Annotated in this window: 98 protein-coding genes, 1 pseudogene and 1 other annotated feature (1 of these 100 running past the window's edge); of the genes and pseudogenes, 87 read left to right on the top strand and 12 right to left on the bottom strand. The window is 32.1% G+C overall.

Annotation, left to right across the window (positions count from 1 at the left end; all coding sequences use genetic code 11):
• The 17 genes from J5Y03_RS15710 to J5Y03_RS15630 form a co-directional block, all read left to right on the top strand.
• Positions 1-413, top strand: partial view of a 3'-5' exonuclease gene (locus tag J5Y03_RS15710; protein WP_209406946.1) — the 3' portion only. It extends 202 nt beyond the left edge of the window; 413 of the gene's 615 nt are visible here — the last part of the coding sequence; the start codon falls outside the window, past its left edge; it ends in the stop codon at positions 411-413.
• A complete protein-coding gene (locus J5Y03_RS15705) occupies positions 410-1,165 on the top strand; it encodes an exodeoxyribonuclease III (protein ID WP_209406945.1) in 756 nt (251 codons plus the stop codon). The genes J5Y03_RS15710 and J5Y03_RS15705 overlap by 4 nt, the downstream gene beginning before the upstream one ends.
• 477 nt (positions 1,166-1,642) lie before the next feature.
• Positions 1,643-2,164, top strand: a complete 522-nt coding sequence (locus J5Y03_RS15700) for a hypothetical protein (protein ID WP_209406944.1) — start codon at positions 1,643-1,645, stop codon at positions 2,162-2,164.
• Positions 2,165-2,543: 379 nt separating this feature from the next.
• Positions 2,544-3,311, top strand: a complete 768-nt coding sequence (locus J5Y03_RS15695) for a DUF2087 domain-containing protein (protein ID WP_209406943.1) — start codon at positions 2,544-2,546, stop codon at positions 3,309-3,311.
• Between the two features lie 22 nt (positions 3,312-3,333).
• Positions 3,334-3,717 carry a GIY-YIG nuclease family protein gene (locus J5Y03_RS15690; RefSeq protein WP_209406942.1) on the top strand — a complete coding sequence of 128 codons (384 nt, stop codon included), beginning with the start codon at positions 3,334-3,336 and terminating at the stop codon, positions 3,715-3,717.
• Positions 3,718-3,817: 100 nt separating this feature from the next.
• Positions 3,818-4,207 carry a DUF6790 family protein gene (locus tag J5Y03_RS15685; protein WP_322099593.1) on the top strand — a complete coding sequence of 130 codons (390 nt, stop codon included), beginning with the start codon at positions 3,818-3,820 and terminating at the stop codon, positions 4,205-4,207.
• 570 nt (positions 4,208-4,777) lie between these two features.
• Positions 4,778-5,407, top strand: coding sequence for a kinase (locus J5Y03_RS15680; protein ID WP_209406940.1), 630 nt, complete (start codon positions 4,778-4,780; stop codon positions 5,405-5,407).
• Positions 5,408-5,468: 61 nt separating this feature from the next.
• Positions 5,469-6,176: an ABC transporter ATP-binding protein gene (locus J5Y03_RS15675; RefSeq protein ID WP_209406939.1), complete on the top strand. Its 708-nt coding sequence runs from the start codon at positions 5,469-5,471 to the stop codon at positions 6,174-6,176.
• Positions 6,173-7,315 carry an ABC transporter permease gene (locus J5Y03_RS15670; RefSeq protein ID WP_209406938.1) on the top strand — a complete coding sequence of 381 codons (1,143 nt, stop codon included), beginning with the start codon at positions 6,173-6,175 and terminating at the stop codon, positions 7,313-7,315. The genes J5Y03_RS15675 and J5Y03_RS15670 overlap by 4 nt, the downstream gene beginning before the upstream one ends.
• A 335-nt stretch (positions 7,316-7,650) precedes the next feature.
• Positions 7,651-8,679 (top strand): NAD(P)H-dependent flavin oxidoreductase, encoded by a 1,029-nt coding sequence (locus J5Y03_RS15665; protein ID WP_209406937.1) that lies wholly within the window; start codon positions 7,651-7,653, stop codon positions 8,677-8,679.
• Between the two features lie 713 nt (positions 8,680-9,392).
• Positions 9,393-9,596 (top strand): DUF1657 domain-containing protein, encoded by a 204-nt coding sequence (locus tag J5Y03_RS15660; protein ID WP_209406936.1) that lies wholly within the window; start codon positions 9,393-9,395, stop codon positions 9,594-9,596.
• A gap of 105 nt (positions 9,597-9,701) precedes the next feature.
• A complete protein-coding gene (locus J5Y03_RS15655; protein WP_209406935.1) occupies positions 9,702-10,154 on the top strand; it encodes a YhcN/YlaJ family sporulation lipoprotein in 453 nt (150 codons plus the stop codon).
• 32 nt (positions 10,155-10,186) lie between these two features.
• Entirely contained in the window at positions 10,187-10,663 is a 477-nt protein-coding gene (gene spoVAC, locus J5Y03_RS15650; RefSeq protein WP_209406934.1) for a stage V sporulation protein AC, read from the top strand.
• Entirely contained in the window at positions 10,663-11,664 is a 1,002-nt protein-coding gene (spoVAD, locus tag J5Y03_RS15645; RefSeq protein ID WP_209406933.1) for a stage V sporulation protein AD, read from the top strand. Before spoVAC ends, spoVAD begins: the two co-directional genes overlap by 1 nt.
• Before the next feature lie 12 nt (positions 11,665-11,676).
• A complete protein-coding gene (gene spoVAE, locus J5Y03_RS15640) occupies positions 11,677-12,027 on the top strand; it encodes a stage V sporulation protein AE (protein WP_209406932.1) in 351 nt (116 codons plus the stop codon).
• A 15-nt stretch (positions 12,028-12,042) separates the two neighbouring features.
• Positions 12,043-12,249, top strand: a complete 207-nt coding sequence (locus J5Y03_RS15635) for a DUF1657 domain-containing protein (RefSeq protein WP_209406931.1) — start codon at positions 12,043-12,045, stop codon at positions 12,247-12,249.
• 16 nt (positions 12,250-12,265) lie between these two features.
• Positions 12,266-13,135 (top strand): DUF421 domain-containing protein, encoded by an 870-nt coding sequence (locus tag J5Y03_RS15630; RefSeq protein ID WP_209406930.1) that lies wholly within the window; start codon positions 12,266-12,268, stop codon positions 13,133-13,135.
• 18 nt (positions 13,136-13,153) lie between these two features.
• Here the strand turns inward: J5Y03_RS15630 and J5Y03_RS15625 are convergent, their stop codons facing one another.
• Positions 13,154-13,876: an SIMPL domain-containing protein gene (locus J5Y03_RS15625; RefSeq protein WP_209406929.1), complete on the bottom strand. Its 723-nt coding sequence runs from the start codon at positions 13,874-13,876 to the stop codon at positions 13,154-13,156.
• A 416-nt stretch (positions 13,877-14,292) separates the two neighbouring features.
• Between J5Y03_RS15625 and J5Y03_RS15620 the strand changes: the two genes are divergently transcribed.
• Both J5Y03_RS15620 and J5Y03_RS15615 read left to right on the top strand, forming a co-directional pair.
• Positions 14,293-15,036, top strand: a complete 744-nt coding sequence (locus tag J5Y03_RS15620; protein WP_209406928.1) for an amidohydrolase family protein — start codon at positions 14,293-14,295, stop codon at positions 15,034-15,036.
• A 227-nt stretch (positions 15,037-15,263) separates the two neighbouring features.
• Positions 15,264-16,172, top strand: a complete 909-nt coding sequence (locus J5Y03_RS15615) for an SH3 domain-containing protein (protein ID WP_209406927.1) — start codon at positions 15,264-15,266, stop codon at positions 16,170-16,172.
• A 44-nt stretch (positions 16,173-16,216) separates the two neighbouring features.
• Here J5Y03_RS15615 and J5Y03_RS15610 read toward each other — a convergent pair whose 3' ends face one another.
• Positions 16,217-16,588 carry a VOC family protein gene (locus tag J5Y03_RS15610; RefSeq protein ID WP_209406926.1) on the bottom strand — a complete coding sequence of 124 codons (372 nt, stop codon included), beginning with the start codon at positions 16,586-16,588 and terminating at the stop codon, positions 16,217-16,219.
• A gap of 710 nt (positions 16,589-17,298) precedes the next feature.
• Here J5Y03_RS15610 and J5Y03_RS19880 point away from each other — a divergent pair.
• From J5Y03_RS19880 to J5Y03_RS15560, 11 genes and pseudogenes are all read left to right on the top strand, one after another.
• A pseudogene (locus tag J5Y03_RS19880) lies at positions 17,299-17,531 on the top strand (VOC family protein); the annotation flags it as partial.
• Positions 17,532-17,836: 305 nt separating this feature from the next.
• Entirely contained in the window at positions 17,837-18,190 is a 354-nt protein-coding gene (locus J5Y03_RS15605; protein WP_209406925.1) for a hypothetical protein, read from the top strand.
• On the top strand, positions 18,156-18,476 hold the full coding sequence (locus tag J5Y03_RS20210) for an aminoglycoside adenylyltransferase domain-containing protein (protein ID WP_209406963.1): 321 nt from the start codon (positions 18,156-18,158) through the stop codon (positions 18,474-18,476). Before J5Y03_RS15605 ends, J5Y03_RS20210 begins: the two co-directional genes overlap by 35 nt.
• A gap of 229 nt (positions 18,477-18,705) precedes the next feature.
• A complete protein-coding gene (locus J5Y03_RS15595; protein WP_209406924.1) occupies positions 18,706-19,440 on the top strand; it encodes a polysaccharide deacetylase family protein in 735 nt (244 codons plus the stop codon).
• 470 nt (positions 19,441-19,910) lie between these two features.
• Positions 19,911-20,522 (top strand): TetR/AcrR family transcriptional regulator, encoded by a 612-nt coding sequence (locus tag J5Y03_RS15590; protein ID WP_209406923.1) that lies wholly within the window; start codon positions 19,911-19,913, stop codon positions 20,520-20,522.
• A gap of 299 nt (positions 20,523-20,821) precedes the next feature.
• Complete coding sequence (locus J5Y03_RS15585) at positions 20,822-22,054, top strand: MFS transporter (RefSeq protein WP_209406922.1); 1,233 nt, start codon at positions 20,822-20,824, stop codon at positions 22,052-22,054.
• 30 nt (positions 22,055-22,084) lie between these two features.
• A complete protein-coding gene (locus J5Y03_RS15580; protein ID WP_209406921.1) occupies positions 22,085-22,981 on the top strand; it encodes a GNAT family N-acetyltransferase in 897 nt (298 codons plus the stop codon).
• Between the two features lie 590 nt (positions 22,982-23,571).
• Positions 23,572-23,901: a hypothetical protein gene (locus J5Y03_RS15575; RefSeq protein ID WP_209406920.1), complete on the top strand. Its 330-nt coding sequence runs from the start codon at positions 23,572-23,574 to the stop codon at positions 23,899-23,901.
• A gap of 517 nt (positions 23,902-24,418) precedes the next feature.
• Entirely contained in the window at positions 24,419-25,345 is a 927-nt protein-coding gene (locus J5Y03_RS15570; protein ID WP_209406919.1) for an ABC transporter ATP-binding protein, read from the top strand.
• On the top strand, positions 25,338-26,288 hold the full coding sequence (locus J5Y03_RS15565; RefSeq protein ID WP_209406918.1) for an ABC transporter permease: 951 nt from the start codon (positions 25,338-25,340) through the stop codon (positions 26,286-26,288). Before J5Y03_RS15570 ends, J5Y03_RS15565 begins: the two co-directional genes overlap by 8 nt.
• 537 nt (positions 26,289-26,825) lie before the next feature.
• On the top strand, positions 26,826-28,757 hold the full coding sequence (locus tag J5Y03_RS15560) for an endonuclease MutS2 (RefSeq protein WP_209406917.1): 1,932 nt from the start codon (positions 26,826-26,828) through the stop codon (positions 28,755-28,757).
• Positions 28,758-28,869: 112 nt separating this feature from the next.
• On the opposite strand, the gene J5Y03_RS15555 is transcribed toward J5Y03_RS15560, so the two are convergent.
• Complete coding sequence (locus J5Y03_RS15555) at positions 28,870-30,216, bottom strand: APC family permease (RefSeq protein WP_209406916.1); 1,347 nt, start codon at positions 30,214-30,216, stop codon at positions 28,870-28,872.
• A 262-nt stretch (positions 30,217-30,478) separates the two neighbouring features.
• Here J5Y03_RS15555 and tdcB point away from each other — a divergent pair, with 262 nt between their 5' ends.
• Complete coding sequence (gene tdcB / locus J5Y03_RS15550; protein ID WP_209406915.1) at positions 30,479-31,480, top strand: bifunctional threonine ammonia-lyase/L-serine ammonia-lyase TdcB; 1,002 nt, start codon at positions 30,479-30,481, stop codon at positions 31,478-31,480.
• Positions 31,481-31,614: 134 nt separating this feature from the next.
• Here tdcB and J5Y03_RS15545 read toward each other — a convergent pair whose 3' ends face one another.
• Positions 31,615-32,046, bottom strand: coding sequence for a hypothetical protein (locus J5Y03_RS15545; RefSeq protein ID WP_209406914.1), 432 nt, complete (start codon positions 32,044-32,046; stop codon positions 31,615-31,617).
• A gap of 228 nt (positions 32,047-32,274) precedes the next feature.
• On the opposite strand from J5Y03_RS15545, the gene J5Y03_RS15540 reads away from it, so the two are divergent.
• The 5 genes from J5Y03_RS15540 (at position 32,275) to J5Y03_RS15520 (ending at position 37,022) form a co-directional block, all read left to right on the top strand.
• Positions 32,275-33,474, top strand: coding sequence for a sensor histidine kinase (locus J5Y03_RS15540; RefSeq protein WP_209406913.1), 1,200 nt, complete (start codon positions 32,275-32,277; stop codon positions 33,472-33,474).
• On the top strand, positions 33,471-34,139 hold the full coding sequence (locus tag J5Y03_RS15535; protein WP_209406912.1) for a response regulator transcription factor: 669 nt from the start codon (positions 33,471-33,473) through the stop codon (positions 34,137-34,139). The genes J5Y03_RS15540 and J5Y03_RS15535 overlap by 4 nt, the downstream gene beginning before the upstream one ends.
• A gap of 47 nt (positions 34,140-34,186) precedes the next feature.
• Positions 34,187-34,996, top strand: a complete 810-nt coding sequence (locus tag J5Y03_RS15530) for a DUF817 domain-containing protein (RefSeq protein ID WP_209406911.1) — start codon at positions 34,187-34,189, stop codon at positions 34,994-34,996.
• Positions 34,997-35,641: 645 nt separating this feature from the next.
• The gene (locus J5Y03_RS15525) at positions 35,642-36,358 is read left to right on the top strand and encodes a ZIP family metal transporter (protein WP_209406910.1); all 717 of its coding nucleotides are present in this window, start codon (positions 35,642-35,644) and stop codon (positions 36,356-36,358) included.
• Between the two features lie 166 nt (positions 36,359-36,524).
• Positions 36,525-37,022, top strand: a complete 498-nt coding sequence (locus J5Y03_RS15520; RefSeq protein ID WP_209406909.1) for a GNAT family N-acetyltransferase — start codon at positions 36,525-36,527, stop codon at positions 37,020-37,022.
• A 303-nt stretch (positions 37,023-37,325) separates the two neighbouring features.
• On the opposite strand, the gene J5Y03_RS15515 is transcribed toward J5Y03_RS15520, so the two are convergent.
• From J5Y03_RS15515 to J5Y03_RS15505, 3 genes are all read right to left on the bottom strand, one after another.
• The gene (locus J5Y03_RS15515) at positions 37,326-37,532 is read right to left on the bottom strand and encodes a hypothetical protein (protein ID WP_209406908.1); all 207 of its coding nucleotides are present in this window, start codon (positions 37,530-37,532) and stop codon (positions 37,326-37,328) included.
• A gap of 162 nt (positions 37,533-37,694) precedes the next feature.
• Positions 37,695-39,290 carry a peptide chain release factor 3 gene (locus J5Y03_RS15510; protein ID WP_209406907.1) on the bottom strand — a complete coding sequence of 532 codons (1,596 nt, stop codon included), beginning with the start codon at positions 39,288-39,290 and terminating at the stop codon, positions 37,695-37,697.
• Positions 39,291-39,585: 295 nt separating this feature from the next.
• On the bottom strand, positions 39,586-40,359 hold the full coding sequence (locus J5Y03_RS15505; protein ID WP_209406906.1) for an SDR family NAD(P)-dependent oxidoreductase: 774 nt from the start codon (positions 40,357-40,359) through the stop codon (positions 39,586-39,588).
• Between the two features lie 442 nt (positions 40,360-40,801).
• Positions 40,802-41,045: a binding site (T-box leader), on the top strand.
• A 54-nt stretch (positions 41,046-41,099) separates the two neighbouring features.
• Between J5Y03_RS15505 and ileS the strand changes: the two genes are divergently transcribed.
• The 8 genes from ileS (at position 41,100) to J5Y03_RS15465 (ending at position 52,264) form a co-directional block, all read left to right on the top strand.
• Positions 41,100-44,186, top strand: a complete 3,087-nt coding sequence (gene ileS / locus J5Y03_RS15500; protein WP_209406905.1) for an isoleucine--tRNA ligase — start codon at positions 41,100-41,102, stop codon at positions 44,184-44,186.
• Between the two features lie 168 nt (positions 44,187-44,354).
• Positions 44,355-44,630, top strand: a complete 276-nt coding sequence (locus tag J5Y03_RS15495; RefSeq protein WP_209406904.1) for a hypothetical protein — start codon at positions 44,355-44,357, stop codon at positions 44,628-44,630.
• Positions 44,631-44,961: 331 nt separating this feature from the next.
• Positions 44,962-45,327 carry an ArsR/SmtB family transcription factor gene (locus J5Y03_RS15490; protein ID WP_209406903.1) on the top strand — a complete coding sequence of 122 codons (366 nt, stop codon included), beginning with the start codon at positions 44,962-44,964 and terminating at the stop codon, positions 45,325-45,327.
• Positions 45,317-45,772: a DNA mismatch repair protein gene (locus tag J5Y03_RS15485; RefSeq protein WP_209406902.1), complete on the top strand. Its 456-nt coding sequence runs from the start codon at positions 45,317-45,319 to the stop codon at positions 45,770-45,772. The genes J5Y03_RS15490 and J5Y03_RS15485 overlap by 11 nt, the downstream gene beginning before the upstream one ends.
• Positions 45,773-45,867: 95 nt before the next feature.
• Positions 45,868-47,631, top strand: a complete 1,764-nt coding sequence (locus J5Y03_RS15480) for a SulP family inorganic anion transporter (protein ID WP_209406901.1) — start codon at positions 45,868-45,870, stop codon at positions 47,629-47,631.
• Positions 47,632-47,842: 211 nt separating this feature from the next.
• Positions 47,843-49,240 (top strand): TldD/PmbA family protein, encoded by a 1,398-nt coding sequence (locus J5Y03_RS15475; RefSeq protein ID WP_209406900.1) that lies wholly within the window; start codon positions 47,843-47,845, stop codon positions 49,238-49,240.
• A complete protein-coding gene (locus tag J5Y03_RS15470) occupies positions 49,240-50,592 on the top strand; it encodes a TldD/PmbA family protein (protein ID WP_209406899.1) in 1,353 nt (450 codons plus the stop codon). Before J5Y03_RS15475 ends, J5Y03_RS15470 begins: the two co-directional genes overlap by 1 nt.
• Positions 50,593-50,818: 226 nt before the next feature.
• Positions 50,819-52,264, top strand: coding sequence for a DEAD/DEAH box helicase (locus tag J5Y03_RS15465; RefSeq protein ID WP_209406898.1), 1,446 nt, complete (start codon positions 50,819-50,821; stop codon positions 52,262-52,264).
• A 304-nt stretch (positions 52,265-52,568) separates the two neighbouring features.
• Here the strand turns inward: J5Y03_RS15465 and J5Y03_RS15460 are convergent, their stop codons facing one another.
• Complete coding sequence (locus J5Y03_RS15460) at positions 52,569-53,762, bottom strand: O-antigen ligase family protein (RefSeq protein WP_209406897.1); 1,194 nt, start codon at positions 53,760-53,762, stop codon at positions 52,569-52,571.
• 852 nt (positions 53,763-54,614) lie between these two features.
• Here J5Y03_RS15460 and J5Y03_RS15455 point away from each other — a divergent pair.
• Positions 54,615-54,980 carry a YybH family protein gene (locus J5Y03_RS15455; RefSeq protein ID WP_209406896.1) on the top strand — a complete coding sequence of 122 codons (366 nt, stop codon included), beginning with the start codon at positions 54,615-54,617 and terminating at the stop codon, positions 54,978-54,980.
• Positions 54,981-55,081: 101 nt separating this feature from the next.
• Here J5Y03_RS15455 and J5Y03_RS15450 read toward each other — a convergent pair whose 3' ends face one another.
• Positions 55,082-55,222, bottom strand: a complete 141-nt coding sequence (locus J5Y03_RS15450) for a DL-endopeptidase inhibitor IseA family protein (RefSeq protein WP_209406895.1) — start codon at positions 55,220-55,222, stop codon at positions 55,082-55,084.
• A gap of 330 nt (positions 55,223-55,552) precedes the next feature.
• Here J5Y03_RS15450 and J5Y03_RS15445 point away from each other — a divergent pair, with 330 nt between their 5' ends.
• The 8 genes from J5Y03_RS15445 to J5Y03_RS15410 all read left to right on the top strand — a co-directional run bounded on the left by J5Y03_RS15445 (position 55,553) and on the right by J5Y03_RS15410 (position 65,021).
• Positions 55,553-58,309 carry a bifunctional 2',3'-cyclic-nucleotide 2'-phosphodiesterase/3'-nucleotidase gene (locus J5Y03_RS15445; protein ID WP_209406894.1) on the top strand — a complete coding sequence of 919 codons (2,757 nt, stop codon included), beginning with the start codon at positions 55,553-55,555 and terminating at the stop codon, positions 58,307-58,309.
• 257 nt (positions 58,310-58,566) lie between these two features.
• Positions 58,567-59,427 (top strand): alpha/beta fold hydrolase, encoded by an 861-nt coding sequence (locus J5Y03_RS15440; protein WP_209406893.1) that lies wholly within the window; start codon positions 58,567-58,569, stop codon positions 59,425-59,427.
• A 26-nt stretch (positions 59,428-59,453) separates the two neighbouring features.
• Positions 59,454-60,593 carry a winged helix-turn-helix domain-containing protein gene (locus J5Y03_RS15435; RefSeq protein ID WP_209406892.1) on the top strand — a complete coding sequence of 380 codons (1,140 nt, stop codon included), beginning with the start codon at positions 59,454-59,456 and terminating at the stop codon, positions 60,591-60,593.
• Between the two features lie 70 nt (positions 60,594-60,663).
• Complete coding sequence (locus tag J5Y03_RS15430) at positions 60,664-60,978, top strand: MFS transporter (protein ID WP_209406891.1); 315 nt, start codon at positions 60,664-60,666, stop codon at positions 60,976-60,978.
• Positions 60,885-61,925 carry an MFS transporter gene (locus tag J5Y03_RS15425; RefSeq protein WP_209406890.1) on the top strand — a complete coding sequence of 347 codons (1,041 nt, stop codon included), beginning with the start codon at positions 60,885-60,887 and terminating at the stop codon, positions 61,923-61,925. Before J5Y03_RS15430 ends, J5Y03_RS15425 begins: the two co-directional genes overlap by 94 nt.
• A gap of 169 nt (positions 61,926-62,094) precedes the next feature.
• Entirely contained in the window at positions 62,095-62,988 is an 894-nt protein-coding gene (locus tag J5Y03_RS15420; RefSeq protein ID WP_209406889.1) for a YitT family protein, read from the top strand.
• Between the two features lie 483 nt (positions 62,989-63,471).
• Entirely contained in the window at positions 63,472-64,335 is an 864-nt protein-coding gene (locus tag J5Y03_RS15415; RefSeq protein ID WP_209406888.1) for a 5'-3' exonuclease, read from the top strand.
• Between the two features lie 179 nt (positions 64,336-64,514).
• The gene (locus tag J5Y03_RS15410) at positions 64,515-65,021 is read left to right on the top strand and encodes a GNAT family N-acetyltransferase (protein ID WP_209406887.1); all 507 of its coding nucleotides are present in this window, start codon (positions 64,515-64,517) and stop codon (positions 65,019-65,021) included.
• Positions 65,022-65,134: 113 nt separating this feature from the next.
• Here the strand turns inward: J5Y03_RS15410 and J5Y03_RS15405 are convergent, their stop codons facing one another.
• Positions 65,135-65,266, bottom strand: a complete 132-nt coding sequence (locus J5Y03_RS15405; protein WP_209406886.1) for a DUF4023 domain-containing protein — start codon at positions 65,264-65,266, stop codon at positions 65,135-65,137.
• Between the two features lie 211 nt (positions 65,267-65,477).
• Here J5Y03_RS15405 and J5Y03_RS15400 point away from each other — a divergent pair, with 211 nt between their 5' ends.
• The 17 genes from J5Y03_RS15400 to ligD all read left to right on the top strand — a co-directional run bounded on the left by J5Y03_RS15400 (position 65,478) and on the right by ligD (position 88,166).
• Complete coding sequence (locus J5Y03_RS15400; protein ID WP_209406885.1) at positions 65,478-66,950, top strand: hypothetical protein; 1,473 nt, start codon at positions 65,478-65,480, stop codon at positions 66,948-66,950.
• A 128-nt stretch (positions 66,951-67,078) separates the two neighbouring features.
• A complete protein-coding gene (locus J5Y03_RS15395) occupies positions 67,079-67,525 on the top strand; it encodes a CoxG family protein (RefSeq protein ID WP_209406884.1) in 447 nt (148 codons plus the stop codon).
• 515 nt (positions 67,526-68,040) lie between these two features.
• Positions 68,041-70,467: a heavy metal translocating P-type ATPase gene (locus J5Y03_RS15390; RefSeq protein ID WP_209406883.1), complete on the top strand. Its 2,427-nt coding sequence runs from the start codon at positions 68,041-68,043 to the stop codon at positions 70,465-70,467.
• A 14-nt stretch (positions 70,468-70,481) separates the two neighbouring features.
• Positions 70,482-71,273: a hypothetical protein gene (locus J5Y03_RS15385; RefSeq protein WP_209406882.1), complete on the top strand. Its 792-nt coding sequence runs from the start codon at positions 70,482-70,484 to the stop codon at positions 71,271-71,273.
• Positions 71,274-71,317: 44 nt separating this feature from the next.
• Positions 71,318-71,524 carry a copper chaperone CopZ gene (gene copZ, locus J5Y03_RS15380; protein WP_209406881.1) on the top strand — a complete coding sequence of 69 codons (207 nt, stop codon included), beginning with the start codon at positions 71,318-71,320 and terminating at the stop codon, positions 71,522-71,524.
• A 673-nt stretch (positions 71,525-72,197) separates the two neighbouring features.
• Positions 72,198-72,704: a DinB family protein gene (locus tag J5Y03_RS15375; RefSeq protein WP_209406880.1), complete on the top strand. Its 507-nt coding sequence runs from the start codon at positions 72,198-72,200 to the stop codon at positions 72,702-72,704.
• Positions 72,705-72,921: 217 nt separating this feature from the next.
• The gene (locus J5Y03_RS15370) at positions 72,922-73,875 is read left to right on the top strand and encodes a nucleoside hydrolase (protein WP_209406879.1); all 954 of its coding nucleotides are present in this window, start codon (positions 72,922-72,924) and stop codon (positions 73,873-73,875) included.
• 225 nt (positions 73,876-74,100) lie between these two features.
• Positions 74,101-75,453 carry a glycosyltransferase family 2 protein gene (locus J5Y03_RS15365; protein ID WP_209406878.1) on the top strand — a complete coding sequence of 451 codons (1,353 nt, stop codon included), beginning with the start codon at positions 74,101-74,103 and terminating at the stop codon, positions 75,451-75,453.
• Between the two features lie 355 nt (positions 75,454-75,808).
• Complete coding sequence (locus tag J5Y03_RS15360) at positions 75,809-77,104, top strand: globin-coupled sensor protein (RefSeq protein ID WP_209406877.1); 1,296 nt, start codon at positions 75,809-75,811, stop codon at positions 77,102-77,104.
• A 313-nt stretch (positions 77,105-77,417) separates the two neighbouring features.
• Complete coding sequence (gene hppD / locus J5Y03_RS15355) at positions 77,418-78,533, top strand: 4-hydroxyphenylpyruvate dioxygenase (protein ID WP_209406876.1); 1,116 nt, start codon at positions 77,418-77,420, stop codon at positions 78,531-78,533.
• Positions 78,534-78,544: 11 nt separating this feature from the next.
• Positions 78,545-79,156 (top strand): flavin reductase family protein, encoded by a 612-nt coding sequence (locus J5Y03_RS15350; RefSeq protein ID WP_209406875.1) that lies wholly within the window; start codon positions 78,545-78,547, stop codon positions 79,154-79,156.
• A gap of 4 nt (positions 79,157-79,160) precedes the next feature.
• The gene (locus J5Y03_RS15345; protein WP_209406874.1) at positions 79,161-80,057 is read left to right on the top strand and encodes a fumarylacetoacetate hydrolase family protein; all 897 of its coding nucleotides are present in this window, start codon (positions 79,161-79,163) and stop codon (positions 80,055-80,057) included.
• A 10-nt stretch (positions 80,058-80,067) separates the two neighbouring features.
• Positions 80,068-81,219 (top strand): homogentisate 1,2-dioxygenase, encoded by a 1,152-nt coding sequence (locus tag J5Y03_RS15340; protein ID WP_209406873.1) that lies wholly within the window; start codon positions 80,068-80,070, stop codon positions 81,217-81,219.
• Positions 81,220-81,693: 474 nt separating this feature from the next.
• Positions 81,694-84,726, top strand: a complete 3,033-nt coding sequence (locus J5Y03_RS15335) for an efflux RND transporter permease subunit (RefSeq protein ID WP_209406872.1) — start codon at positions 81,694-81,696, stop codon at positions 84,724-84,726.
• A gap of 365 nt (positions 84,727-85,091) precedes the next feature.
• Positions 85,092-85,922 carry a non-homologous end joining protein Ku gene (ku, locus tag J5Y03_RS15330; protein WP_209406871.1) on the top strand — a complete coding sequence of 277 codons (831 nt, stop codon included), beginning with the start codon at positions 85,092-85,094 and terminating at the stop codon, positions 85,920-85,922.
• Positions 85,923-85,952: 30 nt separating this feature from the next.
• Positions 85,953-86,894, top strand: coding sequence for an ATP-dependent DNA ligase (locus tag J5Y03_RS15325; RefSeq protein WP_209406870.1), 942 nt, complete (start codon positions 85,953-85,955; stop codon positions 86,892-86,894).
• 15 nt (positions 86,895-86,909) lie between these two features.
• On the top strand, positions 86,910-88,166 hold the full coding sequence (gene ligD, locus J5Y03_RS15320) for a DNA ligase D (protein ID WP_209406869.1): 1,257 nt from the start codon (positions 86,910-86,912) through the stop codon (positions 88,164-88,166).
• 366 nt (positions 88,167-88,532) lie between these two features.
• Here the strand turns inward: ligD and J5Y03_RS15315 are convergent, their stop codons facing one another.
• Positions 88,533-89,516 (bottom strand): LCP family protein, encoded by a 984-nt coding sequence (locus tag J5Y03_RS15315; protein ID WP_209406868.1) that lies wholly within the window; start codon positions 89,514-89,516, stop codon positions 88,533-88,535.
• 871 nt (positions 89,517-90,387) lie between these two features.
• On the opposite strand from J5Y03_RS15315, the gene ytaF reads away from it, so the two are divergent.
• The 7 genes from ytaF (at position 90,388) to J5Y03_RS15280 (ending at position 98,889) form a co-directional block, all read left to right on the top strand.
• Entirely contained in the window at positions 90,388-91,032 is a 645-nt protein-coding gene (ytaF, locus tag J5Y03_RS15310; RefSeq protein ID WP_209406867.1) for a sporulation membrane protein YtaF, read from the top strand.
• Between the two features lie 402 nt (positions 91,033-91,434).
• Positions 91,435-93,165, top strand: coding sequence for a sensor histidine kinase (locus tag J5Y03_RS20125; protein WP_209406866.1), 1,731 nt, complete (start codon positions 91,435-91,437; stop codon positions 93,163-93,165).
• Positions 93,128-93,919, top strand: a complete 792-nt coding sequence (locus J5Y03_RS15300; RefSeq protein WP_322099592.1) for a response regulator transcription factor — start codon at positions 93,128-93,130, stop codon at positions 93,917-93,919. The genes J5Y03_RS20125 and J5Y03_RS15300 overlap by 38 nt, the downstream gene beginning before the upstream one ends.
• A gap of 163 nt (positions 93,920-94,082) precedes the next feature.
• Positions 94,083-95,309 carry an ABC transporter substrate-binding protein gene (locus tag J5Y03_RS15295; RefSeq protein ID WP_209406865.1) on the top strand — a complete coding sequence of 409 codons (1,227 nt, stop codon included), beginning with the start codon at positions 94,083-94,085 and terminating at the stop codon, positions 95,307-95,309.
• A gap of 20 nt (positions 95,310-95,329) precedes the next feature.
• The gene (locus J5Y03_RS15290; protein WP_209406864.1) at positions 95,330-96,277 is read left to right on the top strand and encodes a carbohydrate ABC transporter permease; all 948 of its coding nucleotides are present in this window, start codon (positions 95,330-95,332) and stop codon (positions 96,275-96,277) included.
• Positions 96,278-96,292: 15 nt separating this feature from the next.
• Positions 96,293-97,120 (top strand): carbohydrate ABC transporter permease, encoded by an 828-nt coding sequence (locus tag J5Y03_RS15285; RefSeq protein WP_209406863.1) that lies wholly within the window; start codon positions 96,293-96,295, stop codon positions 97,118-97,120.
• Positions 97,121-97,185: 65 nt separating this feature from the next.
• Positions 97,186-98,889 (top strand): amylo-alpha-1,6-glucosidase, encoded by a 1,704-nt coding sequence (locus J5Y03_RS15280; protein WP_209406961.1) that lies wholly within the window; start codon positions 97,186-97,188, stop codon positions 98,887-98,889.
• Positions 98,890-99,031: 142 nt separating this feature from the next.
• Here the strand turns inward: J5Y03_RS15280 and J5Y03_RS15275 are convergent, their stop codons facing one another.
• Positions 99,032-100,237, bottom strand: coding sequence for an ROK family transcriptional regulator (locus J5Y03_RS15275; RefSeq protein WP_209406862.1), 1,206 nt, complete (start codon positions 100,235-100,237; stop codon positions 99,032-99,034).
• 140 nt (positions 100,238-100,377) lie between these two features.
• On the opposite strand from J5Y03_RS15275, the gene J5Y03_RS15270 reads away from it, so the two are divergent.
• The 10 genes from J5Y03_RS15270 (at position 100,378) to ebgA (ending at position 114,917) form a co-directional block, all read left to right on the top strand.
• Positions 100,378-101,460: a M24 family metallopeptidase gene (locus J5Y03_RS15270; RefSeq protein WP_209406861.1), complete on the top strand. Its 1,083-nt coding sequence runs from the start codon at positions 100,378-100,380 to the stop codon at positions 101,458-101,460.
• Positions 101,461-101,799: 339 nt separating this feature from the next.
• Complete coding sequence (locus J5Y03_RS15265; RefSeq protein WP_209406860.1) at positions 101,800-102,963, top strand: galactokinase; 1,164 nt, start codon at positions 101,800-101,802, stop codon at positions 102,961-102,963.
• 195 nt (positions 102,964-103,158) lie between these two features.
• Positions 103,159-104,718, top strand: coding sequence for a UDP-glucose--hexose-1-phosphate uridylyltransferase (locus J5Y03_RS15260; RefSeq protein WP_209406859.1), 1,560 nt, complete (start codon positions 103,159-103,161; stop codon positions 104,716-104,718).
• 83 nt (positions 104,719-104,801) lie between these two features.
• Positions 104,802-105,557, top strand: coding sequence for an SDR family NAD(P)-dependent oxidoreductase (locus J5Y03_RS15255; RefSeq protein WP_245208919.1), 756 nt, complete (start codon positions 104,802-104,804; stop codon positions 105,555-105,557).
• Positions 105,558-105,602: 45 nt separating this feature from the next.
• Positions 105,603-106,991: an aminomethyl-transferring glycine dehydrogenase subunit GcvPA gene (gcvPA, locus tag J5Y03_RS15250; RefSeq protein WP_209406858.1), complete on the top strand. Its 1,389-nt coding sequence runs from the start codon at positions 105,603-105,605 to the stop codon at positions 106,989-106,991.
• 23 nt (positions 106,992-107,014) lie between these two features.
• Positions 107,015-108,586 (top strand): aminomethyl-transferring glycine dehydrogenase subunit GcvPB, encoded by a 1,572-nt coding sequence (gcvPB, locus tag J5Y03_RS15245; RefSeq protein ID WP_209406857.1) that lies wholly within the window; start codon positions 107,015-107,017, stop codon positions 108,584-108,586.
• A 68-nt stretch (positions 108,587-108,654) separates the two neighbouring features.
• Positions 108,655-109,947, top strand: a complete 1,293-nt coding sequence (locus J5Y03_RS15240) for an ABC transporter substrate-binding protein (protein ID WP_322099591.1) — start codon at positions 108,655-108,657, stop codon at positions 109,945-109,947.
• Between the two features lie 96 nt (positions 109,948-110,043).
• On the top strand, positions 110,044-110,979 hold the full coding sequence (locus J5Y03_RS15235) for a carbohydrate ABC transporter permease (RefSeq protein WP_407648451.1): 936 nt from the start codon (positions 110,044-110,046) through the stop codon (positions 110,977-110,979).
• Positions 110,976-111,806: a carbohydrate ABC transporter permease gene (locus J5Y03_RS15230; protein WP_209406856.1), complete on the top strand. Its 831-nt coding sequence runs from the start codon at positions 110,976-110,978 to the stop codon at positions 111,804-111,806. The genes J5Y03_RS15235 and J5Y03_RS15230 overlap by 4 nt, the downstream gene beginning before the upstream one ends.
• 27 nt (positions 111,807-111,833) lie before the next feature.
• Positions 111,834-114,917 carry a beta-galactosidase subunit alpha gene (gene ebgA / locus J5Y03_RS15225; protein WP_245208918.1) on the top strand — a complete coding sequence of 1,028 codons (3,084 nt, stop codon included), beginning with the start codon at positions 111,834-111,836 and terminating at the stop codon, positions 114,915-114,917.
• The last annotated feature ends 426 nt before the right edge of the window (positions 114,918-115,343 follow it).

Raw genomic sequence — 115,343 nt, 5'->3', positions numbered from 1 at the left:
CTGAATTCTATGATTCTATTAAAGATCAATTAATGGGAAAAACATTGGTCGCTCATAATCTACCTTTTGACGGGTATGCATTAAGAGATAGTATTGCAAGATACAGTATTCGTCCAGTAGAAAAATATTTATTATGCTCTTTGCAATTAGCTAAAAGAGTGTTGCCCAAGCAACCTCGATACTCATTAGATTTTTTATCAAACCAATTTGGAATTAAATTAGAAAATCACCATCATGCGTTAGCGGATGCTGAAGCTTGTGCAAAACTGTTTCTTTATTTAACAAAAGTAAATGAAATTCAGTCATTCGATGATTTGTATGATCGGACAAGCATTCATTTTGGCTATATGGATGAAATTAGTTATCGTTCATCACTAGTAAATCGAAAACTTAAAACGGAGAAGAGTAAATGAAGTTAATTTCTTGGAATGTAAACGGCATAAGAGCATGCGTGAGTAAGGGTTTTTTAGAGTATTTTAAAAATGAAAATGCTGACATTTTCTGTATTCAGGAAACAAAATGTCAAGAGGGACAGATCAAGTTAGAACTTGATGGGTATCATCAATATTGGCATTCTGCAGTAAAAAAAGGTTATTCGGGAACAGCGGTTTTTACAAAGATAGAACCACTTACTATTCGAACTGGAATTGATGATAAAGAAGAAGATGACGAAGGTAGAGTCATGACTCTTGAATTTGAAAAGTTCTTTTTAATCAATGTGTATACTCCAAATTCTAAACGAGACTTGGCTAGACTAGATTATCGATTAGTATGGGAGGATAGACTACGTAACTATTTAAAACAATTGGATCAAATAAAGCCAATTATTTTATGTGGTGATTTGAATGTAGCTCATAATGAAATTGACTTGAAGAATCCAAAATCAAATCTCAAAAATTCTGGTTTTACAAAAGAAGAACGTGAAAAAATGACATTACTACAACAAGAAGGTTTTACTGATACGTTTCGCTTCCTTAATCCGGATAAAGAAGGTGCCTATACTTGGTGGTCATATATGAATAAAGTTCGAGAAAGAAACATAGGGTGGCGTATTGATTATTTTATTGTTTCAAATCGAATTGTAAATGAAATAAATGATGCAAACATCCATTCAGAAATAGTAGGTAGTGATCATTGTCCTGTAGTTCTTGAAATTTTTAAATAAAAAATAGTTATACCAAAAGAATGGAGTGCTTATTAAATTAGATCTTTAGTGTTTTTCTTATTTCTAATATTTTGTGTTACTGGTTTTGCAACGCGTTGGACAGGGTTAGATTTTCCTTTTACAGTACAAAACAAAAATACTCTAAGTTATATATGCTTAGTTATAGCAGGACTCCTTTTAGTTGTACATTATGTTTTGCGATCAAAAGAAAAATAATAAAATAGAGTGAAAATAAAAAGTACCCTATAGAGTAGAAACTCAAAAAAGTCTACCTATAGGGTACTTTTTTACATAATTTACTCTAAAAAAATCGTTGATATTTGATAAAATCCACACGCTTTCCATTTAGAAAAAAAGGGAGTTATAAAACAGCTAGTATGGGAATTACTAAAAAGTAAGAAAATCTCTAAAATACATAACTCTTTAGTGTGAAAAGTGTATCGCAATAACTAATCTACAATCGGGAGGGTACATTAAATGAACTATTATAACGTATTTGGGAACCAAAATGAGTTAACAGTAAATGAAGGGGATCGAGTTGAAATTATTAAGAAAAGTGCACTCTATTGTTTAAATGATGAAGAACCTATTTATCATTCGGGAAGAATAAATGAAATTATCTATGAAGACTCTAGAGATGTTGATGATCCAGTAGGTATGTCTGTAAAATTCGATAAAGATGCAGTGTACAACGAAGGTGAAGAAGATTTTATTGCTTTTGCCGATGTAGAGGAATTATTCAGAAAGAAGTATGAAATAGTAGGTTACGCAATGTTAAATGAAGGAATCACCTTAAGTGTAGAAGGAGATAATACTAGAAAAATAATTAATTTTGATTATCAAAATGGAGACTTAATTCCAGTATCTATACAAGAAGATAGTGGGTTAATTAAAAATTCAATTTCAGATGAAGATAAGAATTTAATAAAAGAGATTATGCGTTATGGAACTTCTCAAAAGTTTAGTCATTACCTAATTTCAAAATCAAATCATAATTAATTTGCTGTACTTTTATTAAGTAAATAGAAAGTATAAATTAAGATGTCTTAAAGCATCTTAATTTTTTTATTTCAATTTGTGACTTTCTAGAGTAGTAAACAGTATGTGACAGACTGTTGAAAGCGAAAAAAAGACCAATAATTGAAGGTCCTAATAAAGTTAATTATTTTGACAAATAACTGAAGTGTTTAAATAGGATCATTTATAATTGAGGACTTATACAATCTGTCAAATTCAAACAATTTTACAATTTGTTTATAATTATCTTAAACATTTCTTTGTTATGTTAGGTAAAATAGGACTAATAACTATTGAAAATATATAGATGTTGTAATATTATATCTATAAATAAAGTAAACCGAATGGAGAAACGTTTGTTATGAAAGATATTACGGAAATATTTTGGAACGCATCTGTTGAAGAATTAAAACGAGGATATATTTATGATGAGAAGACAGATGAGTTTGTCTGTTTAGTTTGTGGAAGTAAATTTATAAAAGGAATTATTTACACTGAGGATGATGTATTTTATGAGGCAGAAAAATTTACGCAAATTCATATAGCAAACGAACACACCTCAATGTTTGATTATTTGACGTCAATGGATAAAAAATTAACTGGTCTTACAGAACTACAAAATAATCTTGTGAAACTATTTTATATGGGTTTAACGGATAAAGAAGTGATGAATGAAATAAATGGAGGAAGTACATCAACGATTAGGAATCACCGTTTTATGTTAAAAGAGAAAATGAAGCAGGCTAAACTATTTCTTGCAATCATGGAACTTGTTGATGAAAAGATCTCAAATCCAAATAAATTTATAAACATACATCGAACTCCTAAGATGTTTGATGAAAGGTATTCAATTACAGAGACAGAAAATGAAGAAATTTTAAAAGCATATTTTAAGCAAGGCTTAGAAGGACCTTTATCAGAGTTCCCTAAAAAACAAAAGCGTAAAATTGCAATATTGATGCACATCATTAAAAGGTTTGATGCAAGTAAAGAATATACAGAAAAAGAAGTAAATGAAATACTCAAAAAGGTTTTTGACGATGTTGTAACAATCAGAAGATATTTAATAGATTACGGATTACTTGAACGAAATCCAGATGGAAGTAAATATTGGATAAAAACGAAGTGAATATCAGAAAGGGGAGGAAAAAATGAAAAACCAAAATCGAAAAGAAATCATAAAGGAATATAAACAAACTCATCGTCCAATGGGGGTTTACCAAATAAAAAATAATGTCAACGATAAAATACTTGTTGGTGGAAGTTTAAATCTTGATGGGATCTATAATCGCGAAAAGTTTACATTAAAATTAGGAATGCATATTAATAAAGACTTACAAAAGGATTGGAAAGAGTTTGGCGAAGAAAATTTTCTATTTGAAGTGCTAGAACAGATTAAGCCAAAAGAGGAAATTATCATTCACCAAGATGAACTAAAAAAATATAAATATGAGTTAGAAAAATTAGAAAATAAGTGGCTAGATAAGCTACAGCCTTATGGGGAAAGAGGGTACAATAAAGAGTCTGTAAGATAAATTGAAGTTGCTCGCATCTATGTTAGTGAGAGCACTCTCAAGAATATCAACATTTTAGTTTAATAGAAACTTAAAAAATACTCAGTGTCAGTATCTATTAATTAGTCATACGACTTTTTTTGTAACGTTTTTGTTTTATCTTTTAGTTATTCAAATTGGTATTGCTGGATTGTTTTATGGAATGGGACATTTATTTAATACTGAACAAGTAGCAAAGTATATTGGATGGGAATCGAATCAATTTCAAAAAGAAGTTGGATATGCCGATCTAGCTTTAGGAATTTTAGGAGTTATGTGCAAATGGTTTCATGGCGAGTTTCGAATTGCTGTAGCTATTGCAACTGCAGTATTTTGGTGTGGTGCAGGTTTCGTTCATATAGAAGATATCCGTAAAAATAAAAATCATAATACGGGGAATGGATGGAATCATGTGATTTTTAGTAATTTCTTAGTTCCATTAATAACTTTGCTATTAGTGTCAACTACGTAAAAAAGAAATTTCATGTACCGTATTGAACTAGTAAATAAAAGGCTCCATTGAAAATAACATCTTAATAGACAATCATTATAAGATGAATTCCTTATTTCATGGACCATGCTGCGAATTTTAATAGCATGGGTGTCTCTTTTCTAAAAGGAATTTTGTTTTTGAGATTTGTAACTTTAATGACAGAAGTTGATTACAATGGAAGGTGCGGGACTCCTGTGGGAATAGCGGGAACGCTGAGACCCCGCAGGCTGGCCGAGGAGGCTCAGCTCACGCCCTACGGAAAGCGAGTATCCTGGAGTTGTAATCAACTAGCGCATTCTAAATTAGCAACAATGTATACGAAAACATCCAATAACAAAACAATAAAGTAATCGTAAAAGGGTAGATTCTTTTATTTAATCTATCCTTTTTTCATTGGTTCATTTATTTAAAGTCTTTAATTACTATCATTAAACTAAAGTAGAAAAACATGTGATGAAGAAATCTTACACTCAAAATCAAAATAATGTATGATTAAAGAATAGTGATAATTTTCGGGCTATTGTTTAGAAATTTATTGTAGGTGATCAAATGAATAGTCATATAGAAAAAATTTTAAAACTTTTAAAAACTCATGATAAAAATGAGCCATTTATTTTAGGAATTGATGGATTAAGCGGAGCAGGGAAGTCCACCTTTGCTCTTAGTCTAAAAAGTGAACTTAGTTTAAATGGGATAGAAGGGCTACTCATCCACATTGACGACCATATTGTTCAAAGGAGCAAAAGATATGCTACTTCCTATGAAGAGTGGTACGAATATTATTTTCTCCAATGGGACATTGAAAAACTTACAGAAAAATTATTCTTGAGTATAAAAGAAAAAGTGACTTCAATAAACCTTCCTTTTTATGATAAAACTCATGATCGTATTCAACATAAAATTCTTCCTATATGTAATTACAATTTAATTTTAATTGAGGGTGTGTTTCTTCAACGAACTGAATGGAGACAGTATTTCGATTATGTAATTTACTTAAATTGTGATAAAGAAACTCGGTATGATCGAGTGAGAAAAAGAGACAGTTATTTAGGGGTTGAGATGGACATTATTGAAAAGTACAAACGTAGATACTGGAAAGGTGAAGAATATTATTTGAAAAATGAAAATCCAATCAGTAAAGCAAACCTAGTAATTGATGTTAATCAAGTTATAAATTAATTACAACTAAATTTACTATACTTTGAGAATGGTCTGATAGAAATAATAGAAGAGGTGTCCAATGATTGAAGTATCTATAGAAGAAGCAGGTTATGATAAAAATCGACCGATAATCAATAACATTCATTTTTCTATTAAGAGAGGAGAAATGATTGGACTAATTGGTGAGAATGGAGCAGGGAAAAGTACAACCATAAAAGCAATACTTGGATTATTACCATATTTTAAAGGTAAAACAGAGTTTGCTAATCTTACTCCAAACTTTGCCTATATTCCTGAACAACCAATTTATTATGAGTATTTAACATTATGGGAACATATAGAACTCCTTGCATCTGTAAAAAACTTGAAAAGAGAGATTTGGGAAAAAGAAGCTACTTATCTATTAACTTCTTTTCGAATGGAAGGTGTAAAACATCACTATTTATCCAATTTCTCTAAAGGGATGAAACAAAAGGTAATGTTAATGCTAAGTATTTTAACACATCCAGATTGCTATATCATTGATGAGCCTTTTGTTGGTTTAGATCCTAGAGCGATTAGTGAATTTTTAAAAGTATTAAAAATAGAAAAACAGAGAGGGGCAGCAATTTTAATCTGTACTCATGTTTTAGATACTGCTGAAAAAATATGTGATCGATTTTTAATTTTATCAAAAGGAAAATTAGTAGTTGAAGGTACTCTTTCATACATACAAGAAAATTGTAAATTAATCGATGGCTCACTATTGGACTGTTTTGATTTACTTCTAGAGGGTGAGATTTTATGATTCATGCATTATTTGTACGAAGAGTAAAAGCAGAATGGAAAGAAAAATGGAAAGTAATCAGATCAATTGTAGATTGGACAGTAGCTTTTTATTTTATAGTTCCAGCACTTATATTTGTAGGTATGTATTATCATAGCATGTGGGATGTTCTTCCAAATTGGACAAGTTTCCTTTCGCTTGATAGCCTTCTTTTCATTCTATTTCTATTCTTTATAGATGGAGAAATTAGAACTTATGTAGAAGAAGCAGATCTCCTACTTTTTAGAGAGGATTCTTTTATTCTTAAAGGTATTATTAAAAGAGGTATTTTACTTACTAGTTTCAAAAATAGTATTTTGTTAGGTTTAATTGTCTTTTTCTTACTTCCGATATTAATTAATCAATTCAATTTTACTTTAATAAATTGTCTATTTTTTTTCTTTTATTGCTTGGTTTGGAAAATCTTTTTCTCAATACATAATCGCCTTATTCACCTTCATTTTTATAAGTGGTGGAAAAAGTATTTGTGTAAAATGCTAACTTACTCAATCTTTTTCATTCTTTTTGGGTATGGTTTCCGTACAAAGTTCAGTGTGGTTAGTGTGATTGTGATTTTATTCGTTTCGATATTGATTATGTTGTTAGTGAAAACCTTATTTAAATATAATCGCTATTTTTTACGGGATATCTATTTAGAACAAAATCAAGAGGGGAAATGGACTAAATATGTACTCGAAAAATCTGGAAATAGTACTAAGAGGATGCTTGCTACTAGACCTTGGTTATTAAGAAAATCACAAAAAATATTTAAACGTGATCAAATGGTATTCCGAATAATTGAGTCATTTATAAAAATCTATTTTCGTGATCAATCTAGTTTTTGGTTTTACATTCAGTTTTCAATAGGCTGTTCAGTGGCGTTCTTATTTTCTCCAACAGTAATTAAGATCGTAATACTATTGTTTGCTCCATTTTTGATCTATCAGCAGTCTAAAGGAGACTGGCATTCTTTCAATAATGGATTGATTATGCGGGTTTATTTTAATGAAGGAACTAATCGATTGATAAGTAAATACGCAAGATTTGTAATTGCGATACCATTCTTAATTTTATTAAGTAGTATGTTCGTGGTTTATGTAATTTCTAAACTTTTTTCCTAGTCAGTTTAAATAATTTAATTATTATCAGTTTGATCATGAGACTTCAGAGTGTGAAAAATCTGGAAAGGAGAATGTTACACAGAAGAAATTCTCCTTTTTTTATTTAAGTCAAAAGAATAGGTTGAAGAACTAAAGAAAATTACGTTTTAAAATAAAAAAATTACGTTGAAACATAAAAAAGGATGCGTTTTTCAGAAAAATAGAAAAAAAGAATTTTAGAAGGTTCAGTTGACGACATTGATTTAGTAAACCTGAACTATATTGGAATATTAATTTAATCAAACATGAGGTTGGAGCTTAAAAGGTTACAACCTCTCTTTTAGAGGTGAAATCGTATGATAAAATTTCTATCTGTTCCAATCATACAGGCTCCAATGGCTGGTGGAGTCTCAACTCCTAAATTAGCAGCAGCAGTTTCGAATGCAGGTGGACTTGGGTTTCTTGCAGCCGGATATAAAACAGCTAATGAAATGAAGGAAGAAATCCAAACTATTCGGAAACTAACGAGTTTTCCTTTTGGAGTAAATGTTTTTGTACCAAGTCTTGATGATAATCAAACTTCAAAACTTTCTCAATATAAGAAAGAAATTCAAAAGGAAGCTGATCGCTTAAATTGTAAAATCAATGAGCCGAGGTTTGATGATGATGAATGGAATCAAAAGCTAAGTGTATTATTGAAAGAAAAAGTTCCTGTGATTAGTTTTACATTTGGCTGTCCTTCACCGGAGATTATTTCAAATTTAAAGGATAGTGGTTCTTATATAATGATAACTGTTACCACGCCAGAAGAAGCTTTGATTGCGAAAAATGCCGGTGCAGATGCATTATGTGTCCAAGGAATAGAAGCAGGTGGCCATCGTGCATCTTTTCATAATAATCCGAAGAAAGATGAACAATATTTACTTCAAGATCTCTTAAAAATGGTAAAAAAACTAACGATTTTACCATTAATTGCTGCTGGTGGAATAATGAATGGAAGGGATGTATTGGATGCCCTTAATTTAGGTGTAACTGCAGTTCAAATGGGTACAGCCTTTTTACTTTGTCCTGAAAGTGGAACGAATGAAACTTATAGGCAAGCATTAAAAAATCCGATATTTAAACAAACAGCTGTTACTAGAGCTTTTACTGGTAGACCTGCAAGAGGCTTAGTAAATCAGTTTCTAACAAAATACGATCAAATCGCTCCTGCAGCATATCCGCATGTTCATCATATGACAAAGGATTTTAGAAAGATGGCAGCACAAAAGAACGAACCTCAACTCATGTCACTCTGGGTAGGAACGGGATTTAAATCTATACGAGAGGTATCAGCAAGTGAAGTAGTAAAAAAAATTATGATTGAAATAAATAACCTAAATTAGTAATTAATTGTAGATGTAATTATTAATAGATATTTTATTATTTCTAAATATTTTAAAAAATATATTTTTTGAAATATTATTGTGGTAATCTTGCTTTTGGTGTAATTTCGGCAATTATATATTTTGAATTAATGGTACATAATATTGTTTAAGAAAAATAATATAACATTTTTAATAAGAATTTGAATTATTTAGGGAACATAAAAACTGGTTTCAAAGAGTTATTCTTTGGGATCAGTTTTTTATTTGGATTTTTGTTTTTGACTAAAGTTTTGTAGATATTAAAAGGCTACCCTGAAAATAATATCTTAAAAGACAATCATTATAAGATGTATTCCTAATTTTCATGGGCCATGGTGCGAATTTTATTAGTATGGCTGTCTCTTTTCTTAAAGATAGTTGCTCTTCGGTGGTTATTAATATAAAGAGAGAAGTTGATTACAATGGAAGGTGCGAGACTCCTGTGGGAATAGCGGGAAGGCTGAGACCCCGCAGGCTTGCCGAGGAGGCTCAGCTCACGCCCCACGGAAAGCGAGCATCCTGGAGTTGTAATCAACTATCGCATTCCAAAATAGCAGCAATGTATATGAAAACAGCCTCTTAATTATTTATTAATAATTCAGTAATTAATTTCCGCCCTAAATTTTCCAATGATAATTTTCAATATTAGAGTAACAATAATCACGTATTCAATTTTAAGGAGGAAAAAAATCATGACAGTTATTAATAACTTAAAGACAACAATTGCTGGATTAAAAAGTGCTCAAGCAAGTTTAGAGGGATTTAACCTTGCAACAGATAACCAACAAGCTAAAGATCTATTTAAACAAGCAGCACAACAAACTCAAGCAGTAATTGATTCTCTAGAACCTCGCGTTCAACAAGTAGAGCAAGAAGAACCACAATATAAACAATAATACAAATTAACATTAAATGATTATTATAAGGAGCTACCAACTATATTTGGTTAGCTCCATTCTAGACTTTGTTTTACATATGGGTAAAAGAAATGGAATGATACCATGCAAAGAAGGAATATTTATTTAAAGATTTTTTTATCAATTTTTGTTGTAATACTCCTATTTGGATGCAGTAAAAAGGATGACAAAAAATCAAATAGAAATGATGATATACGAAAAGTATCATATAATCAGTCTGTTTCAAAAGAAGCAAAAAAAAAGATTTTAGCGATGGAAGAAATAACTGATGTTTATGCAGTAAATACGGACAAAGATCTTTACTTAGCAGCAAAACCACAACATCATGAAAGATTGCAATTAGCTCAATTAGAGAAAAAAATGAAACTAAATCTAGAAAAGCAATTTCCTAATTATAAAATTCATGTAAGTCTTGATAAAAAAATATTAAAATTACTTTCTGATTTAGAAGGAAATATAAAAAAAGGAAATGTTAATCAAAAACAAGTAGATAAAAAATTGGAATTTGTAAAATCAGAAATGAAATCAGATATATAGTAAGGCTGATCCATTTTAAAGGATGTGATATTTTGTCTAGTAAAAATAAAGATTTGTCACCTATTCAACAAGAATATCAAACATTAGAACATCAAATTGAACCAAAAAGACCAGTAGTAAAAAATTGTATCAAAGCATTTTTGGTTGGTGGATTTATATGCCTGATTGGACAATTAATTTCAACTTTTTATATTACATTTTTTGATTTCACTGAACGTTCTGCTGGTAATCCAACAGTGGCAACAATGATTTTTATCTCAATGTTGTTAACCGGTTTTGGTGTTTATGATCGAATTGCACAATTTGCAGGGGCAGGTACAGCTGTACCAGTTACTGGATTTGGAAATTCCGTCATTTCTGCTTGCATCGAACATAAATCAGAAGGGTTTGTTTTAGGGGTCGGGGGCAACATGTTCAAATTGGCAGGGTCTGTTATTTTATTTGGAACATTTTCAGCTTTTGTTATCGCAATTATTAAAGTCATCTTTATTCAATGGGGAAAATTATAATGCTACAAGGACATCAAACTTGGATTTTTGAGAATAAACCTGTCATTATATCAACTGGTGTTGTTGGGGGACCGTTTGAGGCTCGAGGTAATATTCCAAACGATTTTGATATTCTACATGAAGATTTATGGCTGGGACAAAAATCGTACGAAAAAGCACATACTCTTTTATTAGAAGGAGCTTGTAAAAGAGCAACTGAAAAAGCTAATTTACGTAAAAGTGATATTCAATTTATATTAGCCGGTGACTTGATTAATCAAATTACACCTACAAGTTTTGCATGCAGAACACTTGAAACACCATACTTAGGATTATTTGGTGCTTGCTCTACTTCAATGGAAGGACTTGCATTAGGGGCTCTAATAATAAATTCAAAAGGCGCAAAATATTTATTGACTGGGGCTTCAAGTCATAATGCAGCCGTTGAAAAACAATTTCGCTATCCAACAGAATATGGTGGACAAAAACCTCCAACTGCTCAGTGGACTGTTACTGGCGCAGGAGTAGCTTTATTAAGTGACAAAGGAGAAGGTCCACATATTACATCAGCTACAATTGGGAAAGTAGTAGATATGGGAATGACGGATCCATTAAATATGGGAGGTGCGATGGCACCTGCAGCAGTAGACACAATCCAAGCTCACTTAAGAGATAGACAAATTGATCCTTCTTACTATGATTTAATTGTGACAGGAGATTTAGGGAAAGTTGGAAGAGAAATTGCACTTAAGATTTTTCAAAAAAACAATATTCCGATAAAAGAAGAACAATTTCAAGATTGCGGATTAATTATTTATCGAGAAGGGCAACCAGTCCTTGCAGGAGCAAGTGGTCCTGGCTGTTCAGCAACTGTAGTTTACGGACATTTATTAAATCGCATGAAAAAAGGTGAAATTAAAAGAATGTTAGTTGTCGCAACTGGCGCTTTACTTTCTCCATTATCATTTCAACAAAATGAAACAATTCCATGTATTGCTCATGCGGTATCTATTGAAAATTGAGGTGAATAATGATTGATCTTTTTTTGGGCATTTGTAATTGGTGGAATCATCTGTGTAATAGGACAAATTATGTTTGATGTCATAAAACTGACACCTGCACATACTATGGCTACTCTTGTCGTAATAGGAGCAATATTAGATGGCCTCAATCTGTATGAACCTTTAATTGATTTTGCAGGAGCAGGAGCTACTGTTCCGATTACGAGTTTTGGAAATGCCTTAGTACATGGTGCTATGGATGAAGCAGCAAGACATGGACTTATTGGTGTTATTACAGGAATGTTTAAAGTCACGAGTGCAGGGATATCGGCAGCTATTATATTCGGATTTATAGGAGCTTTACTATTTAAACCTAAAGGGTGAGAAGGTGTTTAATCCATGACGATCGTATCAAATGTTAAAACAACTTTAGTAAGTTTAAAAGGTGCACAAGCAAGTTTAAGTATGTTATCACAAAACACCACTAATGATGAGGCAAAACGTGTTTTTCATGAATGTATGATGGAATTGGATGACATTATTTTAGATATTAAAGGCAGAATTTCAAAATTAGAATATGAAGAACCATCATATAAAGGTTTATAAAAAGGAGGCGAGATAAATGCTAAATTTTCCACAATGGTTAGATATTATCATCAGATCAATTGTTTTATTAGCTGTTTTATTTTTGTTAACAAAATGGCTAGGTAAAAGGCAACTATCTCAACTTTCCTTCTTCGAATATATAAATGGTATTACAATTGGAAGTATTGCAGCTGAGGTTTCTACTGGACTTGAAAAAAATTTTTTACATGGATTATATAGCATGCTAGTATGGGCAGCAGTACCTTTCATCATTGGACTACTTTCATTAAAAAATAAAAAAGCTCGGAACTTTTTTGAAGGAAAAGCGTCAGTTTTTATTAAAGATGGAAAAATATTAGAAGATAACCTAAAAAAAGAGAAATATACAATTGATGAGTTATTACAATTACTTCGAAAAAAACAAGTTTTTAACATTTCTGAAATTGAATTTGCAGTACTTGAAGCAAATGGAGAATTAAATGTATTATTGAAAAAAGAAAATCAACCACTTACACCGAAGGATATTGGATTACAAGTTGCACCGCAAAAAGAAAACCAAACAGTTATTATGGATGGTGAAATATTAGATGAGCCATTGTCAGAATGTGGCCATAATCGTGGTTGGTTAAATATCGAGCTAGATAAATTAGGCGTATCGCTTGAAAATGTCTTTCTTGGACAAGTCGATTCTTATGGGAAGTTAACGGTTGACGTCTATAATGACAAAATCCAAGTACCTGACAATCAAGAGAAGCCAATGTTATTAGCTTCATTAAAAAAATGTCAAGCTGATTTAGAATTGTTTGCTTTACAAACTGATTCAAAAAATGCTCAAACAATGTACCAAACTAATGCTGAAAGACTACAAAAAATACTAGATAAAGTAACATATCTCATAAAAGATTAAAGTGGACTTGCTAATGGTTTACCTTTGAATTGGTGCATGATATACAAAGATAATTATTAGTTGTGCACTTATCGTAAGTTGACCAGTTTGAATAGGTGGAACTACTGAAGATGTCGCTCCAGATTGATAGGCTATACCCATTACTTTTGGCTGGATTTCAGCATTTCCTCCTTCAATAATCTTATATGGTATTGGATTAATTGCCACACCAACCGTATAGGCTAATTGATTAGCTTTTTCTCTTCCGTTTAAAAAAGCTAATTTCATGGCCTCTTGTTCATAATAAGATAAATTTGAAACGCGAAATTGGATATTTCTAGCAATTGTAGCACCGTTTTCTACGGCTGCTTTATAAATAAGTCCTACTTGATTAAGATTTTTAACAGTCAATTCAATCAAGTGTTCTACCTCATAGCCTCTTAATACTGACTTACCGTCAATATAATCATATTTAGGTTGAACAGTATAACTAGCTGTTTTCATGTATTGATCTTCTATACCAATCTTTCTTAAGGCTTCAACAACTTGATGTGATTTCATTGCATTCTCTTGTTGTGCTTTTTGTACATCAGGATTTTTAGTCACGACTCCGATTGTTAAAATTGCTTCATCAGGCTTAACTTTTATTTCCCCGTATCCTTTAATCGTCATTGTATGAAAATCTTTCGCTTCATATTGTTGTGCGCGGTTAGCAAAATTTTCAAAACTCCCCAATTGATTAACTTCAAGATTTCTTTGCATTATGCACTCATCCTATCTTAAATTAATTTATTTCAATTATATTTATGAAAAACGAAAAAAACGATTAATAAATTTTAGACATTTATAATGCACTTTAAATACTGGGCTATTTTATTAAGCATTTTGTTATTTTTGGGTATAACAATATTATTCTTTTCATTGATCCATAATTATTCGGGTCTCTTTCCTTCCTGTCCCAAAAGACTTCCAAATTTTTTAAATCATTATTTTTAGAATTGCTGATTATTCTAAGTACTCTAGTCGAGGCTTAAGATTGCTATTTTTAAAGACTGGAGTTTTTTTCTATTAAATTAGCAGGATAGTGCAATAAGTAATAGTTATGAATATGCATTAAAAAACCATAATTTTCTTTCAGTACCATACTTGATATGTTAAAGAAAGAAAGGGGAATTATAATGAGAATTTTTGATGCGCATTTTCATATTATTGATTTTGACTTTCCTATTATCGAAAACCAAGGATATTTGCCACCAAGTTATGTTATTGAAGATTATCAAAATGAAACTGCTGATATAATTGTATTAGGTGGTGCTATTGTATCTGGGTCATTCCAAGGATTTGATCAAAAATATTTATTAAAGACACTTAAACAAATGGGTTCAACTTTTTGTGGCGTAACACAACTACCATTCACAGTGACGGACGAAGAGATAATACATTTAAATGTAAAAGGAGTAAAAGCTTTACGCTTTAATATTAAAAGAGGGGGTTCAGAAGATTTATCAAAGTTAGATTACTTTGCTAGAAGAGTTCATGATTTAGTAGGGTGGCATAGTGAGCTTTATATTGATGCAAAAGAGATACATGAAATTGCATCAACAATTATCAAATTACCAGCTATATCAATCGATCATTTAGGGTTATCCGAAGAAGGGCTACCACATATGTTAAAGTTAGTTGATAAAGGGGTACATATAAAAGCTACTGGTTTCGGTCGTATAGATTTGAATATTAAGAATGCCTTAAAATCGATTTATGAAATTAATCCTAATGCTCTTATGTTTGGAACAGATTTACCATCTACAAGAGCGAAAAGGCCTTTTGAATTTGGTGATATTGTATTGATCCAACAGTTATTTGATGATCAAGCTACCGATAATATTCTGTACAAGAATGCTCTCAAATGGTATTTCAAGTAATGTAGCTTTTAGTAGATTTAGAATGAATTTGTCCATATGATTCCTAATGAGTGGAGACAAACTCACTCATTTAAATAATATGAATCTTTTAAATGAAGAACTATTTAGCCTTTATAAAAATTACGAAAAGAGCCAAATTGTAAAGAAAATGTTGTTAAGTAGTAATCACTGTTTAGGTATAATAAGAGTTCATCAAAAATACAACATACATAAGGAAGAAATACATCATGAATAGACACACTATAATGAAAATCATTGCGTTAGTTCTTATCACAATTCTAGGAGCCAGTGGATTTAATTTAGAAAATGAAACGAAGTTGGTAGACGCATCCACAATATCAGGAAAAGTAAATGCTAAAACTTTAAATATAAGGAGTGGACCAGGAACAAATTATAAGGTGGTTAGTCAGTTGAAAAAAGGTAACTACGTAAGCATAATTGGTTCAAAATTTGGATGGTACAAGATTGCAAGTGGATTAAAAACTGGATGGGTATTTAATAAATATATTTCAAAATTACCTTCAATATCAGAAAAAACAGTTGTTGACCAACTGAAAACGCTTGGTAATTCTAAACAAGTGATTCTAGTAACAGCAAGTAATGAGCAATCGAGAAATGTAACGATTGAAACCTATGAAAAATTTGATAACTCATGGAAAAAACTTCATACATATTCTGGCGTAATCGGTAAAAACGGGATGACTTCTATCAAACGAGAAGGAGATTATAAAACACCTGAAGGAAAATACACAATTACTACTGCATTTGGAAGACAAAATAATCCTGGAACAAAATTAACTTATAAAAGAATAACTACAAATGATGTATGGGTTGATGATTCAAATAGTAAGTTATATAATTCATGGCAATTAGCTTCAGAAAATAAGGGCCGCTGGGATAGTGCTGAACAAATGAATATATCATTATATGATTATGGATTTGTTATAAACTATAATATGTCTCGTATTCCTTACAAAGGAAGTGCAATATTCTTTCATGTAGAAGGAAGTTCAGGGTATACGGCTGGCTGTACTGCTACCTCAAAATCTAATGTATTAGCAATTTTGAAATGGTTAGATCCGGATAAAAGTCCAGTCATCATTCAAACTCCGGTTAACAAACTAAATCTTTATTAAAATGAGTAAAGCTGACCAACTATTTTGGTCAGCTTTTTGTAATATCAAATTTCATATTCTAGAAATTCAATGCGATTTCCAAATGGGTCATCAATAAAAAATCTATTTCTACCTTTAATTGGTGCATCCTCTTTTATTGTAACTTGTTTTGAAATTAAACGGTTCTTATACTCTGTTAAATTATTGATTGAAAATGCAGGGTGAGCTTTTTTTGCTGGAACAAAATTCTCTTGAACTCCAATATGAATCTCGTGATTACCACATTTAAACCAACATCCACCTCTTCCTTTTAAATTGTCTGGTTTATCAACTTCGTTTAATCCTAAAATTTCCCCATAAAAATCTCGAGCTTTTTCTTCACAACCTGGAGGGGCAGCTAATTGTACATGATCAATACCAATAAAATTGTAATTCATACTATCACCTCATCAATTAATTTATATTACTATCTTATAATATTTGATTGAATATTTATAATTTTGTTTTGTTATAAGCGATTATAAGAAAATGTTATCAATTAAAATATTCTCCTAATGGTTTTCCCTAATCACATTCTTTCTAATGCTACTTTTAAATTCTCAGTACTTATAAATGGAAGATATATTTGGCAATACTGTCACTGTATTCTGGTAATACATCAGTTCTAAGTAAAAAGATGCAAAACTGCCTTGGACTAAAGTTGTAGAGAGTCTAAACATTTAAACTGAAGAAAAACGAGCTAATCTTTAATAAGCTATAAAAAAGAAGTCAGGTAAATAGGAAGTTCTATTACTTAGCATTTAAAAAATCATTATTCTGTTTGATCATCTACTAATTTTGTGTGGAAAGTTCAGTTAATTATATTTTGATGAGAAGAAAAGGGCTTATTGTTCATGCAAGATATCAGTAGAGGCATAAACTTTTTAAGGTGTGGATTAGAAGAGTTTACTATTCAGTTATTTTCAGAATTCAAATTTGTTTTCATGTAGATAAAGTTAGAAAGGGGTAAGAACAATGTTAAATTATTACGAAATGATCGAATTAACAAAATTAAGAAGAGAAGAAATTGAGAAAAATACAAAATTACTTGAACATTTATTCACATTAAAATCAAAATCAAAAAATAAATAGATTATAAATATGAGCTGGAGTAATGTTTGGTCTACCCGGTAAAGAGTATCATTTAGAGTTTACTCATTATTTCGAAGGTAGACCTTGTCCTGCACCTACAAAAGATAATCTTTAGTATTTTATATCCCTGAATTAATAGTTAGAAATAAAATTGTTAACCGATTAAATAAAATGGGATATTATGAAACTGAGCCAGAAAATCCCTATTGGGAAGTTAACGGGGTTACGATTGAAGATCCTGAAGGTTAGAGAATCGTATTAATGGCAACAGTTGGAATTTAAATAAAATTAGTTATTTTGTTCATTTAATAATGTAAATCAATTACTTATAAGATTAAATTTTACGAGGAAGATTAATACTTCCTCGTAAATTTCAATCTAGAAATCAAGTTAAAATCATAATTTTCAAATGGAGATATTACATGCAAGTAAATATATTTTTGGACGAATTTCTACAAAAGTTAACTGAAGATTTAAAAACAAGCTTAGTTGGAGTCTATTTACATGGTTCGCTAGCTATGGGTTGCTTTAATCCTTAAGCAAGTGACATAGACTTGTTAATTATTGTAAAAGAAAAATTATCTTTAAAAATTAAAAAAGCGATCATAAAAGATATACTATACCTCGAAGAAAAATACTCTGAATATAATATAGAAATGAGTATTCTATTAGAGAAGACGTTGAATGAATTTGAATATCCGAGCCCTTTTGAATTACATTATTCAAAAGAACATAAAGAAAAATATCTTATAGATGAAGATTACGTTTGTGGAGAAGATGTAGATCCAGATTTAGCTGCTCATATCGTTGTTACCATCGATAGAGGCATCTGTTTAAAAGGAAAACCTATTATAGAAACCTTTAAGCCGATAGATAATAAATATTTTCTCAGATCAATACTTAAATGATATTGAGACCGCTAGTGAAAATTGTACAAGCCGGCCTGTATATACAATATTAAATTTGTGTCGAGTGCTTTATTATCTCAAGGAAGGTGTTATTTCTTCTAAAAAAGAAGGAGGGGTATGGGGAATAAAAACGTTAGATAATAAATATACAGAAATTGTATTAATTTGTACTGAAAAGTATTTGAATAACACTAAGAATTTAAATATAGAAAATGACATTTTAATAGAGTTTATACATTATATGAAAACTGAGATTTCTAATCAGCTAGAAAACAGGGTGTATTGAAGATAACTGTTTCTTACGTAAATTACATAATTTTTAAAAATAAACTATTTATAGCCTGTGGATCTTAGAAAGCAATCCCGGGTTATTTATTTTGTAGAACTTTTTAATTAAATTGGATAAATCACAAGTGAAGAATACTGTCATTTTTTGGAATGTGAATTAATAAATTTAATAAGATTGTGAAATACTATGATGAGATAAAAATCAATTTTTGAAGGAAGGTAAGACTTTGAAAAAAATCATCTGTATTTTACTATTATTTGTCATGCTGTGGCTTCCTAGTAAAACCTTTGCTCAAGTAAAGGTTCCTATTTTAATTTATCATTCAATTGATAATTTCGAAGGACACGGTATTAAACAATTATATGTGAGTCCCGATAGTTTTGAAAAACAAATGTTATATCTGAAAAATAATGGTTATACTTTATTAACTTTCGAACGTTGGCAAGATATCAATAAAGTAAAAAAGCCAATATTGATTACATTTGATGATGGTTACAAAAATAATTTGAATGTTTACAAAGTTTTTCAAAAAGTGAAGGATGAACATTTTCAACCAACTGCAACATTTTTTGTCATTTCTGATTTTATAGGACGTCGTATCAGATTGACGAAAGATGATATACAAATGTTGGTTAATTCAGGCATGTTTTCAATACAGTCTCATTCTGCAACACATCCTGATTTAAGAAAAGCAAAAGATTTAGAATACGAGCTAAAAGGATCAAAAGAAAAAATACAGAAAATCACAGGAAAACCAGTCATTGCAATAGCATATCCTTATGGTGACTATAATCAAAAAGTAATTGATGAAACAAAGAAATATTATCAGTACGGAATATCAACAATACCTGGCCCTTATACAAAGAAGGGTATAAAAAACGAGAACTATCTTCTTCCACGAATCTATATTACTTATGATACAACCATTGACGAATTTGCTAACAAAGTAAAAGTACAATAATTTTTAAAAATTTTGTTATTTAACTCAAGGAGCTGTAGTATTGCAGCTTCTTTTTGTTATTAGTAGAGTTTCTGTGGAAAAATTTCATTTACCGTAGTATTATATAAATTTTAAAAGATTGTCATATTTAGGTTTTGTAATTTAAAAAACAGAAGTTGATTGGAACGGAAGGATGCTCGACTCCTGTGGGAAATGCGGGAAGGCTGAGACCCCACAGGAGCGTATGCGACGAGGAGGCTCAGCTCACGCCCCTAGGAAAGCGAGCATCCTGGAGTGGAAATCATCTTACACATACTGAAATAGCAACAATGTTTACGAAAAAAGGCTTTTATAAAAAAACAATTAATATAAATAACTCAAAAAATGAAGAATTGAAAATTAGTAGTTATAAACTATTGATAAAGTGAATAACTCTTGGTAGACTAAATAGTCAGTTTATTTAAAAATAGAATCATGAAGGAGCTGTTAACATGCCTAAGGTCTCCGAGGATTACAAGGAACGTAAAAGAGAAAGTCTTTTGGAAAGTGCATTGAAGTGCTTTGGCGAAAAAGGGTACCAATCTACAACAATGGACGACATCGTTGCTTACTCAAATACAAGTAAAGGTTTAATTTACAATTATTTTAAAAGTAAAGAAGAACTTTATTTGACTCTTATGGAAGAAAGAACGAATCGTACGTTTAAAAACCTTAAAGAACGATTCGAGAAGTTTTCTACAGCAAAAGAAAAAATAGAAGAATTATTTCGTATCTATAAAGATAAAGAGTTAACAGAAGACTGGCGTAAACTTATTCGTGTACACATGGAATTTTGGATCATTTCTCCAAGACAAGAAAATACAAATGAAATTATGTCCAATCGTTATAAGCAATATCGTGATTTTTTGGTACAAATAATTGATGAAGGAAAGAACGCTGGTGAAATAAAAAAAGAAGTGCAATCTGACATTGTTGCAAGTATCTTTTGGGCGTTTATTGACGGTACTTGCCTGCATTACTCTGTGGTTGGAGAAAATTACTCCTATATGGAACAATTTAATAAAACAGAAGAAATGATAATGAAATATATTTTAACTACATAAAGTGACTAAGGAAGGGATAGCTTTATAAAGTATCCTTTTTTATTTGCAATAATGAGGTGGAAGTATAAATTTTAAACAAGTGAAATAACTGAAAATTATTTTTTTTCAAAAAACCGATTGACAGAAATACTAAACCAGATAAAATAAACTTAACAGTCAGTTTTAAGGAAGAGTGTCTAGTTAAAAGATAAATTTTTTAGAAATTTGATTAGACAGAGATTCCGCGACACTTTTAAGGAAGAAATGGGAACGAACGAGGAACTTAACGATTCGCGTCGAAAGTGAGGAATTAAGGGGAAATGATTAAGAGTAAAACTTATTTTTTATATACAAAAGCATTTTCTGATATAGGAAATATGATGGAAATGATGGTCATGAATGCTGTTATCTATTCAATGACTAAAAGTACGACTTGGTTAGCTGCTGTTTTAGCTTTTCGTGTGTTTGGAGGCATTCTGTCTAGTTTGTTTTCCGGCATTTTAGCTGACCGAATGAATAGAAGATACTTGATGATTTTTAGTGACTTTGCAAGAGGAATAAGTGTAATTATTCTATGTTTTTATCCATCAGCAACCTTATTTTTAATAATTGCTTTTCTTTTAGGGTTTTTTGGTAGTTTCTTTACGGTAAGTTTTAGTGCAGAAATTCCACAAATTTTTGGTGAGGAAAAAGTTCTAGAAGTAAATGCCTTCATTTCTAGATTAGGCGCAATCAGTATGGTCATTGGTTTTTTGAGTGCTGCATTTTTATCAAACATCGTCAATTATCGAGTCATTATAGCAATTGATGGATTGTCCTTTTTTCTATCTGCACTGGTTTTAATTATTTTCAAATGGAACAATACATTAAAGAAAAATGGTTCTTCTTCATGGAAAGTGTGGATATCAGATATAAAAGAAGTAAATTCATATTTAGTTCTTAGACCTGTATTACTTATAATTTTTGTCGTGTTTCTTTTCCAAACTTTTGCTGCAAGTGCACATAACGTGGGAATACCTCTATTATCAGAGGAACTCAATTCAAAACATATGACATTTTATCAAGGGCTTATCTGGGGATCGTGGGGTATAGGAAGTATTATTTCTACATGGATTATACCAAGATTCCCATGGCTTAAAAATCACATCTTACTATTTTACCTTTCTACATCAATACTCACGTCACTTGGTTTCATTCTTATATTATCCAACAAAGTTTTATTGTTAATTTTACTGTTTGCATTTTTTACAGGTATGTTTGATGCAGCCGCAGGCACTTATTTTTCAACAATGATTCAACAAACAGAAAATGACATAAGAGGAAGAATATTTGGGATTTCCAATTTGTTAAATCGATTAGGTTTTACACTGGGCTTTGTTGCAACTTCTATTTTGTTGAAAATTGTGACTATGCCACATCTTGTATGGTTATTTCATGGAGGAATGATTGGGATTATTTTGATAGCAATCATCTATCTTGCTTCTAATAAGTTGTTTAAAATTGATGACAATTTTTTGAAGAAAAAGAACAATGAGTTAACATTCATCAAGTAAAAATAAAATATAAAAAGGATGTGGCCAATTATGGGTACAAATATTGAAAATGGAATTTCACCATTACAGCAAGATAAAATTAGTTATTTAAGATGCTCTGAAGTTGAAATCGACAATGTCTATCAAGCATTTAAAATAGGTTTTTCCGATTATATTGTAAAAATGGAAATTTCTAAGGAAGATTTTATTAGTCGCTTTTTTGGTCCAGAAGGAAATAGTTTAGAACATTCCTTCATTGCTTTATATGAAAATGACCCAGTTGGTGTCATTCTTGGTGGTATAAAAGTCTATGAAAATATTAAAACAATCAGATGTGGAACACTTGCTATAAGTCCTGATTTTAGGGGTAAAGGAATAAGTCATAAACTCTTTGAATTACATAAAGAGGAAGCAATTAAGAATGGATGCAAACAACTTTTCCTTGAAGTAATTGTTGGTAACGATCGCGCAACTAACTTTTATAAAAAGCTAGGGTATGAAAAGATTTATGATTTATCTTATTTCTCACTTGCAGATCTAACAGATTTAAACAATAATCAATCTACTTCAAAAGTTGTTGTAAAATGTATCGAGATAAGTGAGTTTCAAAAAACAATTCAGAAATGGGATTATCATATAAACTGGCAGAATGATTTAGATTATTTAATTAAAATACCAACCAACGTATATTATGGAGCATACATTGATAATGAAATTGTAGGCTGTATTGCTGCTAATCCAACTGGAAAAGTTAGTTTCATGATGGTTGATCAGAGCCAAAGAATTAAAGGAATTGGAAGATATCTATTAAACACAGCTATCAAAGAACTGGATTTGCCAAAAGTTACAATTTCACTTCCTAACAATAGTCTACTTGAAGGATTTCTTAATCATTTAGGATTTAAAAAAGATTCACTTTCACAATATGAAATGTATCTTACATTATAAAATACTCTTTTACTATTAAATAAGACAATTTAGCCAAATAAAAAAGTGTGAGAATATGTTTAACTGATTCTCTTCCTAGGGAGAAACTTTATTAATAACACATCAAACAGCAACTAATTAGCGTTAAAATTAGTTGCTGTTTTTGGTTTATATATCAATATTTATACCAATTTGAGCACCTAAATTAACAAGTGAATTACCGTTATTTTAACAGACCACAATAATTATTTTTGTTGCTGAATAGCATGCGAATTTAATGGATAAAACCAAAAGTATGCTCATTATGCCAATATTATTTTAAGAATGTACTACAATTTCTGTATGGCATATAAATCATGAGATAAAAAGGTTTTAACCCCCGCACAGCGAATAGGGATAACCGGGAAGAAATTTGAACTAAAAGACATTCTTTATTTGCGTTAACAATTGATGAATAGATCACAAATCTAGCAAGTAGGATATAAGAAAATATGGGGGTGCTATAACTGAAAAGAATTAGTTTTTCAATTGCATGTTCTTTAATTTTTATATGTGGATTGATTGGATGTAGTACAAATTCAACAGACCCAAAGGTTCAGGGAGCATTAGAAATGGAAAAAGAGAGAAAAAAAGGAAGGGAAAAGGCTTTAAAGAAAGGTAAAGTGTTGTTAAAAGAGAATAAGGATTTTATAATCGATGCAAATTCGGCTGATATATGTATATACGAACTTGAAAAACCTCATATAAATAAAACGGAAATGAATGAAGAAATTCAAGCAATATTCAAAGGGGAGTTTGACAAAGAAAGTAATAAAAGATGGTTGTTCGCCTCTAAATTACCTGTAGGAACAAAAATATATTGGAGTTCTCTAAATAGGTATGCAGAAGTATCAAACGAAGTAGATAGAATTTATTTTTGTAAACATTATTACGGAAGATAATTTTACAAAATAGGAGGCTCAGAGCTTATATAACTCTGAGCCTTTTGTGTGCTTTTTAATGTGTGTATCACACTGTGAATTCCAATGTTATTTATGCTGTTATTTTTACTGCTATTTTATCTTGTTTTTTTAATTTTCTCCCTTTAAAGAGAACCCGTTAGAATATGTTCTCCACTTTTTTTAATTTGATTGTCATTTATAGAGGTACATTTTATGAAACAAAGAAAATATGACTTTTTATGAAAAAATATGACTTTTAGTACCTTTCATTCATGACTTTTTATCGCAATAATTAAATTTGTTCTGTATAGTTTTTGAAAATCATTTGGTGTAGTCAGTTGCAATTTTCAATACGGATCTATCACACATCAATCATTTCCTTCAATATGAGAACTTGCAATTTAAAGGAATTGTTTTACAATTGTCGAATATTAAACAAGGGGAATCAGAAGGTTCTAATCTTAAAAGGGATGAAGTGAAAGTCTGAGTAGGAAACCGAAATGAGAGGAGATATAAGATGTCTAAAATTGTAGAGATACAAAATGTATCAAAAATAATTAAAGGTAGAAAAATCATTGATTCACTTAGTTTTGAGGTGAATAAAGGGGAAGTATTTGGATTTTTAGGTCCGAACGGTGCTGGTAAAACTACAACAATTAGAATGTTAGTAGGCCTTATTAGCATCACATCAGGAGATATTAAAATAGCTGGTCATAGCGTTAAAACTGATTTTGAAAAAGCGGTCGGGAAAGTAGGAGCAATTGTTGAAAATCCAGAAATGTATAAGTTTTTGAGTGGTTATAAAAACCTACTTCACTATGCTCGCATGTCAAAAGATATTAAAAAAGAAAAAATTGATGAAGTAGTCAAACTTGTCGGCTTAACAGATCGAATTCACGATAAAGTAAAAACATATTCTCTTGGTATGAGACAAAGACTTGGTCTTGCTCAAGCTCTTCTACATGATCCAGAACTATTAATACTTGACGAACCTACAAATGGATTAGATCCTGCTGGAATTCGTGAAATTAGGGACCATCTTAGAATGCTAGCTAGGGAAAGAAATATGGCTGTTATTGTTTCTAGTCATTTGCTTTCTGAAATGGAAATGATGTGTGATCGAATTGGAATTATTCAAACTGGTAAGTTAGTAGATGTACAGTTAATCAGTGACTTTGTACAAGGAACTGAAAAAGTATATGAGATTGAGGTTTCTAATAATAAAGAAGCCCAGAAGTGCGTAAAAGGACTTTTTCCTGATATGACAGTTCAAGTTATAGAAAAAGGAATTGTTGCACCATTAAAGAAAGAAGATATTCCTTTAGTTATGAAAGAACTAATCATGGCAGATTTTCAAATTTATGGTGTTAAGGAAGTAAGTAAAACTTTAGAAGACCGTTTCTTGGAGGTAACTGAGAATAAGGAGGGTGCATTACATGCTTAAGTTAGTTCGAAATGAATTGATGAAAATATTTAATCGACCTGGAACATTTGTTATGATTGGAATACTAATCATCTTAACTTCAGTTGTAGGTGGAATAGTTAAGTATAATCAAAATCATGAAGATGTAAAAGTTAATGAAAATTGGAAGAAAGAATATCAGACAGAGATTAAAAGTAATGAAAAACAAATACAAGAATCAAAGAATAATCAACAGATAGATTTCCTTAAAAAGGATATTGCATTGAAAGAATATCGAATTAAACATAATCTTTCTCCAAATGAAAACTACAATGTTTGGTCATTTGTGAATGATGCTTCAAGTATGATTAGTACTGCTGGTTTGTTTACAATCATAATAGCTGCAGGAATTGTTGCTTCTGAATTTAACTGGGGGACTATTAAGTTACTATTAATAAGACCAATTAATAGAGGGAAAATACTAGCTTCTAAATACATTTCGATTATTTTATTTGCTCTTTTATTGCTTATTATCTTATATTCTTATTCTTCGATACTTGGAGTTATTTTGTTTGGAACACCAGATAAAGCAGCACCTTATTTAAATTATTTTGATGGAAAGATTACTGAACAATCAATGGCTCTTCATTTAATGATTTCATATGGGTTAAAATCAATTAATATGATCATGCTTGCTACAGCAGCATTTATGGTTTCTACAGTTTTCAGAAATAGTTCTCTTGCTACTGGTCTTTCAATAGCTTTAATGTTTACAGGCTCTACAATAACATTTTTATTAGCATCAAAATTTGATTGGGCAAAATATATTCTTTTTGCAAATACAGATTTGACACAATATTTTGAAGGAACACCTATGGTAGAGGGTATGACATTGACATTCTCAATCATTATGATTGCAATTTACTTTGTTCTATTTCAATTTCTTGCATTCTTTGTATTCAAAAAGAGAGACGTTGCTGCTTAATTGATTATGAATTAATTAACAAACTCAAAATTTATAGTAATAAATTACATTAAAATGAATACTAAATTTAGGAATTGGAGATATTTAGTTCTAAATGATCCAATTCCTTTTTATTTTTTCGTAAAGTGAATATTTAAAATTATTTGACAAACAGGTTTATTGAATGGTAAATTTAAAAAGTATAAAATCAATAATTTTAAGGAGAGTGTCTTTTTGTTAAGTGTTGTTTTTAACTAATCCATAATTTTATATGGTAATTCTTTAGGGTTCTTTTAAAAATCTTTATATTAAAGTTTTATTTGAGTATGCCCTTAAAAGAATTAAATGTTAAGAACAATGGTCATAGCACTCTTAAGAAAAGTGTCTTTTTTAAGCTGTACCGCTGTGGTGCAGCTTTTTTATGTTCAAAGGGAACAGTGTATCCATTTGATCATTAGACACTAGTCTTGTTGGCATATCTCTGCCTTCAACCGCGATGAATCTAAGTTCATTGCGGTTTTTTTTATTTTCATTCTAAATTTTAAGGAGGAAATTACGTTGAATTCTAAAACTTATTCAGTATTGCAATATGATCAAATTAAAGAAGAGGTAGCTCATTTTGCATTAACAGACTCGGGAAAAAATTATATACGGAACATTAAAACAATTACAAATGTAAAACAAATTGAATCATTACTAGAAGAAATCAATGAAGCTAAGCAAATTTTAGTCAAAAGTTCGAGTGTACCAATACATGGTTTAAATGGTATTGAAATCGTATTAAGTCAATTAAATAAAGGGATTGCCTTGCGCCCGGATCAATTGAATAGTCTATATGAATTTTTGGATTGTTGCCGAAAACTAAAACGTTATATGAAGGATAAAGAGTTTCTTGCACCAAGAGTCTCATCTTATGTATATGCAATTGAAGAATTACCAAAATTAGCAGAAGAAATTTATCGTTGTATTCGAAATGGTGCCGTCGATGATTATGCAAGTAAAAATTTAGAAAAAATTAGAAAACAAATGTCTATTCAAGAAGATCGATTAAAAGAAAAAATGAACCAAATTCTAAAGTCTTCTAAATATAAACCTTACTTACAAGAGGCAATCATTAGTCAAAGGGATGGACGGTTTGTTATTCCTGTCAAAAAAGAATATAAGGGAAAAATTAAAGGGGCTATTTTAGATACATCTGCTTCTGGTTCTACTTGTTATATAGAACCTCAAGATATAACTCCATATCAAGAGCAGTTAATCTTACACCAAGTAGAAGATGAATTTGAAGTAGAACGTATTCTTAGTTATTTGACGGGGTTAGTCGAGGAAAATGAAGAACAAATTCAATTAGCAGTTGAGACAATGGTTCATTACGACGTCTTATTCGCTAAAGCTAAATATAGCCATGCAATAAATGGAAGAAGTGTGAGTGTAAATGAATCTCATTATATTGATTTAAAAGAAGCACGCCACCCATTACTAGGACAAAAAGCTGTACCATTAACTGTGGAACTTGGAAAAGATTATCATGCATTAGTTATTACAGGGCCAAATACTGGTGGGAAGACAGTTACAATTAAAACAGTTGGTTTATTAACATTGATGGTTCAATCTGGTCTGCATATTCCTGTCGGAGAAAGTAGCCACATCAGCATTTTCCAAAAAATACTTTTAGATATTGGTGATGGTCAAAGTATTGAACAAAATTTAAGTACATTCAGTTCACGCATTACCAATATTATCGATATTTTAAAAGAAACAAATGACCATAGTTTAGTTTTATTAGATGAATTAGGTTCTGGAACAGATCCAGGAGAAGGTATGGGATTAGCAACAGCAATCTTACAAGAACTTTATCGTAAAGGTGCTACAATTCTTGCTACTACACATTATAGTGAAATAAAAGGATTTGCTGAAACTCATGAAGGATTTATTAATGGCTCAATGGAATTTGATCTTGAAACATTAAAACCAACTTATAAATTGATCGTTGGAAAAGGCGGAGAAAGTCAGGCATTCTCCATTGCACTTCGCCTTGGGATGCATCCGAAAATTATAGAAAATGCACATGAAATTACTTACAAAGAAAAGAAAGAATATTTTGTAGAAAATATAGATTTATTTGCTCGTAAGGAATTAGAGAAACAGCTAGCAGTAAACAGACATAATAATAGAAAACAAAAAGGAATACCAAAAGAAGGAAATAATGTTACAAAGTACGTTCAAGGTGATAATGTTCAAATTACTTCAACTGGAGAATTCGGAATAGTTTATAAAGGACCAGATCAAAATGGAAATTACATTGTTCAAGTAAAAGGAGAAAAGATAACAATAAACCATAAAAGAATTAAACTGTATATCTCTGCAAAAGAACTTTACCCTGAGGATTATGACTTTGACATCGTATTTGAATCGATAGAAAACAGGAAAAAAAGTCAATTAATGGAAAAGAAATTTGTTGAGGGATTAATTATTGAAAGAAATGAATAGTGATAAAATGATTAATTTAAAAAACTGCTAGGGAATTTTCCTTAGCAGTTTTTTGTGTTTTAAAGTATTAAGATTATGAGGTTATTCCAAGAGAATAGAGGATAAAACGTGATTAGTCTGTATTAAAATCCATAGTTGAATTGATCTTATAAAAATAAATTGGAAGACCTATAGCAGTTAAACCTATCCCTGCTAATGCTAGAAATGGTTGTGTAAAAAGTGTATTAAAAACAATAAATGCTCCACCTATAATAGATAGAAAAGGTATAAAAGGATAAAGAGGAACTTTGTATGGGCGAACAAGTTCCGGTTGTTTTTTTCTTAAAATGAATACGGCTATAAATGTCATTGTATAGAAAATCCATATTACAAAAACTAGCATATCTGTTAAAGTGTTAAATCCACCAATTGTCATCATGATGATAGAAACACATAAGATAAAAATTCCTGAATTATAAGGAATTCGGCTAGAGGTTGATAATTTAGCAAACCATTTACTAAATGGTAGCTTGTTTTCGATTGCCATTGCATATGGAATACGCATTCCAGTCATGGTATAACCATTAATAGTTCCAAATACGGAAATTAAAATTCCGATTGTAATTAACTTTCCTCCCATTGCACCAAAGAGAATGGTCGCTACTTGTGATGCGGGTGTATTTGTTCCTGCAATTGCTGTTGCAGACATCACCATAAGAAATGCAACATTTATTAGTATGTATACCACCATTACAATGGATAACCCGAGAATAATTGCTTTAGGTAGGTCTCTTTTTGGATTTTTCAATTCCCCAGCAATATTTCCTACAAGGATCCAACCATCATATGCAAACATTGTTGCAAGCAAGCCAGATCCAAGCGAAGAAATAAATGATTTACCTGGACCCACTTCAATTGGAAAAAGCTGTACAGTTACATTGGCTTTATGTAGTAATCCGAAAATAATAATTAATGCTAAAGGAATTAGTTTACAAATTGTAGAAATAGATTGAATTCCTCCAGCTACTTTAGCACCTAAAAAGTTCATCAATGTTAAGAAAGTTGCGGTAACTATTGCAATGGCTATAATCATAAAATTATGTTCATTTGCATTTAATCCAAATAAACTAACTGCTTGTGTACCAAATATAATAGCGATTGCGGCAATGTTTGCAGGGAAGTAAATGACAGTTTGTGCCCATCCTAATAAAAATGCTGTTAAACCTCCATAAGTATGCTTCAAATATGCCATCATTCCGCCAGTCTCAGGAATTGCAGCGGATAATTCAGCTGCTGTTAATCCTGCACAAATCGTTAAGATCCCACCAATGAGCCATGCAAGTAACCCCAAACTTGCAGTCCCAGTTATACCATATAATGCTGTTGGTTTAAAAAATACACCGGATCCAATTACTGTACCTATTACAGTAGTTAAGGCGGTAAAAAAACCAATCTCTCTTTTTAGTTGTTGTTTTGACAAAACATTCACTCCTGTTTTTAAGAATGGGGAAGATCTCGATAAAATTTTGTTCTATCTGTTTCGCATTTAGGTATTATCTCCATTTTCTGTAAATAAAATGTCTGATTGAAGTTTGAATAGTACTAGCTTTGTAAGAAAAAAGCTTGAATAAGGAATCCACAAATAAATTACTAGCTTTAGAATTTGGTTATGAGAACATAATAATTAGATATAGGAACTATTCTTGGATTAGATTAAAAACGATATTGAAAGAAGTGTTAAAATGATCAATAAAAATTTACCGTTAAACATTGGAAATATTAAAAAGGCTCAACAGACTCTTTCAGAACATGCTCGTAAGACTCCTCTTGTCAAATCATTTTATTTAACAAGTAAAACAGGTGGAGAAATTTATTTAAAGTTTGAAAATATGCAACTAACTGGGTCATTTAAATTTCGTGGTGCATTTAATAAAATTTCAAATTTATCCGAAGAGGAAAAAGAACGTGGGGTTATAGCTTGCTCTGCAGGTAATCACGCGCAAGGGGTTGCATTATCTGCGCACTTACTCGGGATCAAAAGTAAAATTGTTATGCCAACTACTGCACCAAAAGCAAAAGTTGATGCTACAAGAGGATATGGCTCTGAAGTAGTTTTGCATGGTGAAACATTTGATGATGCTAAAGCTAAGTGTGAAGAAATTATAAAAGTAACAGGTGAAACGTACCTACATCCATTTGACGATGTAGAGGTAATGGCTGGTCAAGGAACGATTGGAATCGATATTTTAGATGATATATGGGATATTGATACAGTCATAGTTCCAATCGGTGGAGGTGGTATTATTTCTGGGATTGCTGTTGCTCTTAAATCTTTTAATCCTTCAATAAATGTTATTGGTGTTCAAGCAGAAAATGTTCACGGTATGAAGGCATCTGTTGATAAGGGAGAAATTGTGAAGCACTATGTTGCTCCAACTATAGCCGATGGCTGTGCAGTTAAAGTACCTGGAGTCATAACGTTTGAGATAGTTAAACAATTAGTTGATGAAATTGTAACTGTATCTGAAGAAGAATTAGAAGTAGCCATGAAGGACTTACTACAACGTGGAAAGGCAGTAGTAGAAGGGGCTGGAGCTTTAGCTACAGCTGCTCTCCTTGCAGGAAAAGTCAATAAATACATAAAAGGAAAAAAAGTAGTAGCAGTTATTTCTGGAGGAAATGTAGATTTACAACGTATTTCAAGTGTTTGTGAACACTTTTTTATTGCGAATGAAGTGAAATAATCTTTTGATTGTAAAATATAAAATTGCTAAAGATCTAGAATGCTTTAGCAGTTTTTTGTATGAATAAAACGATTCAACACAAAGTTCTTTAAATATAAGTTCTAATAAATAACAATAATGTAGTCTATCAGTGCCTATTTTTTAAAAATATTAATATTCATATTATCTTTTATTTCTTTTTGTATGAGATGAATATCATTTACTGTAGCTTTATCCATTTCAGCTTTCTGCTTAATCTGAAATAGTATTTTTTCCTTTTTATTTAATTTATTTACTGTGCTCTTTTTAATTTTTTTTAAAAAGAAAGGTACATCTTCTTTTTTAAATTCTTCAAATGTGTTGTGAAAATTATTTATTTCAACGACAATTAACTCTTGGTCTTTTTTACTTAATTGTTGCTTCTTTTCTAAAATATTCATTTCTTCGTTGAAACGATTTAAGGAATATTCTAGACGCTCTGCCTTTGAAGCAATATTGGTTTTAAATGTACATCCACATAAAAAGATGATTAATAGTATACTAGTTAAAAATAGAAATAGATTAATGAAGTTTACTCTAATTCTCAAATATCTTCCCCCATGTATTTTTTGATTATTTAATCTCAATATAACTGGAAATAGTCACATTGTTTAGTTACTTCTAGCTAATAATTAGTCATGGTCTTTTTGATTTTATTAAATTAAAGCAATTAAGGTTTAATCAGAAACTTTATAATATTGTAAAATGTATTGACCTATAGAAATTTATAATAGGATAATAGAGTGATTATATATATTTGAAAGAAGATGAAGTAAATGAAGGTTTATCCTAAAAATAGAACGTGGAATTGGCTTGATACGTTCTTATTTATAGTGCGTACAACGTGGGTTTCTTTTAATGTAATGAATGTCCTCCCGTTATTTACGAATCCAACAGCTAAATTGTTATTATTAATATGGTTTTTTTGCTTATATATTTGTCCATATATATTTTATAGGCCAGGGTATATTAAATTTCATTATTATTTAATAACAGAATTTTTGTTAACAGGAAGTATGTTTTTATTTCTAATCATTGAATTTTACAAAGCTGGACCAGACATATTAGAAGTTATGATTTTTCCAATATTAACCATTTCTTTTGTCAGTCAGTATAGGCCATTAAATTGGATTTCCCCTATAGTTAGTATGGTCATTCTAATACTCGGTATTTATTTTGGTCATTTCTACAATAATATAGGAATAATTGGACGTATTATTGATATCTTTATTTTTTATGGTTTTGGTTTTGCGTTAGGGAAGGTTACTGAAATGAGTCGGAGTAGAAAAGAACTGATTGATTCAATTCAGATCAAAAATAACACATTAGAGCAATACGCGAAAAGAATAGAAGAATTAACGATTATTGAAGAAAGAAATAGAGTTTCTCAAGACTTACATGATACGGTAGGACATATCTTCACCTCGGTTATCACAAGCCTTGATGCACTTCCTTACCTAATTAAAGAAAATAGAGAAGAAGCAGAACAATACATCAAAGAGATTTCAAATTTAGCTAGAAAAGGATTAGATGATGTCAGGCATACAATTCATCAATTATCACCATTAGAAGAAAATCAATCACTTAGTGAGATGTTTACTTGTATAATAGAAGATTTTAATAAACATACGGGAACAAAAGTAGATTTTCAAATACAAGGTTCAGAAAGGGATATTGGGGAGAGAATTAAATATACGCTTACTCGATGCTTGCAGGAGTCTTTAACGAATGCAAAAAGGCATGGGTTGGCCAATCAAATTATGATACATATCCATTTTTTATGTGAGAACATTGTACTTAAAATAAAGGACAACGGAATAGGTTCTAGGAAAATTAAGCCTGGTTTTGGTTTGAATTCTATGAATGATCGATTAACTTCCAACGGTGGATCATTTCAAATTGTATCAAAGCCAAAAAGTGGAACAGAAATTACATGTTTGATTCCTTTACCAAAGGAGGAAATAGATGATTTATGATTAATACAATTATTGTTGAAGACCAAGAATTAATTCGAAAGAGCTTAATGATTGTTTTAGAGAGTATGTCTGATGTAAAAGTGATTGGACTAGCCGGAAATGGGAAAGAAGCTATACGACTATGTGAAAGTAGTGTACCTGAAATAATTTTAATGGATATTCAAATGCCAATAATGGATGGAGTTCAAGCTACTAAAGAAATTAAGGAACGATGGCCAGAAGCAAAAGTTATTATTCTTACAACCTTTCAAGATATTACACATGTCAGAAATGCCTTAAATGCAGGTGCTGAAGGGTATATTCTTAAAGCAGTAAATCCTCAATTTTTAGTTAAAGGAATTGAATTGGTTTATCATGGGGGCACCTTAATTCCACAGCATCTCGCGAAAGAAGTATTTTTTAATATGAGTGAAGAGGAAGAAAATAGGGATGAATTGTCTTATGAACTAAATGAAAAGAATCCTTATGGTTTAAATAAACAGGAATTTAAAGTCCTAAAATATTTAGCTCAAGGTTTACAAAATAAAGCGATCTCAGAATTGATGTATTTGTCTTTAGGAACAGTTAAAAATTATATTTCTACAATCTATTCTAAATTAAACGTAAAAAACAGGTCCGCTGCAATTATGAAAGCAATGGAAGAGAGTTTAATTTCAAAAAAATAATTTGCCATTATATATACACTTTTTATCAATTTATAAAGGAATTTTTTATGACGATTACAAGTAAATTACAACGGTTTATTTATTTTTTAATAGTTTTTACATTCGAAGAAGCAATGTGTTGCTTATTCCCAGTTTTTATATTTGCAACTCTAGCAATATCAAAAGTTGTGATGATCCCAGGTTTACCTCGGTACGATTTAATTTTAATTGTGTGCATCTTAATTCAATTTCTTTTTATATTTTTAGGTTATGAGACAAAAGAAGAACTTTTGATGATTTGTTTATTTCATTTAATTGGTATTTGTTTAGAAATTTTTAAAGTCCACATGGGTTCATGGGCTTATCCAGAGTTTTCATATTTGAAAATAGGAGGAGTACCACTATATAGTGGGTTTATGTATGCAAGTGTAGGAAGCTATATCTGTCAAGCATGGAAGAGGTTCAATTTAAGTGTGAGTAATTATCCAAGTGCAAAGGTTACTTTACTAATAGGTTTTGTGATTTATGCTAACTTTTTTACACATCACTTCATACTTGATCTAAGATGGTTCATTTTAGTTTTATTAGTTATTGTATATAGACGTTCAATTGTGTTTTTTCAATTGAAAGGACAAGAATTCAAAATGCCTTTAATTCTATCATTTTTCTTGATTGGTTTTTTTATTTGGATTGCAGAAAATATCGCAACATTTTTAGGAGCATGGGCCTACCCAAATCAAGCATCCCATTGGCAAGTTGTTCATCCTGGAAAAATCACATCTTGGTTTTTATTAGTCATTATTAGTTTTATTTTAGTGGCTTTTGTTAACAGAAAACAACAAAAAAGAGAAGAGAGATATTCATATAGTTTAATGTAATTAGAAAAATAAGATATTGAAAAAATTTCTAAGGAGATTTTATATGAATAATTATAATGCAGTTAGATTACAAGATAAAAAATAATCTATTATCATAGAACTCTCTAAATGCATAAATCCAACTTAAGAAAATGAAGAATAAATTGGGTTTTTGAAATTTATATAAAGAACAATTAGATGCATTACTCCAAGTAGAAGGAAGTAATGCTTTTTTTGTTGAACTAAATATGTACTTTACTAAACCTAGAGAACTTAAGGGAGGAGAGGATAAATTTGGTGATAAGACTTGCTCAAATCAAGGATATTGAACAATTAATAAAGATGAGATGGGATTTTACGATAGAAGAAGAGACTCTTTTCTATAGTATTGTTATTTTTTAAAAGTTTTTGATTTAAAAAATGATGATTAAGAAGTTGATTGGAACGGAAGGTGCGAGACTCCTGTGGGAGTAGCGGGACAGGTGAGACCCCGCAGGACCGATAGCGACGAGGAGGCTCACCGCCCGCCTCACGGAAAGCGAGCAACCTGAAGTGGAAATCAACTTATCACCTTCTTAAATAGCAACAAAGTATACGAAAACTTTTGGTCATTTCTTCATCTGAACAGCATATCATTTATATATGATAGATGGAGGACAAGTTTATATGAATGAAGGTATTTTTATTAGTTCATTTTGTACGGTACTTGGAGCAATTCCTGCCTTATTTATGAAAAATATATCTCATCAGGTGAAAGATAGTATTTTAGCATACAGTGCTGGTATCATGGTGGCAGCATCAACTTATGGATTAATTCCATCTACTTTAAAATTATCAAACATGATCGTTCTAACCATTGGAATGTTACTTGGCGTTTTTATTTTAATGTTTATTGAAAGTACTTTACCTCATGTTGATTTATATCATTCAAATAAAAGATTTAATCCACGTATTTTACTAATTATTATAGCTATGGGAATTCATAATGTACCAGAAGGTTTATCTACTGGAGTAAGTTATGCAAGTTCACATGAAAACTTAGGACAATTAGTTTCATTTGCAATTGGCCTACAAAATATACCAGAAGGATTTCTAATCTCGTTCTTTTTAATCACAATTGGCAATTCGAAATCTAAAGCATTTATTTATACTACAATCACAGGATTGATTGAATTATCTGCTTCAATAATAGGTGTAAATTTTGCAGGTAAATTTGAATGGATTAATCCTTATGGTTTAGCATTTGCAGCTGGTGCCATGCTTTTTGTTGTGTATAAAGAAATTATTCCTGAGAGCCATGGTGATGGGAATGAACGAGCTGCAACTTTCTCTTTTATACTTGGGTTAATTTCGATGGTTGGTTTGACGCAGTGGATAAGATAATCCTATAGTTCAAGTGAAGGCTAATTGTATATTTGAAGATTAGGTTATTGGAGAAATAATCTGGTTTTCTTAATCTTATAGACAAAAAATATTTTGAATAATAAAAAAATTATTTATTCCCTCCGATAATATAGGAAAGATTTCTAAATAATCGGAGGGGATAGTTATGTTTATAAGGGAAATAAAAGTTGAGGATGCTGAAAGATTTGTAGAATTAATAAAGGAAGTTGAATCTAAGGCAGATTTCATGTTGATGGAAGCCGGAGAGAGGAAAATTACATCTGAACAACAACGTAAACAATTAGAGCAAATCGAAAAGAGGAATAATTCAACGATCTTCGTTGCCGAACAAGAAGAGAAACTAGTAGGTTATCTAATCGTTATTGGAGGAAGCGCAAGAAGAACGAAGCATTCAGCATATCTTGTAATTGGTATTTTAAAAGACTACCGAGGATGTGGGATTGGTACAAAATTATTTAAACAGTTAGAAGAGTGGGCTAAAGCCCATAATATTTTGAGGTTAGAACTTTCAGTAGTAACGCAAAATATAGTAGGATTATCACTCTATAAAAAAATGGGATTTGAAATAGAAGGTACAAAACGAAATTCACTAATAATCGATAACAAGTTTTTCAATGAGTATTTTATGGCGAAATTGTTATAAGAATGGGTAAGTTATTAATAAAAAGGCAGGCTCTTTTCGAATACATTGTTGCTACTTAGTATGTGTAAGATGATTGGAACGTAGGGATGCTCGCTTTCCTAGGGGCGTGAGCTGAGCCTCCTCGTCGAATACGCTCCTATGGGGTCTCAGCCTTCCCGCATCTCCCACAGAAGCCTCTGCAACCTTCCGTTCCAATTAACTTTTGTCTTTAATTTATAAAACCTAAAAGTAAAAATCTTTATAAAAGAGCCCATAAAAAAAGCCAGAAAAATTAATCCGGCTTTGTAATAATATGTATACAGCTTATTCTTCAAAAAAATCTTTGAATTTCTGATTGTCTGATTTGTCTTCATTTTGAACATATGGATTATCTGCGGTTGAATCTTTAGGATCCAGATTTGTTTTAATGACTAATGTAGGGCCAGATGTTCCACGCTCGGCAATTATTCGGTCATTTAATTCTTTAAAGTCTGGTAGATTTTTATTTCCAGGTTTAATTGGGTCTGTCATAGCAGCACCTCCTGAAAATTAGGATGCAGTTTTCCTTGAAAAATTATGTATTACATAATAAATTGGTTAGTATTAAGATCAACAATAATAAAAAGAAGAAAGTGACTGATTTCGTTTCAGCCACTTTTCTTGATTATAAATATATGTTAAAAGGTTTTAAGATTACTCTGGTGCAATTTCGTTATTAACATCTAGAGCTTCTACAAGTTCCATCTCTTCATGACGTTCTTGGAAACGTTCGAAAGTGAATGTATTTGCAAATAAGAATACAGGACGTTCAAAACGATCAAAAACAAGCATGTTACGTGAATCTTGATATTTTTTCAAAGCTTTCACATCATCTGTTTTTACCCAGCGAGCAATTGTATATGGAACTGATTCCATACGAACATCAGCACCGTACTCATTTTTTAAACGATATTCAAATACTTCAAATTGAAGTTGACCAACAGCACCTAGAATTACCTCGTTATACTCATTTTTGTATACTTGGATAGCTCCTTCTTGTGCTAATTGTTCTACTCCCTTGTGGAAGTGTTTTGATTTTAAAGAGTTAACTGGACTTACACGAAGGAATAATTCCGGCGGGAAAGTCGGTAATGGCTCGAAGAAGACTTTTTGTTTTCCAATAGTAAGAGTATCTCCAATTTGATACGTACCTGAATCATATATACCGATGACATCACCAGCATATGCTTTATTAATTGTTTCACGATCATTCGCCATCAGTTGAGTTGACTGACTAAGTTTAATTTGTTTTCCAGTACGAGAAAGCATAACATTCATACCACGTTCGAAAGTACCTGAACAAATACGTAAAAAAGCAATACGGTCACGGTGTGCTGGGTTCATATTTGCTTGAATTTTGAAGATAAAGCCGCTAAACGATTCATCAGTAGGATTTACTTCACCCAAGTTCGTTTTACGTGGACCTGGAGCAGGTGACATATCTAGGAAATGATTTAGGAATGGTGTCACACCAAAATCAACAAGTGCAGTTCCAAAAAATACTGGTGTTAATTCACCTGTTTGAACAAGTTCTAGATCAAATTCATTACCTGCACCTTCAAGAAGGTCAACTTCGTTACGAAGATTTTCAAGGTTTTCAGCAGTTAAATGTCCTTCAAGTTCACTTCCTTGAACGCCATCTTCACCAAGCTTAATCACTTCGTCTTTACGGAATAAATGAACTTCATTTTCTAAGCGATCATATACACCTTCGAATTGGAAACCACTACCAATTGGCCAAGTTACCGCAACTGATGGCATACCAAGAACTTCTTCAAGTTCTTCCATTAATTCCAATGGATCCTTTGCTTGTCGGTCTAGCTTGTTCATAAATGTAAAGATTGGAATTCCACGCATTCTACAAACTTGGAAAAGTTTCTTTGTTTGTGCTTCAATCCCTTTTGCTGCGTCGATAACCATTACAGCACTGTCAACTGAAGTTAGTACACGGTAAGTATCTTCACCAAAGTCATTATGTCCTGGAGTGTCCATAATCGAAACCATTTTTTCATCATATTCAAACTGCATAACAGAAGATGTAACAGAAATACCACGTTGTTTTTCAATTTCCATCCAGTCTGATTTTGCATATTTTGAATTTTTTTGTGCTTTTACAGTACCTGCTTCACGAATTGCACCACCATGAAGAAGTAATTTTTCAGTAAGTGTTGTTTTACCAGCATCCGGATGGGAAATAATACCGAAGATGCGTCGTTTAGACACTTGATTTATTAGCTCTTGATTTGCCATCTATTATTAATTCCTTTCTAAAAACAAAAATAAATTCTCAGTGATTACACATCTTCCTATTATACTCGAATAATCCTGTTGAAGAAACATCTTATCTTAAGAATAATGAGAAGAATGAACTGAATAGACATATATTTTTTGATTGATAAGTTCTTGAATACTGCTAAATATACAATAGGGATAGATTGGGATTAGAAAATTCTAAAAACCGAGCCTCTGCTTTTAGCGAGGCTCGGTTTTTAAATACACTATTATTGGTAATCTACGATACAGTTACAATATCAATCCAAGCTTTTTAGTAAAAAACGGTATCTCCAATTCCGCCGGTTACCGAAATGACATCACCAGTAATCGATGCCGCCAAAGGTGAAGCTAGGAAGGTAATGACATTTGCAATTTCTTCTACTGTAATCAAGCGGCCGAGTGAATTAAGTGCTGCCATCTGACGCACAGCCTCTTTGTTAGTGACTCGGTTTCTAAACATTTCCGTATCGACAATTCCTGGATAAACAGCATTAACATTAATTCCGTGCTTTCCTAATTCCATTGATGCGGATTTTGTTAAATGGACAACAGATGCATTGCGTGGACCGGAACTAAAATAATTGCCACCAATTCTAGCAGCCAGACCACTTATATTTATAATACGTCCCCAATTATTTTCTATCATATAAGGAGCTACAGCTCGGATACAACGAAAATAGCCCATATACTTTTCTTCAAAATCTTTCAAAATAAGTTCATCTTTAATACTATTAAAATCCTCTGGCTCAAAGCCGCCAACACGAGCTCCACTGTTGATTAAAATATCAATGCTTCCCATTGCTGCTACTGATTTTTCAACTAAATTTATGATAGAGTCAGGATCAGTGGTATCTGCTACAATTGGATAAATATTTCTGTTTGTTTCTTGAGCTAATTCCTCTGCAGCAATTTTAAGTGAGGATTCATTTCTTGAACAAATCGTACAATCCACACCTTCTAGAGCCAATTGGCGAGCAGTAGCTTTTCCAATCCCTCGGCTTCCTCCTACAATCAGTGCTTTTTTTCCAGATAACTTTAAGTCCATAGTTCATCCTCCTGTTTTGATTTAACCGTAAAAGACCAAACATGAAAGTTAATTTTAGTTATATTAAATCATTTCTATTTGTGATTCCACAGATAAATTATATTGTACTTAAGTACTTCTAATATAAAATAAAAAAAACTATATTGTAAATAAAATAGTCCAGATAGTTGATAAACAAGTTGATTGGAGAGGAAGGTGCGAAACTTTTGTGGGAGTATCCTTACGTTCCAATCAACTAAGCGCATTCTTAAATACAACAGAGTTTACGAAAACAGAAAAAATTTAAAGACTGCTTAAAGTATATTAAATTAATATGGATCACATACTGTAGTTAATTGGCATTACTGATACTTGTAACTAAATTAAATATTTAGGGGAAAATATTCAGATTAATTTGACATTTTTATTTCATTTGCTATATAATATAGAACAATTAAAGCACACAAATTCGATGACGAGAAAAAGTAATTCATGATTCTGTTCTACAGAGAGCCAGTAGATGCTGAAAGCTGGTGTTCAGGTCATAAATGAAGATCCTCTCCGAGAAGTCAGACTGAAATAAAGTAAGTTTGAACGGATGTCTACCGTTAAAAAGAACGCATATGATTGTATGTGACTGAGTGCTATTGTGAACGGACAGTTTTCAATAGAATTAGGGTGGTATCGCGGTTAAACCCGTCCCTTTTATAGGGGCGGGTTTTTGTGTGCTTTAATTAATTAATAATAAGGAGCGATATCAAATGGAAAAAGAAACTGTTCAACAAATGGAAAAAAGAATTCAGGAAATGTGGTCAAAAAATCACACTTTTAAAAAATCAATAGACCTTAGAAAAAATGATGATTCATTTGTATTTTATGAAGGACCTCCTACAGCTAATGGCCTACCACATGTTGGTCATGCGTTAGGACGTACAATTAAAGATGTAGTGGCAAGATACAAAACAATGATGGGATATCAAGTTGTTAGAAAAGCTGGGTGGGATACCCATGGCTTGCCAGTGGAACTAGGTGTAGAGAAGCAATTAGGTATTTCAGGTAAAAATGAGATTGAAAACTATGGTGTTGAAGCTTTTATTGAAAAATGTAGAGAAAGTGTTTTTGTATATGAAAAACAATGGAGGGATTTTACAGAAAAACTTGGTTACTGGGTTGATATGGATGATCCATATGTTACATTAAATAATTCATATATCGAAAGTGTATGGAATATTCTTGGGACAATTCATGAAAAGGGATTACTGACGAAAGGGCACCGAGTTTCACCATATTGCCCTAGCTGTCAAACATCCCTAAGCTCTCACGAAGTAGCTCAGGGATACAAAATGGTTAAGGATTTATCTGCAACCATAAAATTTAAGATTAAAAATCGTGAAAATGAATATTTTCTTGGATGGACTACAACACCTTGGACTTTACCTGCAAATGTCGCATTAGCTGTTAATCCAACAATGATGTATGTAAGGGCGAAAAAAGGTGAAGAGGTTTATATTGTAGCGGAAACATTAGCACCAACTATTTTAAAACAGGATTTTGAGATTTTAACAGTACATCGAGGATCTGAATTAGTTGGAACTCCTTATTTACCTCCATTTAATTTTGTAAAAGTAGAAAAAGGACATTGTATCGTTGGTGCTGACTTTGTAACAGAAAAGAGTGGTACTGGAATTGTACACATCGCACCAGCATATGGTGAAGATGACTATAAAGTTGTTCAAGAAAATGGTTTATCATTTGTGAATGTTGTAGATGAAAAAGGTCGTTATACTTCTGACGTAACAAATTTTAAAGGACGATTTGTAAAAGAGTGTGATGTGGATATTGTCCGTAACTTAGCTGAAAAAGGGTTATTATTTAACAAGGAAAAATATGAACATAACTACCCACACTGTTGGCGTTGTGATTCGCCTCTATTGTATTATGCGAACGAAAACTGGTTCATCAAAACCACTGCACTAAAAGAACAATTTATCAAGAACAATGAAGAAGTAATTTGGCATCCTGATCATATTAAGCACGGGAGATTTGGCAATTTTTTAGAACAAATGGTTGATTGGAATATTAGCCGAAAAAGATATTGGGGAACGCCATTAAACGTATGGCAGTGTGATCATTGTCAGCATCAAACAGCTCCTAAAAGTATAAAAGAGTTAATTCAACTGTCTGTCCATCCACTAAATGAAGATATTGATTTGCATAAGCCGTATGTAGATCATGTGAAGTTAAAGTGTGATCAATGCGGTGGAACAATGACAAGGACACCAGAAGTAATTGATGTCTGGTTTGATAGTGGATCAATGCCGTTTGCACAGTATCATTATCCATTCGAAAACAAATCAATGTTTGAAAAACAATTTCCGGCTGATGTTGTGATTGAAGGAATTGATCAAACGCGTGGTTGGTTTTATAGTTTACTTGCTGTTTCAACTTTATTTACAGGAAAAGTTCCTTATAAGCGTGTTTTATCCCTTGGACATGTTTTAGATGAAAACGGGCAAAAAATGTCTAAAAGTAAAGGAAACGCACTTGATCCTGTAGAGTTAATTCAAAAGTATGGAGCCGATTCTTTAAGATGGGCATTGATGATTGATAGTGCACCATGGAATCCAAAACGTTTTTCTGAACGTGTAGTTCAAGAAGCTAAATCAAAATTAATAGATACGTTAATTAATGTTCATAGTTTTTATTCGCTTTACGCACATTTAGATGGATTTGATCCAGAAACAAATTATTCTATTAACAAAAAGAAATTAGACGATTGGATTTTATCTCGTTTGCACAGTACGATTAAAAAATGTAGAGAGAATCTTGAGGATTATCAATTTACAAATGCAGCTAGAGCAATCGCAACATTATTAGAAGAAGTAAGTAATTGGTACTTAAGACGATCTAGGGAACGATTTTGGTCTAGTGGAATGAATGAAGTTAAGGCGGCTGCTTATTGTACCCTTTATGAAGTCTTGACGAAAATAAGTCAATTGTTAGCACCGTTTACTCCATTTATTGCTGAGGAAATTTTTTCAAAGCTAAAAGGAAATAGTGTCCATCTGTCAGATTATCCAAATTATAACGAAGAATTGATCAATCCAAAATTAGAAAAAGAGATGGAGGCAGTACTGAAAGTGGTTGAATTAGGTAGAAGCATTAGAAATTCCAATTCGTTAAAAGTTAAACAACCATTAGCAAGTTTATCTTTAATAAGTAATCATCATGAAATGGATTGGGATCATTATCAAGATATCGTTATGGATGAATTGAATGTAAAAGATTTTCAATTAATAAAAGATGATGAAATGTTTACTACATTCAAGCTAAAACTAGATTTCAAAAAATCAGCTGCAAAGTTTGGAAAACAGTCAAATTATGTAAATCAAGTGCTTCAACAACTTACAAATGAGGAATGCAAAAAGTTAATCAGTTTTGGGTATAGTGAAATGATTACATCTTCTAATGAAATGATAAAAGTTTATTTAAAGGATGTTTTAATTGAAAAAGTTGCCAAAGAGGGCTATTCCTCTGCAACAAATGGAGATTACACAGTTACGTTAGATATTTCCTTATCAGAAGACTTAATTCAAGAAGGAATTGCTCGGGAACTAATTCGTTCAATTCAGGAACATAGAAAAAAATTAAACCTACCAATTAATATGCGCGTTGATATTAATTTTTCTGGAGAGGAAGAGCTATTAGTAATTATTGAAAAGTTTAAAGTAATGCTTAAAGAAAATTTACTAATGCGTAATTTTCAAACGAAAGAGAATTTGTCTGGAGGAACAGAATTAAAAGTAGCTAATTTCACTACAAAAATTGAATTAGTCCCTGTTAATTAAATTATAAGATCTTTTAAACACCTATATAATAGGAAGAAATTAATTAAATTGAAAGTATCTTGCTTTTTTCTCTAATTGAAATTGAGTGAGACAGGAATGAAACACAAATCTACCTAATTATTGGCTGAATATTAGAAAAATTGTTATAATGGTTTAAGGGGTGAACTTTTGAAGCAATTTAGTAATTTATCAATAGTATTTATCTTTATCGGGATAGTATTGTTAGGAGTTAATTACTTCAGTACGAATTTTAATGAGTTAATTGTTTTATTTGGATATATTTCAATTATTCTAGGAGTAATTAATTCATATATTGCGATTATGAAAAAAGAAACAGGTAGTTTGAAATATTTATCTATTGGTTCTTTCTTTGTAGTTCTGCTATTGATAACATTATTTGACCCATTCCAATTATTACGTGTTCTTACTTGGATTAATAATTAGATCATAAAGTTTTATATAAATTAAAAGAGAAAAGCCAATCCTTAATTATAAGGGATTGGCTTTTTGCATGTTTCATTCATGAAGAAAGGGAATGAAAATTGTTTTTTTATTTATGTCAAATATAGGAAATGCTATTAATCAAATAACTCGATCATATCTATTTTTAACAAACAGAATATCATCAAATTTGATTAACAGAGCTTATTAATGAAAATTTTTAAATTTATATTGAATATTGAAATCAATAGAAGTACTATATACATATTCAAATCTTTGAATATGTATATAGTAAATTTAGACATACTCAGATTAATGTTATGGAGGCGTTTTAATGGGAGGCGAATTACAACAATTTAAGGCGGACTTTTTTAAGGCCTTATCTCATCCTTTACGAATTCGAATTCTCGAATTGTTATCAGAAGGTGAAAAAAGTGTAAATGAAATTCAGAGCATTCTTAATAAGGAAGGGTCTGCTGTTTCTCAACAATTAAGTTTGCTTCGTGCAAAAAATATTGTAGTTGGCACTAAAGATGGCAAACGAGTTTTATATTCCTTACGAGATCCAATGATCATGAATTTACTAGAAGTTGCACGTGAAATATTTAATAATCATTTGATTGACACAATTACAATGTTTGAAGAATTAGATGATACAGATAGTAATAAGACAACCAAGGAGGAACCAGTTGAGTATTGAAGTAAAGAAAGAATATATTATCCAACATGGATTAGAAATATTTCACTTAATAGGAGCTCATCACGTGTGTAATGTTTGTATTAAAAGTGGAGAATCCTGTTGTTTTTTATGCCACCATTTAGAGGATGGAGTTGGCTGTCAAAAGAGAAATACTTCTTGTACAGCATGGCTATGTGGAATACAAAGTTATTTATTTGAACAAATTGAACTATTAGATGAATGGAATCAATTTTGGAGGGAAATTCCTGGTCAAATGTTTAGGAGAGATCATACGCCAGATAAAGTTCGTATAAAATCGTTTATTAATAAAGAGAATCTGACTAGTCATGCTGGCAAACATCTAGCAGAACGGTTGAGCCTATACGTCCAAGAGGGTGGAGATTTAGGGAAATTAGAACGTAAATTAGACAAAAAGTATAGTAAATATTTAGGTGATCCACGGTAGTAAATAGTTAAATGTATTAATAAAAGACTAATGCATACGTGACTTGCTTTTTTCATATAAAACAAGATTACTAATTTAGAAAAGAAGGGTTTGTAATGAAGCGTATTTTTACAGGGAGATTTGAAGGATATTCAATCGGAAACTTTCAAAAGGATCTTCTTTCAGGAATAATTGTTGGTGTAGTTGCTATTCCTCTCGCTATGTCTTTTGCGATTGCTTCAGGAGTTAATCCAGAATATGGAATTTATACTACTTGTATTGCTGGGATATTAATTTCGTTATTCGGAGGTTCGAAGTATCAAATTGGAGGTCCCACAGGTGCATTTGTTCCAATTCTTTTAGGAATTGTTATTCACTATGGTTATGAAAATTTACTACTTGCTAGTTTACTAGCCGGGGTCATCTTATGTCTAATGGGAATATTTAAACTAGGTTCGTTAATTAAGTATATTCCACGGCCGGTAACAATAGGATTTACATCAGGAATAGCGATCAATATCTTTACTGGTCAAATTACAAACTTTTTAGGTCTAACAGGTATCAAAAAACATGAGGCATTTATTGATAATATGAAGGAAATTTTCATTCATATAAATACACTTAATTTTTACAGTGTTATTACTGCTATGATCTGCTTGATTATCATTCTAATCATGCCAAAAATATTTCCAAAGATACCAAGTTCATTAGTAGGTATTATTATTTCAACTTTAATTGCAACCATCTTTTTCAAAGAATATGTTCCAACTATTGGAACAGTTTATGGAACGATTCCAAATACACTTCCAAAGTTTACAATTCCAAATATATCATTAGAACATATAAAACAGTTAATGGGGCCAGCATTTGTAATTGCAATGTTAGGTAGTATTGAATCACTTTTATCAGCTGTCGTTGCAGATGGTATGACAAATAGTAAGCATAATAGTAATAAAGAGCTTATTGGTCAAGGAATCGCCAATATTGTTACACCTTTATTTGGAGGAATTCCAGCAACAGGAGCGATTGCTCGAACAGCAACTAATATTAAAAGCGGGGCAACTTCTCCCATGTCAGGTATTATTCATGGGATATTTGTTTTGCTGATACTTCTTTTGTTAGCTCCATTTGCTTCCCATATTCCACTTGCTAGCATGGCTCCAATTTTGATGGTAGTGGCATGGAATATGAGTGAACGGAAACATTTTTTTCATATTTTTAAAATGAAGTCAGGAGATTCTCTTGTATTACTTGTAACATTCCTATTTACGGTTTTTACAAGCTTAACAACTGCTGTTGAAATTGGACTTATTTTGGCTATTATTTTGTTTACGAAACGAATGAGTAAAATGATTGTCATATCGAAAGTATTACCTGATCATACAAATAAGAATGAAAAATTATATCCACATGTTGTAAATAACTCACATGATTGCCCACAAATTAGTATTTATACAATAGAAGGACCATTGTTTTTTGGTGCTGCAGAAACATTTGAACAAAACATATTAGCAGCTATTCATTATGAACCAAAAGTTTTAATTTTACGTATGGGAAAAGTTCCTTTTATTGATACAACCGGAGAATCCTATTTTAGGAATATCGTACACCATTTTAAAAAACAAGGTGGAGTAGTTCTTATTTCAGGTATTCAACCTGCAGTTAAGGTTACTCTAGAAAAAAATGGGTTGTTTAATGAAGTCGGAGTAGAATATTTTTTCGATCACACGGGAGATGCTATTAATTTTGCCATGGGGCATTTGGATAAGAAAAAATGTGCTGGATGCAAACATTTTGCTTTTCATGAATGTACACAGCTTTCAAAGCAGCCTAAAGAAATCATGACAGTTACAGATCAGGAGAAAGCATTAGATAGTTAATATAAATTAATTTTAATAAAACACTTCCGAAATATTGTGGAAGTGTTTTATTTTTTAGTCTATTTTCTGAATTTGCAACATATCTACTAAAGTGTGTCTTTAAAGGAAAAATAAGACTTGTGAAGAATGTACTATAAGACAAGATTTCATTATTTTCCTGTCAATCAGATTTATATTTTCGGATAGTCGAAAAAGAAATGGAGGAACAAGAATGTTATCAAAAGAGGTCGTGAATTTAGTCCTTTCTAAAGCTCTTTCTACTGGGGGAGATTTTTCAGAGATTTTTGTAGAGGATAATATTTCAAATAACATTATTCTCGTAGATGGAAAAATTGATAGTGTCGTAGAAGGAAAAACTTTTGGTGTAGGGCTAAGGGTCTTTAAAGGATTAAAAAGCGTATATGTTTATACAAATGAATATTCATTAGATGCTCTACTTCAACTTGCAAAAAAGGCTGCTGTAGCAATTGGGGATTTAAAGCAAAATATTACGGTAAATGTAACAAAGCATATACATAGAAATATTAATCCAATTTTAGAAATTCCTTCTTCAATTTCAGCTGCGAAAAAAATTGATGTTGTGAAAACTGCATATCGCTCAGCAAGAGATTATAGTAGCGAGATTGTTCAAGCAAAAATTAGATATGTTGATTCAGATCAGAAGGTATTAATCGCTAATAGTGAAGGGCTTTATACTGAGGATCACAGAGCATTAACTAGACTATCAATTCAATCGATCGCAAGTGATGGAGTTGAAAATCAAATTGGATCTGAAGGACCTGGAGCTAGAATGGGGTTAGAATTATTTCAACACATTGATCCAGAACACTATGCGAAGGAAGCGAGTAGAACAGCAGTAACAATGCTTCACGCGAGAAACTGTCCAATCGGAAAAATGACTGTTGCTATTGAGAATGGATTTGGTGGTGTTATTTTCCACGAAGCATGTGGACATTCTTTAGAAGCGACAGCAATAGCGAAAGGAAATTCGGAATTTTGCGATAAAATAGGAATGCAAATTGCAAATCCTAAAGTAACTGCAATTGATGATGGAACAATGCCAAATCTATGGGGATCATTAACAATTGATGACGAAGGTTGTCCAACACAAAGAAACGTATTAATTGAGAATGGTATTTTAAAAGGGTATTTAATTGATAAATTAAATGGTAGAAGAATGAATATGAAACCAACTGGAAGCTCGCGTAGAGAATCTTATAAATTTGCCCCAACGTCTAGAATGACAAACACGTATATAGATAACGGTGACGATCGAAATGAAGACATTATTTCATCCATTTCTGATGGTTTGTATGCTAAAAAAATGGGTGGAGGCTCGATTAACCCGGCTACAGGTGAATTTAATTTCGCTGTATCAGAGGCTTACATCGTAAAAAATGGAAAAATACAAGAACCTGTAAGGGGAGCTAGTTTAATCGGTAGAGGTTCAGAAGTATTAATGAAAATCGATATGGTCGGAACTAACTTAGCTCATGGTCAAGGAATGTGTGGTTCAGTAAGTGGAAGTATACCGGCTAATGTTGGTCAACCATTAATTCGAGTGTCAGAAATGACAGTTGGAGGAAGAGCGGAAGGGGAGAATGAATAATGAAAATTCAAGAATTTAAGGATTTAGTCTTTAAGAGAGCTGCAGAACTGAATCTTATAGAATATGAATTATACTATCACCAAAGTGACTCTGTAGAAATAAATGTCTTCCAACAAGAAATTGATCAGTATTCCAATAATAGTGAAATAGGAGTTAGTTTCCGTTGTTTATATGAAGGTAAAATGGGGTATTCCTTCACAGAAAAATTAAATGAAGAAGAAGCTATGGCAATTGTTGACCATGCGAAAGACAGTGCTCTATTTACTGAAAATGATGATAAACAGTTTATTCACGATGGAAATGATGAGATTGAAACGATTAATTTAGTAAATAACAAAATTGAAGATGTTTCAATTGAAGATAAATTTAAATTTACTTTAAATCTAGAAAAAAATGTTTTAGAAGAAAGTGAAAAAGTTTCACAAGTTATGGAATGTACGTACAGTGAAAAATTATCGAGATATGGCATTATCAATTCGAAAGGCCTAAATCGTGAATATCAATGTAATAACATCATGACATATGCATTTCCTGTGATAAAAGAAGAGGATAAAGCTTATAGTGATTATAGTTTTAAATGCACATCATCATTTTATAAGCTAGATGCTAAAGAACTTGCAAAAAATGTGGTAAAAAAGGTTGAGTCTAAAATAGGTGGGAAATCAATTACTTCAGGAGCATATAAAGTGGTAATTGAAAATGAGACAATGGCTCATCTACTTCAAACATTTAGTGGAGTGTTTAGTTCTGAAAATACACAAAAAGGATTATCACTTCTAAAAGGTAAAGAAGGAAGTAAGATTGCATCATCAAATGTTACAATCATTGATAATCCTCATTTAGAAGATGGAGCACATTCATTTCCATTTGATAGTGAAGGTGTTGCAACCACTTCAAAAAAAGTCGTTGATCAAGGAAATTTAGTTACACTTTTATATAATTTATCAACTGCAAATAAAGAAAATCGGAAAAGTACAGGTAATGGATTTAAGAGTTCGTATCAATCTCCTGTTACAGTACTTCCATCAAACTTTTATATTGAAAACGGAGAAAGAACTTTTGAACAATTAATCCAAAATGTAGAGAATGGGTTACTAATCACTTCAGTAGAAGGAACACACGCGGGAGCAAACATGGTATCCGGTGATTTTTCGTTAGCTGCAAGTGGATTTAAAATCAGTGAAGGTGAAATTTCAACACCAGTGGAACAAATCACAATATCTGGAAACTTTTTTGACTTATTAAATAATATAGAAGCAGTTGGCTCAGATTTGTCATTCTTTTACCCATACAGCGGTTACTTTGGTAGTCCAAGTGTAATTGTAAGTGAGATTTCAGTTGCTGGTGAGTAAATTTTGAATCATCGTATTGATTACCTTTAGGTATATAAGAAGAATAATATATATAAGAAAAACGCCTTAAGGCGTTTTTTTTGATTTTCAATACTATATGATTATGCTTGGTATAACAAGACTCGATAAATTTTGTGTTTTATGTAGAAAAACATCAAAGTATGTTATGTTTATAATGGAAAAAAATATAAACAAGAAAGATAATACACAACTAGTGAGGTAATATATGAGTAAAAGAATGTTTAGTGACTATCTATTAAGTAAGGAAATAATAAGAGCTTTAGATAGTTTGAAATACGAGAATCCAACCGAAGTTCAAAGAGAAGTAATACCTGTCGCATTGGAGAAGAAAGATCTTGTAGTAAAATCACAAACTGGAAGTGGAAAAACTGCAGCATTTGGTATTCCAATTTGTGAAATGGTAGATTGGGAAGAGAACAAACCCCAAGCTCTAATATTAACACCAACACGAGAGTTAGCCGTTCAAGTAAAAGAAGATATTACCAATGTTGGAAGATTTAAACGAATTAAAGCTACAGCTATTTATGGAAAAGAGCCTTTTGCAAGACAAAAAATAGAATTAAAGCAAAAAACCCATGTAGTTGTAGGTACTCCTGGACGTGTGTTAGATCATATTGAAAAAGAAACTCTTTCCTTAGAACGCCTTAAATTTCTAGTAATAGATGAAGCTGACGAGATGTTAAATATGGGATTTATCGATCAAGTAGAAGCAATTATTCATGAACTTCCTAGAAATAGGGTGACTATGTTGTTTTCTGCTACTTTACCAGAAGATGTTGAAAATCTTTGCCATAAGTATATGAAAAACCCAATAAATATAGAAATAAAAGCTAAAGGAATTACCACGGATAAAATAGATCATTCACTTTATGAAGTAATAGACGAAGATAAGTTTTCTCTTCTTCAGGATGTAACCATTGTTGAAAATCCAGATAGTTGTATTATTTTCTGTCGAACGCAAGAGAACGTAAATAATGTGTTTAAGCAGTTAGAGCATTTAAACTATACTTGTGAAAAAATCCACGGGGGCATGTTACAAGAAGAACGTTTCGAAGTAATGAATAATTTTAAAAAGGGTAATTTCCGATATCTGGTAGCTACTGATGTAGCAGCAAGGGGGATTGATATTGAGAATATTACTCATGTTATTAACTATGATCTTCCATTAGAAACAGAAAGTTATGTTCATCGTACCGGAAGAACTGGGAGAGCAGGCAAAAAAGGAAAGGCAATTACTTTTGTCACACCTTACGAAGAAAAATTCTTAAGAGAAATTGAAGGATATATTGGATTTGAAATACCTAAAGTGGATGTACCTTCAAAAGAAGAAGTTACAAAAGGTAAAGCTGCTTTTGAAAAGAAAAGAAATGAACGACCAGTTATCAAAAAAGATAAGAGTGAACAATTAAATAAAGATATCATGAAGTTATATTTCAATGGTGGAAAGAAGAAGAAGATAAGAGCGGTCGATTTTGTGGGAACCATTGCCAAAATTAAAGGTGTAACAGCAGAAGATATTGGCATTATTACAATCCAAGACAATGTTTCGTATGTTGAGATATTAAATGGAAAAGGCCCATTAGTATTACAAACTATGAAGAATACGACAATAAAAGGGAAATTATTAAAAGTACATGAGGCAATAAAGTAATCCAAAAGCATAGGAATATTAGTTGAGATGTGTTTGATCGTAAACCCGAAAATTCTTTAAATTCAGAATCGATATAACACATCTGATTATAGCCTGGTAAAAGAAGGAGTAGGGTAAGAAACGTAAAGTTTAACTTTTGATTGTAAATAATTGAGATCGGCAATCGTACAAAACTTGACGCAGTCCAATCAGCTCAACAATTTATTCGATAAGTTGAGAGCAAAAAAATAGAACATGTAATTAGATGAAAAAGTAATATATTTCATCTTTTTACATGTTCTATTTTATATCATATAGGAACTAATTAAACCTTTTCAAAAAAATCAATCTGCCTTGTATATCTTTCCCAGGATGCCCAAAGGATGACCGTTAATAATCCTAATTGAGGTGAAAATAAAGGTTCATCAAATATACCTGTTAGTACAATTATTGGTAAGCTGAGTAAAAAGTAATCAAGTAAATAAATACGTTTATTAGTGCTAAAAAATAAAACAAGCATTTTGTACGCTGTTATCAATATCAGTAGTATAAATACCAAACCGCTAAATGTACCATATTCAGTAAATACACCGATAAGCATATTGTGTGCATGTGGTATATTTTCTCCAGTTAATTTTGAATATTCTATTCCAAATCCAAGTGGTGTCGTTCCAAACAGCCAATGATCCTTCCAAATCTTGAATGAATTTCTCCAAATTGTCTCTCGTTGCATAGTCGACACATTTAAAATATCACTTCTAGGTATTAATTGAAGAAATACATTATGCAGTGATAATGATATAATCGAGAGCAAAACAAAGATTTTAAAATTAAGTCTAAAGAAGAATAATAGATAAATTCCAATCATGGTTCCATAACCACCGCGAGAGCCTGTTTGTAAAACGCCAAAGCTTAATATAATTGCGATGAGTGTTTGCCACCATATTGATTGATATTGGTTTTTTCGTACAGATGTTAAAATTTTTGCCAGTATAAAAGAAAGTCCAATTAATAATATGTATACAGTAAAATTAGGATTATAAGCATTTCCTATTAACCGGTGATATTCTTTCATTGGTTCTTTTACTCCGAATAAAATAGTTCCTGTTAAATAGCCAAGTAAGGTAGGAAATTTGAAAAATGATGAAATGATTCCAATTAACAAGCTATATATTGATCCGAATATCATTATCCATCTAAAAATTTGAAAAAATCCTCTTGTACCAATTCTCATTATATGTAAGTAAAGACCCCAATAACCAAGAATCATTAATGTTGTAAACAGAAAATAAGCATCCTTCATTTCAATCGTTGCACCGATTGTTGAGATCCCAAGTGTAATAAAAAATATATCTACATATGAAATTGAGATCTTTTCTTTTTTAATAAGAATTTGAAAGATTGTTCTCCAACCTAAAACAAATAGGAGTAGCATACCTAGTGGTGGTATCACAAAACATAGGATTGCTCCTAAGTTGATTGGATCTTTTAATTTTAATGACTTTATAAACTGTCCCATTTTTGTTAACCCTCAACCAAACAAATAAAGTGTTTGGTTTTTTTCTTTTTTTTCTTTTTAATGAATGGCCATCTTGTACAGTTTATGTTTAATTGACATGCTTCGATAATCATAGTTGCACTCCTTAGTATTGTAACGGGAAAATTGATATTAAAGTAAATTCATTTTTCACCTGTCTAAAAAACGAACATAACAAGAGACTGAAAAAATATGTAATAAAAACTCATTGTTAAAAAAGTAAAGCAAAGATAAGAGTATAGTAATAACTCCCTTTTTTTGCCCTTACATATTATATACTCTTTAACAGTAGAATTTTATATTATTTTGCCTTTTTTGGATATGGATTAATCAAATTTTAATTTGCCTTAATATCTATATCCATTGGATAACTATTACATAGTAATTTTAGACGATTAAATATTTTAATGACAATAGGATTAGACATTTAAAAAAGTATATTTTATTTATCCCGCATTAACGGGCAGTAAGACCCCCACCTCAAGATTAAGAGAGATGAAAAGAAGATAGGTGGGGGATAACTGCCCGTAAAAGCCCGATTGGGCGTGCTAACCTTAAGTTGGGGATAAAGAAAACCCCTACTTATGGAAGTTTCACTTTATTCAAATTGATTACTTAGTTTTGATTAGGATGAAATCACAACTAACATAGTACCACATTCGCTATTTACAATTAAACAAATATATTCCATTTTTGATTAATTTTCACAGACAAATTGTAGATTTTTATTGAAATGATGAGAAATAGGGGGATTACTAAAAATATTTATTAAATAAAAAGGTAAAAATTGGAATGAATCGAATATTAAATTAAATATTTTATAGGGGTGTAAAAATGGGATATAAAAAAGCTTTAGACATGTATATTTTAGCGACGAATACACATGACTTTTCAAACGTGGAAAAATTGCTTGATGATCAGGCAGTTTATTGGTTCTCTGATAAAACGTGTGTAAATAAGATGGAGATTAAAAATTATTTCGAAAATAGCTGGAAAATGGTACAAAATGAAGTTTATGGAGCAGAGGATGTAAAATGGATTGCTGCAAATGACAATATTGCTACATGCCTTTATAGATACACTTGGGAAGGTTTATATAAGGGGAAATTAACATCCGGAAGCGGACGTGCAACGAATGTATTTATTAGGAATAGTGATGGTGTTTGGAAATTAATTCACGAACATTTAAGTAGTAATTAATTTTCAATCATTTAGATTAATATATTATTTCAAATAAGGTGAAAAGAATTTTGTTCTTTCACCTTATTTTATTTCGGCATAATTGGACACTTTAGAAACAATTAATGGACAGCATCAAATGAGTTTATTTTCCATTGATTATTTATTTTTACAAATGTGATATTTACTTTTTCATACATTTTAGGTTCACCATAAGGTACTGTGAATTCAAATAAACATATGTTTTTTCTTTGATAAATCAACTTAACTTTTTAATTTCTCGACATTTTTGTTTACATAATATAAATATGACCAATAAATTTATTATTTCTATTTTCATGAACATATTTACTAAGTTAAAGGATGTATATAGGAAGTAGGTATCAATTTACTTGTAAAATAATTGTAAAATTTCACCTTATTTGTTAAATTTCTATTTTTGTTTATTTTCTGATATTGACGAGTTGAACCAGTTTGTACAATAATAGGGAAGAAGTTTATTAGAATAGTTTAATTGTATTTTTAAAACATATTAATTCTTTTGTAAATGTATTCTAATAAACCACAAAACTTTGAAGGGAAAATGTATCCATATGACTAAAAAGAAAAAGTTAGTATTATCAAGTACGTTTAGTAAGCTTGCTATTACTGTGTTATCGATTGGTACAATTGCTACACCATTTGTTGCAGGTGCAAATGCGGCAGCAAGTACTACTTCAGCCCCAGCAGCTATTGATTTACAAATCCTTGAGACGACGGATCTTCATGACAATATCATGGCATATGATTATTTTAAAGATAAACCTGATTTAACTCTTGGGTTCTCTAAAACAGCAACCTTAATTAATAAAGCCCGTCAAGAAAGTGATAATAATTTGTTATTTGATGCGGGTGATTTAATTCAAGGAAACCCGATGGCAGATTATGTGGCTAAAATTAAAAAATCGTCTGATACAGATGTACATCCTATGATTAAAGCAATGAACATTGAAAAATACGATGTTGGTACATATGGGAATCATGAATTTAACTATGGCTTAGACTATGCGCACAAAGTAACTGGTCAAGCAAATTTCCCATTCGTAAATGCCAATATTTACAATGCGACAACAGGAAAAAATGAATTTACACCTTATGTCATCTTAGATAAAACATTCAAAGATAAGGATGGTAATGATCAACACGTAAAAGTTGGTGTTATTGGTTTTGCACCTCCGCAAATTATGAGTTGGGACAAAGATAACTTAACGGGAAAAGTTACAGCAAAAGATATTGTCCAAACTGCAAAAGAGTTTATTCCTAAAGTAAAAGCAGACGGTGCTGACATTGTCGTTGCACTTGTTCACTCAGGTTGTGATATTAAAACAGAGGGTCAAGACCTAGCAGAAAATGCTGTTTATGACTTAAGTAAAGTACCAGGTATCAATGCAATAATGTTTGGTCATAAACATGTTAATTTCCCTGGAGCAGCGGAATTTAATGATAAAAAAGGTATCGACAATGTTGTTGGTACAATAAATGGTGTTCCAGCAGTTGAAGCAGGGTCATGGGGAAACAACCTCGGTGTAATGAAATTAACACTACTACCAGATTCAAACGGTAAATACACAAATGTTGAAGCAAAAGGAACAACTTTACGTCCAATTTATGACGTTAAAACAAAAACAAGCTTAGCAGTCGAAGATCCTACAATTGTTGAAGCTGTTAAAGCTGATCACGAAGGAACACTTGCTTATGTTCGTGGGAAAATTGGTGTCACAGATGCACCAATGTATAGCTATTTTGCTCGTGTACAAGATGACCCAACTGTACAAATTGTAAACAATGCACAAATGTGGTACGTAAAAGACTTTATCGACAAAAATCTCCCAGAATATAAAAACGTACCAGTTCTTTCGGCAGCAGCACCATTCAAATCTGGACGTCAAGGTGGAAGTGACTATACAAATATTGTAAAAGGTGACCTTTCTATTAAATCTGCAAATGATTTATACTTGTACCCAAATACTTTAAAAGCTGTAGAAGTAACAGGGGCAATAGTAAAAGAATGGTTAGAAATGAGTGCCGGGCAATTTAAACAAATTGATCCAGCTTCAAAATCTGCTCAAGAATTAGTAGATAATACATTCCCAGGCTTTAATTTTGATGTAATAGATGGAGTTACTTATCAAGTCGATGTAACAAAACCTGCGAAATATAATGGAAATGGAGATTTACAAAATCCGGGTTCTAGTCGTATTGTAAATTTACAATATAACGGTAAACCAATTTCTCTGGATCAAAAATTTATCGTAGTTACAAATAACTATCGTGCTGGTGGTGGTGGTAATTTTCCAGGGGTAAATGGAAAAGAGAAAATTGTTATTGATTCTATTGAAGAAAGCCGTTCAATATTAATGGAATACATTAATAAACTCGGAACAGTAAGTCCTACAGCTGACAAAAACTGGAGTATCGTACATATCCCAAGTAACCCACTTATTACTTTTAATTCATCTCCAGAGGCTAAAGCTGTTTTAGATGCTTCTCCAAATATTAAATATCTTAAAGAGGTAACTGATGCAGATTCAATATGGGGACAATATTCAATCAGTCTTGATTCAACACCTTTAACTTCTCCAGTAGTCGGGGCAATTGGTGATAAAGATTTAGTGATTTCTGGAAAATCGAAGGTATATGCAAAAGTAGATGTATATAATGATGATAATCTAATTGTAAGTGGCAATTCAAATTCTGAGGGGTTATTCTCTCTTTCGATTCCTAAACAAAAAGCGGGTACTATTTTAACTGTATTTGCTACAGATTTATCTGGAAATAAGAGTGAGGGAACAACAGTTGTTGTTAAAGACCAAACAGCACCAGTAAAACCAACTGTGGCTAAAATTGAACCTCTTTCTAAAGTCATTACTGGTAAAACAGAAGCAAACGCAACTGTAACAGTAAAAGCTGGTTCAAAAGTACTTGTAACAGGAAAAGCTAATGACAAAGGTCTTTTTACACTTCCAATAAAACAACAGAATCTTGGAACTGTATTAACAATTACTGCGAAAGATAAAGCAGGTAATGTAAGTGGAGCAACTACAGTTGTTGTAAAAGATACAACTCCGCCTGTTTTAGCAGTTGTTAAAGATGTATTAACAACTAAAACAACTGTTATTAAAGGTACTGGTGAAGCAAACACAATTGTATCAGTAAAAGTTGGTTCTAAAGTAATCGCTACTGGAAAAGTTTCAAATAATGGTAAGTTCTCAGTGAAAATTCCTAAACAAAAGCATGGAGTGACTGTTGAGATTTTCTTAACGGATGCTTCGAATAATGTAAGTAAAGGTTTGAAAAAAATCGTTAAATAAAAAAAGGAGTCAGAGCCTAAAGTCAAAAATGACTGAGGGTAATGACTCTTTTTTGTATACAAAACTATGCATTAATTAAACACGAGTGCTAAAGAACTTTACAAAAAGAAAAATTATGGGTTTAAAATTCCAGAGGTTTTATTCGAGTTTTGTCGAAATAACTATAAAGAAAAAGATTATATTGTGAAGCCTAAAAAAATAGAAACGGTACATTATATATTTATATTAACTTTGATAAAAATAAAGGGAGATTAGTTATGAAATTACTCAATATACATGATGCTAATTTAGCATTGTATGAATATAGTAAAATTGGAGAAACTGGTGAAACTGTATTATTGTTACATCCAGGAGGTTTTATTTCATCATATGTTTGGAATGAATTTGTTCAAAATTTCAAAGAGAACTATAGAGTGATTGCTGTAGATTTTCGTGGCCATGGTAATTCAGAGAAAACAAAATCAGGATATAACATGTCAAATCTTGCAAATGATATCCATGAAGTTTTAAATCAATTAAATATTCAATCTGTCCATATTATTGGGAATTCCTTAGGTGCTGAAGTAGGGTTAGTTTTCGCCTCAACCTATTCAGATAAGGTACATTCACTTACTCTAATAGATGGTGGAATATTAAATCTTGTTGGTCCTAATGGAGAGAGAGATGAGACGAAGGAAGAATTATTAGAAGAGAGGTTAAATCGTCCTTACCCTGAGTATTCGTCAAAAGAAGAATTTATTAGATTTGTTCAAGAAAATTGGATTGATTTCAGAAAAATTGCTTCGGAAATTCCATTATATAAACTAGATAATGGCAAGTGGACTTTTCAACAACCGAATGAAATTGCAACTTTAATTTTAGAGGCTGGTTGTAATTTAGACATGCTCTCTCTATATAATCATGTCAGTTGTCCAGTATTGTTTTTACCAGCCGAAAAAGAACCTAAATTGGAACAGAAGTTGAAAGTAATTGAAGAAATCAAAAGTAAACTACCCTTCATCAAAACAAAAATAATCCCAGGTAGTCAACATATAATGATGTTAGAACATTGTAATGAACTATCATTTGAAATTAAACAATTTTTCTTTGATATAAAAAATTCGATTAATTCTATATAAATGTATTATGAACATTGGAGACTTTTATGAAAGAAATACATTTAAATAATAATGACTTTTCAGTTTCATATAAAAGTGAAAAGATCCTTTTATTGCCAAAGGAGTTTAAACTATTAGAATATTTATTTGATAACGTTAACCAAGCACTTTCAAGGGAAGCCATACTGAATAAAGTTTGGCCACTATCTGATCCTACAGATAGAACAATTGATGATCATGTGTATAGATTAAGAAAAAAGTTATCACTTTGGGATGACGTTTCAATTGAGTCAGTCCGTGGAATAGGCTACCGTCTAATCATACAAAAAGAAGAAAATTCTGTGAATGTTTTACAATACGATAAAGAGTTTATTGAAACAATGAACAGGTTATTTCAAAAATATGTGCAATATGGACAGGGAACAGGTTTAAAAACAGTCATGTTAAACCATGAATATTTAAATATCCCATTCGAAAATAGAAAAGAAATTTATCTTCATTATGTTCAAGGAGAATTTGAATGGTTCATTACAGATTCTAATCATTCAATTTCTGAAAAAATGTTTTATATCTTACATATTTATTCCTTAATTCAGTTTGATATGGATAAAACGCAGTTAATTTTTAATCATGTAGTAAAATCGAAAAGATTACCATTAGAATTACAACTTGAATTAGAAAAGTTTGGGATTATTGGTATTGAATTGAATAGTGGTAATTTCGAAAACGCATTAATAAAAATAAATCATGCTAAATCAATGATTGATGAAAAATTAATTGATCCTAGTTTACTAGTTTATGTTATGAATCAAGAATTAAAATTAAATTTATATACTAAAGACAGTATTCAGTTTAGAAAAAATAGTCAACATGCAGAAATGTTATATGAAAAATATCCTTTTTTAAGGGAAAAAGGAACGCTTTACATTTTGAAAGGCCTTGGTGAACTTTATTTGAAAAATTTAAAAGAAGGGATTTTCTTTATTGATAAAGGCCTTGAGACCTTATCCAATTCGAAGTATATACCTAATGAAATAGCTGGAATTAAAGACATATTAGTTATAGGTAATTTCTTGGATATAAAAGTTCCTGAGAAATACAAAAAGAAATGGCTACTTTTTTCTACTAAATATAATTTTTCTTCTTTAACTGTTAGTCTGGAAAAAATAATAAATCAGTTTCTCTGATATTCCTCTGACATTTACCTGATATCCTAAATCTACCGTTCAAACAATACGGTAAGATAGGATGAAGGAAATGAAGATTGATGCATTTAAACCATTACAAATAAGTGGTTTCCGTAAATTATTTTATGTAGATATCTTTTCAAATTTTGGGGTTTGGTTAGATTTATTAGCCATTAACGCTCTAATCTCTTTTCAATGGGGTTTAGATCTTAGGGCAAATGCTGTAGCAGTAACTAGTATGTTTTTACCTTATATACTTATTGGACCATTTGCATCTGTTTGGATTGATCGGTGGTCATATGTTCAAGTGATGAGAGCTACCACTTTTTTACGTATTTTATTCGTTGCACTTTTTTTGTTTCACCTCATTATTGGAATCTACTAATTATCATTTTTATAAAATCAGCTTTATCATCAGCTTTTGGTCCTGCACGCCAAGGAATTATTCATGAAGTTGTACCAAAAGAATTTCTTGCAGAAGCATCTTCTTTAAGCCAAATGGTATTAAATGCGACCAAAATTGGGGCACCTGCAGTTGGAGGTACCCTGCTTACAATCGTAAAACTCGAAACAATCTTTGTAATTGAATGTCTCTTTTTCTTTGTATCTCTTTTATTTATGATTAAGTTTCCTAAATTAATAGATGAAGAGATAAGAAGTAATGAGAATAATAAAAATTCCTATTGGAAGGAATTTAAAGCTGGTTTTTTATTCATTAAATCAAGCTATTTGTTGTTTTCAGCAATAACAATGGTATCAATATCAATGTTTATTATTTACTTATATGATAGTTTTTTTGCCCCTTTGTCTCAAAATTTAGGTTTAGATAAAACAGGGTATGGTTTAATAAGTAGCTCTTTAGGGGCTGGATCTGTTATCGGGTCAATCCTAAGTGGAGTGTTTAGTCGATGGAAAAAAAATCCTCTACTTTACATGACTTTCGGGAGGATAATATCTGGTTTTCTTTTACTTGTAGTAGGTTTTGGCTGCTATGGTTTTGCTAAAGAAAATTTATTTTTTTGGATGGTTATGTTTTTTGTCATTGGATGTATTGGTACTGCATTATTTATTCCTTTGGGATATATTCTTCAAATAGAAACACCTCAGCATATGATGGGAAGGATGTCTGCTTTTTCGACTGCAGTTCAAAGTATCGCTAGTTTGCTAGCACCGATTATAGGAGCATTTATAGGAAATTTGTTTGGTCTGGGAAGTATTTTTATTGGAGCAAGTGGTTTGTTTATTATTCTAGGCTTAATTTCATTAATTTTCTTAAAATATAAAAGGCAAATGTCAATTCTAGAGGAAGTAAAAGATGTTTCTATGAGCTAATCAGGTTGCGATTTTTAAAAATAATATTAAATTATTGCAGATGCTGAAAACGTTTTATTATTTTAAAATTCTGTATTTAAGAAAAGTAGTTGTCATGCACTAAAAAAAGTTTTATTCTCTTCTTATAAAATTAAGAAATTAAATAGAAATTTGGAGTTGACCTTGTAATATGTCTAAACTAGGTGACGCAGACTACGTTCCCGAAACACCCTTACTAAATTTTTCATTCTTTAAAACTCGCAATGCAGAATTAATTATGCAACTGATTGTAATCTTGGTTGCATCTATTTTGTATGCCATTTCCATGAATATGTTTTTTATTCCACACAATATGATTAGCGGTGGATTTGCAGGAATTGGAATGATTATCGGTTATTTGACTCATTATAATATTGGGATTTTAATTTTTCTTTTAAACCTTCCTTTATTAATTTTGAGTTACCGTAGTTTAGGGAAAAAAATAACCTTTTTAACAACTTATTTTATTGCAACATCATCACTTGCGATGAATCTTATTCCTGTAAAACAGCTTTCAAGTGATATTTTATTGTCTTCCGTATTTGGAGGATTGCTGTGTGGAGCAGCCACAGGTATTGTATTTAGGTTTGCTGCTTCTACAGGAGGATTTGACATTGTCGGCTTAATGATCGCAAAGAAAAAAGATGTGTCGATTGGAGCAATTATTTTTGTTTTCAATGCCTTACTGCTTGTTTTTGCTGGTTTTATTTTTGGCTGGAATATCACACTATATACTTTTATAAGTCGATTTGTTGTGAGTAAAACAATCGATGGAATTCATACGAAACACATTAAATTAACCGTAATGATTGTGACTGAAAAAGGCGTAGAAGTTAAAAAAGCCTTGTTAAATAAATGTATTCGTGGAGTAACAATGATTGATGCTGTAGGTGCTTATACTGATCATGAAAAGAAAGTAATTTATACAGTTATTACACGGTACGAATTAAGTGAAGTGAAACGACTTGTTCGTCAAGTTGACGCTCATGCATTTATAAATATAACCGAAACGGTTGAAGTTGTTGGCCGTTTTAAACGTATATAAGATTCAAACTATTACCGTAGGAGCAAAATCCTACGGTTTTATTTTTTGGCTCTTTTTTTAATTGTTGTTTTTTGGTTATATAATTTAAAAGACAGAAGTTGATTGGAACGGAAGGGTGCTCGACTCCTGTGGGAAATGTGTGAAGGCTGAGACCCCACAGGAGCGTATGCGACGAGGAGGCTCAGCTCACGCCCCTAGGAAAGCGAGCATCCTGGAGTGGAAATCAACTTACACATACTGTAATTGCAACAATGTCTACGAACGTAGACACTCCTTATGAAAAACGGTTTAACGAGACACTCAGTGAAAAGGGTTGGGATTATCGTAAATATCAACAATGGAGTAAAAACTTAAATTATTAAATAAGGTAGCTAGTGTGATAGAAAGAAATCGTATATAATGGTAATCGTTCAATTAAGACATAAAGTAAAGTTAAATGATAAAATATGAGAATAAAATAGAAAAAGATAGAAGAGGTATGTTATGAAAAAAGAACTTATGATAGTTGATGGAATGGCTCTATTATTTAGGTCGTTTTATGCTACTGCAATTAATAATTACTTTATGATAAATAGTAAAGGGATCCCTACAAATGCAATTCACGGGTTTGTAAAACATTTATTAACAGCAAAGAATTCATTTAATCCATCTCATATTATTTGTTGTTGGGATATGGGATCAGCAACATATCGATCAGAAATTTTTTCAGATTATAAAGGGAATAGACCTGAGGCTCCAATTGAATTAGTTCCACAATTTAGTTTAGTAAAAGATGTAGTTGAATCATTTGATATTCCAAATATTGGCCTAAAAGGATATGAAGCAGACGACTGCATTGGAACAATTGTTAAAGATTACCACAACGAATTTAACATTACGATTGTTACGGGTGACAAAGACATTTTACAACTAATAAATGAGAAAACAAATGTTGCAATCTTAAGTAAAGGTATTGGAAATTATGATATCTATACAAATGAAAGATTTGTTGAGGCTTATGGTATTTCACCTAATCAATTTATTGACGTAAAAGCATTAATGGGTGATTCAAGTGATAATTACAGTGGAGTAAAAGGTATCGGAGAAAAGACTGCTCTTAAGCTGATAAAAGAATACAATACAATTGAAGGAATTTTAGAGAATTTAGATTCTGTCTCAAAAGGAATTAAAACAAAAATTGAAAATGATCTTGAAATGTTAGAGATTTCGCAAAAATTAGCAGGAATTAATTGTGATGTACCTTTGGAATACAACATAGATCATTCAGAAGTAATAATTGATAAGCTTAAAGTTTTAAAAATGTTTGAAGAACTTGAATTTAAAGGTCTGGAAAAAATGATCAATTAAAGTTTGAATTTATGAAGGGGTAATACTCGAGAATCTGAGTATTAACCTTTTTTTATTTGGAAGTAAAGGCACAGTCTTTTTTATGATTTTATATAGCTTATATTTATGACGAATAAAGGGATCTAATTTCCACCTGGAGAATAATACAGTAAATAATATATTTTTCAGGAGGAAATAGCATGTCTGTTCTTCAAACCGAGCGATTAATTATGAGGTATTGGAAACAAGAAGATAGTGAAAAGGTAGCAAAAATTTGGGGAAATACTGCTACAATGAAGTATTGTGCTGGGGCAATGACTGATGAATTAATAAAAAATGTAGTGAATTCTTATATAAGATTTCAAGAGGAAAATGATTATTCGATTATGTTTCCGATTGAGCTGAAAGAAAATAAAGATATAGTAGGTGTCTGTGGTTTTCAAAAAACACAGGAAAAGGATGTTTTTGAATTCATGTATCATTTTAGAGAGGATACATGGGGGAAGGGATATGCATCTGAAGCAGCAAGTACTGTGTTAGATTATGGAATAGATAAACTTAAGCCTAAAAAGATTATTGCAGGTGCAGCAATCGAGAATATCGGATCATTGAAAATTCTTGAAAAATTAAATTTTACATTTTTAGAAGAAAAATGGTTCGATGACACACAAATGAATGGAAGATATTATGAACTAAAAGTAAATTAAATTTACTTAATTAGTAGCTTTCTGGCATTCAATAAAATAATATTTAAGCCATGATAAAAAAATCATGGCTTTTCTAACATAGTCAAACATGTTCTGATTTTTACATTTTAATCTTATTTGTTCGTTCCGTGTTGTTTTGTAGGTAATTTTTTGCCGTCGTTATTAGTAGCCTGACGTTCTTTATTTCTTTCATCTTTCTCCTGTCTTTCGTGTAATTTTTCTACAAATTCATGAGTATCTTCCATTGATTTTCCTCCTTAAGTTTTATCTACTTTTTACTTTAACCATTTACATTTAATTGATTCACACTATTTGATGTTCATGCGTTTAAATTTTCTCTTTAGTGAAGTGTTTATTTTAGGACTTTTCTCAATATGTATAGTAATTTTGGGTTAAATAGAAAAAGATTCGGGTATCTTGTTTTTAGATATCTCTATTTAATGAAAGGAAAACTAAATGCAACGGATCGAATTTAAAGAAAAAAGTGTCGAAGTAGCTATTTTCCAATTCATTTTTCCATTTTCATTTAAAGAAGGAATAGAACAAAAAATATTTCCTTTTTTATTAGAACAGCAATTTAAACATTTTAAACTAGATCACTTGGAGTATGAAGATGCATTTTATGGAGATTACGGTGTCTCTCATCGAGAAATGGAAGCTTATTTTCTCCCGTTTACGAACCAAATTCTATTTCCGTTTACTGAACATCAAAAAGGCTTCCAAAGATACTCAAAAGCTCTTAATATAAATGCTTACTTAACAACAGATTTTGTGCGTATTCCCTTTCAGGTTCATTCGATTGATGTATTATTATGTCCTTATGAGCTTGGTTTTTTAACAATTCGAACTGAGATAAAAAAAGCAAAGGATTTATCATTATCAGACGCAATAGAGTTTGCATCTTGCTTCCGTGTGCTTGAACCGAAAAAGGAAAGGGATAGTAAGACAAATATTGAATGTGACGGAGAAATTTATCATCAAGTAAAAAATTTTATCTTTCATAAATTGTTTGATGGAATGACAGAATTCTTTGAAAAGAAGAATATTAAAAATGCATATTTCGAAAGATTTCCTTTTTTTGAAGATGAAAGGATGTATGTACAATCTTTAATCTCATTAAGTGAAAATGAAACAATCGATTTAGCAGATGTTTATCGTTCTGGCAGTTTTTCAGGTTTAACTCTTGATGGTAAGCCGTTTATTAGTGCTAACAACCTTTCTTATATTTCGAAATATCTAGAAGAACACGGTTTTTTTCGATGGGCACCAGATACGTATTTTTCAATGGAGGAACATAGTTTTACTTGTATTACAAATGAGAACAGTAAAATGACGTCTATTCTAGCAAGCCAAATATATGGTGAATTGTATTATGGGGTAATCCTAAATTTTTTTCATAAAATAGTCCTATTAAAAATGGCGTATGAATATTCCGAGTTAAATTTAGAACGAGATAAAAAAGAAATAGAAAAATTGATTTATTCAATCAATGCATTTACGGCTAATTACTTCTTTTTAGAATTAGCTTCGCAGTCCCAGGGAAGAGATATTTTTGAACACTTAAGGAAAAGCTTCAACATTGAATTATTATATTCTGATGCAAAACAAACTCTACATAGCTTAATAAAGTACCAAGAAAATACGAACGCCAAAAAAGATAGCCTATTATTGTTAGTATTGACGCTTTATTCTGTCATTGGGCAAATGTTCGGCATGAATCTTGTTACAAGTGATTTTATTGGAAAAATTAAATGGAAGCATATGTTATCATACAACCCTTTAGAGTATTTAGCTCTTTTTGTGGCTTGTACTGGGGTAATTATTTCGCTTGGACTAGGAATACAAAGTATATACCAATGGATTGTAGATCGGAAAAATAGGAAAAAATGGTTTCATCAAACTGTCCTTTCTTCAACAAAAGAAAAGTGAAGACTTAACTAAAAGAAGAACGCGGGTTAAAAGCCTCGCGTTCTTAATTATTCAAATCAAAAATATAATTATTTACTATATGGATAGTTTACAAAAAATCTTAGAAATTAAAGGACAGGTGAAAATATATGAAAATAAATAACCAATTTACCATTAACGCCAAAAAAGATGATGTGTGGAATTTTTTTATGGATGCTGAAAAAATAGCTGAATGTGTTCCGGGTTGTAAAGAAATTTTTATGATTAGTCCAACAAAATATGATTCTGTGATAGATGTTAAAATTCAATTTATGACGATCACATTTAAAACTAGAGGTGAACTTTTAAAAGCAATAGATAAAGAAAGAATCATTGTAGAAATGAACGGGAAATCAATTGGTTTTGGATTGTTTCAAAATAAATTGACTGTAAATTTACTAGAAATTGAGAATAATGAAACATTAGTAGATTATGAGATGGATATACACTTAACAGGTAAGCTAGCATCACTTGGGAAAGTTTTGATGAAAGGAACCATTACTAAAACATCTGAAGAATTTGCTGAAAACGTTCAAAGGTTATTTCAATATTCTTAAATATGAGAATACTAAATTAAACAAAAAAATAGAACTTGAGAAGGTTCTATTTTTTTGTTTAAAACAGTGGTTCAACATGTAATTTATAATTGAACAACTAACAAGAAAAAAAGTTGAAATTTATTGACACATACACTAGGGGGGTATAGTATATATAGTGAGAAAAGAATTTTCAGTTACTTAACTTAGAAATCATATCAAATTGTTTCAAAAACAAAATGTTGTACATCTTAATCATGAACGAATGAATTGTCTAGAAAAAACACAAGTTTGAAAACTAAAAAAGGTATGCCAACGAAATATTTGAGATAAAGGATTTATTAAAAAGGCTATTTTTTTAAAGATTGTTGCTTTTAGATATGTAAATAGGAAAACAGCCATTAAATAATCAATTTAAGTTAGTGTTTTGGTAGTCTTCAAAATAAGTAATTGAAAAGTAAAACATAGGAATTTAGGTTTCTGTTTTTTTTTACAAAAATGAATACCCCTAAGGAGTATGGTCTGGAGGTTTGGAGATGAGTAAAACAGAGTTTAAAGAAACCAACATACAAATTTCAGGAATGACTTGTGCAGCATGCGCGAATCGAATTGAAAAAGGATTAAATAAATTGGAAGGTGTAGAAAAAGCAAATGTAAACTTCGCACTTGAAAATTCTACAATTAAATATGATCCAAAGATAACTAATCTAATCGATTTCCAAGAGAGAATAGAAAAATTAGGATATGGAGTAATAACTGAAAAAGCGGATTTTACAATAAGTGGAATGACTTGTGCTGCATGTGCCAATCGAATTGAAAAAGTCATAAAAAAAGATCCAGGAGTATTAAACGTAAATGTTAATTTAGCGTTAGAAACTGCATCAGTAGTATATAATCCTTCTGATATTACAGTTCAAGGGATAATCGATAAAATCAATAAACTTGGATACGGTGCAAAAGTTAAAGATGAAGAAAATCAAAAAACAAGTGATCACCGTCTGAAAGAGATTGAAAATCAAAAAGGAAAATTTTTGTTCTCATTGATTCTTTCTTTTCCACTATTATGGGCTATGGTCAGTCATTTTTCGTTCACGTCATTTATTTACCTGCCGGAAATGTTTATGAATCCATGGATGCAATTTTTACTTGCTACGCCAGTTCAATTCATAGTTGGTAAGCAATTTTATATTGGAGCTTTTAAAGCGCTTAGAAATAAAAGTGCAAATATGGATGTTTTAGTTGCTTTAGGTACTTCTGCGGCATATTTTTATAGCTTGTATATGTCAATAAAAGAATGGGGTTCACATTCGGTTGAACTATATTATGAAACAAGCGCAGTATTAATCACATTAATCATTTTAGGAAAATTATTTGAAGCAAAAGCAAAAGGGCGTTCTTCAGAAGCAATAAAAAAATTAATGGGTTTACAGGCGAAGACGGCAATAGTTGTTAGAGATGGGATTGAAAGAGAGATTCTACTTGAAGAAGTTAAAGTAGGAGACATTGTATATGTTAAACCAGGTGAAAAAATACCTGTTGATGGAGAAATTGTAGACGGAAATTCTGCTTTAGATGAATCGATGTTAACTGGTGAGAGCATACCAGTTGATAAATCTATTGGAGATTTTGTTACGGGCGCTACGATTAACAAAAATGGATTTTTAAAGATAAAAGCCAAAAAAGTAGGGCGAGATACCGTACTTTCTCAAATTATAAAAGTTGTTGAGGAAGCTCAAGGTTCAAAAGCTCCTATTCAACGTTTAGCAGATCAAATTTCTGGAGTATTTGTTCCAATAGTAGTAGGTATAGCAGTAATTACCTTTTTAATTTGGTTTATCTGGATAAATCCAGGTGAATTTTCAGTTGCATTAGAAAAGTTGATTGCAGTTTTAGTTATTGCTTGTCCATGTGCATTAGGATTAGCAACCCCGACATCAATCATGGCAGGTTCTGGTCGTGCTGCTGAGTATGGAATTTTATTTAAAGGTGGAGAACATTTAGAAACTACTCAAAAAATCACTACTGTCCTATTAGATAAAACTGGAACAGTGACTAATGGAAAACCTGTATTAACGGATGTATTAGTAGAAAAAAGTATAAATGAAGAAGAATTTCTATATTTAATCGGATCAGCCGAAAAACGATCTGAACATCCACTTGCAGAAGCACTTGTAACTGGAATTCAAGAGAGAGGAATTCAATTAGGTGAACTAGATGAATTTGAAGCGATACCAGGGTATGGAATTAAAGCTATTATTCAATCGAAGGAAGTTTTAGTTGGTACAAGAAAACTAATGAGTGTTAACAATATTGATGCTCCACTAGCAATACCAATTATGGAAAAATTAGAGAATATCGGAAAAACAGTAATGTTAGTTTCAATTAATGGTCAATATGCCGGTTTGGTAGCAGTTGCAGACACAATAAAAGAATCATCTAAAAATGCTATCTCTCGTTTAATTGAAATGGGTCTCGAAGTAATTATGATTACAGGAGATAATGAAAGAACTGCAAAAAACATTGCCGAGCAAGCTGGAATTAAGAATGTTATAGCAGAAGTGTTACCAGATGGAAAAGCAAACGAAGTAAAAAAACTTCAACAATTAGGAAAAAAAGTCGCCATGGTTGGGGATGGAATAAACGATGCTCCTGCTCTAGCAATGGCTGATATTGGAATGGCAATTGGAACAGGAACAGATGTTGCGATGGAAGCAGCTGATATTACATTAATTCGTGGAGATTTAAACAGTATTGCTGATGCAATTTTCATGAGTAAAAAGACGATTAGAAATATTAAACAAAATTTATTTTGGGCATTTGCTTATAATGCAATTGGTGTTCCAATTGCTGCAATGGGCTTTTTAGCTCCTTGGGTTGCTGGTGCTGCTATGGCCTTTAGTTCTGTTTCAGTTGTTTTAAATGCACTACGTTTACAAAGAGTGAAATTAGACCATTTAAAATAAAAGGAGAAATTACGATGAAAAAATGGGTTCTTGCTGCTATTTTATACCTTGCAGTAGCAATTGGTGGGTTTACCATATATGAAAATTTTTTCCAAAATGAATCGAATGGTACACATGAAAAAATGGATGGTCATAATGATGACATGATGCACCACGAGACTAATGAAAATGAAAGTGAAGTAAATACTGAACTTCAGTATCAAAATGGATTAATTACCATTTCTATAAAAAACAAATCAGGAAATCCAGTTACTCAATTTGAAGTAAACCATGAAAAGATCCTTCATTTAATCGTGGTAAATGACCAATTAAATCAGTACTATCACCTTCATCCAAAGCAGCTTGGTAATGGTAAATTCCAAATTCAGAAGAATTTAAGTAATGGTTCGTATAAAGCGTTTATTGATATAAAACCCAAAAATTTACAGTATGTCGTAAAACCAGTTCAATTTAAGGTAGGAAAAAATGAAGTTGTTCATGAACCAAATTTAATTCCTGATACAAAACTGACAAAAGAAGTTGAAGGAAAAATAGTTTCATTAAATATGAGTTCACATAAAGCTCACGAAATGATAACACTAGATTTTAAGTTAGACACTACAAATTTAGAACCATACCTTGGTGCAATGGGACACGTTGTTATATTAGATGAACATGCTACTCATTATCTACATGTTCATCCAAAAGATAATGGTAAACCAATATTTGCAACTGAATTCGATAAACCAGGTATTTACAAAATATGGGCTGAATTTAAACAGAATGGTGTAGTACGCGCGTTTCCGTTTGTAGTGAAAATCAACTAAATTGTAAACAACAATTTAATTAAAAAATAGTAGGAGGAAGAAAAATGGAACAAATTACTTTAAATGTAAATGGAATGTCATGTGGCCATTGTGTAAATTCGATTGAAAGTACAGTAGGAAAGATTAATGGGGTTAGTGAAGTGAAAGTTCATTTAAACCAAGGAAAAGTTGAGGTTTGTTTCAATTCAGAAACTGTATCAATTGACGAAATTAAGGAAGTAATTGAAGAACAAGGTTATGAGGTAGTATAAAAAATGAGGAGTGCATTTAAACTGAATGCGCTCCTTTTTTTAAGAAAGATTCTGTTAAAGTTTATTGTTGATAATCAATAAAGATGAGTTTGGAGATAAAATCCGCGAAACTCCTGAGGAAAAACGATACCGCCGAGAACACGCAGAGAGGTGCGTCAAGGAGGCTCGGTAATTCGGCCCTGGAAAGCTAATGGATTTTATCGAATATCAACAATCTAATTTAACAGGTTCTAAAGTTAATAGAGAGTTGTTTGAAACTGAAGGTGGGAAATCACTTTGAGCTCATCAAACGTCCTAATGAAATATAATAAACTTTATTAAAAAAGCGATTTTATTTAACTTGAAAATACTAACTAATTATAAGAACATATTTATTTTTGTATTAAATAAATATATATATAGATTAGAAGTATTAGTATTAATAAGGCTCTTATTTTAAAATTGTTGTTTTTTAGGGTTTTAAATTCAAAAGAGAGAAGATAATTGGAACGGAAGGGTGCTCGACTCCTGTGGGAGATGTGTGAAGGCTGAGACCCCACAGGAGCGTATGCGACGAGGAGGCTCAGCTCACGCCCCAAGGAAAGCGAGCATCCTGGAGTGGAAATCAACGTACACATACTAAATAGCAATAATGTATACAAAAACAGCCATTATTCAAAAGGATGTGTTAAGTATGAGCAAACATGTGTTAGACATGTACAATTATCACTATTGGGCGAACAAAAAAATATTTGATCGCTTAAAAGAATTACCTAATGATGTTTATTTTAAAGAAATTAATAGTATATTTCCTACAATATCAAACGTAATTACACATATTTATTTAACTGATTACGTTTGGTTAGATGTAATTTCTGGGAAAAGTATGAAAGAAGCTATGGGATTCGCTAATAGTATAGGAGAACAAACTAAGTCAATTGGAATTGAGGAAATGGAAACAAGTTATTTAAATTTATCAAAAAGATATATAGATATTTTAATAATGGAAGACAATGAAGAGCCAATAGTGGTGGATAATCCATATGCGGGAGGGCTCGAAACGTCAATATCTGAAACCATTTTACATATTGTCACTCATGGATCTTACCACCGAGGTAATATCGCTGCAATGTTACGGCAACAAGGATATCAATCTGTTATGCAGGATTATGGTTTATATTTATATGATAAAGAAAAGTAATACTAACATTCATTAACTATTAGATAAAGAAATTTATAAATATTGTCAGGATCTGTTAAAGATCCTTTTTATTTTGTCTTGTATTTTCAGCAGACAAAATACTCTTTAACGTGTTTTAAACAGAATTAATTTTTGTACTATTCATATCTATATAGTAAACAATTTGTTTCGAATCCATTGAATTGACTATTCTTTTTACATTTTTGGAGGAAAAGTTATGCAAAAAAAAGTACTATTGTTTACTGATTTAGGAATTGATGATGCATTTGCAATTATATATACCTTTTTTCGGGATGATATTAAAATCTTAGGCATTGTAGCGGACTATGGCAATGTAACGAGGGAAAAAGCTATATGGAATATTAACTATTTAAAATATATTTCAGGAAGACAAGATATACCAGTTTTTCTTGGTGCTTCAATCCCTTTAACTGGAAAAGCGGTTGGATCCTTTCCAGAGGTGCATGGTGAATCTGGATTAGGACCGATTATTCCTCCGAAAATCTCATCACCGGTTTATTCTGTAAATGATGTTTATCCGATAATAGATTCAAATAGTAATGATCTCTCAATTATTAATCTCGGGCGACTTTCTACTTTGGCAACGATGTTTGTTTTAAACTTGGAAAAAATGGCAAATGTGAAAGAGTACATATGTATGGGAGGAGCTTTTTTTTGTCCAGGAAATGTAACAGCTGTAGCTGAGGCTAATTTTTACGCAGATCCTTATGCTGCAAATTTAATTAACCAACATGCTAAGAATTTAACAATTATTCCTTTAAACGTTACACAAAATGCAATTGTGACACCTGAAATGGTTAAACAAATCGATTTATTTCATCAGAATACACGAGATCCGGCAGGGCTTATCATTAAACCGATTTTAGATTACTATTATAAGTTTTACTCACATTCGAATCCTGGTATAGCTGGAAGTCCTATGCATGACTTTCTTACGGTATGGTATTTGCTAAATCCACTTTCTGTACAAATCACAAAACTACCGATTAAAATAATTCCTGATCAAGGAGATGGATTTGGTCAAAGTATTGCAGATTTTCGTTCTAAACCAGATCCAGACTTTAAAGATCATAATGTAGCACTTCAGTTTGATTATGAAAGTTTTAAGTCAGATGTAATGAATACATTTTTACGAAAAAGGAAATTATGATTAATTTTTTAATAAAACGTTTTCAAGTTAATTTGGATTTAAATAATCGAATTCACTTAATGAACAAACCCAATCTATCAAATGGATTGGGTTTTTTATTACCACTATTTAGATTTTTAAATTTTATTTAAATAAGATATAATACTATTTTAATATAGAATAATAGTATTTTAATCATTATGTTTTATGATAGAAAATCCTATGAAAATACCAATAGGAGGACAGATGAAACCGAATTTAGAACCTATAAAACCTACTTTTAAATCAAGATTTACTCGATATTATTTGTCAGTTAATCTGAAATTTTGGATAAGTCATGTATTTGCTTTAGGGTGGACCATTTTTTCTATTTATCTTTCATTATCTTGGTTAAAAGATCTTTCAGAAATTTTTACTCTACCTATTGCCATTTTTATTATTGGCGGTATCGCATATATTCCAGGGTATTTGAATGCCTTTTTAATCGTCAGTTTAATTTTAGATCGACAGCCAAAATTGAAAAATGAATTTCCTTCTGATGATGTTACTTTACTTGTTGCTGCATATAATGAGGAGAAATCTATCTTTAACACGCTAAAGTATGTAGCAGATCAAGATTATGAAGGTATAATAAACGTCATTGTTATTAATAACAAATCTACAGATAACACAGGTAAGGAGGTAATAAGAGCGAAAAAAGAATTAGCTCTTAATCTTACCTTATTAAATGAATCGAATCCTGGTAAATTTAATGCATTGAATAAAGGATTAAAACACGTCCGTACTCCTTATGTGATTACTTTAGATGCAGACACTTTGCTTCATCCTTCTGCTATACGTTATTTAGTTTCTAGGATGAAAAGTAGTCCTTCAAATGTTTGTGCTGTTGCTGGGTCTATGCTTGTCCGTAATAGCCGTGAAAATATTTGGACTAAACTACAAGAATTTGATTATTTTCTCGGAATAGCTTCAATGAAAAGATTGCAAGGTTTGTATCAAGGTACACTAGTGGCGCAAGGGGCATTTAGTTTATACAAAACTGAATCTGTAAGAGAAGTGAAAGGTTGGCCAGATGCTATTGGTGAAGACATTGTTTTAACATGGAGACTTTTACACAATGGATGGAAGGTCTATTTCGAACCTTTGGCCGTTGCATTTACAGATGTACCTAATTCACTTGGACATTTCGCAACACAACGATCAAGATGGGCAAGAGGAATGATCGAAGGATTAATTGAAGTTAAACCATGGAATCAACCTCAAATCTATACAAAGTACATGACAGGAATCAACTTAATGATGATATATTTAGATACAGTTTACACATTTTGTTGGATTCCCGGTTTTGTTCTTGCTTTCTTTGGTATTTATTGGATTGTAGGACCAATGACATTACTTGTTTTACCATTAACGATTATAAGCTATGGTCTTTTATTTATCTTCCAAAAATATTATGTGTTCCGAAACCTTCATCTCAGAATTAGGACAAACAAAATCGGGTTTATTTTATTTGTCCTTTTTTATCAAATGATTATGTCTCCAGTTTCAGTATGGGGGTATTTACAAGAGTTTTTTAAATTAAAACGTGTATGGGAATAAATGAATTTTATATAGGAAATTGAAAATAAGGGGCGTGATTAACATCATTTGTCCCTTATTTTTATTACCTGGTACATTTCATTTTAAATGATTTTATCCAACTAATTACCCATATGGAAGTTGAAAATAATTTTTCAGTTATGGTAACTTTGGACCGTTGTCAGTAAGGCATTAACTCAGTTATACTCTATGAGATTAATAGAGTATAATTTTTATGTTTACAAAAAAGGGTTAGTACTAATATAATTTGTAATTGTAGATAATTGTCGAAAAATTGAGTAAAAACGCATAATTAATTTTGTTACTACATTATAATTTATCCCGATTATATTTACTAAAAAGGAGTGGTCTTTCATTGTTCTTTAAAAAAAAGTCGAATCAAGTTCATAATTTAAAAGAAACACTTGAAGAGAAGGTTGAATTAAATATCCAAAATGATAGTGAGATTTTAAAGCAGGTAAAAATGATAGGGCTTACATCTGATGATTTAAGGAGAATTAAGAGAATTCAACCTTTCATTATCGAGAGATTAGAAACCATCGTTAACGATTTTTATGAAAATTTAGAAAACGAACCATCTCTTGTAACAACTATCAATAATAATAGTACGATGGAAAGGCTAAAAAAAACACTAACCCAGCATTTAACAGAAATGTTTGACGGTGTAATTAACAACTCTTTCATTGAAAAAAGGGTTAAAATTGCTCATATCCACGTTAAAATTGGTTTGAAAACGAAATGGTATATGTGTGCATTTCAAAACTTATTTCTTTCATTACAGAGCATAGTTGAGGAAAAAATATTAGACAAGGAAGAATGTTTGGCAACTATTAGAGCTGTTTCAAAAATTTTGAACTTAGAACAACAAATAGTCCTTGAAGCATATGACAATGAAACAGATCGAATTCACAAAGAGAATCAAGAGAAAAAAATATTAGTAAGAGATAACGTATCAAATGCATCACAAAATCTTGCAGCTATATCCGAAGAAACGAATGCCTCTTTCCATGAATTAAATTCAAAATCTTTAGAAATAGTCTCTTTTGCAAAATCAGGTACAGAATTATCTGCACTAGCGGAAGAACGTGCAAAAAAAGGAAAAGAACAAATACATAATCAAAAGATGAATATGTCTAACATTACTAATTCAATTAAAGATATTTCAACAGATGTACTTGAATTAATAGACATTACGAAGCAAATGCAAGAAATTGTTAATATTGTCACTGCAATTGCAGACCAAACAAACCTTCTATCTCTAAACGCTGCAATTGAAGCAGCTAGAGCTGGTGAACAAGGGAAGGGATTTGCTATAGTTGCAGGAGAGGTGCGGAAATTATCTGAGGAAACAAAAAAATCTGTCACAAATGTATCTACATTGATTTTAAATACAAATACTGAAGTGCAAAAATTAATGCAATCACTTGAACAAATTAAAGGTGCAGTAATAGATGGTAATAGTAATATGAAAGAAACTGAAGACTATTTTGAAGAAATACTCAATACAATGAGAGAAACTAAAACTCAAAATAATAAAATTGAAAATGAAGTTCACTCTTTCGTAAGTGTCGTAAATGATTTAGGTAAAGCATTTGATGAAGTAGCATTTTCAGCAGATAGCTTAACGATGCTTACACATGAACTGAGCTGATGTTTAAAATTAGTTCAGATTAAATAATTTTAATAGATTAGAAATACAAAAGAATCTTCAATTCGGAGATTCTTTTTTTTGCTCAGAGGTAAGTCTATAGAAATAAAAGGAATTATATTTATTTAAATTTAATGAAAATTTATAATTTTTTGAAGGATTTTAGGTGAAAATGTAGAACAACTTGTAATACGTACCACCATGTAACAAACAAAACAACATGAAATGAGGTAAAGCTTCATATAATGTTGTAAGCGTTTGCTGAGCTTGTACATATTTTTCTTCAAAATTTTCTTAAATTATAGGAGGAATTAAAATGAAACAGAATGAATTAACAGAAGCAATTCATAGTCACGATTTATTTCCAGTTCAAGAAGTTCATCATTTAGAGTTGTATGTAGGAAATGCGAAACAAACAGCTTATTTTTTTGCGAACACTTTTGGATTTACTCCGATTGCATATGCTGGATTAGAAACAAAAGTACGTGATCAAGTTTCTTATGTATTAAAGCAAGGTAATATTCGTTTAGTAATCACTGGGACATTAAAAGAAGATTCACATATTACTGAGTTTGTAAAAAAACATGGTGATGGTGCAAAAGACATTGCCCTTTTAGTTGATGATGTAGAAGTAGCTTATCACGGAGCAGTAGAACGTGGGGCAGTTGGAATTTTACCACCTGTTGAACTTAGTGATGAGTATGGAACAGTTAAAAAAGCTGTCATTGCAACTTATGGCGATACAATTCATACATTGATTGAGAAAAAGGACTATAAAGGTGTATTTTTACCAGGATACAAAGATCGTGCATTTACAATTCCTGTTAATGAAACTGGGCTAATTGCAGTTGATCATGTTGTAGGTAATGTTGAAAAAATGGAAGAATGGGTTTCATATTATGAGAATGTAATGGGCTTTAAATCAATGATCCACTTTGATGATGATGACATTAGTACAGAGTATTCAGCATTAATGTCAAAAGTTATGACAAATGGAAGTCGTATTAAATTCCCAATCAATGAGCCTGCTGAAGGTAAACGCAAATCTCAAATTCAGGAGTATTTAGACTATAACAATGGACCAGGTGTTCAACATTTAGCTTTATTGACGGAGGATATTGTGGATACAGTCGCTAAACTTCGTAAACATGGTGTAGAATTTTTGAAAACTCCAGATTCTTATTATGATATGTTAACTGAACGTGTTGGAAAAATCGATGAAGATATTGAAAAATTAAGAGAGTTAAAGATATTAGTAGACCGTGATGATGAAGGTTATTTATTACAAATCTTTACTCGTCCGATTGTAGATCGCCCTACATTATTCATTGAAATTATTCAACGTAAAGGTGCAAGAGGCTTTGGTGAAGGAAATTTCAAAGCATTATTTGAATCAATTGAACGTGAACAAGAAATGCGAGGAAACCTATAAGGAGTAGAGCGATGGAAATTAGACCAGATACTTTACCATGGAATGATGCATATAAGCTTTTAATAGGTTCCGTTCTTCCTCGACCGATAGCATTTGTTTCAACAGTTAATAAAGAAGGTGCTGCGAATGTTGCACCTTTTAGTTTCTTTACTGCCATATGTGCAGATCCGATGTTAGTCTGTTTTGCTCCAATGATTAGAGGTACAGATGGTGGGAAAAAGGATACATTAGTAAACATTGAATTAACCAAGGAATTCATCATAAACATTGTGGGTAATGATATTGTAGAACAAATGAACAATACCTCAATTGAATATCCTTACGGTGTTGATGAATTTGAACAAGTTGGTCTAACGAAAATTGATGGAACTGCTGTAAATGTTCCTCGTGTAAAAGAAAGTTTAGTAGGTTTAGAATGCGAATTATATGAACTTTTACATTTTGGTGCTAATCCAGGTGCCGGTAGTTTAGTGATTGGTAAGGTAGTCAGTATTCATATTAATGATGTTTTATATGAAAATGGGAAAATTAATACTGAGAAACTAAATCCGATTGGTAGGTTAGCGGGGCATTCATATACTCGAGCAATTACTGATACATTTGTAATTGAAAGAAAAAGGTGAAGTTATGAAATTCGTAACATATCAATACGATGGCAAAGAAAGAGCGGGACTATTAAAAGAAGATTTCATTCTCGATTTATATGAATATAGTAATGGACAATTACCATCAGATTTACTATCTATCCTTGAAAACTACGAAGAGTATGAGGGGAAAATAGCTGAATTAACGGGAGAAGGAAAATCTCTTTCTTCCGTTAAATTGGTAGCTCCTCTTCCAAAACCAACAAGTATTCGTGATTTTTATGCGTTTGAGGAACATGTTAAAACATCTAGAGGACGAAGAGGATTAGATATGATTCCAGAATGGTATGAGGTTCCTGTATTTTATTTTACAAATCACAATGCTGTTATTGGACCAGATGATTCTGTCTACATACCTAGTAATTGTCACCGAATGGATTTTGAATTAGAGATAGCCTGTATTATCGGAAAAAGTGGTAAAAACATATCAATAGATGAAGCGGATGACTATATATTAGGCTATACAATTATGAATGACTGGAGTGCACGTGATATTCAAGCACACGAAATGAAGGTTGGTCTTGGTCCTTCAAAAGGAAAGGACTTCGCAACTTCATTAGGTCCAATAATTGTAACAAAAGATGAATTGGAACCATTCCGAACTGATAAAAGTTATGATCTACAGATGACTGCATCAGTTAATGGAAAGGTTATTTCAAATGGAAATTTTTCAACGATTTACTACTCTTTTGCACAATTAATAGCACATGCTTCAAAAGATACCATGATCTATCCAGGGGATGTAATTGGCTCAGGTACTGTTGGAACTGGGTGTATTTTAGAATTAGGTGAAGAGACCCATAGATGGTTACAAGATGGGGACGTAGTCGAATTAACGATTACGGAATTAGGATCACTTCGAAATACAGTTAGAAAGTGAGGGGAAGTAATTGTTTTATCGTCAGCTAGGAAGTATACCTCGAAAACGTCATATACAATTTCGAAAAGAGGACGGTTCATTATATAGAGAGCAAGTTATGGGTACAAAAGGTTTTTCAGGAACTCAATCTATTTTGTATCATCACTATATGCCAACCTCAGTAAGCGAAACGTCGTTCTATAAAAAAGTTGAAATTGAATTTGAAGAACTAAACTCTTTAAAACATCGACATATTCGAACAAATAATCTTGAGAAAACTGGAGATGCATTAGAGGGTAGAGTTTATATTCTAGGTAACTCAGATTTAATGATCGCTGTAGCTAATGTTACAAAAGAAAATAGTCACTTTTATCGTAATGGTGAGGGGGATGAAATGTTTTTCGTCCATTTTGGTACTGGAGAAGTTCAGACTATGTTTGGAACAATCACGTATCGTAAAGGTGACTATATTATGATTCCAATTGGAACAATTTATAAAGTTGTTCCATCATCAGATACAAAGTTACTAATTGTCGAGTCAAATAGTCAGTTGACTACACCTAAACGTTATCGAAATGAATATGGTCAAATGCTTGAGCATAGTCCTTTTTGTGAACGAGACTTTAGAGGTCCAGAAGTTCTAGAAACCTTTGATGAGAAAGGTGAATTTACAATCTTAACAAAGGCTAGGGGAAATCTCTACAAACACGTTCTAACTCATCATCCTTTTGATGTCGTTGGTTGGGATGGTTATTTATATCCTTGGGCCTTTAATATTGAGGATTTTGAGCCAATTACTGGACGAATCCATCAGCCGCCTCCAGTCCATCAAACCTTTGAAGGGCATAATTTTGTGGTATGTTCATTTGTACCTAGATTATTTGATTATCATCCAGAGTCAATTCCTGCACCTTATGTGCATAGTAATGTGAATAGCGATGAGGTACTTTACTATGTTGAAGGGAATTTTATGAGCAGAAAAGGAGTAGAATTGGAATCAATTACTCTCCATCCATCAGGCATACCTCATGGTCCACATCCAGGAAAAACTGAGGGAAGTATTGGGAAGAAAGAAACTCTAGAATTAGCGGTTATGATTGATACATTTAAACCACTATATGTGGTCAAGGATGCTCATGTGTACGAGGATCCAGAATATATGGGTAGCTGGGAAGAAAAGTAGAATCTTTGGATTCTGCTTTTTTTATTGTAAAACATAAAGGAAATTTTATTAATTTAAAGGCTTATTTCTAAAAGATTGTTACTTTAGAGATTTGAAGTTTTAAAGATAGAAGTTGATTTGGGCGGAAGGTGCGAGACTCCTGTGGGAAGAGCGGGAAGGCTGTGAGACCCTGCAGGCTAGCCGAGGAGGCTAGCTCACGCCACGCGGAAAGGAGCATCCTGGAGTTGTAATCAACTAACGAATTCCACGAAAACACCAAATTCAAATTACGTTATCGGTCTTAAGACTGATTTCTATTACTTCGGTAGGTCTATTGAAATGTTTACAATAAATAAATTACAATAAAAATGGAAAATTCAAACAACTAAACTTCAGTTCTATTCTAACCTAGTGTTTGAATAAAAATTTTAAAGTAAAATATGTAGCCAATTAAAGGAGAGTAGGATTAATTGGCTATGAAAAAAGGAGTGTATTATGGGTTCGTGGATTAAATTTTCTTTACGAAATGCTGCGGTTGTTTTTTTGGCCATGATGATGATTGTGATTGGAGGTATTTATTCAGTTAAAACAATTAAAATGGAACAAATGCCAAATGTGGATATTCCATATATAATTGTACAAATTCCGTATTCAGGTGCGACACCTAACCAAGTTCAAAATGATCTAGGTCAGCCACTTGAAGAAACATTATCAGGATTACAAAAGCTTAAAAACCTTTATATTGAGTCTCATAGTAATGTTGCAGTTGCTATTCTTGAATTTGAGATGAATAAGAATATGGCTGATGCTGAAAAAGATGTAACTACTGCTGTTGCTTCTATTAATTTGCCAGAAGGAGCAGGAAAACCAGTCATTTTAAAAGATGGTCCTTCAGCTGCACCTGTATTTAGTTTTGCTTTATCCTCTGACAAAAGTAATCAATCAGATTTAACACAATTTGTAAATGATCGAATAAAACCTACTTTAACAACTATTAACGGTGCGGGTATAATTGATATTTATGGAGAAGAAGATAAACAGCTTCTAGTGCAATTAGATGCTGAAAAAATGAAACAAAAAACTATAACTTATGAAATGGTTAAGCAATCTATTCTTTCCCATAACTTTTCAATCCCTTCAGGTCAAATAGATCTAAATGGAAAAACACTAAATGTTCAAGCTGATTTCCAGCTTAAATCCCCGGAAGATTTGAAACAAATTAATATTCTTGTACCAAATCCAAAAGGATTGCAAAAAGTAAAATTATCTGAAATTGCCAAAATAAACTATGGCAATAAGAAAGACGATGTTTATACAAGATTAAATGGTAAACCAGCAGTACTTGTTCAAATGAAAGCCCAAGCTGGTTCAAATGCTGTAGAAGTTGTTCGTCAAGCAAAAGAAAAGCTTAAAGATATAACAATCCCTAAAGATTATAAATTAACACAATTATACGATACATCAAAAGAAGTAAAAAAATCTGTTGATAGTATGCTTCGTGAGGTATTACTTGGAACATTATTTGCAGTAATCGTAACATTCATTTTCCTACGTAATATTAGAGCTACGATTGTAGCAGTACTATCAATACCTCTTTCGATTCTTGCTGCATTAATAACGATGAAGTATCTAGATTATAGTTTGAATATTATGACCCTTGCAGGTATTGCAGTTGCAGTTGGTCGCGTTATTGATGATTCAATTGTTGTGATTGAGAATGTTTACCGCCAGACACAGTTAAGCAAAGAAAGAAATGAAATGACCGTATTGACAGCGGCTAAAGAAGTAGGTGGTGCAGTTATGTCTTCAACACTTACAACTATGGCAGTATTCGGACCATTATCATTTGTTCCTGGTATTATTGGGAAATTTTTTGCGCCATTTGGAATTACAGTAATTGTAGCTCTTGCTTTTTCATTAATTGTTTCATTAACAGTCGTTCCATTACTAGCAAAAATTTTCTTACTTAAAATTACTCATAATGAGCCAAAGAAAACATTTTTACAAAAAGCCTATGCTCGAACACTTTCTTGGGTACTTCATCACAGAACAATCACATTAATTATGGCACTAGTTATCTTTATCGGTTCTCTAGGACTTATTCCTTTAATTCCAAAAAATTTCTTACCTGAAGAAAAGTCTCTTTCATATACCTTAACTGGGGATCTTCCAATTGGAACGTCACTTAATAAAGCAAATGTAGCAGCGAAAAACATAGAAAACATTCTTAGTAATGATAAGAATATAAAGGACTATCAAACATATTTAAATGGTGAACATTTAAATATTTTGATTGATTTAAAAGAAGATGCTACAAAAAGTGTAAGCCAGAAATTTGAAAAAGACACGCTCAAAAAAGTGAAAGCATTAGATGATACGATTCAATTTGCTTTAACGCCTATTGGGATAGCAGGTGGTGGAAATCAATTTAGATTAATCGTTGATGGTGGAAATCGATCTGACTTAGAAAGAGCAGGAAACCTAATTGTAGAAAAAATAAAAAACATAAAAGGTCTTTCTAATGTAAAAACAAATCTTTCAGGTGTTAAACCTCAATTAAATCTTGAAATAAATGATGACATTGCTGCAAATAAAGGATTAAATCCAATGGTCATAGCAAATTTTGTGCTGAGTCTAATAGCAGGAGAAAACGTTACAAATATTAGAATAGGTGATAAAACCACTTCTGTTGTATTAGGGCTGAAAAGTGGTGAGCTGAACTCAACTAATCGTATTATGGATCAAACACTAATTAATTCGTATGGTCAGCCTATTAAGCTTTCAGATGTAGCAACCCTAACCGAAAAACCAGGTCCTACGGCGCTTTACCGTTTAAATCAACAAGAGTATGTTGATGTTTCTGGCCGATTTACAACGGATAACATATCAGGAGTGCAGGCAGAAGTAAATAAAGAAATAAGTAAATTAAGGTTTCCAAAAGGGATAAAAACTCATTCAGAAGGTCAATCACAGGCCATGAACGAAGGATTTATTAATATGAGCATTGCGATGGTCATTGCAGTTGTGTTGGTATTCGTTGTCATGCTCATAACGTTTGGAAATGTTATAGTTCCGATTTCTATACTTTCATCATTACCATTCTTATTTACTGGAGGATTTTTAGGTCTATACTTCTCAAAACAAGCACTTGGTATGCCAGCTCTAGTCGGTTTTCTAATGCTAATTGGAATTGTTGTTACAAATGCAATTGTTTTAATGGACCGTGTGAAGGAAAACGAGAAGAAAGGAATGGAATTAACAAAGTCTTTATTAGAAGCAGGGACTTTACGTTTAAGACCAATTTTAATGACAGCATTAGCTACAATCGGAGCGCTCACTCCTTTAGCTCTTTCAACGGAGGGTGGACTCATCTCTCGTTCTTTAGCAATTGTAGTAATTTCAGGATTGCTTACTTCTACTATCTTGACGTTAGTTATTGTACCTAGTGTTTATCATGTATTAAAATCGATTAAGCAAAGAATATCGAAACAAAATAAGAATAGTGTATTAAAAGAAAAAGCTGTTTAGACCTTTCATCTACTAGTACACATTAATGTTTTTTAGAGATCAATATTATGGTCTCTTTTTTTATTTAGCACTTTTATTAAAGATTGTTGCTTTTAGGTTATGTAATTTAACAGACAGAAGTTGATTGGAACGGAAGGGTGCCCAGGCTTCTGTGGGAGATGCGTGAAGACTGAGACCTCACAGGAGCGTATGCGACGAGGAGGCTCAGCTCACGCCCCTAGGAAAGCGAGCATCCCTACGTTCCAATCAACTTACACATCCTGAAACGCAACACTGTATACGAAAATAGCCTTGATTTATAATTGCAAGCTGAATTAAATTTTCTTTTTTACAAAAACTAACGAAAAATAAAAAGGATGAGGATAATGCACACAGTTTGGAAAGGGACAATTAGTATGGGCTTGGTTACAATCCCAGTAAAGCTATATAGTGCTGTTGAAGATAAAACGATCAAATTTCGTCAATTTCACAAAGATTGCTTATCGCCCATTTCATACAAGAAAGTTGCGAGCTGTGATGATGATGTTACAAGTGATGAAATTATAAAGGTGTTTGAAACACCGAATGGACGTGTGGTGGAGATAACGGAAGCAGAATTAAATAAACTAAAAGAAGAGTTTGAATTAAAAACTGTTTCCATTATCGATTTTATTAAGCTTTCAGAGATTGATCCGATTTACTATGATAAAACATACTATGTTGGGCCGGATTCTGGAGGAGCAAAAGCGTATGCTCTTTTATCAGAAATACTGAAGAAAAGTAAAAAGATCGGTCTTGCTAAAATAACAATCCGTAGTAAACAATATTTATCAGCCATTAGACCGTATAAGAATGCACTTATTCTAGAAACATTACATTTTCCTGATGAAATTAGAACAATTGAAACTATCCCTGGAGGGGTGCCTGAGATATCAGCTGTTTCTGATCGTGAGTTACAAGCAGGTATGCTTCTTGTTGAACAATTAACAACAGAATTTAATCCGTCAAATTACACAGATACTTATCGTACTGCATTAGAGCAGTTAATTTCAGACAAAGTGCAAAAGAATGAATTTATTTCTACAACAGCAGAAGAACCGTCTGAGCAAAAAAATGTTGTTGATCTTATGTCAGCTCTTCAAGCAAGTATTGAACGAACCAAAGATGCAGCTCCACCTAAAAAGCCTAGAACTACGAGAAAAAAGGCTACAAGTTAAGATTCAATAGTTAAGATAAGGGTGATTTACATGGAAATAGAACCAATTTACCCCTTTGAACCAATTTCATCAGATAACATCCCTGAAGGTGAAGAGTGGGTTTCACAGATTAAATGGGATGGGGTAAGAGTTTTAACTTATTTTAATGGTGACATTGTCAAATTATTTAATAGAAAACTAAATGAGCGGACGCCTATTTTTCCTGAGCTTACAAACATCAATTCCTATATTAACGCAAAATCATTCATTTTAGATGGTGAAGTGATTGCCTTAGATAAAAACGGTAAGCCATCTTTTCATGAAGTAATGCGTAGAGATGGAATTAGGCGTTTGGATCGAGTAAATCATGTTATGAAATCTGTCCCAATTTACTATATGATCTTTGACATTGTTTATTTTAACGGTGATTGGATCAATAATGAACCTTTAAAAAAAAGACTAGAGATATTGTCAAAAATAATTAAACAAAATGATCATGTTCAATTGGTGCCAACACAAAGTGATGGAAAAGCTTTGTATGAAGTCTGTAAACAACATGATTTAGAGGGAATTGTTTGTAAAAACCTTAATAGTCGGTACATTATAAATGGCAAAAATGCAGATTGGCAAAAAGTTAAAAATTATAAGGACTTAATTGCAGTGATCGGTGGAGTTACTTATCGTTCAAACATCGTGAATTCGATATTGATTGGTCTTTATGATGATCAGGATCAACTTTGGTTTATTGGACATGTTGGTACAGGAAAACTAACAGTTAAGGAGTGGGAAGCTTTTACGAAAGTGGTGGAATCAATCAAAATTGATACGAAACCATTTATTAACAAACCTGAGAGGGTAAAAGAAGTAAAATGGGTTCAACCATTAATAACAGTTAAAGTACAATTTATAGACTGGCCAGAGGGGCATTCACTTAGACAACCTAGTATCCAGGCATTCGTAAACCAAGATCCGAAAACTTGTAAATTGAAATAATAAAAGGAAGAGTTTATGGATTATCCAATAAATAATATTTTTTCTAAAAAAAGATCGAAATATAGTGGTTCCTTTTTTCTAATAGGCTTTAGTACACACGATCAAACTTTTCAAATAGGAATAATTAAAGAACGCAAAATCGTTCGTATTGGCTCATTCAAAAAGGGTCTAAAACAAAATGAAAAAGAAATTTTAACTAAAACGGTAGTTGATAACCAAAATGGTAAAGAAAATGAAATAATAATGGTTGATCCGAGTATATGTGTTGAAATAGCTTTTCAAAGTGTTGAAAACGAACAATTAATAAACCCGATTTTTAAATCGTTCCTTCTTCAACAAGATTGGGAACAATGTACATGGGATCGTCTAATATTAAACAATGTCCCAATTGATAATGAAATCAAGATTACACATCCAGAAAAAATCATATGGAATGACCCTAGTGTAAATAAAGAAAATTTTCTCGCTTACTTAGCACAAATTTCTCCGTTTATTCTTCCATTTTTAGAAAAAAGATTATTAACGACAATTCGGTACCCAAAAGGAATAACAGGAGAATCTTTTTTTCAAAAAAACTGTCCAGATTATGCACCTAAATTTATTAAAACAGTCGAAAATGATGGTATTAAGTATATTATTTGTAATGACTTATCGACATTAATATGGCTAGGAAATCAATTAGCAATTGAATTCCATATACCGTTTCAGACTGTAGATAGTAATTATCCTATTGAAATTGTATTCGACTTGGATCCTCCATGTAAAGAAGCGTTTCCTTTAGCAATAAAGGCAGCAAAAGAAATGAGAAAAATTTTCGACTCATTCAATTTAATTAGTTACCCAAAACTCTCAGGAAGTAAAGGTTTACAAATACATATCCCGATTAAACGTAATACATTAACTTACAATGAGACCAGATTGTTTACATCTTTTATAGCAGATTATTTAGTCGAAAAGTTTCCAGATGATTTCACAATTGAACGTTTGAAAAAGAATAGAGGAGGAAGACTTTATTTAGATTATGTCCAGCATGGGGAAGGTAAGACGATCATATGTCCATACTCAACTAGAGGAAAGGAATTACCAACAGTAGCAACTCCGCTTTATTGGGATGAAATTACTGATCAGTTAAAATTTGAAAATTACATTATACCAATGGTACTTAATCGACTTTCAAGTGGTAATTGTCCTATGAATGACTATTTTGAACAAGAAAATCCTTCACTATATGACATAATAAATGCATTAAAGGAAAATAAAAATAAGTTTTAAAAGTAAAATAAACCAACTAAGAGCCTAAACAAGAAGAAGATTAATTTAGGCTTTTTTCTAAAAGATTGTTGCTATTGAGATTTGTAACGTTAAAGACAGAAGTTGATTCGGGCGGAAGGTGCGAGACTCCTGTGGGAATAGCGGAAAGGGAGCAACCTGGAGTTGTAATCAACTTTCGCATTCTAAAATAGCAACAATGTATATGAAAATAGCCTTAATTTAAATAGGATGGTGAATTAAATGAATGGACATGTATTACAGAACTAAATTTTTATAGAAACTTAAAAAATAACATATTATGACTTTAAACCATTAAAAATAGCTGAACAAAAGATTAAATTACTAATCAATTGTTCAGCTATTTTATTATTGTGCATTTACTGAATTGGTTTGAGATTGATCAAGATTCAAGTGGGCACGCATTTTATTTGAAATATCACTTACGCTTGTTGGGTCTGCAATGTAGTAATAAACACCACCATCGTTCGAACCGTTACCTTCAAGTTTAAGTGTTTCAATATTTTGGGAAGTTGCGCCTTTCATGTCATTAAATACTGAAAGTCCTTGAGAAATGCTCATGTTTGTTTTAACATTTTGACTAAAAACTTGTGCATAATTGTCAATATTTAAAAGTGTTTCTGGTGATTTTAATTTATCAATTATCGCCATCATAACTTGTTGTTGACGGTCTTCACGTCCAAAATCACCACGTGGATCACGTTTTCTCATCCGAGAGTATGCTAATGCTTCAGTACCGTTTAAATGTTGTACGCCTTTATGGAAGTAAACTGTGCCACGAGGTTTTGCGTCTGTATGTTCCCAGAAATCAAAAGGAACATTTACATCAATTCCACCTACAGCATCAACAATATTTTTAAAACCATTAAAATCAACTGTTACATAATAATCAATGGGAACATGTAAAAAGTTTTCCACAGTATCTACTGCAGATTGAAGACCTCCATTATATGCACCATTAATTTTTGAATCTACATTTCGATACGGAATATATACTTTTGTATCACGAGGAATACTTAATTTTTCAATTGTTTTATTTTTTGGATTAACAGTCGCTAAGATCATTGAGTCTGTTCTTCCACCTACACCTTTTGTTGAATAGTTTTCTATTCCTAAAAATAATATTGAAAACGGCTGAGAGACCTGCGCTTCCTGTTTACGAATAGTCGAGTGGATTTGTTGGCCTTTTGTTGTGTTTTGTAAGGCAACATATGCCTTAACCCCTTTATATCCTATAAATACAATAGCAATCGCGAAAATTACAAGAAAGCTCCTTAAAATAGGGTGTTTTTTCTTCCTTTTTCTTTTAGTTGATTTACGTGTTTCACTCATTAGTACGTTTAGACCTCCTTCATTGTATAGACCATTGAATTCTTAAATCCATCTATAGTAATTTAGTCGATAGAAACTTCAATGTTATTCATAGTTTTTTATATTGAGATTTTAACATGCTATGTTGAATCTTTCTGCAACCTCTTTATTAAAAATTGCTTAAATTTTTTCAACAAATATCTATTTAAACTATTGATTTAATACAAAATCCACTATTTTTCGACTATTAAAATTGTAAGAACAGTCTAATTGAGAATAAAAAACAAATGGATTTTTGTCAATATAAATAGAATAAAAGAGTTTTAAGAAATTATTAGGTTTCTTAAAAAATTTAAACATGGCAGTATAACAAAAACAATAGAAATAAAGTTAATTATTCCTGGTTTCTATTTAAAAAGTATAATAATTTTTTCTTTTTTTTGAAGGCTCTGTTAAATAAGATTATGGATATTCAATAAAATCCACTCTCTTTTCGCGGACGAACCAACGAGCCTCCTCGCTCGTACCTCTGTGTGGTCTCAGATGCCTCATTTTTCTGCTTGAGTTTCGCCGATTTTAACTCAAAACTCATCTTTATTAATTATCAACAATAAACTTTAACTGTGCCTACTTAAAAATAACCTAAACAAGTTACTATATGAGGAGAACATCATATTATGAAATATGTATTGATTTAGGTCTAATGGAAAAATTTCTTAAACACCATAAGTAGATGGCAATTCTTAAATGACTATTTATTCCGCATTAACGGGCAGTAAAACCCCAATCTCAAGTTTCAATAGAAACGAGGAAGATTAGTGGGGGATGAACGCCCCCACTGATGGAAGTTTCACTTTATAAGAATTTTGCCATATAAAGGAGTATAACGAATATGACTATTACATCTTGGATTCCTGTTCTTTTGCTTGCATTGTCATCTAGCATTGACAATTTTGGAGTAGGGGTATCTTATGGTATTCGCGGTATTCATGTAAGTTTTTGGGGTAACTTTATTATTTCCATAATTGCTTTTTTATTTAGTGAATTAGGTATTATATTTGGGCAATACATTTCAAATGTATTTCCTGGTGCTATGTCTAATGTCATAGGTGCTTTGTTTTTATTTGTGATTGGCCTCAGAATTGTTCTGTTAGCAATTCCCAGAAAAAAGAAAGTAAACTCAAAAAAACAAGTTGTTAATGAATCTTCTTCAAATAGTGTAACTGGTTATTTAAGTTCTCCTGAAAAAGCTGATTTTGATCAATCAGGCGATATTGGCTTTTTAGAATCAATCGTTTTAGGAATCGCAGTATCTATGAATGCTTTAACAAATGGTGTAGGTGCTGGATTAATAGGATTATCCCCACTTGCTATATCAATCTCGGCCGGTATTTTTAGTTTTCTTGCTATTGGATCAGGAGTCGCTTTAGGAAAAAAAGTAGCAAATGTAAGAATTGGATCATGGACAATAGGACAATTTAGTACAATTTTAAGTGGAGTTATATTAGTTTTAATTGCACTTCGTAATCTAATTTAAAATGAGTGAAGATTCCATTTACTCATATATGTTAACATTCAAATTAAGTAGCTGAGTATAAAATCAGCTACTTTTTACTTTTTAATAAACAAAATTTATGCAACATGCTTCGAAATAAAATTTTTAGAAAGGATTTTTTCGTTATAGAGAGAAGTAAGTTTGTAAAAATAATTTATAAAGATCTATGTAATCGGATGCTTAGTTAAAGTTTATTGTTGAAATTAATGAAGCTGAGTTTTGAGATAAAATCCTCGAGACTCCTGCGGAAAAACGAGGCTGCCGAGACCCCGAAGCCTTGGACTAACGAGGCTAGATGGTTCGTCTGTGGAAAGCGAGTGGATTTTATCGAATACCAATAATCTTTATTAAAAGAGCCTAATCTTAAAAAAAGGATCGTTGATAATGAAAAGTGTAAGAGAATTCCTGTATCATCTAGGTCATTTGAACACACAAAAAAAGCTATTAATAATGTTTTTGTTTGTAGCAATCATTCCTTTAGTGACATTGGGGTTAATCTCTTTTTTCCAGTCCTCAAGTGTAGTGAAAGAACAGTTTAGAAACTATAATCAATTTGCTGGTGAGAAGATCCAAAAGGAACTGGATCGGATGATTGGAGATATGTATTTTAGTGTTGAATCGATAAAGCAATATATTAAAGATCAATCCTCAATCGAGTTAAGTGACCAGAGACCTAAAACATACGCTGATTTTAAAGAAGAAATTAATTTAGAAAGAATGATTCAGACATATCAAAATGTTGGAATTAAAGGGATCTATTTAATTACATCATCTGGCTATTATTACGGTGATAGAAATCTGAATTTTGAAAAACTTCAAAAGATCGAAATTTTAAATAAGGCAAGAGGAAAACAGGATATCGAAATTGGAATTTATACTCCAACGCATTATAAAGAAAATAATCCTAAAAAAGTTATCGGTCTAGTTGTTCCTCTTAAGATATCATATGGCGCATTAAAAAATAGCTATATCTTAATTGAAACAGACGCAGATGATTTATTTAAAATGATAAATGTATTGGAAACTGACTTAGATTCTCGTATATCTATTTATAATCAGTCGGGTGAATATTTGTATCGCACAATCAGTAACAAGAAAAATTTAGAAAATGACGTTGTTTGGACTGAGTCTACTAAAACAAGTAACTGGAAGATTCAATTTAGAATTCCAAATGATGTATTTTATAAGTCAACTAAAGTAATAGTAAAAGTCGTTACAATTGGTATGATCATTGCCATTTTATTGGCTGTTGTTTTATCCTATTTATTTTCAAAACAGTTCTCAAGTAAGATTCAAAAACTAAAGCTTGCAATAGACGAAGTGAGTAACGGAATATTTGATAAAAAATTACCGATTCAACCAAAAGATGAAATCGGAAAACTAAGTTTTCATTTTAATAGAATGGTTTCTAAAATTAAACAATTGATGGAAGAAATTAAGAAATCAGAGGAACTTAAACGAGAAGCAGAGTTGAAGGCTGTTCATTATCAAATAAATCCACATTTATTGTTTAATACATTAAATACCATTCAGTGGAAAGCACGTATAGATGGAAATCATGAAATTAGTAAAATGTTAATTCACTTAACGAAAGTTCTACAAGGAAATTTAAATTTTACAATTGGACTTATCTCTCTTAAAGAGGAACTTGAAGCCATTCATCATTTTTTAGTCATTCAAGAACTACGATACGGTCCTAATTTTACATGTAAGTTTGAAATGGATAAAAAACTTGAACAAGCATTAATCCCCAGAATGACGCTTCAACCAATGCTTGAGAATATATTTTTCCATGCTTTTGAGGATGGTCGAGGTGAAATTTACATAGAAATAAACGAAAAAAATGGCTGTTTTGAACTTATTCTGAAAGACAATGGAAAAGGAATGTCAAAGCAAAGATTAGAAACCATATTTTCACCTCCAACATCCGAAACGAATGTAAGAGGAATTGGAATGTACAATGTAAAGCAAAAATTTACTATACATTTTGGAAAAAACCATAGGATAATTGCAGATTCCATTGAAGGGCAAGGAACGATTATTTCGATTTATTGGCCAAAAAGGTGGGTGGGAGAGAGTGAAAGAAACACCGATTATCAAAGTGTTAATAGTTGATGATGAAACAATCGTACGTAAAGGATTAATTGCAACTGTAGATTGGCAAAAGTATGGTATGGAAGTTATTGCTGATGCACCTAACGGTTTGAGAGGATGGGAGGAATTTTTAAAACATCAGCCTGAAATCGTCATTACAGATATAGTCATGCCAGAGGAAAATGGACTAGTGCTTTCAAAGAAAATAAAAGAAAATTTTCCTAAGACAAAAATTTTACTTTTGAGCTGTCATAAAGATTTTGAATTTGCGCAAGAAGGCTTAAAAATTGGGGCATCAGGGTATCTTTTAAAGACATCGTTTGAAGATGAAGATTTAAATCAGTTTCTATCTTCATTCCAAGATGACATTTTAAAAGAAAGTCTTTTAAGTCCGAAACCTGCTTTTGATCATATACACGAAAATGTTCAACATTGTCCAAAAGTAATTTCTACTGTAATGGAATATGTCATTTCCAACTTATCTGAACCTATTTCAGTTAATGGTATAGCAGAATTTGTAGGAATGAGTCGGAGTCATTTAAGTACGTTATTCAAAAAGAAAACGGGTTTTAGTATTCATTCATTTATTGAAAAAAAGAGAATAGAATTATCGGACCACTTATTAAAAACATCTTCTCTAACAATTCAAGAGATTGCTGAAAAGGTTGGGATTGAAGATTCAAAATATTTTAGTAAATGGTACAAAAAATGTACTGGTTTTCCACCTTCTAAATATCGGACAAAACAAAAATACACCTTACACCGAACAAAATGACATGAATCCGTAAAATGAAGATAAAAGTACACTTTTAATCTAACATATGGATGTGTTTAACCGCTTTCATTCGATTTATAATGAAGGTGGTTAATTTTTTGAAAATTTAGATATTTAGAGAGGAGACGGGGTTCTTATGAAAAGAAATAAGTGGTGGGCCATTATGCTGACTTTTGTTGTATTGTTCGTTACAGCGTGTGGATCAAAAGGTGTTACTGGAGAAAACAACAAAAACGATAAGAAAGTACTTCGATTCGCAACATGGGATTCTGGAGAAACACTAAAAATTCAACAAAATATTGCAAAGGAATTTGAAAAAGCTAACCCTAATGTAAAAGTTCAAGTTGAAGCATATGGAGATGGATTTGATCAAAAACTTGCTGCTTCTTTTGGTGCGAAAAACCCACCAGATGTGATGTATATGTGGGATTTCTCTACATATCATCAGTCATTGGAACCTTTAGGACCATTTATAAAAAAAGACAAAGACATTAATATGGATGATTTTTACCCAGGCCTATTTAATTATTCAAGTGTTAATGGAGAAGTATATGGTATGCCAGCTGGTTTTACAACAATGGTCGTTTATTACAATAAAAAACTATTTGATCAATATAAAATCCCTTACCCTACAAGTGGATGGACATGGGACGATTTTAAAACTATTGCTAAAAAATTAACAGATAAAAAGAAAAAACAATACGGTTTCGGCGTATCTTCTGAGCCTGATACGTATGACCTTCAAGGGTTAATTTGGAGTAATGGTGGAAGTTATGTTAGCGATGATGGAAAAGAAATTAATGGCTATATGAACAGCCCAGAAACAATCGATGCATTACAAATGTACTCTAATATGGTAAAGGATGGAATAGCTGTCTTAGTAGGGGGCAAAAATCAACAAAGTGGAAGCGATATTTTTAAATCTGGCAAGCTTGGAATGTATATTAGCGGAATTTGGCCATTAGATGGTTTTAAGAATGCTGGAATTGATGTCGGAACTGCAGTTATTCCTGGATTTGGATCTAAACCTATAAAAGGATTAATTGCTTCTTCTGCTGTTTCAATCGCCAAGGATTCAAAACAAAAGGATTTAGCTTGGAAATTTGTTAAATTCTATTCATCTGAAAAAGCAATCAAAATGAGAAAGGCTGATTTACCTGTTCGAAAAAGTGTAGTTGAAGAAACAAAAATTACAGAAGATGAATTATATAAGCCTTTTTATACAATGCTTGAAAACTCATCAAATACACCTGCATTTCTTTTAAATTCGAACTGGAACGAGATAAATCGTAACCTTTCTGCTGCGATCAATGCGATCATGCTTGGGGATGATGCTAAAAAACTACTAAATCAAGCAGTAAAGGATTCTGAGAAATATGTAAAAAAATAAGCTGCACTAGGAGGATTTTAATGAAGACAAGCGTAAGTTATAAAACAGTAAATTCCTCTATTCAAGTTAAAAAGAAAAAGCAATGGGGCAAGCTTGCCCCATATTTTTTCATTGCACCTTGGATTGCTGGACTTTTACTTTTTACGTTAGGACCTTTATTGTATTCACTTGTCATTAGCTTTTTTGATTGGCCGATTGTTGGGGAAAGAAAATTTGTCGGATTTGACAACTATGTCACAATGTTTACGGATGATCCGTTATTTTGGCATTCACTATGGGTAACTGTAAAATTTGCATTACTATTTGTACCACTCAATATCATTTTGTCACTTCTTTTGGCAATCTTGTTAAATAAAAATTTAAAAGGAAGTTCATTATTTAGAACTTTTTTCTATGTTCCTTCTGTCATATCAGGAGTTGCTTTAGCGATGATATGGGCTTGGGTTTACAATGGAGATTATGGAATATTGAATTATTTACTGTCTTTAGTTGGAATTCAAGGACCAGATTGGCTGAATAAACAAGGTTGGGCCATGATTGCAATGGTTATTGCTAGTTTATGGGGCCAGGGAACAATGATGCTCATCTTTTTAGCGGGATTGAAAAATATCCCACAAGAATTATATGAAGCTGCTGAAATTGATGGTTCTGGTAAGATATATAGTTTTTTCAAAATTACATTACCTCTTTTAACACCAACACTGTTATTTAATTTAATTACTACGATTATTAGTGCGTTTCAACAGTTGACATTAGCGTTAGTGCTAACGGGCGGAGGACCACTTCAGTCTACATACTTTTATGCAATGTATGTTTATGAAAATGCATTTAAGTATTTTAAAATGGGGTATTCTTCTGCTAATGCTTGGATCATGTTTTTAATTGTATTATTTTTGACTTTACTCGTTTTTAAATCCTCATCTGCCTGGGTGTATTACGAAAATGAAGTCAAAAACGAGAACGCTTAATATGGGGGGCTACTGATGAGATTAAAAAGGAAACTAGGGAATGGATCTATTTACGTTTTATTGATATTTTTATCATTATTATTCTTAGCTCCATTCATATGGATGATAACGACTTCAGTAAAATCACCAGATGAATTATATTTTTTCCCACCTAAATGGCTACCCTCCAAATGGCATTTTGAAAACTTTTCAAAAGCATGGAATATGCAGCCATTTAATACGTTTTTAAAGAATAGTGTAATTGTGACAATCATGACGACGATAGGTCAAATCATCTCATCCACATTAGTCGCTTATGGGTTTGCAAGATTTAAATTTAAAGGTAGAGATGTGTTATTTATCATTCTTCTGGCAACGATGATGATTCCTTGGGAAGTAACAATGATTCCTTTGTATATGGAATTTAACTTCCTAGGATGGATTAATACATTAAAGTCATTAATTGTACCATCTTGGTTCGGATCTGCATTTTACATATTTTTATTAAGACAATTTATCATGTCGATTCCAAAAGAGCTAGATGAAGCAGCAAGAATGGATGGGGCAAATGCTTTTCAAATTTATTATCGCATCCATTTGCCTTTAATGTGGCCAATTATCGCTTTAATTGCAGTATTTAACTTTTTATCTAGTTGGAATGATTATCTAGGCCCATTAATCTTCTTAAACAATCAAAGTAAATATACTTTAACATTAGGATTAGCTCAATTTAAAGGAATGTATGATGTAAATATGGTAGGTGTTATGGCAGTTACATTCTTAATTAGTTTACCGCCACTGTTGTTATTCTTCTTTGCCCAAAAGAAAATCGTAAATGGTGTATCTTCAACTGGTCTCAAGTAAAAGATGAATATTTTGGGACTTTCATATTGAAATTTTGAGGAGGAGTATTATTGAAAATTGAAAATATGAAGATCCCTTTTAGTCGAAATGGATCTTATTTCGTAATATCTCCAATATATTTTGGGGACTATGAACGTAAAGCATTATTTGTTCGAACCATTCGTGGTGGAGACGAAAAAAGTGGTGCTATTTTTAAAATTAATTTAGTGAATGATGAGTTAGTTCCGCAAGATTATGACGTTGAATTTACACCTTACTTTCTAAGACTTGTCGCAAAAGAGGGAGTATTGGAGTGCTGCTTTAGCTCGGACAGAACAATCAGAATGAAAGGGAACGGACTTAATCTTCAATTAACTGCACTTACTGGAACTTATGATTATGCATTAGCTTGTCCTGACAAAACATGGGAGATTAATAGTTTTAAAGAAAAGCGTAGATTTCGTATGATCCCAATTGAGGGGAGTGTTGAAGTTAATGCCCCTTTTGAAGTAGATAAAAGTAAATTCATTCACATCATTTGCCGGCCAAAAAACTCAAACGAATCTTTTGAAACAGCCATTACAGATTATCATATTACTTATGAAAAAGATCCAAGCCTTGAAAATAGCTTTTTAGAATGTGTAAAAAAAGTAAAAGATGAATTTGATAACTGGAAAAACAAAACGTTAATGGTTCCAGAATCGTTTCAAAACGGTAGAGAAACAGCGGCATATATAACATGGTCTTCTATCGTAAAAGGAGAAGGACTGTTATCCCGTCCGGCAATGTATATGTCTAAAAATTGGATGACAAATATATGGAGTTGGGACCATTGTTTTAATGCAATGGCTTTGACTAAATTACAGCCAGAATTGGCTTGGGACCAGTTTTGTATCTTTTTTGACTCACAGGATGAAAGCGGGGCATTACCGGATTTTTTAAATGATCAGTTTGCATTGTGGAATTGTTGTAAGCCTCCGATTCACGGATGGACAGTAAAATGGATGATGGAACGAACTGATTTTATTACAAGTGAAAAATTAAGGGAGATTTATAATCCATTGGCAAAATGGACAAACTGGTGGTTCCGATTTAGAGATGATGATAATGATGGGATACCACAATATAATCATGGAAACGATAGTGGGTGGGATAATAGCACGGTATTTTCAACGGGTGTACCTGTTGAGACACCAGATTTGGCAGCTTTTTTAATTATTCAAATGGATGTACTAGCGAAGATTGCTCAAATGATTGGTAGAGTAAGAGAAGCTAAAGACTGGAAATACAGAGCAGATGAAACCTTTAACAAGATGATGGAACATTTTTGGACAGAAGAAGGATTTAAAGCCTGCCTATCTGGATCTCATCAACCAATTTCATCTCAAAGCTTGATTTTGTATATTCCGTTAATTTTAGGAGAACGATTATCTCAATCACAAAGAAACGTCTTAATAAATCGTTTGCTCCATGACAATCAATTCGAAACAGAACATGGTTTTGCAACAGAAAGTGTGGATAGTCCATTTTATCGCCATGATGGTTATTGGCGTGGACCGATTTGGGCACCTTCTACAATGTTGCTAATTGATGGGCTAAAGGCAATTGGTGAATTCAAACTTGCAAGAAAAACCGCAGAAAAATATTGTAAAATGGCAAACCAAGCAGGTATGGCTGAAAACTTCAACGCTTTAACAGGAGAGGGGCTTCGTGATCCTGCTTTTACATGGACATCAAGTGTATTCCTTATCCTTGCTAATGAATTAGTAGAAGAGCATATTTTAAATTAAGATTTAATTTGGAAAGGGAAGAAGTAAATCACAAATAAATCGTAAGTTCAACTCTAATGTAAAACTGGGCAATAAACAAAGGTGAAATTTTGTAGATTGCCTAGTTTTTAATAAGAAGGGTTAATCGGATCTAACTCTTTTATTATGAAACTGAAAATAAGTCTTCCAAGACTAGAACAGCACTTCCAATAGCAGCAGAAAACTCTCCAAGTTTAGAGATAACAATTTCAGTTGACTTTGCATCTTGTGTCAAGGCACGTCCTGCAACTGTGTCCCTTATTCCTTTTAAAATAAAGTCTCCTGCATTTGTGACGCCACCAGCTAAAATAATTTTGGTAGGGTTTAATAAATGAATTAAGTTCGTAATACCAATTCCTAAATAGATTCCGGTATTATGCAAAAGATCAATGCTTAATTGATCAGATTTACAAGCAGCTTCATAAACAGTTTTAGCTTCAATTTTAGTTAGGTCACTCTTTACAATATCGAGAAGTAAACTATCTTTTCCCATTGAAAGTTCCTTTAATGCTCTTTCCTTAATAGCGGACCCAGATGCAAAAGTTTGTAAACAGCCAAAATTTCCACAAGAACATTTATGACCGCTTAAATCAATTGACATGTGACCAATTTCTCCAGCAAGATTATGTTCACCATGAATGAGTCTACCTTCAACAACAATTCCAGCACCAATACCTTGTCCAATGTTGAGCGTAACAATGGTACCATTCTTTTTATGTTCATTTACGAACCAAGTTTCACCAAGTGCCATTACACGGGCATCATTTTCGACTTTTACTGTCACCTGAAAGTGATTTTCTAATTCTTCTTGGATTGGAATATTTCGAAGTTGTAAGTTTGGCGCAAATAAACAATTTCCTTGTTTGACATCAACAACACCATGCATTCCTATACCGATACCAATTAACTGTCTATGTGAATCCGGGAAACGATTTAACATAAAATGAATTTCTTCTTTTAAAAGGTCAAGTAGAATGTCGTTTGTGATACGAGAAGGTAAATTTCGAATATGATTAGATAATACTTCTCCATTTATATTACAAATGACTGTCCGTATTTTTACAGGTCCAACATCCAAACCAAGCACATAAAATCCTTGTTCATTTAAAACCAGCATAGTTGGCTTACGTCCACCGTTTGATTGTCCTTGTTGGCTTTCGATTACAATGCCTTCTTCTATTAACTCTTTTACGATACTGCTAACAGTAGGAGGGGTGAGTTTTGTATCCTTAGCAATTTGGGCACGCGATATCGAGCCACACACTCGAATTTTATTTAATATCATAGTTTTATTTATTGATTTCATCCATTGAAAACTACCTTTTTGCAAAAGCTACTACCTCCAATTAAACTATTTAACTATATTTTACCTTATTTGTAAGAATTGTTGAAATAAACATTCAATTTATTATAACATAGTTAGTAAAGTTAATTAATAAAGTGTGAATAGAAAATAGAAAGGATAATAGTATGAATCCTATTCAAAAGCTAAAGTTATTTTTGAATCAGTCTGGTTACGACGGCATCCTTCTACGGAAACGAAATAATTTCTCATGGCTAACAGAGGGAAGGAAAAATCATATTGTCTTATCTGATTCAAATGGAGTATCTGATTGGCTAATCTTAAAAAACGATAATTTCTTGATTACAAACATTATGGAAGAACGCAGAATTTCAGATGAAGAATGTAAGAATCTAAACTTCGATTTTCATGTATTAACTACTGAATGGTATGAATCAACTGACAGGATAATCTTTGAATTAACAGCTGGGCAGAACATTGTAAGTGACACTATTTTTTCGAATTGGAAAGTAGTAGACCAAGATATTTCGTTTATACGTTCATGTTTAAGTGAGATTGAGATAAGTCGATATCGAGAAATTTGCCAAAGTACAGCAAATATTCTTGAACAAACAGGTAAGGTAATAAAACCAGGAATGACAGAACTCCAGATTTGTGCAAAATTATTTGAAAGTGCAATCAATCATGATCTTGTCATTCATGTAGCATTAGTTGCTTCAGATGAGCGTATATTTAAATATCGTCATCCTCTTCCAACGAATAAAAGACTAGGTCAATACTTGATGATGGTTGTCTGTGCAGAAAGAGGAGGGCTAGTTGCGAATGCGACAAGATTTGTTCATTTCGGAAAACTGTCAACAGAATTAATTTTAAATAAAGAAAAGCTAGCGAATATTGATGTTGCAATGAACGCAAATACAATTCCGGGTAACAAAGTTGGCGACATCATTAACGTTGGAATTGATGCGTACAAAAAAGTAGGATTTCCCGATGATTGGAAAAAACTCCATCAAGGTGGCTTAACGGGATATTCAACAAGAGAATACCTAGCTTCTCCTTTTACAAATCATAAGGTAACTGTAAATCAGGCATTCGCTTGGAATCCATCTTTGCCAGGAATCAAATCTGAAGATACAATTCTTGTTCATCAAAATCGGATAGAGTTTTTAACGACAACAAATGATTGGGAATATATAGAGGTCAAATATGACAATAAAAGTTATTTACGACCTGATATATTAATCCGTTAAATTAAGGTTCTTTTTTTTAGATTGTTGTTTTTAGGATTTGTAATTTAAAAAACAGAGGTTGATTGGAACGGAAGGGTGAAGAGCTTCTGTGGGAGATGCGTGAAGGCTGAGCGGATGCGACGAGGAGGCTCAGCTCACGCCCCTAAGAAAGCGAGCCTCCCGGAGTGGAAATAAATTTACACATACTGAAATAGCAACAATGTATAAGAAAACTGCCTAAATAAAAAAATAAACATATTTTAAGTAAAAAAGAATTGTTGACAATTTTCAGAAAAGACAGTATTTTTAATTTAAGTTTATAAAGTAATTTAATTAACTAAGTGAGAAAGAGGAATTACGATGTTACAAGTCGTTAATTTATTTTACGATCTATTTGGTGAATATGGAGAGGTTCATACTTTTTTTGCTCCAGGTAGAGTTAACTTAATTGGAGAGCATACAGATTATAATGGTGGCTTTGTTTTTCCTTGTGCACTAAGTATTGGAACATATGCTGTTGCAAGAAAACGATTCGATAAGAAAATCAGAATGTATTCAAAAAACTTCCCAAACTTAGGAATTATAGAGTTTGAAGTAGATCAATTAAAATTTGAAAAAAATCATGATTGGGCAAACTATCCTAAGGGAGTTATTTATGCTTTTGGACAACATGATATTCAGATTGATCAAGGGTTCGACGTCGTATACTTAGGTAACATTCCTAACAACGCTGGGCTTTCCTCTTCCGCATCGATTGAACTTGTAACTTCAGTCATGCTAAATGATATTTTTCAGCTTAAACTAAAAATGATAAAAATGATTGAATTAAGTCAGTGGGCTGAGAATAAATTTGTGGGCGTTAATTGCGGCATCATGGATCAATTTTCGATCGGCATGGGGAAAAAAAATCATGCGATTCTATTAAACTGCCAAACTTTAGATTTTACATACAGTCCTTTAAATCTCGAAAATGTAGCACTCGTTATTGCAAATACAAATAAAAATAGAGGATTAGCAGACTCAAAATACAATGAAAGACGTCAACAATGTGAAAAAGCGTTGAAGGCATTAAATCAAGTATTTCCTGCACAATCATTGGGGAACATCTCTATAAATGATTTCGAACTGTTTAAACATGTAATAAAAGATGATATTTCTCGAAAGCGTGCTAAACATGCTGTATACGAAAATGAGCGAACAAAAATTGCCGTTGAACTGCTGAATAATGGGGACATTCACGGATTTGGAAAATTAATGAATGAATCTCACATCTCTCTGAGAGACGATTATGAAGTGTCAATAAAAGAATTAGATGTGTTAGTTGAGGCTGCCTGGCATGAAGGGGCAATTGGAGCTAGAATGACCGGTGCTGGTTTCGGAGGGTGTACAGTTAACTTAATTGCTAAAAGTTTGATCGAGTCTTTCCAGAAAAATGTCGGAAAAATATACAATGAGAAAACTGGTAGAAATGCAAGCTTTTATGTAGTTGAAGTGGGAGATGGTGCAAGGAAAATAACAGAATAATAGGGAGAAAGGTTCTAAGATTCTTTTATTAGTTTTTAGTACTACTACTATAACCAAGGGACGATTAATAAGGTTTAATAAATCTACGCAGAAGTGGAGAGGATTCTCGAGAATATCAAGTGTGTGTTTAACCGAAGCAAAAAAAATTTATAGTTTCCCACTTATAAATCCGGTTCCTTAGGAGGTGGAATAAAAATGGAGCAACAGGTTTTCCCATATATTCAAGAGTTACTAGATTATGGGCTGAAGCAAGATCTATTTACTTTAGAGGATAAAGATTATATTCGAAACCAACTTTTATCGGTATTAGAGTTAGATTTTTGGATAGACATCCTTCCTCGGAACACGAATGAAAGGCCATTATCAGCAATTCTCGAAAGTATTTTAGAATGGTCAGTAAAGACAGGAAGAATAGAGAAAGATTCTATTATTTATCGTGATCTATTGGATACAAAAATTATGGGTGTATTAGTTCCTAGACCCTCTGAGGTAATCAATACATTTCAATCAATCGTACAAACAAAGAATTCGGAAGCTGCAACCGATTTTTTTTATAAACTTTCACAAGATTCAAATTACATTCGTACAGATAGAATTTCAAAAAATGAGTATTGGACTACTCAAACGGAATATGGAGAATTGGAAATTACGATAAATTTATCAAAACCAGAGAAAGATCCATTGGATATAATAAAAAACTATCAGAAACAAAACTTATCCTATCCTGAATGCTTATTATGTAAAGAAAATGTTGGTTATGTCGGTAGGGTTGATTACCCTGCAAGACAAAACTTACGAACAATCCCACTCAGATTAAATGAGGAAGTGTGGTACTTTCAGTATTCTCCTTACACTTATTACAGAGAGCATGCAATTGTGTTTTCAAAAGATCATAGGCCGATGAAAATAACTCGACATACCATTGATTGCCTTTTGGATTTTACTGATCAATTTCCACATTACTTTATTGGTTCAAATGCTGACTTACCAATCGTTGGAGGATCAATTTTAAGCCATGACCATTTTCAAGGTGGTTATCATTCCTTTCCTATGGCAGAAGCAGAAATAGAAGAAGAATTTACGTTTAATGGATTTGAGATGGTTAAGATAGGGATTGTCAATTGGCCAGTTAGTACAATCCGCTTGAGTGGAATAGACAAAAGACCTGTTTCAATTTTAGGTGCTCATATATTAAAAACCTGGCGTGACTATTCAGATGACTCAGTTGGAATTCATGCCTATACCGATCAGGAACCACATAATACCATTACTCCAATAGCACGTATACGAGGAGGAGCATTTGAACTTGATTTAGTGCTTCGAAACAATTGCACAAATAAAGTATACCCTTTTGGTATTTTTCATCCTCATGAGGAAGTTCACCATATTAAGAAAGAAAATATTGGTTTAATTGAGGTGATGGGACTCGCGATTCTCCCTGGGCGTTTAAAAGAAGAACTTGAGCTACTTGCCAAATGGATAGTTACGGAACAAAGCCTTGAGAAAATACGGCAAGATCCTCGCACAGCTAAACACATCGATTGGATAGTAAATGTGAAAAACAAATATCCAAACCTACATAATGATAATGTCCAACAAGTTTTACAAAAGGAAGTTGGGTATGTTTTCTCAAAGGTATTAGATCATGTAGGAGTTTTTAAACGTGATCAAAAAGGAAGAGAAGCATTTAGAAGATTTATAGAGTTTTCTCAAAAAAATATTCATGAATGTGGTATTAAATTAAAAGAGTTGTAGGAAATAACTGAAACAACTTTCTTTATTAAAATAAATTAGGATGTTTAGGGGGTATTACTATAGTCACTCAAGATTATTTTCAATTGCAAAATAAGGTATGTGTAGTTACCGGTGGTGCATCAGGTATTGGCTTTGCAACTGCTGCACTATTTGGAGAAGTTGGAGCAAAGGTTATCCTGTTAGACATTAATGAAGAAAATGGTCATAATGCTGCAACTGAGTTGAACAAGAAAGGAATTATGGCCGAGTTCTTTCGTTGTGATGTTACGAACTCGGGAGACTGTATTGCTGTTAAACAAATGATTGAAGCAAAATACGGGACAATAGACGTTCTTTTTAATAATGCAGGGGTTATAAAAAGAAAAACGGTTGTGGATTTAGAAGAAACAGATTGGAATTTGGTTATTGATGTTTCATTAAAAGGTGTCTATTTACTTTCAAAATATTTAATTCCCCTTATGGCAAGTAGCGGTGGTGGAAGTATTATCAATACTGGGTCTGGATGGGGGATTAAAGGTGGGGACAAAGCAGCAGCATACTGCGCTGCTAAAGCAGGGGTAGTAAATTTAACAAAAGCAATGGCCATCGATCATGGACACCAAAATATCCGTGTTAACTGTATATGTCCTGGCGATACAGATACTCCTCTACTAAGAGATGAAGCAAAGCAGTTAAACCTTAAAGAAGATGCTTTTCTAGCTTCTTCGGCAGTTGGTAGACCTTTATCCAGAATCGGGACACCAAGAGATATTGCAAAAGGTGTTTTATTTCTAGCAAGTGATTTGTCTTCGTGGATTACAGGTACTGAACTCATTGTTGATGGTGGAGGGTTAGCATAGTTCTTTCAAAAGATTAGTTAAGCTAATACAAGGAGGTTAAATTTTATGTCGCAAAAAGTTCATCCTTATATTCCTAATATGGTTCCGGAAGTCCAAGAGGAAATGCTGAAGGTTATCGGAGCAAAATCGATTATGGAATTATATTCGTGTATTCCAGATGAATTAAGGCTAAAAAAAGATTTAAAGATTCCAAGAGCACTTACAGAATACGAACTTCGCCGTCATATTGAAACTACTTTAAATAAAAATATTAGTACGAATGAATATGTTAACTTTTTAGGTGCAGGTTGTTGGCAACATTTTATCCCAGCAGTTTGTGATGAAATTAATCAACGCTCTGAATTTGTCACTGCTTACGCTGGTGAACCTTATGAAGATCATGGTCGCTTTCAGGCACTTTTTGAGTATCAGAGCTTAGTAGCTGAACTAGTGGATATGGATGTTGTGAATGTTCCAACATTTGATTGGGGTCAAGCTGCTGCTACATCTATAAGAATGGCTTCTCGCATAACTGGCAGGAAGAAGATATTACTTGCTGAAACAGTTGCACCAGAACGAAGTAAGATTATAGTTAATTACGGGACACCAGACTTACATTTTGAGTTTGTCAAATTTGATATTCAATCAGGTGAAATAAATTTAGATGATTTGAAAGCTAAATTAACTGAAGACGTAGCAGCACTTTATTTTGAAAATCCATCTTATTTAGGTTTTATCGAATCACAAGGCGGAGAAATCTCTAATCTTCTTAAAGAAAAAGGGGTTTTAATGGTTGTAGGAGTAGATCCTATTTCTCTTGGAGTGTTAGCACCTCCGAGTCATTATGGCGCTGATATCGTATGTGGAGATTTACAGCCATTAGGGATGCACATGAATTTTAGTGGAGGACAATCAGGATTCATCGCAACTCATGATGAACCAACATTCGTTAATGAGTATCCTTCAAGATTATTTGGAATCATTCCAACCGTAAAAGAAGGAGAATATGGCTTTGGTGATGTGGCATATGAAAGAACATCATTTGCTCATAGGGAGAAAGGGAAAGAATCTGTTGGAACACAAACTGCATTATGGGGAATTACAGCTGGGGTGTATTTAGCATTATTAGGACCAAATGGTATGCAAGAAGTAGGTCAAACAATTATGCAAAATAGTCAATATGCTGTGCAACAATTAAATCAAATTGATGGCGTAAAGGGATGCCGTTTCAACTCTCCATTTTTCAAGGAATTTATTGTTGATTTTAATAATACTGGTTTCACAGTTGAACAAATAAATAAAGAGCTTCAGGAATATAACATTTTTGGTGGTAAAGACCTTTCTAAAGAATTTCCTGAGTTTGGGCAGTCGGGATTATTTTGTGTAACAGAAGTCCATTCAATAGAAGATATTGATCATCTTGTTAAATCATTAAAGAGAATTTTAGCGAAATAACATAAGAAGAGAGGAGTTTCTGCATGCAATTTATTCAGCGAAATCGCAAAACACGTGATTTTCATCAAGCAAAATGGAATGAGCCAGTTATTTTTGAACTTCATCAGTCAGGTGAAAAAGGTGTAGAGGTCCCGCCCGTACATGATAAAGTTGTCGAAACGATCGGTGATGGAATCTCAGCTATTCCAAAATCCATGCAAAGAAAAAGTAAACCAAATCTTCCTGAAATCGGTCAAGCAAGAGTATTAAGACATTATTTGAGACTTTCACAGGAAACGCTTGGATCAGATTTTAATGTTGAAATCGGTCAAGGCACTTGTACGATGAAATACATTCCAAAAGTGAATGAAATGTTAACACGAAATCCTAAAATGATGGAACTTCACCCTTTACAGCCAGAAGAAACCGTTCAAGGAATGCTTGAAGTATTCTACAATTTGGATTTATGTATGAGAGAGATTTCAGGAATGGACTATTTTTCATTTCAGCCAAGTAGTGGTACTCAAGCTCTTTTTACGATGGCATCCATTGTTAGAAAATATCATGAACAAAGAGGAGAAGGAGAAAAACGTAATGAAATCATTACCACAATCTTTTCACATCCTTCCCAAGCAGCAACTGCGGCAGTAAAGGGTTATAAAATTATCACATTGCACCCAGATGAAAATGGTTTTCCTGATATTGAAAAATTAAAAGAAGTTGTTTCAGTAAGAACGGCTGGATTTGTTGTAGCAAATCCAGAAGATACGGGTATATTTAATCCGAAAATTAAAGAGTTTACACAAATTGTGCATGATGCAGGAGGAATTTGCTACTACGACCAAGCAAATGCAAATGGACTTTTAGGTATTACGAGAGCAAAAGAAGCAGGCTTTGATATGTGCTTCTTTAATTTACATAAAACGTTTGCAGCACCTCATATGTGTGGTGGTCCAGCTACTGGTGCGCTTGGAGTAACCGAAGAATTAAAAGAATTCTTACCAGTACCAATTGTTGAATATAAAGATGGAAAATACTCACTTCAATATGATTTGAAAAACTCGATTGGAAAGGTACGTGCATTCCATGGAGTTGCACAAACTGTATTACGTTCTTACGCTTGGATTCGTTCACTTGGTCCAGATGGATTAAAAGAAGTAGCAAAAATTGCCGTATTAAATAATAATTATATGTACCATAAAGTGATCAATATCCAAGGTGCAAGTGCTCCATATGTAAAAGGACATCGATTGGAGCAAGTACGATATAGCTTTGAACAATTAACGAGTGAAACGGGAATTACAACAGAGGATATCCAAAGAAGAATGACTGATTTTGGTCTTCACTACTGGACGAGTCACCATCCTTATATCGTTAAGCAGCCATTTACACTTGAACCAACTGAGTCTTATTCAAAGCAAGATTTAGATGAATATATTTCAGCACTCGAACAAATATCTCAGGAAGCCTATGAGAATCAAAGTGAAATTTTGAATGCTCCACAAAATAGTACAATCCACAAGTTGGTTGAGGAAGATTATTTAGATAATCCTGAAAAGTGGTGTATTTCTTGGCGTTCATATTTGAAAAAGTCAAAAGTTAAAAATCATGTATAATTTTACAAAATCATTTTATCTATTAAATTTCTAAAAACTATTAAAAATAGAAAAATGGAGGTATTCTTGTGAAAAAATACATGGCTTTCATCATAGTTCTACTCTTTTTACTAACTTCAGCATGCTCAAATAAAACTGGTGGAAATGAAACCTCTTTGAATAACAGCAAACATCCTAAAGGTACCATTACAGTGTGGGGATGGGATGTTGCAGCAGAAACAATGAGTTTGGCTGTAAAAAAATTTCATGAAAAATACCCTGACGTAAACGTTAAGGTAGAGGATTTTAATAGTTCAGATTTATATGACAAGGTAACTGTTGGTCTTGCTGCAAGAGGTTCTGGATTACCTGATGTTGTTTTAATGGAAGATGAACGGATTCCAGGATATATTCATCAGTTCCCAGATGGATTTTTAAAATTAAACAAGCTTGGTTACGATCAATACAAAGACTCCTTTAACCCTGCAAAACTTGCATCCGTTCAAAATTCTAACGGTGACTTTGTGGCTGCTCCATGGGATATTGGACCGGCAGGTGTGTTCTACCGCGTTGATCTATTTAAAAAAGCAAACGTTGATCCTGAATCAATCAAGACTTGGGATGATTATATTGAGGCAGGAAAGAAAATAAAGCAAGCTACTGGTGCGAAACTACTTCCAATTGATATTCCAAACTATGATGGCTTGTTCCAAATGATGCTTCAACAGCAAGGACTCTCATATTTTGATAAAAATGGTAAAATTAATATTAATTCCGACGAAGCAATTCGTTCGATGAAGATCATTAAAAGCCTTTATAAAAATGATTTAATTTTAATCAATAATGGTTGGGATGGTATTGTAACTGCTACGGTGAATGGAAGCGTTGCCACAGTTCCTTATGGAGTTTGGTATGCTGGAACTATTATGGATCAAGCACCCAAGTTAAAAGGTAAATGGGATATGTTTTATTTACCAAGCTTTAAAGAGGGGGGCACAAGATTTGCTAACGTAGGAGGATCTTCTCTACTAATTCCTTCAACTAGCAAAAACCAAAGCGCCGCTTATGATTTTGTCCAATTTTTTACAACTGATAAAGATACTCAACTTTTAGGCTTTAAAAAGTTTGGCCTTTTCCCTTCTTTAAAAGAAACGTATAGTGATCCTTTGTTTAGCGAAAAAAGCGAATATTTCAACAACAATCCAGTCTTTAAAAAGTTTGCCGATATTGTTGATCAAGTTCCTGAAATCAATATAAACGAAAACTATGCACGTGCAAGTCAACATTCAACCAGTGCCCAAGCAGCTATTTTACTAGAAAACAAAGACATTGAATCAGCATTGAAAGACGCCTCTAAACAATTACAAAATGAGATAAAGTAATGAAAAATGTTGCGAGATGAGAGTGAACTAGATTAAGACTTCACTCCTCATCTCGAATAGAATCACTACTATTCTATTTCGTTAGGGAGTGTCAAAATGGATCAATCGGAAAAGATAATAAAAACAGCTCCAAGTTATCAAATGAAAACTAGAAAACGGATATCTAAAGGATTTTTAACATCTAAAAATGCACCTTATTTTTTTATTGGCCCAGCATTAATATTTATTCTTGTATTTACAATTTATCCTGTTATTTCTTCATTTATATTAAGCTTTCAAGAAGTCAGAGGGGTCGAGAAAACCTTTGTAGGATTATCAAATTATACTAGATTATTTCATGATCCAATTTTCTATAAAGCTCTTTTAAATACCTTTGAAATTTTGATTTTTCAAGTTCCTATAATGATTGCTTTTTCATTACTTATAGCCGTAGGACTCAACTCGTCCTTAGTGAAGTTCAAATCATTTTTTAGAATTGCTTATTTTATGCCGGCTATTACGGCTCTCGTTGCGGCTTCAATTGTTTTTATGATTTTGCTTGACGAGCATTTCGGATTAGTAAACTATTTCTTATCTTCAATTGGAATGAATCCTATTCATTGGTTTACATCACCATTTTGGGCAAAAGTCTCGATAATATTGGTAATGACATGGCGATGGACAGGTTATAATATGGTCATTTTTTTAGCAGGATTACAGAATATCCCTAATGAATTATATGAAGCAGCAAGTATTGATGGAGCAGGGAAGGTAAAACAATTTTTTATGATCACAATTCCACAATTAAAGCCTGTATTTATATTTACTGTGGTCATGTCTACAATCGGTACACTTCAGTTATTTGATGAGCCATACATCTTAACGAAAGGCGGACCGAATAGTGCAACGATGACGATCACTCTGTATTTATTCCAAACGGGTTTTAAGTATTTTGAGTTTGGTTACGCTTCAGCTATTGCCTATGTTCTTGTATTTATTATTGGGATTGTTTCCTGGATTCAGATGAAATGGGTAGGTGATCTTGAAGAATGAGAACTTTCCAAAACATATCTTCAAAGTGGTGGATTTACATCTTACTAATGCTTGGGGTAATCCTATCAATTGCACCATTTTATTGGATGGTCATCAGTTCAACTCTACCAACTGGTGAGATTTTCCGTGTTCCGCCGAAGCTATTTCCAGGTGATTATTTAGCTAAAAATTTTAAATCACTTAATGAATCTTTAGGTATTTTAAAAATATTTTGGAATTCCTTATTTATTGCGATTGTTTATACTTTTTTATGTACATTTATGAGTGCTATGGCAGGATATGCTTTTGCGAAATTTAAATTTAAAGGTAAAAATGGAATCTTTTTTATTATTTTGTGCTCGTTAATGATTCCTTCCCAGGTGACATTGATTCCATTATTTGAAATGATGGTGTCATTTGATTGGCTAAATACATATAAAGCAATTATTCTACCAAGTCTTGCTTCTCCATTTGCTATCTATTTAATGAGACAAAATATGAAAGCAGTACCAGATTCAATTATTGAAGCTTCTCGTGTAGATGGGGCAGGGGAGTTAAGAATTTTCTTCTTGGTAGTTCTTCCAGTCGTTCGACCGGCACTTGCTGCAGTATCAATATTTTTATTTATGTCACAATGGAACAGTTTATTATGGCCATTAATTACATTGAATTCTAAAGAAATGTATACATTACCAGTCGCATTATCTAGTTTAATAGGGTTAGCTCGGATAGATTATGGACAGCTCATGCTTGGAACAACTTTATCAACTATTCCGATTATGATTTTTTTCCTGATTCTTCAAAAACATTTTATTTCAGGTATTTTAGGCGGTTCTGTAAAGGAATAAAAAAGATTGTTGGGGTGAGGACATTTTATGGCAAAAACAATGTTTACAAAAGAAGATATTTCGAATCAAACTTTATTACATCGAAATCGATTAAAGCCAAGAACACATTTTATTTCGTATAAAAGGGAAGAGGAGGCACTTTGTTGGAATAGAGAAGCTGCCCCTACTTTTCAATTGTTGAATGGAAATTGGAAATTTTTCCATGCTGAACATTCTATTCTAGTACCTATGAATTTTTATGAAGAAAACTATGATTCTAGTGAATGGAAGACAATTCAAGTTCCAGGTGTTTGGCAATTACAAGGTTATGGAAAACCACATTATACGGACTTGTACTATCCAATCCCTATTAATCCTCCGCATGTACCGGAAAAGAACTCGACAGGTTGTTATCTAAGAGAAATTTACCTTCCGAGTGATTGGGATGGACAGAATATTCATGTTTGCTTTGAAGGGGTAGATAGTGCTTTTTATGTTTGGATGAACGGCCATGAAGTTGGTTTTAGTAAAGGTAGTCGGTTAACTGCTGAATTCGACGTTACACCATATGTAAAGAAAGGCAAAAATGTAATTGCGGTCAAAGTTCACCAGTGGAGTGATGGTTCATACCTTGAGGATCAAGACATGTGGTGGTTAAGTGGAATTTTCAGAGATGTGTATCTCTTATCTTTACCTACTATTCATGTTTATGATTTTCAAATAAAGACTGACTTAGATGAACAGTATGAAGATGCGAAAATGAGTATTAAAGCAAAAGTAAGGAATACTTCAACGTCTCAAAAAAGCTTTACATTAGAATACAAACTAATGGACAACTACGAATCTATTAATGAAGGAATTATTTCAACTGGTGAACAAGTTGAAGCTAAAGATGAATTATCGGTGACTCTTGATGTAAATGTAGTAGCTCCAAGAAAATGGTCTGCAGAAGAACCAAATTTATATTCACTGCTACTTTTATTAAAAGATGAACAAGGTCAATTAATCGAAGTAATTCCTTATAGAATCGGTTTTCGCAAAATCGAAATAAAAAATGGAAATTTAAAGGTAAATGGAAAAAATATTATGTTTAAAGGTGTTAATCGTCATGATCATGATCCAGATACAGGTAGAACGGTTTCATTAGAGAAAATGAGGCAAGATATTGTGATGATGAAGCAATATAATATCAATGCAGTTCGTACTGCACATTATCCGAACGATCCTCGTTTTTACGATCTGTGTGATGAATACGGTTTATATGTGATAGATGAAACGGATCTTGAAACTCATGGATTTGAATTTATTGGGGATGCGAACCGTTTAAGTGATAACCCTGAATGGGAAGCAGCTTACGTTGAACGGTTAGAAAGAATGGTAGAAAGAGATAAAAATCACCCAAGTATTATCATGTGGTCACTCGGTAATGAATCAGGATTTGGTTGTAATTTTGAAGCGATGTATAAACGATGTAAAGAAATTGATGACACCCGTATTGTTCATTATGAAGGAGATCGTGAAACAAAAGCTACAGATATTTTTAGTACGATGTATTCTTCCGTTGATAGAATAATTGAATTTGCAAACGAACAAAACTGGCAAAAACCACATATTTTATGTGAATATGCCCATGCCATGGGAAATGGACCTGGGGGACTAAAAGAATACTGGGATGCATTTTATCAATATAAGCGTCTTCAAGGTGGATTTGTCTGGGAATGGATTGACCATGGTTTAAGACAATTTACAGAAAACGGGGAGGAATATTTCGCCTATGGAGGAAATTTTGGTGATGTTCCGAACAACAGTAATTTTTGTATTGATGGTTTAATTCGGCCTGACAGAACCCCATCCCCAGGGTTAGTTCAATATAAAAAGGTTATTGAACCGATTATTGTAACATCAACTAATATCGAAAATGGAGATTTGGTTATTGAGAACCGTTATGATTTCTTATCATTAGATCATATTGATCTTTCATGGAATATAACAGAAAATGGAAAAATTATTGAAAGTGGGAATATTGAATTACCTAAAGTACCAGCTGGGGAAAAGATAGGCATTAGTATTCCTTTCAAAAACCATTTATTACTTTCAAACAGAGATCAATACTTAAATATATCCTTTACATTGAAGCAGAACACTTTATGGGCGAATCAAGGACACGAAATAGCGTGGGCACAATTTAAACTCACAGTTGAAAATAGAAGTTTGAAACAAAAATCTAACTATAATAATAATTGGCCACTTACTATTGAAGAGAATGATACTAATTTGATCATTAAAGGTAGCGAATTTGACATCAATTTTTCAAAGGTACATGGTACAATAACGAAGTGGATCTTCAAAGGACAAACGGTTATGTTAGAAGGACCAAGAATGAATTTTTGGCGTGCGATGACCGATAATGAAATGTACATTGTAAAAGAATGGAAGGAATCCTACCTTCATCAACTAGAGCATGATACAAAATTGATTGAATGTGAGCAAATAGATGAGTTTACTGTTAAAGTTCACATTGGAACAAATATTGCCCCACTAGTTGTCGATTGGGGCATTGATGGCAAATATGAGTATACCATCTTCGGTAATGGACAGATTAAATTATCAGTAAATGGACTGCCTTACGGAAAATTCCCATCAACATGGCCTAAGGTAGGACTTGAGATGAAAATACCAGTTAATTTATCTCATGCTAGCTGGCATGGAAGGGGACAGTGGGAAAGTTATCCAGACAGTAAGTTAGCATGCAAAATGGGTATTTATAAAATGACTGTTGATGAAATGTTCTTCCCATATGTGTTTCCTCAAGAAAATGGTAATCGAACAGATGTTAAATGGGCTAGCTTTCATAATGGAGTAAATTTTGGCTTATATACAAAAGGGAACACAAGCATGAATATGAGTGCTCATTATTTTACAAAAGAAGACATTGAGGAAGCACAGCATCATTATCAATTAAAGAAACGTGATTTTATAACATTAAATTTAGATCATCAAGTAAACGGATTAGGAAGTAATAGCTGTGGTCCTGGGCCATTTCCAGAATATCAATTGAAACCTAAAGCATTTGGGTATGAAGTAACTTTTATACCTTATATTGGGGCTACTGAATTAGCGAACGATTTATGATTAGGAATATCAGAAGCGAACAAAGACAGTTAAAAAACTAGGATCTTTTTTAATAGATTGTTGTTTTTGAGAGTTGTAACTTTAAAGACAGAAGTTGATACGGACGGAAGGTGCGAGACTCCTGTGGGAATAGCGGGAAGGCTGAGACCCCGCAGGCTTGCCGAGGAGGCTCAGCTCACGCCCCACGGAAAGGGAGCATCCTGGAGTTGTATCAACTAACGCATTCTAAAATAGCAACAATTTATACAAAAACAGTCAAAAACTAAATAGAATCCTACAGAATGGCCGAGAAGTTCTCGGCTATTTTTTATGTGCGCCCAGCATGTGCATAATCTATAGGGTGCAAGTCCCGAGCCATGAAGGCAGTAGTAGTGGTTAGCTTAAGACAAGGGTGTCTGTGGTGACGCAGAATCTGAAGGAAGTCGG

It is taken from the genome of Gottfriedia endophytica (assembly GCF_017814275.1).
Lineage (GTDB): Bacteria > Bacillota > Bacilli > Bacillales > Bacillaceae_G > Gottfriedia > Gottfriedia endophytica.
Note: the sequence above shows the minus strand (reverse complement) of the source record. Positions and strands in the feature narration are given on the sequence as shown.

What these genes read in the sequence shown, in the direction of transcription:
- J5Y03_RS15705 (WP_209406945.1), top strand. Translation starts at nt 410, where the DNA reads ATGAAGTTAATTTCTTGGAATGTAAACGGCATAAGAGCATGCGTGAGT.
- J5Y03_RS15700 (WP_209406944.1), top strand. Translation starts at nt 1,643, where the DNA reads ATGAACTATTATAACGTATTTGGGAACCAAAATGAGTTAACAGTAAAT.
- J5Y03_RS15695 (WP_209406943.1), top strand. Translation starts at nt 2,544, where the DNA reads ATGAAAGATATTACGGAAATATTTTGGAACGCATCTGTTGAAGAATTA.
- J5Y03_RS15690 (WP_209406942.1), top strand. Translation starts at nt 3,334, where the DNA reads ATGAAAAACCAAAATCGAAAAGAAATCATAAAGGAATATAAACAAACT.
- J5Y03_RS15680 (WP_209406940.1), top strand. Translation starts at nt 4,778, where the DNA reads ATGAATAGTCATATAGAAAAAATTTTAAAACTTTTAAAAACTCATGAT.
- J5Y03_RS15675 (WP_209406939.1), top strand. Translation starts at nt 5,469, where the DNA reads ATGATTGAAGTATCTATAGAAGAAGCAGGTTATGATAAAAATCGACCG.
- J5Y03_RS15670 (WP_209406938.1), top strand. Translation starts at nt 6,173, where the DNA reads ATGATTCATGCATTATTTGTACGAAGAGTAAAAGCAGAATGGAAAGAA.
- J5Y03_RS15665 (WP_209406937.1), top strand. Translation starts at nt 7,651, where the DNA reads ATGATAAAATTTCTATCTGTTCCAATCATACAGGCTCCAATGGCTGGT.
- J5Y03_RS15660 (WP_209406936.1), top strand. Translation starts at nt 9,393, where the DNA reads ATGACAGTTATTAATAACTTAAAGACAACAATTGCTGGATTAAAAAGT.
- J5Y03_RS15655 (WP_209406935.1), top strand. Translation starts at nt 9,702, where the DNA reads ATGCAAAGAAGGAATATTTATTTAAAGATTTTTTTATCAATTTTTGTT.
- spoVAD (WP_209406933.1), top strand. Translation starts at nt 10,663, where the DNA reads ATGCTACAAGGACATCAAACTTGGATTTTTGAGAATAAACCTGTCATT.
- J5Y03_RS15635 (WP_209406931.1), top strand. Translation starts at nt 12,043, where the DNA reads ATGACGATCGTATCAAATGTTAAAACAACTTTAGTAAGTTTAAAAGGT.
- J5Y03_RS15630 (WP_209406930.1), top strand. Translation starts at nt 12,266, where the DNA reads ATGCTAAATTTTCCACAATGGTTAGATATTATCATCAGATCAATTGTT.
- J5Y03_RS15625 (WP_209406929.1), bottom strand. Translation starts at nt 13,876, where the DNA reads ATGCAAAGAAATCTTGAAGTTAATCAATTGGGGAGTTTTGAAAATTTT.
- J5Y03_RS15620 (WP_209406928.1), top strand. Translation starts at nt 14,293, where the DNA reads ATGAGAATTTTTGATGCGCATTTTCATATTATTGATTTTGACTTTCCT.
- J5Y03_RS15615 (WP_209406927.1), top strand. Translation starts at nt 15,264, where the DNA reads ATGAATAGACACACTATAATGAAAATCATTGCGTTAGTTCTTATCACA.
- J5Y03_RS15610 (WP_209406926.1), bottom strand. Translation starts at nt 16,588, where the DNA reads ATGAATTACAATTTTATTGGTATTGATCATGTACAATTAGCTGCCCCT.
- J5Y03_RS15590 (WP_209406923.1), top strand. Translation starts at nt 19,911, where the DNA reads ATGCCTAAGGTCTCCGAGGATTACAAGGAACGTAAAAGAGAAAGTCTT.
- J5Y03_RS15585 (WP_209406922.1), top strand. Translation starts at nt 20,822, where the DNA reads ATGATTAAGAGTAAAACTTATTTTTTATATACAAAAGCATTTTCTGAT.
- J5Y03_RS15580 (WP_209406921.1), top strand. Translation starts at nt 22,085, where the DNA reads ATGGGTACAAATATTGAAAATGGAATTTCACCATTACAGCAAGATAAA.
- J5Y03_RS15575 (WP_209406920.1), top strand. Translation starts at nt 23,572, where the DNA reads ATGGAAAAAGAGAGAAAAAAAGGAAGGGAAAAGGCTTTAAAGAAAGGT.
- J5Y03_RS15570 (WP_209406919.1), top strand. Translation starts at nt 24,419, where the DNA reads ATGTCTAAAATTGTAGAGATACAAAATGTATCAAAAATAATTAAAGGT.
- J5Y03_RS15565 (WP_209406918.1), top strand. Translation starts at nt 25,338, where the DNA reads ATGCTTAAGTTAGTTCGAAATGAATTGATGAAAATATTTAATCGACCT.
- tdcB (WP_209406915.1), top strand. Translation starts at nt 30,479, where the DNA reads ATGATCAATAAAAATTTACCGTTAAACATTGGAAATATTAAAAAGGCT.
- J5Y03_RS15540 (WP_209406913.1), top strand. Translation starts at nt 32,275, where the DNA reads ATGAAGGTTTATCCTAAAAATAGAACGTGGAATTGGCTTGATACGTTC.
- J5Y03_RS15535 (WP_209406912.1), top strand. Translation starts at nt 33,471, where the DNA reads ATGATTAATACAATTATTGTTGAAGACCAAGAATTAATTCGAAAGAGC.
- J5Y03_RS15530 (WP_209406911.1), top strand. Translation starts at nt 34,187, where the DNA reads ATGACGATTACAAGTAAATTACAACGGTTTATTTATTTTTTAATAGTT.
- J5Y03_RS15525 (WP_209406910.1), top strand. Translation starts at nt 35,642, where the DNA reads ATGAATGAAGGTATTTTTATTAGTTCATTTTGTACGGTACTTGGAGCA.
- J5Y03_RS15520 (WP_209406909.1), top strand. Translation starts at nt 36,525, where the DNA reads ATGTTTATAAGGGAAATAAAAGTTGAGGATGCTGAAAGATTTGTAGAA.
- J5Y03_RS15515 (WP_209406908.1), bottom strand. Translation starts at nt 37,532, where the DNA reads ATGACAGACCCAATTAAACCTGGAAATAAAAATCTACCAGACTTTAAA.
- J5Y03_RS15510 (WP_209406907.1), bottom strand. Translation starts at nt 39,290, where the DNA reads ATGGCAAATCAAGAGCTAATAAATCAAGTGTCTAAACGACGCATCTTC.
- J5Y03_RS15505 (WP_209406906.1), bottom strand. Translation starts at nt 40,359, where the DNA reads ATGGACTTAAAGTTATCTGGAAAAAAAGCACTGATTGTAGGAGGAAGC.
- ileS (WP_209406905.1), top strand. Translation starts at nt 41,100, where the DNA reads ATGGAAAAAGAAACTGTTCAACAAATGGAAAAAAGAATTCAGGAAATG.
- J5Y03_RS15490 (WP_209406903.1), top strand. Translation starts at nt 44,962, where the DNA reads ATGGGAGGCGAATTACAACAATTTAAGGCGGACTTTTTTAAGGCCTTA.
- J5Y03_RS15480 (WP_209406901.1), top strand. Translation starts at nt 45,868, where the DNA reads ATGAAGCGTATTTTTACAGGGAGATTTGAAGGATATTCAATCGGAAAC.
- J5Y03_RS15475 (WP_209406900.1), top strand. Translation starts at nt 47,843, where the DNA reads ATGTTATCAAAAGAGGTCGTGAATTTAGTCCTTTCTAAAGCTCTTTCT.
- J5Y03_RS15470 (WP_209406899.1), top strand. Translation starts at nt 49,240, where the DNA reads ATGAAAATTCAAGAATTTAAGGATTTAGTCTTTAAGAGAGCTGCAGAA.
- J5Y03_RS15465 (WP_209406898.1), top strand. Translation starts at nt 50,819, where the DNA reads ATGAGTAAAAGAATGTTTAGTGACTATCTATTAAGTAAGGAAATAATA.
- J5Y03_RS15460 (WP_209406897.1), bottom strand. Translation starts at nt 53,762, where the DNA reads ATGGGACAGTTTATAAAGTCATTAAAATTAAAAGATCCAATCAACTTA.
- J5Y03_RS15455 (WP_209406896.1), top strand. Translation starts at nt 54,615, where the DNA reads ATGGGATATAAAAAAGCTTTAGACATGTATATTTTAGCGACGAATACA.
- J5Y03_RS15445 (WP_209406894.1), top strand. Translation starts at nt 55,553, where the DNA reads ATGACTAAAAAGAAAAAGTTAGTATTATCAAGTACGTTTAGTAAGCTT.
- J5Y03_RS15440 (WP_209406893.1), top strand. Translation starts at nt 58,567, where the DNA reads ATGAAATTACTCAATATACATGATGCTAATTTAGCATTGTATGAATAT.
- J5Y03_RS15435 (WP_209406892.1), top strand. Translation starts at nt 59,454, where the DNA reads ATGAAAGAAATACATTTAAATAATAATGACTTTTCAGTTTCATATAAA.
- J5Y03_RS15430 (WP_209406891.1), top strand. Translation starts at nt 60,664, where the DNA reads ATGAAGATTGATGCATTTAAACCATTACAAATAAGTGGTTTCCGTAAA.
- J5Y03_RS15420 (WP_209406889.1), top strand. Translation starts at nt 62,095, where the DNA reads ATGTCTAAACTAGGTGACGCAGACTACGTTCCCGAAACACCCTTACTA.
- J5Y03_RS15415 (WP_209406888.1), top strand. Translation starts at nt 63,472, where the DNA reads ATGAAAAAAGAACTTATGATAGTTGATGGAATGGCTCTATTATTTAGG.
- J5Y03_RS15410 (WP_209406887.1), top strand. Translation starts at nt 64,515, where the DNA reads ATGTCTGTTCTTCAAACCGAGCGATTAATTATGAGGTATTGGAAACAA.
- J5Y03_RS15405 (WP_209406886.1), bottom strand. Translation starts at nt 65,266, where the DNA reads ATGGAAGATACTCATGAATTTGTAGAAAAATTACACGAAAGACAGGAG.
- J5Y03_RS15400 (WP_209406885.1), top strand. Translation starts at nt 65,478, where the DNA reads ATGCAACGGATCGAATTTAAAGAAAAAAGTGTCGAAGTAGCTATTTTC.
- J5Y03_RS15395 (WP_209406884.1), top strand. Translation starts at nt 67,079, where the DNA reads ATGAAAATAAATAACCAATTTACCATTAACGCCAAAAAAGATGATGTG.
- J5Y03_RS15390 (WP_209406883.1), top strand. Translation starts at nt 68,041, where the DNA reads ATGAGTAAAACAGAGTTTAAAGAAACCAACATACAAATTTCAGGAATG.
- J5Y03_RS15385 (WP_209406882.1), top strand. Translation starts at nt 70,482, where the DNA reads ATGAAAAAATGGGTTCTTGCTGCTATTTTATACCTTGCAGTAGCAATT.
- copZ (WP_209406881.1), top strand. Translation starts at nt 71,318, where the DNA reads ATGGAACAAATTACTTTAAATGTAAATGGAATGTCATGTGGCCATTGT.
- J5Y03_RS15375 (WP_209406880.1), top strand. Translation starts at nt 72,198, where the DNA reads ATGAGCAAACATGTGTTAGACATGTACAATTATCACTATTGGGCGAAC.
- J5Y03_RS15370 (WP_209406879.1), top strand. Translation starts at nt 72,922, where the DNA reads ATGCAAAAAAAAGTACTATTGTTTACTGATTTAGGAATTGATGATGCA.
- J5Y03_RS15365 (WP_209406878.1), top strand. Translation starts at nt 74,101, where the DNA reads ATGAAACCGAATTTAGAACCTATAAAACCTACTTTTAAATCAAGATTT.
- hppD (WP_209406876.1), top strand. Translation starts at nt 77,418, where the DNA reads ATGAAACAGAATGAATTAACAGAAGCAATTCATAGTCACGATTTATTT.
- J5Y03_RS15350 (WP_209406875.1), top strand. Translation starts at nt 78,545, where the DNA reads ATGGAAATTAGACCAGATACTTTACCATGGAATGATGCATATAAGCTT.
- J5Y03_RS15345 (WP_209406874.1), top strand. Translation starts at nt 79,161, where the DNA reads ATGAAATTCGTAACATATCAATACGATGGCAAAGAAAGAGCGGGACTA.
- J5Y03_RS15335 (WP_209406872.1), top strand. Translation starts at nt 81,694, where the DNA reads ATGGGTTCGTGGATTAAATTTTCTTTACGAAATGCTGCGGTTGTTTTT.
- ku (WP_209406871.1), top strand. Translation starts at nt 85,092, where the DNA reads ATGCACACAGTTTGGAAAGGGACAATTAGTATGGGCTTGGTTACAATC.
- J5Y03_RS15325 (WP_209406870.1), top strand. Translation starts at nt 85,953, where the DNA reads ATGGAAATAGAACCAATTTACCCCTTTGAACCAATTTCATCAGATAAC.
- ligD (WP_209406869.1), top strand. Translation starts at nt 86,910, where the DNA reads ATGGATTATCCAATAAATAATATTTTTTCTAAAAAAAGATCGAAATAT.
- J5Y03_RS15315 (WP_209406868.1), bottom strand. Translation starts at nt 89,516, where the DNA reads ATGAGTGAAACACGTAAATCAACTAAAAGAAAAAGGAAGAAAAAACAC.
- ytaF (WP_209406867.1), top strand. Translation starts at nt 90,388, where the DNA reads ATGACTATTACATCTTGGATTCCTGTTCTTTTGCTTGCATTGTCATCT.
- J5Y03_RS20125 (WP_209406866.1), top strand. Translation starts at nt 91,435, where the DNA reads ATGAAAAGTGTAAGAGAATTCCTGTATCATCTAGGTCATTTGAACACA.
- J5Y03_RS15295 (WP_209406865.1), top strand. Translation starts at nt 94,083, where the DNA reads ATGCTGACTTTTGTTGTATTGTTCGTTACAGCGTGTGGATCAAAAGGT.
- J5Y03_RS15290 (WP_209406864.1), top strand. Translation starts at nt 95,330, where the DNA reads ATGAAGACAAGCGTAAGTTATAAAACAGTAAATTCCTCTATTCAAGTT.
- J5Y03_RS15285 (WP_209406863.1), top strand. Translation starts at nt 96,293, where the DNA reads ATGAGATTAAAAAGGAAACTAGGGAATGGATCTATTTACGTTTTATTG.
- J5Y03_RS15280 (WP_209406961.1), top strand. Translation starts at nt 97,186, where the DNA reads ATGAAGATCCCTTTTAGTCGAAATGGATCTTATTTCGTAATATCTCCA.
- J5Y03_RS15270 (WP_209406861.1), top strand. Translation starts at nt 100,378, where the DNA reads ATGAATCCTATTCAAAAGCTAAAGTTATTTTTGAATCAGTCTGGTTAC.
- J5Y03_RS15265 (WP_209406860.1), top strand. Translation starts at nt 101,800, where the DNA reads ATGTTACAAGTCGTTAATTTATTTTACGATCTATTTGGTGAATATGGA.
- J5Y03_RS15260 (WP_209406859.1), top strand. Translation starts at nt 103,159, where the DNA reads ATGGAGCAACAGGTTTTCCCATATATTCAAGAGTTACTAGATTATGGG.
- gcvPA (WP_209406858.1), top strand. Translation starts at nt 105,603, where the DNA reads ATGTCGCAAAAAGTTCATCCTTATATTCCTAATATGGTTCCGGAAGTC.
- gcvPB (WP_209406857.1), top strand. Translation starts at nt 107,015, where the DNA reads ATGCAATTTATTCAGCGAAATCGCAAAACACGTGATTTTCATCAAGCA.
- J5Y03_RS15235 (WP_407648451.1), top strand. Translation starts at nt 110,044, where the DNA reads ATGGATCAATCGGAAAAGATAATAAAAACAGCTCCAAGTTATCAAATG.
- J5Y03_RS15230 (WP_209406856.1), top strand. Translation starts at nt 110,976, where the DNA reads ATGAGAACTTTCCAAAACATATCTTCAAAGTGGTGGATTTACATCTTA.
- ebgA (WP_245208918.1), top strand. Translation starts at nt 111,834, where the DNA reads ATGGCAAAAACAATGTTTACAAAAGAAGATATTTCGAATCAAACTTTA.